General features: G+C 52.3%; 103 protein-coding genes (1 of these 103 running past the window's edge). 36 read left to right on the top strand and 67 right to left on the bottom strand.

Features of this window, described 5'->3' with window-relative positions:
• The 4 genes in view from ACJHX7_RS18440 to ACJHX7_RS18425 are tightly spaced (at most 53 nt apart) and all read left to right on the top strand, a layout consistent with a single transcriptional unit that may run on beyond the window.
• A protein-coding gene (locus tag ACJHX7_RS18440; RefSeq protein WP_094030152.1) for an ABC transporter ATP-binding protein crosses the window boundary here: on the top strand, positions 1-833 show its 3' portion. Its footprint begins 1,081 nt before the window's first position; only the last 833 of its 1,914 coding nucleotides appear in the window; its start codon lies off the left edge, out of view; it ends in the stop codon at positions 831-833.
• Positions 833-1,855 (top strand): hydrolase, encoded by a 1,023-nt coding sequence (locus ACJHX7_RS18435; RefSeq protein WP_000057370.1) that lies wholly within the window; start codon positions 833-835, stop codon positions 1,853-1,855. The genes ACJHX7_RS18440 and ACJHX7_RS18435 overlap by 1 nt, the downstream gene beginning before the upstream one ends.
• On the top strand, positions 1,849-2,067 hold the full coding sequence (locus ACJHX7_RS18430) for a YheU family protein (protein ID WP_024704858.1): 219 nt from the start codon (positions 1,849-1,851) through the stop codon (positions 2,065-2,067). Before ACJHX7_RS18435 ends, ACJHX7_RS18430 begins: the two co-directional genes overlap by 7 nt.
• Before the next feature lie 53 nt (positions 2,068-2,120).
• The gene (locus ACJHX7_RS18425) at positions 2,121-2,990 is read left to right on the top strand and encodes a phosphoribulokinase (RefSeq protein ID WP_410231674.1); all 870 of its coding nucleotides are present in this window, start codon (positions 2,121-2,123) and stop codon (positions 2,988-2,990) included.
• A gap of 54 nt (positions 2,991-3,044) precedes the next feature.
• Here ACJHX7_RS18425 and ACJHX7_RS18420 read toward each other — a convergent pair whose 3' ends face one another.
• Positions 3,045-3,449: an OsmC family protein gene (locus tag ACJHX7_RS18420; protein ID WP_001148908.1), complete on the bottom strand. Its 405-nt coding sequence runs from the start codon at positions 3,447-3,449 to the stop codon at positions 3,045-3,047.
• A 301-nt stretch (positions 3,450-3,750) separates the two neighbouring features.
• On the opposite strand from ACJHX7_RS18420, the gene crp reads away from it, so the two are divergent.
• Both crp and ACJHX7_RS18410 read left to right on the top strand, forming a co-directional pair.
• A complete protein-coding gene (crp, locus tag ACJHX7_RS18415) occupies positions 3,751-4,383 on the top strand; it encodes a cAMP-activated global transcriptional regulator CRP (protein WP_000242755.1) in 633 nt (210 codons plus the stop codon).
• Between the two features lie 50 nt (positions 4,384-4,433).
• Positions 4,434-6,524, top strand: coding sequence for a YccS/YhfK family putative transporter (locus tag ACJHX7_RS18410; protein WP_022646192.1), 2,091 nt, complete (start codon positions 4,434-4,436; stop codon positions 6,522-6,524).
• 62 nt (positions 6,525-6,586) lie between these two features.
• Here ACJHX7_RS18410 and argD read toward each other — a convergent pair whose 3' ends face one another.
• The 5 genes from argD to ppiA all read right to left on the bottom strand — a co-directional run bounded on the left by argD (position 6,587) and on the right by ppiA (position 9,927).
• The gene (gene argD / locus ACJHX7_RS18405; protein ID WP_000963789.1) at positions 6,587-7,810 is read right to left on the bottom strand and encodes a bifunctional acetylornithine/succinyldiaminopimelate transaminase; all 1,224 of its coding nucleotides are present in this window, start codon (positions 7,808-7,810) and stop codon (positions 6,587-6,589) included.
• Positions 7,811-7,895: 85 nt separating this feature from the next.
• The gene (gene pabA / locus ACJHX7_RS18400; RefSeq protein ID WP_000601848.1) at positions 7,896-8,459 is read right to left on the bottom strand and encodes an aminodeoxychorismate synthase component 2; all 564 of its coding nucleotides are present in this window, start codon (positions 8,457-8,459) and stop codon (positions 7,896-7,898) included.
• Between the two features lie 31 nt (positions 8,460-8,490).
• Positions 8,491-9,093, bottom strand: a complete 603-nt coding sequence (locus ACJHX7_RS18395) for a putative adenosine monophosphate-protein transferase Fic (protein WP_001280654.1) — start codon at positions 9,091-9,093, stop codon at positions 8,491-8,493.
• Positions 9,083-9,250 (bottom strand): YhfG family protein, encoded by a 168-nt coding sequence (locus ACJHX7_RS18390; RefSeq protein ID WP_000736860.1) that lies wholly within the window; start codon positions 9,248-9,250, stop codon positions 9,083-9,085. The genes ACJHX7_RS18395 and ACJHX7_RS18390 overlap by 11 nt, the downstream gene beginning before the upstream one ends.
• A gap of 104 nt (positions 9,251-9,354) precedes the next feature.
• Positions 9,355-9,927: a peptidylprolyl isomerase A gene (gene ppiA, locus ACJHX7_RS18385; protein ID WP_000477225.1), complete on the bottom strand. Its 573-nt coding sequence runs from the start codon at positions 9,925-9,927 to the stop codon at positions 9,355-9,357.
• Between the two features lie 270 nt (positions 9,928-10,197).
• On the opposite strand from ppiA, the gene tsgA reads away from it, so the two are divergent.
• From tsgA to ACJHX7_RS18355, 6 genes are all read left to right on the top strand, one after another.
• Complete coding sequence (tsgA, locus tag ACJHX7_RS18380; protein ID WP_000185242.1) at positions 10,198-11,379, top strand: MFS transporter TsgA; 1,182 nt, start codon at positions 10,198-10,200, stop codon at positions 11,377-11,379.
• 261 nt (positions 11,380-11,640) lie between these two features.
• A complete protein-coding gene (gene nirB / locus ACJHX7_RS18375; protein WP_094030150.1) occupies positions 11,641-14,184 on the top strand; it encodes an NADPH-nitrite reductase large subunit in 2,544 nt (847 codons plus the stop codon).
• Positions 14,181-14,507: a nitrite reductase small subunit NirD gene (gene nirD, locus ACJHX7_RS18370; protein WP_000084762.1), complete on the top strand. Its 327-nt coding sequence runs from the start codon at positions 14,181-14,183 to the stop codon at positions 14,505-14,507. The genes nirB and nirD overlap by 4 nt, the downstream gene beginning before the upstream one ends.
• A 125-nt stretch (positions 14,508-14,632) precedes the next feature.
• Positions 14,633-15,439, top strand: a complete 807-nt coding sequence (gene nirC / locus ACJHX7_RS18365) for a nitrite transporter NirC (protein ID WP_000493563.1) — start codon at positions 14,633-14,635, stop codon at positions 15,437-15,439.
• Between the two features lie 18 nt (positions 15,440-15,457).
• The gene (gene cysG, locus ACJHX7_RS18360) at positions 15,458-16,831 is read left to right on the top strand and encodes a siroheme synthase CysG (protein WP_000349874.1); all 1,374 of its coding nucleotides are present in this window, start codon (positions 15,458-15,460) and stop codon (positions 16,829-16,831) included.
• A gap of 250 nt (positions 16,832-17,081) precedes the next feature.
• Positions 17,082-17,249, top strand: coding sequence for a YhfL family protein (locus ACJHX7_RS18355; protein ID WP_001031834.1), 168 nt, complete (start codon positions 17,082-17,084; stop codon positions 17,247-17,249).
• Positions 17,250-17,355: 106 nt separating this feature from the next.
• Here ACJHX7_RS18355 and ACJHX7_RS18350 read toward each other — a convergent pair whose 3' ends face one another.
• The 20 genes from ACJHX7_RS18350 to hofM form a co-directional block, all read right to left on the bottom strand.
• Positions 17,356-18,441 (bottom strand): aminotransferase class I/II-fold pyridoxal phosphate-dependent enzyme, encoded by a 1,086-nt coding sequence (locus ACJHX7_RS18350; protein WP_410231673.1) that lies wholly within the window; start codon positions 18,439-18,441, stop codon positions 17,356-17,358.
• 11 nt (positions 18,442-18,452) lie between these two features.
• Positions 18,453-19,757 carry a YhfT family protein gene (locus ACJHX7_RS18345; protein WP_000366844.1) on the bottom strand — a complete coding sequence of 435 codons (1,305 nt, stop codon included), beginning with the start codon at positions 19,755-19,757 and terminating at the stop codon, positions 18,453-18,455.
• Between the two features lie 11 nt (positions 19,758-19,768).
• The gene (locus tag ACJHX7_RS18340; RefSeq protein ID WP_000719728.1) at positions 19,769-20,122 is read right to left on the bottom strand and encodes a DUF2620 domain-containing protein; all 354 of its coding nucleotides are present in this window, start codon (positions 20,120-20,122) and stop codon (positions 19,769-19,771) included.
• A 10-nt stretch (positions 20,123-20,132) separates the two neighbouring features.
• Positions 20,133-21,011 carry a phosphotriesterase-related protein gene (locus ACJHX7_RS18335; RefSeq protein WP_000006986.1) on the bottom strand — a complete coding sequence of 293 codons (879 nt, stop codon included), beginning with the start codon at positions 21,009-21,011 and terminating at the stop codon, positions 20,133-20,135.
• On the bottom strand, positions 21,008-22,234 hold the full coding sequence (locus ACJHX7_RS18330; RefSeq protein WP_000090603.1) for a phosphopentomutase: 1,227 nt from the start codon (positions 22,232-22,234) through the stop codon (positions 21,008-21,010). Before ACJHX7_RS18330 ends, ACJHX7_RS18335 begins: the two co-directional genes overlap by 4 nt.
• Entirely contained in the window at positions 22,234-23,397 is a 1,164-nt protein-coding gene (locus tag ACJHX7_RS18325) for a YhfX family PLP-dependent enzyme (protein WP_094030148.1), read from the bottom strand. Before ACJHX7_RS18325 ends, ACJHX7_RS18330 begins: the two co-directional genes overlap by 1 nt.
• Positions 23,398-23,480: 83 nt before the next feature.
• On the bottom strand, positions 23,481-23,843 hold the full coding sequence (locus ACJHX7_RS18320; RefSeq protein ID WP_032172376.1) for a PRD domain-containing protein: 363 nt from the start codon (positions 23,841-23,843) through the stop codon (positions 23,481-23,483).
• 16 nt (positions 23,844-23,859) lie between these two features.
• Positions 23,860-24,765, bottom strand: a complete 906-nt coding sequence (yhfZ, locus tag ACJHX7_RS18315) for a GntR family transcriptional regulator YhfZ (RefSeq protein ID WP_001254832.1) — start codon at positions 24,763-24,765, stop codon at positions 23,860-23,862.
• Between the two features lie 159 nt (positions 24,766-24,924).
• The gene (gene trpS / locus ACJHX7_RS18310) at positions 24,925-25,929 is read right to left on the bottom strand and encodes a tryptophan--tRNA ligase (RefSeq protein WP_000165552.1); all 1,005 of its coding nucleotides are present in this window, start codon (positions 25,927-25,929) and stop codon (positions 24,925-24,927) included.
• A complete protein-coding gene (gene gph / locus ACJHX7_RS18305) occupies positions 25,922-26,680 on the bottom strand; it encodes a phosphoglycolate phosphatase (protein ID WP_001031735.1) in 759 nt (252 codons plus the stop codon). Before gph ends, trpS begins: the two co-directional genes overlap by 8 nt.
• Positions 26,673-27,350 carry a ribulose-phosphate 3-epimerase gene (rpe, locus tag ACJHX7_RS18300; protein ID WP_000816280.1) on the bottom strand — a complete coding sequence of 226 codons (678 nt, stop codon included), beginning with the start codon at positions 27,348-27,350 and terminating at the stop codon, positions 26,673-26,675. Before rpe ends, gph begins: the two co-directional genes overlap by 8 nt.
• 17 nt (positions 27,351-27,367) lie before the next feature.
• A complete protein-coding gene (dam, locus tag ACJHX7_RS18295) occupies positions 27,368-28,204 on the bottom strand; it encodes an adenine-specific DNA-methyltransferase (protein WP_000742141.1) in 837 nt (278 codons plus the stop codon).
• A 106-nt stretch (positions 28,205-28,310) separates the two neighbouring features.
• The gene (damX, locus tag ACJHX7_RS18290) at positions 28,311-29,597 is read right to left on the bottom strand and encodes a cell division protein DamX (RefSeq protein WP_000343177.1); all 1,287 of its coding nucleotides are present in this window, start codon (positions 29,595-29,597) and stop codon (positions 28,311-28,313) included.
• Positions 29,598-29,688: 91 nt separating this feature from the next.
• The gene (gene aroB / locus ACJHX7_RS18285) at positions 29,689-30,777 is read right to left on the bottom strand and encodes a 3-dehydroquinate synthase (protein ID WP_000439850.1); all 1,089 of its coding nucleotides are present in this window, start codon (positions 30,775-30,777) and stop codon (positions 29,689-29,691) included.
• 56 nt (positions 30,778-30,833) lie between these two features.
• The gene (gene aroK / locus ACJHX7_RS18280; RefSeq protein ID WP_000818618.1) at positions 30,834-31,355 is read right to left on the bottom strand and encodes a shikimate kinase AroK; all 522 of its coding nucleotides are present in this window, start codon (positions 31,353-31,355) and stop codon (positions 30,834-30,836) included.
• A 400-nt stretch (positions 31,356-31,755) separates the two neighbouring features.
• Positions 31,756-32,994 (bottom strand): DNA uptake porin HofQ, encoded by a 1,239-nt coding sequence (gene hofQ, locus ACJHX7_RS18275; protein ID WP_000816004.1) that lies wholly within the window; start codon positions 32,992-32,994, stop codon positions 31,756-31,758.
• Positions 32,906-33,310 carry a DNA utilization protein HofP gene (gene hofP / locus ACJHX7_RS18270; RefSeq protein WP_012602548.1) on the bottom strand — a complete coding sequence of 135 codons (405 nt, stop codon included), beginning with the start codon at positions 33,308-33,310 and terminating at the stop codon, positions 32,906-32,908. The genes hofQ and hofP overlap by 89 nt, the downstream gene beginning before the upstream one ends.
• Positions 33,300-33,740: a DNA utilization protein HofO gene (gene hofO, locus ACJHX7_RS18265; RefSeq protein WP_094030145.1), complete on the bottom strand. Its 441-nt coding sequence runs from the start codon at positions 33,738-33,740 to the stop codon at positions 33,300-33,302. The genes hofP and hofO overlap by 11 nt, the downstream gene beginning before the upstream one ends.
• Positions 33,724-34,263, bottom strand: a complete 540-nt coding sequence (gene hofN, locus ACJHX7_RS18260) for a DNA utilization protein HofN (RefSeq protein WP_094030144.1) — start codon at positions 34,261-34,263, stop codon at positions 33,724-33,726. The genes hofO and hofN overlap by 17 nt, the downstream gene beginning before the upstream one ends.
• Positions 34,263-35,042, bottom strand: coding sequence for a DNA utilization protein HofM (gene hofM, locus ACJHX7_RS18255; RefSeq protein ID WP_094030143.1), 780 nt, complete (start codon positions 35,040-35,042; stop codon positions 34,263-34,265). The genes hofN and hofM overlap by 1 nt, the downstream gene beginning before the upstream one ends.
• 119 nt (positions 35,043-35,161) lie before the next feature.
• Here hofM and mrcA point away from each other — a divergent pair, with 119 nt between their 5' ends.
• Positions 35,162-37,714, top strand: a complete 2,553-nt coding sequence (gene mrcA, locus ACJHX7_RS18250) for a peptidoglycan glycosyltransferase/peptidoglycan DD-transpeptidase MrcA (protein WP_001562196.1) — start codon at positions 35,162-35,164, stop codon at positions 37,712-37,714.
• Between the two features lie 168 nt (positions 37,715-37,882).
• Here mrcA and nudE read toward each other — a convergent pair whose 3' ends face one another.
• Positions 37,883-38,443 carry an ADP compounds hydrolase NudE gene (nudE, locus tag ACJHX7_RS18245; RefSeq protein WP_000045742.1) on the bottom strand — a complete coding sequence of 187 codons (561 nt, stop codon included), beginning with the start codon at positions 38,441-38,443 and terminating at the stop codon, positions 37,883-37,885.
• 319 nt (positions 38,444-38,762) lie between these two features.
• Between nudE and igaA the strand changes: the two genes are divergently transcribed.
• The 4 genes from igaA (at position 38,763) to hslO (ending at position 42,946) form a co-directional block, all read left to right on the top strand.
• Positions 38,763-40,898 carry an intracellular growth attenuator protein IgaA gene (gene igaA, locus ACJHX7_RS18240; RefSeq protein WP_000104522.1) on the top strand — a complete coding sequence of 712 codons (2,136 nt, stop codon included), beginning with the start codon at positions 38,763-38,765 and terminating at the stop codon, positions 40,896-40,898.
• 64 nt (positions 40,899-40,962) lie between these two features.
• Positions 40,963-41,631 carry a GMP/IMP nucleotidase gene (gene yrfG, locus ACJHX7_RS18235; protein ID WP_001295168.1) on the top strand — a complete coding sequence of 223 codons (669 nt, stop codon included), beginning with the start codon at positions 40,963-40,965 and terminating at the stop codon, positions 41,629-41,631.
• 10 nt (positions 41,632-41,641) lie between these two features.
• Positions 41,642-42,043 (top strand): ribosome-associated heat shock protein Hsp15, encoded by a 402-nt coding sequence (gene hslR, locus ACJHX7_RS18230; RefSeq protein WP_000660483.1) that lies wholly within the window; start codon positions 41,642-41,644, stop codon positions 42,041-42,043.
• Between the two features lie 24 nt (positions 42,044-42,067).
• Positions 42,068-42,946: an Hsp33 family molecular chaperone HslO gene (hslO, locus tag ACJHX7_RS18225; RefSeq protein WP_001135574.1), complete on the top strand. Its 879-nt coding sequence runs from the start codon at positions 42,068-42,070 to the stop codon at positions 42,944-42,946.
• A gap of 133 nt (positions 42,947-43,079) precedes the next feature.
• Here the strand turns inward: hslO and ACJHX7_RS18220 are convergent, their stop codons facing one another.
• Positions 43,080-44,804 (bottom strand): DUF4153 domain-containing protein, encoded by a 1,725-nt coding sequence (locus ACJHX7_RS18220; RefSeq protein WP_088170471.1) that lies wholly within the window; start codon positions 44,802-44,804, stop codon positions 43,080-43,082.
• 378 nt (positions 44,805-45,182) lie between these two features.
• Between ACJHX7_RS18220 and pckA the strand changes: the two genes are divergently transcribed.
• The 3 genes from pckA (at position 45,183) to nadS (ending at position 47,592) form a co-directional block, all read left to right on the top strand.
• Positions 45,183-46,805, top strand: a complete 1,623-nt coding sequence (pckA, locus tag ACJHX7_RS18215; protein WP_001309803.1) for a phosphoenolpyruvate carboxykinase (ATP) — start codon at positions 45,183-45,185, stop codon at positions 46,803-46,805.
• 114 nt (positions 46,806-46,919) lie between these two features.
• Positions 46,920-47,237 carry a type II toxin-antitoxin system RelE/ParE family toxin gene (locus ACJHX7_RS18210; protein WP_000493756.1) on the top strand — a complete coding sequence of 106 codons (318 nt, stop codon included), beginning with the start codon at positions 46,920-46,922 and terminating at the stop codon, positions 47,235-47,237.
• A 58-nt stretch (positions 47,238-47,295) separates the two neighbouring features.
• Positions 47,296-47,592: a NadS family protein gene (gene nadS, locus ACJHX7_RS18205; RefSeq protein WP_000650976.1), complete on the top strand. Its 297-nt coding sequence runs from the start codon at positions 47,296-47,298 to the stop codon at positions 47,590-47,592.
• Positions 47,593-47,623: 31 nt separating this feature from the next.
• On the opposite strand, the gene envZ is transcribed toward nadS, so the two are convergent.
• Together envZ and ompR are read right to left on the bottom strand one after the other, a co-directional pair.
• Positions 47,624-48,976, bottom strand: coding sequence for a two-component system sensor histidine kinase EnvZ (gene envZ / locus ACJHX7_RS18200; RefSeq protein WP_001253708.1), 1,353 nt, complete (start codon positions 48,974-48,976; stop codon positions 47,624-47,626).
• Positions 48,973-49,692, bottom strand: a complete 720-nt coding sequence (gene ompR / locus ACJHX7_RS18195; RefSeq protein ID WP_001157751.1) for a two-component system response regulator OmpR — start codon at positions 49,690-49,692, stop codon at positions 48,973-48,975. The genes envZ and ompR overlap by 4 nt, the downstream gene beginning before the upstream one ends.
• A gap of 227 nt (positions 49,693-49,919) precedes the next feature.
• Between ompR and greB the strand changes: the two genes are divergently transcribed.
• The 6 genes from greB to rpnA all read left to right on the top strand — a co-directional run bounded on the left by greB (position 49,920) and on the right by rpnA (position 57,134).
• Positions 49,920-50,396, top strand: a complete 477-nt coding sequence (greB, locus tag ACJHX7_RS18190) for a transcription elongation factor GreB (RefSeq protein WP_000856744.1) — start codon at positions 49,920-49,922, stop codon at positions 50,394-50,396.
• Positions 50,397-50,492: 96 nt separating this feature from the next.
• Positions 50,493-52,814, top strand: coding sequence for a Tex family protein (locus ACJHX7_RS18185; RefSeq protein ID WP_094030142.1), 2,322 nt, complete (start codon positions 50,493-50,495; stop codon positions 52,812-52,814).
• Between the two features lie 437 nt (positions 52,815-53,251).
• Positions 53,252-53,479: a ferrous iron transporter A gene (gene feoA, locus ACJHX7_RS18180; protein ID WP_001200455.1), complete on the top strand. Its 228-nt coding sequence runs from the start codon at positions 53,252-53,254 to the stop codon at positions 53,477-53,479.
• A 16-nt stretch (positions 53,480-53,495) separates the two neighbouring features.
• Positions 53,496-55,817, top strand: a complete 2,322-nt coding sequence (gene feoB / locus ACJHX7_RS18175; protein WP_000737031.1) for a Fe(2+) transporter permease subunit FeoB — start codon at positions 53,496-53,498, stop codon at positions 55,815-55,817.
• Entirely contained in the window at positions 55,817-56,053 is a 237-nt protein-coding gene (feoC, locus tag ACJHX7_RS18170) for a [Fe-S]-dependent transcriptional repressor FeoC (protein ID WP_000157586.1), read from the top strand. Before feoB ends, feoC begins: the two co-directional genes overlap by 1 nt.
• A gap of 202 nt (positions 56,054-56,255) precedes the next feature.
• Positions 56,256-57,134, top strand: coding sequence for a recombination-promoting nuclease RpnA (gene rpnA, locus ACJHX7_RS18165; RefSeq protein ID WP_001603941.1), 879 nt, complete (start codon positions 56,256-56,258; stop codon positions 57,132-57,134).
• 28 nt (positions 57,135-57,162) lie between these two features.
• Here rpnA and bioH read toward each other — a convergent pair whose 3' ends face one another.
• Positions 57,163-57,933 (bottom strand): pimeloyl-ACP methyl ester esterase BioH, encoded by a 771-nt coding sequence (gene bioH / locus ACJHX7_RS18160; protein ID WP_089583046.1) that lies wholly within the window; start codon positions 57,931-57,933, stop codon positions 57,163-57,165.
• Between the two features lie 37 nt (positions 57,934-57,970).
• Between bioH and gntX the strand changes: the two genes are divergently transcribed.
• From gntX to gntT, 3 genes are all read left to right on the top strand, one after another.
• Positions 57,971-58,654, top strand: coding sequence for a DNA utilization protein GntX (gntX, locus tag ACJHX7_RS18155; protein ID WP_094030141.1), 684 nt, complete (start codon positions 57,971-57,973; stop codon positions 58,652-58,654).
• A gap of 58 nt (positions 58,655-58,712) precedes the next feature.
• On the top strand, positions 58,713-59,288 hold the full coding sequence (gene nfuA, locus ACJHX7_RS18150) for a Fe-S biogenesis protein NfuA (protein ID WP_000619389.1): 576 nt from the start codon (positions 58,713-58,715) through the stop codon (positions 59,286-59,288).
• Between the two features lie 360 nt (positions 59,289-59,648).
• The gene (gene gntT, locus ACJHX7_RS18145) at positions 59,649-60,965 is read left to right on the top strand and encodes a gluconate transporter (protein WP_001131758.1); all 1,317 of its coding nucleotides are present in this window, start codon (positions 59,649-59,651) and stop codon (positions 60,963-60,965) included.
• A gap of 44 nt (positions 60,966-61,009) precedes the next feature.
• On the opposite strand, the gene malQ is transcribed toward gntT, so the two are convergent.
• A complete protein-coding gene (gene malQ, locus ACJHX7_RS18140; RefSeq protein ID WP_104888966.1) occupies positions 61,010-63,094 on the bottom strand; it encodes a 4-alpha-glucanotransferase in 2,085 nt (694 codons plus the stop codon).
• Positions 63,095-63,103: 9 nt separating this feature from the next.
• A complete protein-coding gene (gene malP / locus ACJHX7_RS18135; protein WP_000081915.1) occupies positions 63,104-65,497 on the bottom strand; it encodes a maltodextrin phosphorylase in 2,394 nt (797 codons plus the stop codon).
• Positions 65,498-66,119: 622 nt separating this feature from the next.
• Between malP and malT the strand changes: the two genes are divergently transcribed.
• Positions 66,120-68,825 carry an HTH-type transcriptional regulator MalT gene (gene malT, locus ACJHX7_RS18130; RefSeq protein WP_000906949.1) on the top strand — a complete coding sequence of 902 codons (2,706 nt, stop codon included), beginning with the start codon at positions 66,120-66,122 and terminating at the stop codon, positions 68,823-68,825.
• A gap of 42 nt (positions 68,826-68,867) precedes the next feature.
• Here the strand turns inward: malT and rtcA are convergent, their stop codons facing one another.
• Both rtcA and rtcB read right to left on the bottom strand, forming a co-directional pair.
• Entirely contained in the window at positions 68,868-69,884 is a 1,017-nt protein-coding gene (gene rtcA / locus ACJHX7_RS18125; protein WP_001361661.1) for an RNA 3'-terminal phosphate cyclase, read from the bottom strand.
• 3 nt (positions 69,885-69,887) lie between these two features.
• Entirely contained in the window at positions 69,888-71,114 is a 1,227-nt protein-coding gene (gene rtcB, locus ACJHX7_RS18120) for an RNA-splicing ligase RtcB (RefSeq protein ID WP_001105518.1), read from the bottom strand.
• Between the two features lie 188 nt (positions 71,115-71,302).
• Here rtcB and rtcR point away from each other — a divergent pair, with 188 nt between their 5' ends.
• A complete protein-coding gene (rtcR, locus tag ACJHX7_RS18115) occupies positions 71,303-72,901 on the top strand; it encodes a DNA-binding transcriptional regulator RtcR (protein WP_094030138.1) in 1,599 nt (532 codons plus the stop codon).
• Here the strand turns inward: rtcR and ACJHX7_RS18110 are convergent.
• Genes ACJHX7_RS18110 through glpE form a run of 3 tightly spaced genes read right to left on the bottom strand, consistent with a single transcriptional unit; the run spans position 72,883 to position 74,859 of the window.
• Entirely contained in the window at positions 72,883-73,641 is a 759-nt protein-coding gene (locus ACJHX7_RS18110; protein WP_000815099.1) for a DeoR/GlpR family transcriptional regulator, read from the bottom strand. The genes rtcR and ACJHX7_RS18110 overlap by 19 nt on opposite strands.
• A 16-nt stretch (positions 73,642-73,657) precedes the next feature.
• Positions 73,658-74,488 carry a rhomboid family intramembrane serine protease GlpG gene (gene glpG / locus ACJHX7_RS18105; protein ID WP_000928734.1) on the bottom strand — a complete coding sequence of 277 codons (831 nt, stop codon included), beginning with the start codon at positions 74,486-74,488 and terminating at the stop codon, positions 73,658-73,660.
• A 44-nt stretch (positions 74,489-74,532) separates the two neighbouring features.
• Positions 74,533-74,859, bottom strand: a complete 327-nt coding sequence (gene glpE, locus ACJHX7_RS18100; protein WP_410231672.1) for a thiosulfate sulfurtransferase GlpE — start codon at positions 74,857-74,859, stop codon at positions 74,533-74,535.
• 189 nt (positions 74,860-75,048) lie between these two features.
• Here glpE and glpD point away from each other — a divergent pair, with 189 nt between their 5' ends.
• On the top strand, positions 75,049-76,554 hold the full coding sequence (glpD, locus tag ACJHX7_RS18095; protein WP_000448165.1) for a glycerol-3-phosphate dehydrogenase: 1,506 nt from the start codon (positions 75,049-75,051) through the stop codon (positions 76,552-76,554).
• 214 nt (positions 76,555-76,768) lie between these two features.
• Here the strand turns inward: glpD and ACJHX7_RS18090 are convergent, their stop codons facing one another.
• The 9 genes from ACJHX7_RS18090 to asd all read right to left on the bottom strand — a co-directional run bounded on the left by ACJHX7_RS18090 (position 76,769) and on the right by asd (position 90,767).
• A complete protein-coding gene (locus ACJHX7_RS18090; protein ID WP_094030137.1) occupies positions 76,769-77,368 on the bottom strand; it encodes a hypothetical protein in 600 nt (199 codons plus the stop codon).
• A 2-nt stretch (positions 77,369-77,370) separates the two neighbouring features.
• Positions 77,371-78,363, bottom strand: coding sequence for a PstS family phosphate ABC transporter substrate-binding protein (locus ACJHX7_RS18085; RefSeq protein WP_001032207.1), 993 nt, complete (start codon positions 78,361-78,363; stop codon positions 77,371-77,373).
• A gap of 25 nt (positions 78,364-78,388) precedes the next feature.
• A complete protein-coding gene (locus ACJHX7_RS18080; RefSeq protein WP_122992253.1) occupies positions 78,389-79,897 on the bottom strand; it encodes a PstS family phosphate ABC transporter substrate-binding protein in 1,509 nt (502 codons plus the stop codon).
• Positions 79,898-80,022: 125 nt separating this feature from the next.
• Positions 80,023-82,470, bottom strand: a complete 2,448-nt coding sequence (glgP, locus tag ACJHX7_RS18075) for a glycogen phosphorylase (protein WP_000993444.1) — start codon at positions 82,468-82,470, stop codon at positions 80,023-80,025.
• Positions 82,471-82,488: 18 nt separating this feature from the next.
• Positions 82,489-83,922, bottom strand: a complete 1,434-nt coding sequence (gene glgA, locus ACJHX7_RS18070; protein WP_001197646.1) for a glycogen synthase GlgA — start codon at positions 83,920-83,922, stop codon at positions 82,489-82,491.
• Positions 83,922-85,217 carry a glucose-1-phosphate adenylyltransferase gene (gene glgC / locus ACJHX7_RS18065; protein ID WP_000253975.1) on the bottom strand — a complete coding sequence of 432 codons (1,296 nt, stop codon included), beginning with the start codon at positions 85,215-85,217 and terminating at the stop codon, positions 83,922-83,924. Before glgC ends, glgA begins: the two co-directional genes overlap by 1 nt.
• Positions 85,218-85,234: 17 nt before the next feature.
• Entirely contained in the window at positions 85,235-87,208 is a 1,974-nt protein-coding gene (glgX, locus tag ACJHX7_RS18060) for a glycogen debranching protein GlgX (protein ID WP_022646220.1), read from the bottom strand.
• On the bottom strand, positions 87,205-89,391 hold the full coding sequence (glgB, locus tag ACJHX7_RS18055; protein WP_094030135.1) for a 1,4-alpha-glucan branching enzyme: 2,187 nt from the start codon (positions 89,389-89,391) through the stop codon (positions 87,205-87,207). Before glgB ends, glgX begins: the two co-directional genes overlap by 4 nt.
• Positions 89,392-89,663: 272 nt before the next feature.
• Positions 89,664-90,767 carry an aspartate-semialdehyde dehydrogenase gene (gene asd, locus ACJHX7_RS18050; RefSeq protein WP_000799956.1) on the bottom strand — a complete coding sequence of 368 codons (1,104 nt, stop codon included), beginning with the start codon at positions 90,765-90,767 and terminating at the stop codon, positions 89,664-89,666.
• A gap of 191 nt (positions 90,768-90,958) precedes the next feature.
• Between asd and yhgN the strand changes: the two genes are divergently transcribed.
• A complete protein-coding gene (yhgN, locus tag ACJHX7_RS18045; protein WP_001002544.1) occupies positions 90,959-91,552 on the top strand; it encodes an NAAT family transporter YhgN in 594 nt (197 codons plus the stop codon).
• Between the two features lie 45 nt (positions 91,553-91,597).
• Here the strand turns inward: yhgN and ACJHX7_RS18040 are convergent, their stop codons facing one another.
• From ACJHX7_RS18040 to ACJHX7_RS18010, 7 genes are all read right to left on the bottom strand, one after another.
• On the bottom strand, positions 91,598-92,893 hold the full coding sequence (locus ACJHX7_RS18040) for a DNA-processing protein DprA (protein WP_122992251.1): 1,296 nt from the start codon (positions 92,891-92,893) through the stop codon (positions 91,598-91,600).
• Positions 92,800-94,896 (bottom strand): RecQ family ATP-dependent DNA helicase, encoded by a 2,097-nt coding sequence (locus tag ACJHX7_RS18035; protein WP_094030133.1) that lies wholly within the window; start codon positions 94,894-94,896, stop codon positions 92,800-92,802. The genes ACJHX7_RS18040 and ACJHX7_RS18035 overlap by 94 nt, the downstream gene beginning before the upstream one ends.
• 139 nt (positions 94,897-95,035) lie before the next feature.
• Positions 95,036-96,376: a gluconate transporter gene (gene gntU, locus ACJHX7_RS18030; RefSeq protein WP_000210111.1), complete on the bottom strand. Its 1,341-nt coding sequence runs from the start codon at positions 96,374-96,376 to the stop codon at positions 95,036-95,038.
• Positions 96,377-96,379: 3 nt separating this feature from the next.
• Positions 96,380-96,907, bottom strand: coding sequence for a gluconokinase (gene gntK / locus ACJHX7_RS18025; protein ID WP_000108328.1), 528 nt, complete (start codon positions 96,905-96,907; stop codon positions 96,380-96,382).
• Positions 96,908-97,045: 138 nt separating this feature from the next.
• Positions 97,046-98,041 carry a gluconate operon transcriptional repressor GntR gene (gene gntR, locus ACJHX7_RS18020; RefSeq protein WP_000730252.1) on the bottom strand — a complete coding sequence of 332 codons (996 nt, stop codon included), beginning with the start codon at positions 98,039-98,041 and terminating at the stop codon, positions 97,046-97,048.
• A gap of 223 nt (positions 98,042-98,264) precedes the next feature.
• Positions 98,265-98,960 carry a quercetin 2,3-dioxygenase gene (gene yhhW / locus ACJHX7_RS18015; RefSeq protein WP_000639811.1) on the bottom strand — a complete coding sequence of 232 codons (696 nt, stop codon included), beginning with the start codon at positions 98,958-98,960 and terminating at the stop codon, positions 98,265-98,267.
• A gap of 122 nt (positions 98,961-99,082) precedes the next feature.
• Complete coding sequence (locus ACJHX7_RS18010) at positions 99,083-100,120, bottom strand: oxidoreductase (protein WP_042027560.1); 1,038 nt, start codon at positions 100,118-100,120, stop codon at positions 99,083-99,085.
• A 332-nt stretch (positions 100,121-100,452) separates the two neighbouring features.
• Between ACJHX7_RS18010 and yhhY the strand changes: the two genes are divergently transcribed.
• Positions 100,453-100,941: an N-acetyltransferase gene (gene yhhY, locus ACJHX7_RS18005; protein WP_094030132.1), complete on the top strand. Its 489-nt coding sequence runs from the start codon at positions 100,453-100,455 to the stop codon at positions 100,939-100,941.
• A 60-nt stretch (positions 100,942-101,001) separates the two neighbouring features.
• Here the strand turns inward: yhhY and ggt are convergent, their stop codons facing one another.
• Positions 101,002-102,747, bottom strand: coding sequence for a gamma-glutamyltransferase (gene ggt / locus ACJHX7_RS18000; RefSeq protein WP_097465930.1), 1,746 nt, complete (start codon positions 102,745-102,747; stop codon positions 101,002-101,004).
• Between the two features lie 119 nt (positions 102,748-102,866).
• On the opposite strand from ggt, the gene ACJHX7_RS17995 reads away from it, so the two are divergent.
• Complete coding sequence (locus ACJHX7_RS17995; RefSeq protein WP_000825994.1) at positions 102,867-103,307, top strand: DUF2756 family protein; 441 nt, start codon at positions 102,867-102,869, stop codon at positions 103,305-103,307.
• Here the strand turns inward: ACJHX7_RS17995 and ugpQ are convergent.
• From ugpQ to livK, 11 genes are all read right to left on the bottom strand, one after another.
• Entirely contained in the window at positions 103,294-104,037 is a 744-nt protein-coding gene (ugpQ, locus tag ACJHX7_RS17990; protein ID WP_094030131.1) for a glycerophosphodiester phosphodiesterase, read from the bottom strand. The genes ACJHX7_RS17995 and ugpQ overlap by 14 nt on opposite strands.
• Positions 104,034-105,104, bottom strand: a complete 1,071-nt coding sequence (gene ugpC, locus ACJHX7_RS17985; RefSeq protein WP_000907822.1) for a sn-glycerol 3-phosphate ABC transporter ATP binding protein UgpC — start codon at positions 105,102-105,104, stop codon at positions 104,034-104,036. Before ugpC ends, ugpQ begins: the two co-directional genes overlap by 4 nt.
• Before the next feature lies 1 nt (position 105,105).
• On the bottom strand, positions 105,106-105,951 hold the full coding sequence (gene ugpE / locus ACJHX7_RS17980) for a sn-glycerol-3-phosphate ABC transporter permease UgpE (RefSeq protein WP_000572164.1): 846 nt from the start codon (positions 105,949-105,951) through the stop codon (positions 105,106-105,108).
• Positions 105,948-106,835: a sn-glycerol-3-phosphate ABC transporter permease UgpA gene (ugpA, locus tag ACJHX7_RS17975; protein WP_000099289.1), complete on the bottom strand. Its 888-nt coding sequence runs from the start codon at positions 106,833-106,835 to the stop codon at positions 105,948-105,950. Before ugpA ends, ugpE begins: the two co-directional genes overlap by 4 nt.
• Positions 106,836-106,932: 97 nt before the next feature.
• On the bottom strand, positions 106,933-108,249 hold the full coding sequence (ugpB, locus tag ACJHX7_RS17970) for a sn-glycerol-3-phosphate ABC transporter substrate-binding protein UgpB (protein ID WP_022646224.1): 1,317 nt from the start codon (positions 108,247-108,249) through the stop codon (positions 106,933-106,935).
• A gap of 359 nt (positions 108,250-108,608) precedes the next feature.
• Positions 108,609-109,355, bottom strand: a complete 747-nt coding sequence (locus tag ACJHX7_RS17965) for a hypothetical protein (RefSeq protein WP_000558837.1) — start codon at positions 109,353-109,355, stop codon at positions 108,609-108,611.
• A 118-nt stretch (positions 109,356-109,473) separates the two neighbouring features.
• The gene (gene livF / locus ACJHX7_RS17960) at positions 109,474-110,187 is read right to left on the bottom strand and encodes a high-affinity branched-chain amino acid ABC transporter ATP-binding protein LivF (RefSeq protein WP_094030130.1); all 714 of its coding nucleotides are present in this window, start codon (positions 110,185-110,187) and stop codon (positions 109,474-109,476) included.
• 1 nt (position 110,188) lies between these two features.
• Positions 110,189-110,956 (bottom strand): high-affinity branched-chain amino acid ABC transporter ATP-binding protein LivG, encoded by a 768-nt coding sequence (gene livG / locus ACJHX7_RS17955; protein ID WP_000082101.1) that lies wholly within the window; start codon positions 110,954-110,956, stop codon positions 110,189-110,191.
• Entirely contained in the window at positions 110,953-112,230 is a 1,278-nt protein-coding gene (livM, locus tag ACJHX7_RS17950) for a branched chain amino acid ABC transporter permease LivM (protein WP_000803815.1), read from the bottom strand. The genes livG and livM overlap by 4 nt, the downstream gene beginning before the upstream one ends.
• Positions 112,227-113,153, bottom strand: coding sequence for a high-affinity branched-chain amino acid ABC transporter permease LivH (gene livH / locus ACJHX7_RS17945; protein ID WP_001295097.1), 927 nt, complete (start codon positions 113,151-113,153; stop codon positions 112,227-112,229). Before livH ends, livM begins: the two co-directional genes overlap by 4 nt.
• Before the next feature lie 47 nt (positions 113,154-113,200).
• A complete protein-coding gene (gene livK, locus ACJHX7_RS17940) occupies positions 113,201-114,310 on the bottom strand; it encodes a high-affinity branched-chain amino acid ABC transporter substrate-binding protein LivK (RefSeq protein ID WP_094030129.1) in 1,110 nt (369 codons plus the stop codon).
• A 423-nt stretch (positions 114,311-114,733) separates the two neighbouring features.
• Here livK and panM point away from each other — a divergent pair, with 423 nt between their 5' ends.
• Complete coding sequence (gene panM / locus ACJHX7_RS17935) at positions 114,734-115,117, top strand: aspartate 1-decarboxylase autocleavage activator PanM (RefSeq protein WP_000778787.1); 384 nt, start codon at positions 114,734-114,736, stop codon at positions 115,115-115,117.
• 148 nt (positions 115,118-115,265) lie between these two features.
• Here the strand turns inward: panM and ACJHX7_RS17930 are convergent.
• Positions 115,266-115,343 (bottom strand): IS3 family transposase (locus ACJHX7_RS17930; protein ID WP_322967685.1); only part of this gene is annotated, 78 nt, incomplete at its 5' end.

Genomic DNA, 115,343 nt, shown 5'->3' with positions numbered 1-115,343 from the left:
AACTTGCGCCAGTCAGCGGTGAAATTGGTCTGGCGAAAGGGATCAAGCTCGGCTACTTCGCCCAGCATCAACTGGAATACCTGCGCGCCGACGAATCGCCGATTCAACATCTGGCACGTTTAGCGCCGCAGGAGCTGGAGCAAAAACTGCGTGACTACCTCGGCGGCTTTGGTTTCCAGGGCGATAAAGTAACCGAAGAAACGCGCCGCTTCTCCGGTGGGGAAAAAGCCCGCCTGGTGCTGGCATTAATTGTCTGGCAGCGTCCGAATCTGCTGCTGCTCGACGAACCGACCAACCACCTTGACCTCGACATGCGTCAGGCACTCACCGAAGCATTAATCGAGTTCGAAGGCGCGCTGGTTGTCGTCTCGCACGACCGTCATTTGCTGCGTTCCACCACTGACGATCTCTACCTGGTTCACGATCGTAAAGTCGAACCGTTCGACGGCGATCTGGAAGATTATCAACAGTGGTTGAGCGACGTACAAAAGCAGGAAAACCAGGCCGACGAAGCGCCAAAAGAGAACGCGAACAGCGCCCAGGCACGTAAAGATCAGAAGCGTCGGGAAGCGGAGCTGCGTGCGCAAACCCAGCCACTGCGTAAAGAGATTGCCCGTCTGGAAAAAGAGATGGAGAAGCTGAACGCGCAACTGGCGCAGGCGGAAGAGAAACTCGGCGACAGCGAACTGTATGACCAGAGCCGTAAAGCGGAGTTGACCGCCTGCCTGCAACAGCAAGCCAGCGCCAAATCCGGCCTGGAAGAGTGCGAAATGGCGTGGCTGGAAGCCCAGGAGCAGCTTGAGCAGATGCTGCTGGAAGGGCAAAGCAACTGATGGCGCAGATAACGACGACCGATGCCAATGAATTCAGCAGCAGTGCTGAATTCACCCCTATGCGCGGCTTTAGCAATTGTCATCTACAAACCATGCTGCCGCGTCTGTTTCGTCGCAAGGTGAAATTCACCCCGCACTGGCAGCGACTGGAGTTGCCCGACGGCGATTTTGTCGATCTCGCATGGAGTGAAGACCCTGCCCAGGCGAACCATAAACCGCGTTTAGTGGTGTTTCACGGGCTGGAGGGCAGCCTCAATAGCCCTTACGCCCACGGTCTGGTCGAGGCGGCGCAAAAACGCGGCTGGCTGGGCGTGGTGATGCATTTTCGCGGATGCAGCGGTGAACCAAACCGTATGCACCGCATTTACCATTCGGGCGAAACCGAAGACGCCAGCTGGTTTTTACGCTGGCTGCAGCGCGAATTTGGACATGCGCCAACGGCTGCCGTCGGCTATTCGCTCGGCGGTAATATGCTCGCCTGTTTGCTGGCAAAAGAAGGTAATAACCTCCCGATTGATGCAGCGGTAATTGTCTCCGCGCCATTTATGCTGGAAGCCTGTAGTTATCATATGGAAAAGGGCTTTTCCCGCGTTTATCAGCGTTACTTGCTGAACCTGTTAAAAGCCAATGCCGCGCGCAAGCTGGCAGCCTACCCCGGAACACTGCCGATTAATCTCGCGCAGTTAAAATCGGTACGTCGCATCCGTGAATTTGACGATCTGATCACCGCCAGAATTCACGGCTACGCTGACGCTATCGACTATTATCGTCAGTGTAGCGCCATGCCGATGCTGAACCGGATCGCCAAACCGACGCTGATTATTCACGCCAAAGACGATCCGTTTATGGATCATCAGGTGATCCCGAAACCGGAAAGTCTCCCCCCGCAGGTGGAGTATCAACTGACTGAACATGGCGGTCATGTTGGCTTTATTGGCGGTACATTACTTCATCCGCAAATGTGGCTGGAGTCACGCATTCCTGACTGGTTAACAACGTATCTGGAGGCGAAATCATGTTGATTCCGTGGCAAGACCTCTCCCCCGAAACGCTGGAAAATTTAATTGAAAGCTTTGTGTTACGTGAAGGCACCGATTATGGTGAACATGAGCGTACACTTGAACAGAAAGTCGCCGACGTCAAACGCCAGCTACAGTGCGGAGAAGCGGTGCTGGTATGGTCGGAGCTGCACGAAACGGTCAATATCATGCCGCGCGGTCAGTTTCGCGAATAACCTGCAACCGTCGGCGGACGAGATAATAATGATAGCTAAGTCATGGAGTTACTATGTCTGCCAAACATCCGGTCATTGCGGTAACAGGATCCAGCGGCGCGGGGACCACCACCACCAGCCTCGCGTTTCGTAAAATATTCGCGCAGTTAAATCTGCATGCAGCCGAGGTGGAAGGCGATAGTTTTCACCGTTACACCCGCCCGGAAATGGACATGGCGATCCGCAAAGCGCGCGACGCCGGGCGGCATATCAGCTACTTCGGCCCCGAAGCGAACGACTTTGGCCTGCTGGAACAAACCTTCATTGAATATGGTCAGAGCGGCAAAGGGAAATCTCGCAAATATCTGCATACGTACGACGAAGCCGTACCGTGGAATCAGGTGCCGGGAACATTCACCCCATGGCAACCTTTACCGGAACCCACTGATGTACTGTTTTATGAAGGGCTACACGGCGGCGTAGTCACGCCACAGCATAACGTTGCGCAGCATGTGGACTTACTGGTCGGCGTGGTGCCTATCGTTAACCTTGAGTGGATTAAAAAACTGATCCGCGACACCAGCGAGCGCGGGCACTCACGAGAAGCCGTGATGGACTCGGTAGTGCGTTCAATGGAAGACTATATCAACTACATCACACCGCAGTTTTCCCGCACCCATCTTAACTTCCAGCGCGTTCCCACCGTCGACACTTCAAACCCGTTCGCGGCAAAAGGTATCCCGTCGCTGGATGAAAGCTTTGTGGTGATCCATTTTCGTAATCTGGAAGGGATCGATTTCCCCTGGCTGCTGGCGATGTTGCAAGGCTCATTCATTTCCCACATCAATACGTTAGTGGTGCCCGGCGGCAAAATGGGTCTGGCAATGGAATTAATTATGCTGCCGCTGGTGCAACGATTGATGGAAGGAAAGAAAATCGAGTAACTTTGCTATTACGCCGGATAAAATACTATCCGGCTTCACAACGGGATAGTTAAATCACGCGGCAACCACTTCATATGAGTGAGTAATATTCACCGCTTTTTCCAGCATCAACGCCACTGAACAATATTTCTCCGCAGAGAGATCAACCGCACGCGCAACCGCTGCGTCTTTCAGGTCGCGACCGGTGACGATAAAATGCAGATTAATGTGCGTAAACAGGCGTGGTGCCTCTTCGCGGCGTTCAGAGGTCAATTTTACTTCACAATCGACCACATCCTGACGCCCTTTTTGCAGAATAGAAACCACATCGATGGCACTGCAACCACCCGCCGCCATCAACACCATTTCCATCGGACTTGGTGCTTTATCGCCTGAGTTGCCGTCCATTAAAATCTGGTGACCAGAGGCGGATTCGCCCAGAAAAGTTAACCCTTCGACCCACTTCACTCGCGCTTGCATTTTTGCTACTCCACTGCGTCAATTTTCCTGACAGAGTACGCGTACTAACCAAATCGCGCAACGGAAGGCGACCTGGGTCATGCTGAAGCGAGACACCAGGAGACACAAAGCGAAAGCTATGCTAAAACAGTCAGGATGCTACAGTAATACATTGATGTACTGCATGTATGCAAAGGACGTCACATTACCGTGCAGTACAGTTGATAGCCCCTTCCCAGGTAGCGGGAAGCATATTTCGGCAATCCAGAGACAGCGGCGTTATCTGGCTCTGGAGAAAGCTTATAACAGAGGATAACCGCGCATGGTGCTTGGCAAACCGCAAACAGACCCGACTCTCGAATGGTTCTTGTCTCATTGCCACATTCATAAGTACCCATCCAAGAGCACGCTTATTCACCAGGGTGAAAAAGCGGAAACGCTGTACTACATCGTTAAAGGCTCTGTGGCAGTGCTGATCAAAGACGAAGAGGGTAAAGAAATGATCCTCTCCTATCTGAATCAGGGTGATTTTATTGGCGAACTGGGCCTGTTTGAAGAAGGCCAGGAACGTAGCGCATGGGTACGTGCGAAAACTGCCTGTGAAGTGGCTGAAATTTCGTACAAAAAATTTCGCCAATTGATTCAGGTAAACCCGGACATTCTGATGCGTCTGTCTGCACAGATGGCGCGTCGTCTGCAAGTCACTTCAGAGAAAGTGGGCAACCTGGCGTTTCTCGACGTGACGGGCCGCATTGCACAGACTCTGCTGAATCTGGCAAAACAACCGGATGCTATGACTCACCCGGACGGTATGCAAATCAAAATTACCCGTCAGGAAATCGGTCAGATTGTCGGCTGTTCTCGTGAAACAGTGGGGCGCATTCTGAAGATGCTGGAAGATCAGAACCTGATCTCCGCACACGGTAAAACCATCGTCGTTTACGGCACTCGTTAATCCCGTCGGAGTGGCGCGTTACCTGGTAGCGCGCCATTTTGTTTCCCCCGATGTGGCGCAGACTGATTTATCACCCCGATATTAACTATGCACTGCGACAAACGCTGGTGCTATGTTTGCCCGTGGCCGTTGGGTTAATGCTTGGCGAATTACGATTCGGTCTGCTCTTCTCCCTCGTTCCTGCCTGTTGCAATATTGCGGGCCTTGATACGCCTCATAAACGTTTTTTCAAACGCTTAATCATTGGTGCGTCGCTGTTTGCCACCTGTAGCTTGCTGACACAGCTACTACTGGCAAGAGATGTTCCTCTGCCCTTTTTGCTGACCGGATTAACGCTGGTACTTGGCGTCACTGCTGAGCTGGGGCCATTGCACGCAAAATTGCTTCCCGCATCGCTGCTCGCCGCCATTTTTACCCTCAGTCTGGCGGGATACATGCCGGTCTGGGAACCGTTGCTCATCTATGCGCTGGGCACTTTGTGGTACGGATTGTTTAACTGGTTTTGGTTCTGGATCTGGCGCGAACAACCGCTACGCGAGTCACTAAGTCTGCTGTACCGTGAACTGGCAGATTACTGTGAAGCCAAATACAGCCTGCTTACCCAGCACACCGACCCTGAAAAAGCGCTGCCGCCGCTGCTGGTGCGCCAGCAAAAAGCGGTCGATCTAATTACCCAGTGCTATCAGCAAATGCATATGCTTTCCGCGCAAAATAATACCGATTACAAGCGGATGCTACGTATTTTCCAGGAGGCGCTGGATTTGCAGGAACATATTTCGGTCAGTTTGCATCAGCCGGAAGAGGTGCAAAAGCTGGTCGAGCGTAGCCATGCGGAAGAAGTTATCCGCTGGAATGCGCAAACCGTCGCCGCTCGCCTGCGCGTGCTGGCTGATGACATTCTTTACCATCGCCTGCCGACGCGTTTTACGATGGAAAAGCAAATTGGCGCACTGGAAAAAATCGCCCGCCAACACCCGGATAATCCGGTTGGGCAATTCTGCTACTGGCATTTCAGCCGCATTGCCCGCGTGCTGCGCACCCAAAAACCGCTCTATGCCCGTGACTTACTGGCCGATAAACAGCGGCGAATGCCGTTACTTCCGGCGCTGAAAAGTTATTTGTCACTAAAGTCTCCGGCGCTACGCAATGCCGGACGACTCAGTGTGATGTTAAGCGTTGCCAGCCTGATGGGCACCGCGCTGCATCTGCCGAAGTCGTACTGGATCCTGATGACGGTATTGCTGGTGACGCAAAATGGCTATGGCGCAACCCGTCTGAGGATTGTGAATCGCTCCGTGGGAACCGTGGTCGGGTTAATCATTGCGGGCGTGGCGCTGCACTTTAAAATTCCCGAAGGTTACACCCTGACCTTGATGCTGATTACCACCCTCGCCAGCTACCTGATATTGCGCAAAAACTACGGCTGGGCGACGGTCGGTTTTACCATTACCGCAGTGTATACCCTGCAACTGTTGTGGCTGAACGGTGAGCAGTACATCCTTCCACGTCTTATCGATACCATTATTGGTTGTTTAATTGCTTTCGGCGGTACTGTCTGGCTGTGGCCGCAGTGGCAGAGCGGGTTATTGCGTAAGAACGCCCATGACGCTTTAGAAGCCTATCAGGACGCGATTCGCTTGATTCTGAGCGAGGACCCGCAACCTACGCCACTGGCCTGGCAGCGAATGCGGGTAAATCAGGCGCATAACACTCTGTATAACTCATTGAATCAGGCGATGCAGGAACCGGCGTTTAACAGCCATTATCTGGCAGATATGAAACTGTGGGTAACGCACAGTCAGTTTATAGTTGAACATATCAATGCCATGACCACGCTGGCACGGGAACACCGGGCATTGCCACCTGAACTGGCGCAAGAATATTTACAGTCTTGTGAAATCGCCATTCAGCGTTGTCAGCAGCGACTGGAGTATGACGAACCGGGTAGTTCTGGCGATGCCAATATCATGGATGCGCCGGAGATGCAGCCGCACGAAGGCGCGGCAGGTACGCTGGAGCAGCATTTACAGCGGGTTATTGGTCATCTGAACACCATGCACACCATTTCGTCGATGGCATGGCGTCAGCGACCGCATCACGGGATTTGGCTGAGTCGCAAGTTGCGGGATTCGAAGGCGTAATGCAGGCTAAACCATCGGATACAGCGTTCACGCCGCATCCGACATCTTTTGCCTGATGCGTCTTATTTACCCCCAATCACCTTCGCCACCGCGTGGGCGAAACGATGCATCCCTTCATCGATATCCGCATCTTCCACCACCAGCGACGGCGCAAAACGCATCACATCAGGCCCGGCATTCAGCACCATTACGCCTTCCTCTGCACCCGCATACAGGAAATCACGCGCCTGACCTTTGTACTGTGGTTTCAGCTCCGCGCCAATTAACAGCCCCATACCGCGAATATCGCTAAACACATCGTACTGCTGATCGATCTTCTGCAAATGGTCAACAAAACGCTGGCGTTTCGCCTGAATGCCTTCCAGCACTTCAGGGGTATTGATGATATCAAACGCCGCGCCCGCTACTGCACAGGCCAGAGGATTACCGCCGTAGGTGGAACCGTGAGAACCAGGATGAAACGCAGAAGCAATCTCCGCCGTGGTCAGCATGGCGCTAATCGGGAAACCGCCACCTAACGCTTTCGCAGAGGTCAGAATATCCGGCGTCACGCCGTAGTGCATATAGGCAAACAGATCGCCGGTCCGCCCCATCCCGCACTGCACTTCATCAAACACCAATAATGCCTGATGTTGATCGCACAGCTCGCGCAAGCCCTGCAAAAACTCTGGCGTCGCTGCCGTCACGCCGCCCTCGCCCTGAATCGGCTCAACCACCACCGCACAGGTATGGTCATCCATCACCGCTTTTACTGCGTGAAGATCGTTAAAAGGCACGTGGATGATGTCTGCCGGTTTTGGCCCAAAGCCGTCGGAATATTTTGGCTGCCCACCCACCGAAACGGTAAACAGCGAGCGACCATGAAAAGCGTTATGGAAGGCAATAATTTTGGTTTTGAACGGGCTATGACGCACACAGGCGTAATGGCGTGCCAGTTTAAAGGCGGTTTCGTTAGCTTCCGTGCCGGAGTTCATAAACACCACGCGTTCGGCAAACGTTGCCTCAATCAGTTTACGGCCAAGACGCAGCGCCGGTTCATTGGTGAAAACGTTACTGATATGCCACAGAGTTTCGCCCTGGGTTTTTAACGCGTTCACCAGCGCAGGATGGCAATGGCCCAACGCCGTAACTGCAATGCCACCCGCGAAATCGACATACTCCTTGCCTTGCTGATCCCAGATTCGGCTCCCCTGACCTTTTACCGGAATAAACTCTGCCGGAGCATAAATCGGCAGGATCACTTCATCAAAAGTCGCGCGTGTAATTGCTGTTTGTTCAATTGCCATCTCATGATCACCCTGTTACGCATAAACCAATGTGAAATTATAATCACAAAATATGCATAAAAAATCACTTAATAGCAATCAGAAATCAGCGATGCAGGAAATTAGCCAGCAGTTGATGTCCTTGTTCGCTGAGAATACTTTCTGGATGGAACTGCACGCCTTCCAGATCCCACTGGCGATGGCGAATCCCCATAATCTCGCGGGTTTCGCTCCAGGCCGTCACTTCAAAGCACGCTGGTAATGAGTCAGGTTCCACCACCAGCGAATGGTAGCGTGTCACGGTAAGTGGATTTGCCAGCCCCCGAAATACGCCCTCACCGTTATGTGTTATCGGCGAGGTTTTGCCGTGCATGACCTTTGCGGCGCGCACAACTTTGCCGCCAAATGCCTGCGCCATTGCCTGATGACCGAGGCAAACGCCAAGAATCGGCAAGCGTCCGGCATAGTGACGAATAACGTCAAGGGAGATCCCGGCTTCATCTGGCGTACAGGGGCCGGGTGAGATGACAATTTTTTGTGGTTTAAGGGCGTCGATATCCGCCAGCGTTAACGCATCGTTGCGCTTAACCAACACATCCGCCCCCAGTTCACAAAAGTACTGGTAGAGGTTCCAGGTAAAAGAATCGTAGTTATCAATAAGCAGGATCATGGCGGCTCCGGTACGAAAGAACCGCGCTATTTTACTCAGATTCCCCGGCTTCGCTTACCACTTTGCTAAATATCATCTGCAGCGCGGTGAGATCCCCCATTGCCCCATTCTGATTTGCCTGATTCCAGGCCTCTTTTTCGATACCCTGCCAGCTCAGTTGATATCCGGCATGAATCGCCAGTTGCTCGAAGAAGATCCGCTGTGCCAGACCACTTCCCACCCGGAAGGGATGCAGCACGTTGATTTCACAATAGTAATGCGCCAGCCGCTCGACGAACTTCGCTTTCTCCAGGCCAACCAGATAACCTTCTTCCTCCAGATCCTGCATCAGGGCATTGCCCTCTTTTTCGATATAAGCAAAGTGGCAGAACGGCGTATCGCCCTGATAAATATCGACTTCACGCAGTTGCCCTGCCCAGTCGAAAATATCCTGATACAGCTGGCGATGGAGAGTGCGCAAATGCGGTAAACCGCGCACCAGCGGACCAAGCTCAATGGTCGCAGCACGCAGCGCCGTCATTTCGTAAGCGGCCTGTTCCAGCCGCTGCTGCTGACGGATGTTCAGCCGGTTACGCATGATATCAAGGCCAGGATAAAGATACGGATCGCGCCCTTCGCCGAATTTATCGCTCATAGTGCCTCCTCAGCTCTTCAAGGCGCGCTAAAGCCTCTGCGGCAGTAAGAGTGACTAAAGGCATCTCGACGCCTTCAAGACGGCGACTGGCCTGGAAATTACGATTACGCTGAAGCTCCCAGAGACGGGACTTTTGCTTATCGGTGAGTTTCTTCACTTGATGCCTCCCTGAACGTGTCCATTTGCCACAAGTATAAGCGGCAAATCCGGGTTACGCCGGGAGAGCAGAAGCGCGGGCAAGATTGCCCGCGCGAGAAATCATTACGGCAGGACTTTAGCGGAAAGGATAACTACCGGTTTTGACGGCACATTCTGGTACGGACCAACGTCATGAGTCGGCACCTGGGAAATCTTATCGGCAACGTCCATGCCTTTCACCACTTTACCAAATACCGCGTAACCGAAATCACGCTGACCGTGGTCAAGGAAGGCGTTATCGGCAACGTTGATAAAGAACTGGCTGGTGGCGCTGTCTTTGTCAGCGGTACGCGCCATCGCGATGGTGCCACGCGTGTTGCGCAGGCCGTTATCTGCTTCATTTTTGATTGGCGGGTTTGGTTTTTTCTGCTGCATCTGCTCGGTGAAACCGCCGCCCTGAATCATAAAGCCAGGAATGACGCGGTGAAAGGTCGTGTTGTTATAAAAACCACTGTTCACATAATCGACAAAGTTTTGCACAGACACTGGCGCTTTTTGTTTATCCAGCTCCAGTTCGATGTTACCAGCTGAGGTTGTCAACAATACGTGCGGGTCCCCTTTCGCTGCCATTGCTGCGGGAGAAAGAGCAGAAAGAGCGAAAACAGCAGCCATCGCCGCCAGGGTCGATTTGAACATGAGATTTCCTTAACAAACAGAGCAGAAAAAAAGCAAGTGAAGAGATTCTAAATAGCCTTCAAGAACAAGGCCATCCCTTTACCTAATTTTACGTATCTGAAATATATGTAACCTGACGATCACTTTTTATTCTGTGATCAAAATCACCTCTTAAAATGCAATTTAGCAACCGATTGCAATAAAACATTTAAACAGATCACAAAATCACCTAAAATCGCCCGCTCGCGGCATATCCCGCTATGCCATTTTATTTTTGAACGCAGGCCAATCATGACTAACAGCAATCGCATCAAGCTCACATGGATTAGCTTTCTCTCCTACGCACTGACCGGTGCGTTGGTTATTGTCACCGGGATGGTGATGGGAAATATCGCCGATTATTTCAATCTGCCTGTTTCCAGTATGAGTAATACCTTCACCTTCCTCAACGCCGGCATTTTAATCTCTATCTTCCTCAACGCCTGGCTGATGGAAATCGTCCCGTTGAAAACGCAGTTACGTTTTGGCTTTCTCCTGATGGTGCTGGCGGTTGCCGGTTTGATGTTCAGCCACAGCCTGGCACTGTTCTCGGCGGCGATGTTCATTCTCGGGGTGGTCAGCGGCATCACCATGTCGATTGGTACATTCCTGGTAACACAAATGTATGAAGGACGTCAGCGCGGTTCACGCCTGTTATTTACCGACTCCTTCTTCAGTATGGCCGGGATGATTTTCCCAATGATCGCCGCGTTTCTGCTGGCGCGCAGCATTGAGTGGTACTGGGTTTATGCCTGCATCGGGCTGGTGTACGTCGCTATCTTTATTCTGACCTTCGGCTGTGAGTTCCCGGCGCTGGGTAAACATGCGCCAAAAACGGACGCTCCGGTAGCGAAAGAAAAATGGGGGATCGGCGTGCTGTTTCTCTCCATTGCGGCACTGTGCTACATCCTCGGTCAGTTAGGTTTTATCTCCTGGGTGCCTGAGTATGCCAAAGGCCTGGGCATGAGCCTGAACGACGCGGGCACGCTGGTGAGTAACTTCTGGATGTCATACATGGTCGGCATGTGGGCGTTCAGCTTTATTCTTCGCTTCTTTGATTTGCAACGCATTCTGACCGTACTGGCTGGTCTGGCTGCGATTCTGATGTACGTCTTTAACACCGGAACACCGGCACATATGGCGTGGTCAATTCTCGCCCTGGGCTTCTTCTCCAGCGCGATCTATACCACCATCATCACTTTGGGTTCACAGCAGACCAAAGTACCGTCGCCAAAACTGGTTAACTTTGTCCTGACCTGCGGGACCATCGGTACTATGTTGACCTTTGTGGTTACCGGCCCGATTGTTGAACATAGCGGTCCGCAGGCGGCGCTGCTGACGGCAAACGGTCTGTACGCTGTCGTCTTTGTGATGTGCTTCCTGTTAGGTTTCGTCAGCCGTCACCGTCAGCATAACACCCTGACCTCTCATTAATTGCTCATGCCGGGCGGCACTATCGTCGTCCGGCCTTTTCCTCTCTTACCGCGCTACGTACATCTATTTCTATAAACCCGCTCAATTTGTCTGTTTTTTGTACAAACATGAAATGTCAGACAATTCCGTGACTTAAGAAAATTTATACAAATCAGCAATATACCCCTTAAGGAGTATATAAAGGTGAATTTGATTTACATCAATAAGCGGGGTTGCTGAATCGTTAAGGTAGGCGGTAATAGAAAAGAAATCGAGGCAAAAATGAGCAAAGTCAGACTCGCAATTATCGGTAACGGTATGGTCGGCCATCGCTTTATCGAAGATCTTCTTGATAAATCTGATGCGGCCAACTTTGATATTACCGTTTTCTGTGAAGAACCGCGCATCGCTTATGACCGCGTACACCTCTCGTCTTACTTCTCTCACCACACCGCCGAAGAGCTGTCGCTGGTGCGCGAAGGCTTCTACGAGAAACACGGCATCAAAGTTCTGGTCGGCGAACGCGCTATCACCATCAACCGTCAGGAGAAGGTGATTCACTCCAGCGCCGGACGTACCGTTTTTTATGACAAGCTGATCATGGCAACCGGTTCCTACCCGTGGATCCCGCCAATCAAAGGTTCTGATACTCAGGACTGCTTTGTCTATCGCACCATTGAAGACCTCAACGCCATTGAATCCTGTGCCCGTCGCAGCAAACGCGGTGCCGTTGTTGGTGGCGGCCTGTTAGGTCTGGAAGCCGCTGGCGCGCTGAAAAACTTAGGTATTGAAACCCACGTTATCGAATTTGCCCCTATGCTGATGGCGGAACAGCTTGATCAGATGGGTGGCGAGCAGCTGCGTCGCAAAATCGAAAGTATGGGCGTGCGCGTTCACACCAGCAAAAACACCCTTGAGATTGTGCAGGAAGGTGTCGAAGCGCGTAAAACCATGCGTTTTGCCGACGGCAGCGAGCTGGAAGTCGACTTTATCGTCTTCTCAACCGGTATCCGTCCGCGCGATAAGCTGGCAACCCAGTGTGGTCTGGACGTTGCTCCGCGTGGGGGTATTGTCATCAATGATTCCTGCCAGACTTCCGATCCGGATATCTACGCCATCGGTGAATGCGCAAGCTGGAACAACCGTGTATTTGGTCTGGTAGCACCTGGCTACAAAATGGCGCAGGTCGCCGTTGACCATATTCTTGGTAGCGATAACGCCTTTGAAGGTGCTGACCTTAGCGCCAAGTTGAAACTGCTGGGCGTAGACGTAGGTGGTATTGGTGATGCGCACGGTCGCACGCCTGGCGCACGTAGCTACGTTTACCTCGACGAAAGCAAAGAGATCTACAAACGCCTTATTGTCAGCGAAGACAACAAAACCCTGCTCGGTGCGGTACTGGTGGGCGATACCAGCGACTACGGCAACCTGCTGCAACTGGTGCTGAATGCTATCGAGCTGCCGGAAAACCCGGATTCTCTGATTCTGCCGGCGCACTCGGGTAGCGGTAAGCCGTCTATCGGTGTTGATAAACTGCCGGACAGCGCGCAAATCTGCTCCTGCTTCGACGTCACCAAAGGTGATCTGATTGCTGCCATCAACAAAGGCTGCCACACCGTTGCGGCGCTGAAAGCTGAAACCAAAGCGGGTACTGGCTGCGGTGGCTGTATCCCGCTGGTTACTCAGGTACTGAACGCGGAACTGGCGAAACAGGGCATCGAAGTTAACAACAACCTGTGCGAACACTTTGCTTATTCGCGTCAGGAACTGTTCCATTTGATCCGCGTTGAAGGCATTAAAACCTTCGAAGAACTGCTGGCGAAACACGGCAAAGGTTACGGTTGTGAAGTTTGTAAACCGACCGTCGGTTCGCTGCTGGCCTCCTGCTGGAACGAATACATTCTGAAGCCGGAACATACTCCGCTGCAGGATTCTAACGACAACTTCCTCGCTAACATCCAGAAAGACGGAACCTACTCGGTGATCCCGCGCTCTCCGGGCGGTGAAATCACCCCGGAAGGACTGATGGCAGTGGGTCGTATCGCGCGTGAATTTAATCTCTACACCAAAATCACCGGCTCTCAGCGCCTGGCGATGTTTGGCGCACAGAAAGACGATCTGCCGGAAATCTGGCGTCAGCTGATTGAAGCCGGCTTCGAAACCGGTCATGCCTATGCGAAAGCACTGCGTATGGCGAAAACCTGCGTGGGTAGCACCTGGTGCCGCTACGGCGTTGGCGACAGCGTCGGCCTCGGCGTGGAACTGGAAAACCGCTACAAAGGCATCCGTACGCCGCACAAAATGAAGTTCGGTGTCTCTGGCTGTACCCGTGAATGTTCAGAAGCTCAGGGTAAAGACGTGGGTATCATCGCCACCGAAAAAGGCTGGAACCTGTATGTTTGCGGTAACGGCGGCATGAAACCGCGTCATGCGGATCTGCTGGCGGCGGATATCGATCGCGAAACGCTGATCAAATATCTCGACCGCTTCATGATGTTCTACATCCGTACTGCCGACAAACTGACGCGTACCGCGCCGTGGTTAGAAAACCTTGAAGGCGGCATCGATTACCTGAAAGCGGTGATCATTGACGACAAACTGGGGCTGAACGCACATCTGGAAGAAGAGATGGCGCGCCTGCGTGAAGCGGTAGTATGTGAGTGGACTGAGACGGTCAATACACCGTCCGCGCAGACTCGCTTCAAACACTTCATCAACAGCGACAAGCGTGACCCGAACGTGCAGATGGTGCCAGAGCGCGAACAGCACCGTCCGGCAACGCCGTATGAACGTATCCCGGTAACTCTGGTGGAGGACAACGCATGAGCCAGTGGAAAGACATCTGCAAAATCGATGACATCCTGCCTGAAACCGGCGTCTGCGCGCTGTTAGGTGACGAGCAGGTAGCAATTTTCCGTCCGTATCACAGCGACCAGGTGTTTGCGATCAGCAACATCGACCCGTTCTTCGAGTCCAGCGTGCTGTCACGCGGGCTGATTGCGGAACACCAGGGCGAGCTGTGGGTCGCCAGCCCGCTGAAAAAACAGCGTTTTCGCTTAAGCGACGGCTTGTGCATGGAAGACGAACAGTTTTCCGTCAAGCATTACGACGCGCGAGTGAAAGACGGCGTGGTACAGCTGCGCGGTTAATGTTTTAACGGGAGGCGCAATGCCTCCCCTTTTTGCATGGTCCTGTAATAACCGTCGGTATATTGCAGGACATTTTTTAAACTTTTTGTTTTATTTTTTGTTTTTATTTTTTAAAGGATAATCAAATGTTTACAGACACTATTAATAAGTGTGCGGCTAACGCTGCGCGCATTGCACGCCTGTCGGCAAATAACCCGCTCGGCTTCTGGGTCAGCTCCGCAATGGCGGGGGCGTATGTGGGTCTTGGGATCATCCTGATTTTCACGCTCGGTAATTTGCTCGACCCGTCCGTACGTCCTCTGGTGATGGGCGCGACCTTTGGTATCGCCTTAACGCTGGTCATTATTGCTGGTTCTGAACTGTTCACCGGACACACCATGTTCCTCACCTTTGGAGTGAAAGCGGGCACTATCAGCCACGGGCAAATGTGGGCAATCCTGCCGCAAACCTGGCTGGGTAACCTGGTTGGTTCCGTCTTTGTTGCCATGCTCTATAGCTGGGGCGGCGGTAGCCTGCTGCCGGTAGATACCAGCATCGTTCACTCCGTCGCGCTGGCTAAAACCACTGCACCGGCAATGGTACTGTTCTTCAAAGGTGCATTGTGTAACTGGCTGGTTTGCCTGGCTATCTGGATGGCGCTGCGCACTGAAGGGGCGGCGAAATTTATCGCTATCTGGTGGTGTCTGCTGGCATTTATCGCGTCCGGCTACGAGCACTCCATCGCGAACATGACGCTGTTCGCCCTCTCCTGGTTTGGCAACCACAGCGAAGCCTACACGCTGGCGGGTATTGGTCATAACCTGCTGTGGGTGACGCTGGGTAATACTTTATCAGGTGCCGTATTCATGGGATTGGGTTATTGGTATGCTACGCCGAAAGCGAATCGTCCGGTTGCGGACAAATTTAATCAAACTGAAACAGCTGCCGGTTAATTACTAAGGGGTTTTTACGTGGATCATTTGCCTATATTTTGCCAATTACGCGATCGTGACTGTCTGATTGTCGGCGGTGGTGATGTCGCGGAACGCAAAGCAAGGTTGCTGTTAGACGCAGGCGCTCGCTTAACGGTGAATGCATTAGCGTTTATTCCACAGTTCACCGCATGGGCAGATGCAGGCATGTTAACCCTCGTCGAAGGGCCATTTGATGAAAGCCTTCTCGACACCTGCTGGCTGGCGATTGCAGCGACAGATGATGACGCGCTTAACCAGCGCGTCAGTGAAGCCGCTGAATCTCGTCGTATCTTCTGTAACGTGGTCGATGCGCCGAAAGCCGCCAGCTTTATTATGCCGTCAATTATTGACCGCTCACCGCTCATGGTCGCGGTCTCCTCTGGCGGTACTTCTCCGGTTCTGGCGCGCCTGTTGCGTGAAAAACTTGAATCACTGCTGCCGTTGCATCTGGGCCAGGTAGCGAAATACGCCGGGCAATTACGCGGTCGAGTGAAACAACAGTTCGCCACAATGGGTGAACGTCGCCGTTTCTGGGAAAAACTGTTCGTTAATGACCGTCTGGCGCAGTCGCTGGCAAACAACGATCAGAAAGCCATTACTGAAACGACCGAACAATTAATCAACGAACCGCTCGACCATCGCGGTGAAGTGGTGCTGGTTGGCGCAGGTCCGGGCGATGCCGGGCTGCTGACACTAAAAGGACTGCAACAAATTCAGCAGGCAGATGTGGTGGTCTACGACCGTCTGGTTTCTGACGATATTATGAATCTGGTACGCCGCGATGCTGATCGCGTTTTCGTCGGCAAACGCGCGGGATACCACTGCGTACCGCAGGAAGAGATTAACCAGATCCTGCTGCGGGAAGCGCAAAAAGGCAAACGCGTGGTGCGACTGAAAGGCGGCGATCCGTTTATTTTTGGCCGTGGTGGCGAAGAGCTGGAAACACTGTGCAATGCAGGCATTCCGTTCTCGGTGGTTCCGGGTATTACCGCAGCTTCTGGTTGCTCTGCCTATTCGGGTATTCCGCTCACGCATCGCGATTATGCCCAGAGCGTACGCTTAATTACCGGACACTTAAAAACCGGTGGCGAACTGGACTGGGAAAACCTGGCGGCAGAAAAACAGACGCTGGTGTTCTATATGGGGTTGAATCAGGCCGCGACTATTCAGCAAAAGCTGATTGAACACGGTATGCCTGGCGAAATGCCGGTGGCAATTGTCGAAAACGGAACGGCAGTCACGCAGCGCGTGATTGACGGTACGCTCACGCAGCTGGGCGAACTGGCGCAGCAAATGAACAGTCCATCGCTAATTATTATTGGTCGGGTTGTTGGCCTGCGCGATAAATTGAACTGGTTCTCTAACCATTAATTTAACCAGGGCCAGAGAATTCTGGCCTTTTTCGTTTACAACTCTCTTTATATATTCAGCAGATAAAAATACCCCCCTTAATAAATATTATCTGCTAATGGGGTATATTCACCGTTACAGCGACTTACAAAATTAAGTCATTCGCTCACTGACGCCAATTAAATATTCCTGTATCATTCTTAATGAGCAGTCTGCTTATATTCATATAATCAATGAATATTAATTAATATATAATACATAGGGAATGTAAATGAACAAATTTATTAAAGTTGCACTGGTAGGTGCGGTACTGGCTACGTTAACTGCATGTACTGGTCATATTGAAAACCGTGATAAGAACTGCTCTTACGACTACCTGCTGCACCCAGCTATTTCTATTTCTAAAATCATTGGCGGTTGCGGTCCTACTGCACAGTAAGTCTCTGACAGAAATTGGCTGATGCTGATTTAATTGCCTGACGCCCTCGGGATTTTCCGAGGGCGTATTTATTTCTGCATTCTTTTCGAAAACATCATGCACAAGATTAAATACTGGCAATACTCTCGCGCAAAATCCGCAATACCGTCTCTTCACCGCTGCGATTTGGGTTAATGCGAATCGCGCAATGTTCTAACTGCGGATTCGCCTGGCGAAACGTTCCGGAAAGTCGATAAAAAAGTGGCGGAATTTCATATTTCGACTCTGCACCAACCGGGTAAGGCAAGGCACCGCGCTTTTGCGCCTCTTCCAGTACTCTAGCGGCAATCGACTGATGAAACTCGACAATCAACACCTTCGACTGCGCATTGGCAATCACCGCGCTTTTCACTTCCGCCACTGCGCCACCGTTAAGTAAAGCCAGCAACCGTTCAGATACCCCCGCCTGCACCGCGTGCATCACTGGCGCAAACACCAGCCCACGCAAGACTTCCAACGCCTGAGCGCCCTGAATCTGGCTGCCGCCGGAGTAGAGCGTGGCGCGAATACGGTTAATAACATCAGCATCGCCTACCACCGCGCCAACACCCTCTGGCCCAAATAGCTTGAAGCAGGAAAATGTCGAGACATTCGCCCCGCATTCACAGCCAATGCGCGCCACCTTCATCACCGCATAGTTGTCATCGGTTAAGGCTGGAACACCTGCTGCGCGCAGCGTTGCCAGCACATCTGCCAGAATGTAGCCGTCCTGCGGCTGCTGGCGCGTATGCTGCACCAGCGCCGCATCCGGTTGTTGCTCGTCGACGACCTGCTTCAGTGCCGACAGGTCATTGAAATTAGCAGTAATAAGCGTCAGCCCCATCTGCTCAATAATGACCTGAGTCGTCGGGTAAACAGGCGCGTCATGCACCAGAAGACGCTGCCCCGGTTTGAGCAAAGCCGCCAACGCCGCACGGATCGCGCCAGTACCCGCGCCCTGTACCAGCGCCGCAGCCTGTGCGTGAAATACATCAGCCAGCACCTGTTCCACTCGCTGGGTAATGCGCGGTTGATTCAGACCTGGAGTTAACCCTAAATCACCGCCAGCAAGAAACTCGCTGCCGGGAAAATGGCGACAAATGCTATCCACCAGCGCAAACTGCTTTTGCTGCGCCTCAATAAGCGTCAGGCTTTGCAGAGGAAACGTCTTCATAGGTGCCTTCCTTAAGCCGGAACGAACAGGCCAAGCCAGTAAAGAACATTCAGCAGAATACCGGTGATCATTACTGCCACGACCGGTGCCGCCATTTTCTGTACCGGACGGCCCAGGGATTCGTTGAGGAAGTAAATGGCAACTGCGATAGAGAATCCGGTATAACCCGCCATTTTAATTGCTGCGAAAATCGAACCGACCAGCAACGCCACTTCCATCAGCATATTCATGGCGTTACGGATGTTATCCGACGCATTACGCACCGACGGGTAGCGCCCCAGCCATTTGCCGATCGAACGAAGCAGCAAGACTTCCGCCGAAATAACCACTGCGCCTAATACCGCTGCAACCATCGGATTCGGCGAGAGATAGCCCACCGCATAAACAAAGGTAAAGCCCGCAACTGCATATACGCCGGTGGCTAACGCGGTGGTGGCAATCAACGGCACAAAACCCAGTCCGCGCATAAATTCCGCCAGAGCTGCCTGGTTGATTAGTGTTTGCGATTGTTCCGGCGTTACGCCTGCGGAGTACGCTTTCTCCAGAGTGAAGATCGACACTTCACTACCGGCGAAAATCTTCATGCTGGCAACGGCGGCAATCAATGCTCCCACGATGGCGATATACGGTAAGTTTTTGATAATCCGTGACGTGCGTTCTTCAAACACCGAAAGCCCGCTGGCATCAATGTCATTTTCATCACGATGACGCAGGTCGTGAGTTATCGCGATCCCCAGCAGCATCACCATACCAATAAAGATTTCGATGGATTCAGGGTTAAGATGTGGGAAATAGCGCACGACGACCACACGGGTCATCAGTACCACCACGGCGGCGATCAGACTTTGCTTCCAGCCAAACTGGTAGAAAATCGCCACCAACGGGAACAGTGCAAAAGCTGAAACCACCGGCGAGCTTAATTCCCCCAGGCTACCTAATACATCCACCGGTAGCGCGGTCAGCAGCTGGTTTACTGGCAACAGACAGGTGAGGATCAATATTCCCCAGATAGCACCAAGACCAAACGCCATCAGGCTGTTTATCGCCAGGACACCGAGGATATCGGTAGGAAGAAAGAGTAACCATGCGTTGAGTAGGCCGGTTTTCAGGGTAAAGGAGATCCCCACCGAGGCCACAAAACCAATGCTCAGACCAAAAGCGATACTCCCCGCCTCGCGACGGTTCATATAGCCTTCAATCAGTTGTGGCAGGATCGGGCGGATACCGTCATGAAAAACGGCCGCCGAGCGATGCGCCAGAAGCGATGTCATACCCGTCAGGCACGCCACCACGATAATCTGAATATACAGATCCATAGTCGTGCCTTTTATTTCAGATGGTTAATCAGCATCGGAATCGCGTGTTCAACGTGCTCAACGGAAAGGCCAAACGCCACTTTTCCTTCAGCGATCATTTTGGCGATATGTTCGTCTTTCGCTTTAATGCCCGGCTTGGCAATGGTGCAACTTTTGTTATAGCCAATCACCGCGATAGCAATCGACAAGGCCGCGCCCGCACCGGTATTACACGCGCCGATGTAGTAATCCAGTTGCCCGGATTTCACTTTCATTGCCGCTTCCATGTCGTTGTGAATGAAAACTTCAAAACAGCCAGGAGCCGTCGCTTCAATGGTTTTTTTAATCTGCTCACGCTGTAAGCCTGCAACGCCAATCTTTTTCATGAGTCTGTCCTTATTGGAAAAATTGAGAGGGATTTTCACGTAACATCACATCCACATCGGCCTGACTGAATCCTGACTGGCGCAATTGCGGAATAAAGGTGGTCAATAAAAAGTCATAGCCATAACCACCGTTGGCTTTTAAATGAGAGCGCCGCGTAATATCCATCGACAGCATGACGCGGTTCAGCAACCCACGGTCACGTAGCGCATGGAGCATCGCAATGCGCTTTTCGTCCGGGTAGTAACTGTTCTTGCCGATGGTGTCGAACTGCACATACGCGCCGAGATCGATCATCTTCAAAATGTTGTCGAGATTGTCTTTCAGATCGCAGTGGCCGACGGTGACGCGCGAAAGATCAACTCCGTGGGCTTGCAACAGAGCCAGTTGCTCCAGCCCCATCGTGCTGAACGACGTATGCGTGGAGATCGGGCGTCCGGTCTGGTTATGCGCCAGCGCGGCGGCAATAAACACCTTCTCTTCTAGCGACGTAATCTTCCCTTCGCTGGAGCCGATCTCCGCGATAATTCCGGCTTTCAGGTCAGTGCCATCGATACCCTGCTCAATTTCATCGACCATCTCCTGCGCCAGTTCCTGCACGCTGCGGGTCGCCACATGTTCCGGGAAAAACGCGTCCTGGTAATAACCGGTACAGGCCACCACGTTGATCCCGGTTTCACGCATTACATCGAGCATAAATTGCGCATTGCGCCCCATGTAACGGTTGGTCATTTCAATCACATTACGCACGCCCCGGGCCATCAGGTCGTTCATCTCCTGGCAAATGAACGCATACTGATCAAGGCGGCAGTCCACGTTGTTTTTAAAGCCGGAAAGATCAATATGCAGATGCTCATGGGCCAGGGTGTAACCCGTCGGATCAAAACTCATAGGGTGTCTCCTGCAAACCGGAGGGAGGAAAGAAAAGAGCGACCATTTTGTGGCGGTGGCGCACGGAAGAATTCACACACGGTAGCGCCCACATCGGAGAGCGTGGTGCGAACACCAAGCTGCGTGGCAGCCAGGCCTTGCTGATAAACCAGCACCGGCACGACTTCGCGGGTATGGTGGCTGTGACCGATTGTCGGATCGTTACCGTGATCCGCCATCACGACCAGGCAATCATCTGGCTGCATCGTCTCAACCAGGAGAGCAAGATTACGGTCAACGACCTGCAAACGTTCGGCATAACGTGCGACGTCTTCTGCGTGACCAGCGAGGTCGGTTTCCTGAATGTTGGTGCAAATAAACGCTGTCTGATGGGTGATAAATTCGTCGAGGGTGATATCCATAATCCGCTGGCTATCCACCAGGTTTTGCCAGCTCACGCCATAAGGATTGTTGACGATATCTGCCACCTTACCCACCAGCACGGTTGGCACGCCTGCTTCATACAGTTTTTGTGGCACCTGCACTTTTTCATCGACGCCATAGCCCATATGCACGACCTGGAAACCGTTGTCATAAGCGCCAGAACGCGGCGCGTTGATGCCAATAAAGCGCCCTTCTTTGCTTTCTGCGGCATCGAGAATGCGTTGACTGTCGGTTAACAGGCCGCCAAATGTAATGACCCGCCCGACCGGTACCTGCTCACGCACGATACGACCAATTTTGATTGCGTCGTCAAAAGAGACCACAGAGAGATTGGCGGTGATGTTATAGACCTGGCCTAAATCCGCCTCGAGATTATCGCCAATCGCAACCGCCTGATTGACCCACAGAAATTGCAACTCTTCGCCACGGCGCTCCACCTGCCAAGCGGCGGAAACTAATGCCTGCTCAACACGGTCAATCACATCGCGAAAAGGCATCCGCAGCGGTGGTAACGGGCGCGTGCCTAAAATTTCCTGATGCCCCATAAAGGTATCGCCACCTTCATGTTGCAGCTCTGCCACACCCCAGGTTGCGGAGTCTGACGGCTGCATATCACCTGGCGCATAACCCAATGCGTTGATTAGCCCCAACTTCTCCAGCGTTGGTAGCTGCAAATGCGGCAGCTGGCTCAGGATGTGACCACAAGTATTCGCCCCGGCATCCTGTGGACGCACCAGCGTGACATCTTTCATTGCGCCTACGCCAAAGCTATCAATCACTAACACCACAAATCGCGCCATTACGCCCCCAGAGAGTTTCCAAGACTGTCATAACGACCGACGATTTCCGGTTCGCCACGGTGAATACCGGACAGCAACACCACATCGCTACGGGTGACAAAAATCTGCGTGCGAAAACAGAGCACTACTGCACTGCTTACCGGAAACTCGCCTGCCAGCGGCAGGGTGTAGTCGATACTGCTGTCATCCACAGTTTTGAGATTGGTTTCAGTAATCTTTTGATTTTCTGGCGTAAACACCAGCGCATGTTGCGCGTGACCACGACGGTAGTAACCGCCGCCGTAGCAGTAGCTGTCGCCACGGAAATGATGGGAGATTTCACTTAACCAGAGCATCGCGATACGTTCAGGCTGATCGCCCTGCTGGTTTGCCGGAATAGTGCCCGTCAGCGCATGACCGGGTTCGGCATGAGTCACACCGTATTCCGCCAGCAATGGCAGCGAAGTGCAGCTGGTCGCTGAAGGCGCGTTCAGTTGCTCAATCGCAATACCAGATTTCGCCAGTTGATCCCGTGCTTGTACCAGCGTGTGAAGATTCGGTGTCGGCAAAACTTTCCCGACAGCTTCATCCCAAAGCAGGCAAGGGAAATGGGTAAGTCCCGCCAAATGTAACCCCGGCAGATTCTGGATTTCGGCGACAATCTCCGGCAACACCTGGAGGGCAAAACCGCTCTCCTGGCCCGGATAAAGAAAATCATCGTCGCTATAAACTTTGAGTAGCACAGACTGCACACGTCCGGTCTTCAACGCTGCCGCAGAAACTTCCCGCGCTTTGTCGAGAGTAAACAAGGTGATGACATCAGTTCCCTGTTCAACGGCGTCAGAAACCAGATGACAAGGGATTTGTACCAGATGCCCCTGATGCGCCACCGGCAAACCAGCGCGGCGCATGACTCGCGCCTCTTTGTAATCCACCGCCACAATGCCGCTGTAGCCTAATGCCAGCAATTTTTCCGCCAGCCACGGATTACGACCAAACTGCTTGGTCATCAGATACAGTTCAATGCCGTAAAGCCGCGCCGTCTCAATCAGCCGCTTACCGTTTTCCAGTATCTGATCCACGTCGATCACCCAGCTGTCCGGGGCGATCTTGCCCTTTTGCCACAAACTTAGTGCGGCGGAAATTAGCGCCGGGTTCTGGCGTTTCAATGCTTCTACAAACATCTTGTTGCCTCGTTTCTGTTCCTTGAATTAAATATTCATTTTTTTGAATATTTAGGTTGTGCGACGTGGATTTGTCGGGAGCTTCAAACCTCTTCGTTAGCAGCCATCCATAATCCATAAAGGTTGGCCAGCAAATAGCCTTCTTCACACGGGTTAACTTCCAGTGCAAATTCCTTCAACAACACCTGATGCAATTGCACAACGGCTTGCCAGTGGCTGGATTGCGCCAGTTCTGCCAGCAATTCGTTATCCAGCGGCTCTATTTCTTCACCGCGGCGACTGCGCATCAGTGCGCTCGCCATATGTGTCATCGCCATCGTTCCTTGCTCACTGCGCACTGGCAGATGGAACTCTGTTTCCAGTACGTTGACGACCTGCATCATGCCTTTGCAGATGTCCTTATCAATAACGCCTGCATCGCAAAGCAGGTTGAGTCTGGTTTCCATTTCAGATGCCTTTCGTTTAATAACTGGGTTCCTGTTCCCCACTGACCACTCGTTGTTGATGGGCAAGCAGGGCCTGTTTATCAACAACTGCACGCAGCAATTGTTGCATCGGGTAATCATCGACTCGCGTCAAAACCACGGCTTCGGTGGCCTGTAAAAATCGCGGATCGTCTGTGAGCGGCGTCGCTTCTAATCCCAGCATGGTCAGTTCGTTTTCCGCCACCACGTTCCAGATCACCGCATCGACATCGCCTTTAACAATGCGTTGTAAACTCTCGTGATAAGAGAGATCGACACGTTCCACATCACTATCGCCAAAAAAGACATCGGTCATGATTTTCTGATCCGCCGAACGGTTATCCAGCCCCACGCGCTTCACGTTTGCGGACTCGCCTTTACGGCAAATCAACTGGTGCTCGCCAACGTAGGTGTGCGGCCCCAACTCCAGCGCGAGGCATAAGCCTTTTTGCGTGAGATAACTTTCCGCCGCCAGTCGGGAAACAACCGCCATGTCATACACGCCGTTAAGTAAACACTCCACGCGAATATCCGCGCCGCGCATATGCGCATAGTAAAAAGGAATACCATCAAACTGAGCTTTCAATCCGCTCGCCAGGCCTTCGTACAAACGGGTATAGGGCAAGGGCATCGCGCACACCACATTGTTGATATCTACATGAGTCAGCAATGCTTTGTTATCCATCTCGACCAGATAACTGCCATTGCGCCCACGGCGTTCAATCCGTATCGCTCCGCTTGATTCCAGCGTTTTCAACGCGGCCTGCGTCAGGCCAACCGATGAACGGCATTCAGTTGCCAGCTCATCTATGGTTTTCAGTCGATTACCGCACTTTTCACCCAACAAATAACGGGCCAGTGTCGTGATAACGACGCCTTCTTTTTTGATAAACGTTCGACGCATAATATATTTTCAATAAAATGAATGTTTATATCTTCATTAAAATGAAGATAAGTGGCAACTGTGAGATGTGGAAACGGCGAGGTGCTTCACATTTTTTCGGATTATTGCAAATGAGGATAAAAAAACCGGGTTTCCCCGGTTTTTGGCATTAATGTTAAATTACGGCTTCGCCACAAAACCAATCGCTTCGTACACCGCTTTCAGCGTACGAGAAGCGTGTGCACTGGCTTTTTCCGCGCCGTCTTTCATCACCTGTTGCAGGAAGGCTTCATCGTTGCGGAAACGGTGATAACGTTCCTGCAATTCAGTCAGCATACCGGAAACGGCATCAGCCACTTCGCCTTTGAGATGACCATACATCTTGCCTTCGAACTGTTTTTCCAGTTCCGGGATGCTCTGGCCCGTTACCGCAGAAAGGATATCCAGCAGGTTGGAAACGCCCGCTTTGTTCTGCACATCGTAGCGAACTACCGGCGGCTCGTCGGAGTCAGTGACCGCACGTTTGATTTTCTTCACTACCGATTTCGGATCTTCCAGCAGGCCGATAACGTTATTGCGGTTATCGTCAGACTTGGACATCTTTTTGGTCGGCTCCAGCAGCGACATTACGCGCGCGCCAGATTTCGGAATAAACGGCTCCGGCACTTTAAAGATCTCGCCATACAGCGCGTTGAAACGCTGGGCGATATCGCGGCTCAGTTCCAGGTGCTGTTTCTGGTCTTCACCCACCGGTACCAGATTAGTTTGATACAGCAGGATGTCCGCTGCCATCAGCACCGGATAGTCAAACAGACCAGCATTGATGTTCTCGGCATAACGCGCAGATTTATCTTTAAACTGCGTCATGCGGCTCAGTTCGCCGAAGTAGGTATAGCAGTTCAGTGCCCAGCCTAACTGCGCATGTTCCGGCACGTGGGACTGAACAAAAATGGTGCTTTTCTCAGGATCGATACCACAAGCCAGATACAAGGCCAGCGTATCCAGCGTCGCTTTACGCAGCTTCTGTGCATCCTGGCGCACGGTGATCGCGTGTTGGTCAACGATACAGTAAATGCAATGGTAGTCATCCTGCATGTTTACCCACTGACGCAGCGCACCCATGTAGTTACCAATGGTCAATTCACCTGAGGGCTGTGCGCCACTAAAAACGATGGGCTTAGTCATTTTTCGATTCCTGATTTTCGCTATGCGGAAGCCCTAATGCGGGCAGAAGGTCATTTATAGACTGATAAATTACATCAGGCTGGCTGAGATCGATAGCCTCGCCGTAGTTATATCCGTAGGTTAAGCCAACTGATGGGCAACCTGCCGCTTTTGCTGCCTGAATATCATTGCGTGAGTCGCCAACAAACAGCATCTGTTGTGGAGCAATTCCCATCCGCTCAGCCACCAGTAACAGCGGGTCCGGATGCGGTTTTTTGTTTTGCACATCATCACCACCAATTACCACGCTGAAGTATTTGGCGATATCTAAGGCTTCGAGCAGCGGCGCGACGAACGGCGTCGGTTTGTTGGTGACCAGACCTAGCGGCAGGCCTTTAGCCTGCAATGCGCCCAGCGTATCGGCAACGTGCGGGAACAAAAACGTCCCCTCTTCGGCAACCTCGCCATAGTAGCGATCGAACAGTTTACGCAAAATACGTACTTGTTCTTCTGCCGGAATGTCGTCATCAACGGGCGGTTTACCCATTGTTTTACGCAGAGTCGCACGTTCCTGACGCGCCCAGGTCAATGCGCGCTCCATCAGAACATCTGCGCCGTTACCAATCCAGGTTATAACGCGTTCTTCACCTGCGACGGGCAACTCCAGCGCATACAGCGCCATATCTACTGCGGTAGCCAAGCCAGGAGCACTGTCCACCAGCGTACCGTCGAGATCAAAAGCGACGCCGCGAATATCTTCAAACTTATTCATGACTTACCTTTGCCAGTTCACTGCGCATTTCATCAATGACTTTTTTGTAGTCTGGCTGGTCGAAGATTGCCGAACCAGCAACAAACATATCCGCGCCCGCCGCAGCGATTTCGCCAATGTTGTTCACCTTCACGCCACCGTCCACTTCCAGTCGAATGTCAAAGCCAGACTCGTCGATACGACGACGTACTTCGCGCAGTTTATCCAGTGTTTGAGGAATGAAAGACTGACCGCCGAAACCAGGATTAACGGACATCAGCAGGATCACATCCAGCTTATCCATCACGTAATCCAGATAGCTCAGAGGTGTCGCCGGGTTAAATACCAGACCCGCTTTACAGCCATTTTCTTTAATCAGTTGCAGCGTGCGGTCAACATGCTCGGAGGCTTCTGGATGAAAGGTAATGATGCTGGCACCAGCGGCAGCGAAATCAGGCACAATGCGATCGACGGGTTTCACCATCAGATGTACGTCGATAGGGGCGGTAATGCCGTAGTTACGCAAGGATTTCAGCACCATTGGCCCAATCGTCAGATTGGGAACATAGTGGTTATCCATGACGTCAAAATGCACGACATCAGCGCCAGCTGCCAGGGCTTTTGCGGTATCTTCACCCAGGCGGGCAAAATCAGCCGACAGAATTGAGGGGGCAATCAAATACTGTTTCATCCGCTTCTCCTTGAGAATTATTTTTTCGCGGGTGAAACGACTCCTGGTTTGTACAAAGCCAGCAGTTCGTCCACCTTTTTACGTGTGCCGCCGTTGCTGCTTATACTGCGTCGAACTTTGACGACATGCAATTTTGCGCGCTGATACCACTCACGCGTTAACATCGTATCGTGATTGGAGATCAGCACAGGAATATGGCGATCAACCAGACCTTCGGCGATCTCCGCCAGATGCGCTTGTTGTTCAAGCGTAAAACTGTTTGTGTGATACGCCGTAAAGTTGGCGGTCGCAGACAGCGGTGCATAAGGCGGATCGCAATAGACGACGGATGCATCATCTGCGCGTGCCATGCTATCGGCGTAAGACTCACAATAGAAAAAGGCATTCTGCGCTTTTTCAGCGAAGTGATACAACTCTGCTTCCGGGAAATAGGGTTTTTTGTAGCGGCCAAACGGCACGTTAAACTCACCGCGCAGATTGTAACGACACAGGCCGTTGTAACCGTAGCGGTTCAAATATAAAAACAGTACCGCCCGACGGAACGGATCCTGGCTTTTGTTGAACTCTTCGCGGAACTGATAGTAAACCTCGGCGCAATTTGTTTCGGGAACAAACAGCTCGCGTGCGGCCTGTACGTACTCATCAGTACGCATCTTCACAATGTTATAGAGACTGATCAGGTCGCTATTGATATCGGCAAGGATATAACGAGAAAAGTCGGTGTTGAGAAACACCGACCCGGCACCTACAAAAGGCTCAACCAGACATTCGCCCTTGGGCAAATGCCGTTTAATATCATCAAGCAGGGGATACTTGCCCCCTGCCCACTTCAAAAAAGCGCGATTTTTCTTCATGCTGACTAACTAATTACACCTTCTCCGGCTGTGGAGAAAGCTCCGACAGCATCCAGCGCTTCAGGCAACTCCCGCAACAATAAACCATTGCGGGAGATAACCTTGATTACTTCAGATCGGCCTGTACCTGACGCAGCGGTTTCGCCCACGGGTTTTTGGCCTGGACATCGGCTGGCAATGTAGATACCGCTTTTTTCGCCTCTTCTTTCGAAGCGTACACGCCAGAAACCAGGACATACCACGGCTGACCATTACGCGTCGTTTCATAGACAACGTAGTTTTTCAGATTCTCTTTCTTCGCCCAACCGTTCAGGTTGTCGTAGTTAGAGGAACTGCTCAGCTGCAGAGTGTAATGGCTGGACGGTGCCGATTTCAACGAACCCACATTACCTGCGGTCTTCCCTCCAGCGGCTGGTGTTGCCGTGGTTTGCGCCGGGGATGCCGTCTGTACTGGAGCCGTAGTTGCGGTCTCTTTTGGTGCTGGCGTAGAGGTCGCAGCCGGTGCCTTCGTGCTTGCCACAGGAGCAGCTGGTTCAGTACGCTTCGGCGTCTGTGCTACCGGCTTCGGCTCCGTTTTCACGGTTGCTTGCGGTTTTTTCGGTTCAATCACCGCCTGCTGGCGAGCTGGACGCGTAGTGGCCGGACGTTCAGCGGTTTGCGTTTTCGCCGTGTCACGCGATGCATTGCCATTGCGAACAGGCGCGACCGTCGCGGGTTCAGTCGGCAACGTGGAATTGACCGCCACATTATTCAACTGTTGCTGATTTTGTGGCTGGGTCAGCGCATTGTTCAGGTCACCCTGCACTTCAACACGTTGTTGACCATCCGTTGCCGCCGGGGTTTGCCCTTGAGTCGGCGTAGAAGAGATCGGCGGCAGAGAAACATCCTGCTGAGTATTTTCCGCAGACGTGGTTCCCGGCGCTGGCTGCACACCATTCGCCTGATCGGTCGCATTGCCTGCAAGATCAATACTCTTCTCGCCAGACGCGGTTTGATCGCTGGAAGAGGTCGAGGGGGCTTTTAGCGCAGAACCGATACCGATGATCAACAGCAGGAGAACCAGAATGCCGACCCCCATCATCATATACTGACGAGAAGCGGGTTTACTGGCTGCTTTTTTGCGCTTACGCGGACGACGCTCTACGCGCTCTTCATCCACGATTTCATCTTCGGATTCGTCAATTTCTTCTTCGATTTCCGGCTCATCATTGCGCTCTTTTTGCGCACGAGTCGGGCGGCGATCGTCAGTGTCATCAAGTTCAATATCATCAAAATTGATCTGCGGTTCGCCACGTTCAGTACGCTCAGAACGTTCAGAAGATTGACGAGAACGACCAGTACGACGATCGCTGGGATCGGGTTTCAGCTCGTCTTCTGGTTTGAATTCATCCATTTAACACCCCACTAAAAGGTTAATGCTTACCACGTTGCAATTAACCTGAAGCTAATAGACCGCTTGATAAGCGGCCTGACCTTTCTTGTTGTTACGCTGATTGACAATCGGCAATGGCGTTAAGAACAAGCTCGTGCGAAACGCCGCTGCGAACTTCACTCTTACCAATTGCCAACGGAAGAATTAAGCGCATCTCTCCCGCAAGGACTTTCTTGTCACGCAGCATATGCGGTAAATACGCCTGCGCGGACATTTCGCGCGGCCCATTGACCGGTAACCCAGCCCGCGTGAGCAGGGTTATAATACGCTGCGTTTCGGCAGAACTAAACTGCCCGAGACGTTCCGACGTCCGCGCCGCCATCACCATACCCGCAGCAACCGCTTCACCGTGTAACCAATTGCCATACCCCATTTCAGCTTCAATGGCATGACCAAAGGTATGTCCCAGATTCAGTAAAGCACGTAACCCGGTTTCGCGCTCGTCGGCGGCGACAACTTCTGCCTTCAGTTCACAACAACGGCGAATACAGTACGCCATTGCCGGACCGTCCAGACGCAACAACGCATCCAGATTCTCTTCCAGCCAGTTAAAAAACGCACCGTCAAGAATAATGCCGTATTTGATGACTTCTGCCAGCCCCGACGCTAACTCACGCGGGGGAAGCGTTTTCAGACAGTCGAGATCCACCACCACTGAAGCAGGCTGGTAGAACGCGCCAATCATGTTTTTACCGAGGGGATGGTTGACCGCAGTTTTGCCGCCAACGGAGGAATCGACCTGCGACAGTAACGTCGTCGGGACTTGAATGAAACGTACACCGCGCTGATAACTCGCCGCCGCAAAGCCGGTCAGATCGCCCACTACGCCGCCGCCAAGCGCCACCAGCGTAGTATCGCGACCATGCGGCTTTTGTAACAACGCCGTAAAGACGGTATCGAGTACAGCCAGGCTTTTATACTGCTCGCCGTCAGGGAGGATAACGCTATCGACGTTAACACCCGCCTGTTCAAGTACGCCGCGGACCTTATCGAGATACAGAGGAGCCAGGGTTTCGTTGGTAACCAACATGACCTGCTCGCCCGATTTCAGCGGTAAGAATGAAGCTGGTTCATTAAACAAACCAGATGCGATGGTAATTGGGTAACTACGTTCCCCGAGAGTAACGACAATCCTCTCCATAACGCGACATCCACCTTAATTACTGTACCCGCAGACGAGTGTATATAAAGCCAGAATTAGTTGCTTTCCAGCATGTGAATAATCTGGTTTGCGACCACTTTAGCGCTTTGATCATCAGTACGAATGGTCACGTCGGCAATCTCTTCATACAGCGGATTGCGTTCATTGGCCAACGCTTCCAGAACTTCACGCGGCGGTGTTTCAACGTGCAGCAACGGGCGTTTTTTATCACGCTGCGTGCGTGCAAGTTGCTTTTCGATGGTCGTTTCAAGATAAACGACAACGCCACGTGCGGAAAGACGGTTACGCGTTTCGCGGGATTTCACAGAGCCGCCGCCAGTAGCCAGCACAATACCCTGTTTCTCGGTCAACTCATTGATGACCTTTTCTTCGCGATCGCGGAAGCCTTCTTCGCCTTCTAAATCGAAAACCCAGCCCACATCAGCTCCGGTTCGTTTCTCAATCTCTTGATCGGAATCGTAAAATTCCATATTGAGTTGTTGAGCTAACTGGCGCCCAATAGTGCTTTTTCCGGCACCCATAGGCCCAACCAGAAAGATATTGCGTTTCTCTGCCATTTTTTCGGTACTACTAAGACTATTCGTTAATGATAAACCCGCTTCGCTCAGAGAGCGCCGCAGGACATGAACTGAAACCTCATAAGATATTGCGAGAGTCAGACTGAAAATTATCTCAATACTCCAGCGGGTTTGGCAACTGAATAAATCACCCATCCCTCTGCATATCTGGTCGCTGCAAGCGCGCTGCCTTGCTACCACCGCTCTGGCGATAAATCACCGGGTAAGATTAGCGTAAAAAAGACAGCAAAATGCCGCCTGAATGATAAATCATCATCATGGAACGCAGGCAGCGAAGAGCACCAACTCTCAAATCGGTACTCCTTGTATGCTAAATACCTGCGCGCGTCAAATAGATGAAACACGTTCAGCGTAAAAACATTACCGCTTTTACGGCTGTCTACTCACTGGAAACCAGTCGTGGCGTGATAAACACCACTAACTCGCGTCGTTCATCTTCTTTTCCGTCATGACGAAATAATTGCCCGAACCAGGGAATGTCGCCAAGTAACGGTACGCTATCCTGACCCGATTTATTTTTACGGGTAAAAATGCCGCCCAGCGCCAACGTTTCTCCGCTTTTGACCTCGACCTGCGTTTCGATCTCTTGCTTATCAATCGCCAGCACTTCGCCATCTGCCTGCTGTAGCACCTGCCCCGGAACGTTCTGGCTGATGTGTAATTTCAGCCGGATGCGACCTTTTTGTAACACCGTGGGCGTGACCTCCATCCCCAGGACTGCCTCTTTAAATTCCACCGACGTCGCGCCACTTTCCCCGCTGGAAACCTGATATGGAATTTCGCTCCCCTGTTTAATGCTGGCAGGCTGAAGATGTGAGGCCAGCAGACGCGGACTGGCGATAATATCCAGCTGCTGTTTTTGTTCGAGCGCGGAAAGCTCAAGATCCAGTAAACGTCCGTTGATGCGTCCAATGTTAAAACCGACATGCGTTGTCGCCGTCGCTACGGAGAGGTCGCTGCCAAGCGTGGTGACTTGCCCAACGCCACCAGCTTGTTGCGCATCGGCCAGCGTCCATTTCACGCCTAACTCACGCAAACTTTTTTCATTAATGGTGACAATATGCGCCGACAGCTCAACCTGCCCGACCGGCAGATCCATTTGCGCTACCCACTGTTCAAGCGTGCTTAGCGCCGTTTTGTTATCTCGCAGCAAAAGGCGATTGGTGCGTTTATCGACGGTCATACTCCCTTTGGCACTCAGTAGCTTCTCCCCCGCTTTCGCCAGCTCTCCGGCGTCGGCGTATTGCAGAGTAATATTGCGATTTTCCAGCGGCAGATTTGCCTGCGCCCGCGTCTGCTCCGCCTCCTGGCGGGCGATATTGTCATTCTGCCAGGCAACGGAATGCACCGAGAGAATATTGCCTTCCTGCCGCGTTATCAGTCCGGCGCTTTTCACTACAGTTTGTAGTGCCTGCTTCCAGGGAACATCTGTTAGATGTAACGACACCGTACCGCTGACGTCTGGCGACACCACCAGGTTCAACTTCTCCTGTTCAGCCAGCGCCTGCAACACCTGAGCTACCGGAACGTCATCCACCATCAGCGTCACTTTTTGCGGCTTTGCCGCCTGTACGCCGGGTATCAGCATCAACAGTAGTGCGGCTATCCATTGCTTCATTTGTATCTCCTTGCCGTTGCCACAACCATTGTGGCGGTTCGCAGTTTGTCCCGGTACCCAGCGTTAGTACGTCTGGCGTCAGCTGTAAAATTGTCCAGCCGTTTTCCAGCACATCGTTTTGCTGCACCCGTCGCCATTTCTTTTGCCCGTCTTTTATTACACCGATGATGCGCTCGCCTCGCCCTACTATCCCCTGATAGCGCCACTGGCTAAGTTCGCTAATCCGGCATAGATCTTCCGGCGGTTTAAAAGGGTCACGCATACCGGTTAAAAGGCACAATGCAATACCTGCCAACAACCAGCGTTTACCCCTCATGCGGCGTCTCCAGTTGTAGCGTGAACAAAAGATCATCACCTTCCACGCTTAACGAAAAACGGCTCACGCTGACGTTGCGCTCTGCCAGCCGTGTAAATGCCGACGGCACTGCTTCCCACAGCGTTTTCAACGCCAACTCACCTCCCTGCGCGGATGGATGCCAGGAAACCAGTTGCGCGCCGGGCAACTGAAAATCCAGTGGCGAAAAGGGCAGCGTTTTTTCCTCGCTGAAGGGAGTGGTGTCTACCTGGCGAGACAGTGCGGCCCACTGCTGGTGATGACTCGCCCGTAGTCGAATTAATACGTCGCGCTCTTCCTGGTGTGTCGATGACAGAAAAATGAGCGTAACTAACATCAGCAACCAGACTGCCCAGCAAAGCTGGCGGAGGCGGGGTGATGTGGCGAACCACCAGTCAAAGAACATGTTCATCGCTAACCTTCCTTGTTAACTGATACTCAAATTGCCAGTGTCCCTGCGCATCCTGCTGCGTGGCCCCCCGCTGATTGAGATGAAAAGACGCATCCTGGCGGAGTGACGTTTCTAGTGCGTTTAACGCGGTAATGCTTGTTGTCAGCCCCTTGATCTCCAGCGTTCCCTGCTGCCAGCTTATCGTTGTCAGCCAGGCATGTTCGGGTAAAAGCGCCGCCAGTGCTTCCAGCGCAGATTGCCAGTCACGGGTAAATTGTCGCTGGCGCTGCCGTTGCAAACGCTGCTCACGAATTTGTTGGCGTTCCAGCAAACGTGGTTTCGTTATCTGTAAGCTGCGAGCGAGTTGTTGTTCCGCCTGAAGCAAAACGGCGTTTACGCGTGCTTCGGCGTTGCTTGTCAGACGCAGTATTAGCGTAATCCCGACGGCCAGCAGCAGAGGCGCAACGAACATCAGCAACCAGAAACGCAGAAAAGCGGTCCGGCGTTGCTGTCGCCAGGGCAAAAAATTAATTGGCGGGTTCATCAGTTCGCCTTCCCTAGCGCCAGCCCCAGCGCGATGGCAAAGTCTCCACCTGGCGGCGGTAGCGGCGGCTGACGAACAGAAACGGCCTCCCAGGGATCAAATCCGCCTTCGCCACATAGCGCGACGCTGTCGGGATCAACGGATAACGCTGCCGCCAGCTCCTTCGCGCTAGTCATCCCCACCGCCAGTTTGCGCCCCCAGCTATAGCGCGTCGCCCACAGCCACTGTTCGTTATCACGCCAGGCCAGACATTGCTGATGAGAAGGTAAAAAAGGCAGGAATTGCTGTAATGCACTGGCATCCGGGGTGATCGCGCTAACATGAACACGCAACCTTTCTGCCAGAGTAAGCAGCGTTGCCAGCTCTTTGCTTTGCGCGGCAGTCACGTTATAGGCGGGACTGAGTGAGTCTTCGCTGTAATCGAAGCGCAGGGAGTCCGGATCCATATCCAGCTCGCGGGCCATCGTCCCGGACAGCCAGGCCGTTTGCTCCCGCTCACCAAGGGACATCGACGGGCGCGGAAATGACCGCTGTAATGTGCGACTGGCGGGAAACGCCAACATAATGTGATGACGCTGCGGCAGTTCGCGGCTCCACGGTAACAACGTTTTAGCCAGCCGCTGCGCATCAACAATCCGCCCATCTTTGATAATGTCATTCTCCAGCGGCAACCGCCACCAGCGTTGCAAAAAGCATTCTTTTGCGCCCCGCACGATCGCAACCGCTACCGCTTCTTGCTGTTGTAAATGCAAACCAATTTGCCAGATCTTAAATGCCATTGTGATGATCTCCTTATCACCCGTCACTCTGACGGGTATATCAATGCGTCTGGCTTGCCTTTATACTACCGCGCGTTTGTTTATAAACTGCCCAAATGAAACTAAATGGGAAATTTCCAGTGAAGTTCGTAAAGTATTTTTTGATCCTTGCAGTCTGTTGCATTCTGCTGGGAGCAGGCTCGATTTATGGCCTATACCGCTACATCGAGCCACAACTGCCGGATGTGGCGACATTAAAAGATGTTCGCCTGCAAATTCCGATGCAGATTTACAGCGCCGATGGCGAGCTGATTGCTCAATACGGTGAGAAACGTCGTATTCCGGTTACGTTGGATCAAATCCCGCCGGAGATGGTGAAAGCCTTTATCGCGACAGAAGACAGCCGCTTCTACGAGCATCACGGCGTTGACCCGGTGGGGATCTTCCGTGCGGCAAGTGTGGCGCTGTTCTCCGGCCACGCGTCACAAGGGGCGAGTACCATTACCCAGCAGCTGGCGAGAAACTTCTTCCTCAGTCCAGAACGCACGCTGATGCGTAAGATTAAGGAAGTCTTCCTCGCTATTCGCATTGAACAGTTGCTGACGAAAGACGAGATCCTCGAGCTTTATCTGAACAAGATTTACCTCGGTTACCGCGCCTATGGTGTCGGTGCTGCGGCACAAGTCTATTTCGGAAAAACGGTCGACCAACTGACGCTGAACGAAATGGCGGTGATAGCCGGGCTGCCGAAAGCGCCTTCCACCTTTAATCCGCTCTACTCAATGGATCGTGCCGTCGCGCGGCGTAACGTCGTACTGTCGCGGATGCTGGATGAAGGGTATATCACCCAACAACAGTTCGATCAGACACGCACTGAGGCGATTAACGCTAACTATCACGCGCCGGAGATTGCTTTCTCTGCGCCGTACCTGAGCGAAATGGTGCGCCAGGAGATGTATAACCGTTATGGCGAAAGTGCCTATGAAGACGGTTATCGCATTTACACCACCATCACCCGCAAAGTACAGCAGGCCGCACAGCAGGCAGTACGTAATAACGTGCTGGACTACGACATGCGCCACGGCTATCGCGGCCCGGCAAATGTGCTGTGGAAAGTGGGCGAATCGGCGTGGGATAACAACAAGATTACCGATACGTTGAAGGCGCTGCCGACCTATGGTCCTCTGCTGCCTGCCGCAGTCACCAGCGCCAATCCTCAGGAAGCGACGGCGATGCTGGCGGACGGGTCGACCGTCGCATTGAGTATGGAAGGCGTTCGCTGGGCGCGTCCTTACCGTTCGGATACTCAGCAGGGACCGACGCCGCGTAAAGTGACCGATGTTCTGCAAACGGGACAGCAAATCTGGGTTCGTCAGGTTGGCGATGCATGGTGGCTGGCACAAGTGCCGGAAGTGAACTCGGCGCTGGTGTCGATCAATCCGCAAAACGGTGCCGTTATGGCGCTGGTCGGTGGCTTTGATTTCAATCAGAGCAAGTTTAACCGCGCCACCCAGGCACTGCGTCAGGTAGGTTCCAACATCAAACCGTTCCTCTACACCGCGGCGATGGATAAAGGTCTGACGCTGGCAAGTATGTTGAACGATGTGCCAATTTCCCGCTGGGACGCAGGTGCCGGTTCTGACTGGCAGCCGAAGAACTCACCACCGCAGTATGCCGGTCCAATTCGCTTACGTCAGGGACTGGGCCAGTCGAAAAACGTAGTGATGGTACGCGCAATGCGGGCGATGGGCGTCGACTACGCTGCAGAATATCTGCAACGCTTCGGCTTCCCGGCGCAAAACATTGTCCACACCGAATCGCTGGCGCTGGGTTCAGCGTCCTTCACCCCAATGCAGGTGGCGCGCGGCTACGCGGTCATGGCGAACGGCGGCTTCCTGGTGGACCCGTGGTTTATCAGCAAAATTGAAAACGATCAGGGCGGCGTGATTTTCGAAGCGAAACCGAAAGTAGCCTGCCCGGAATGCGATATTCCGGTGATTTACGGTGATACGCAGAAATCGAACGTGCTGGAAAATAACGATGTTGAAGATGTCGCTATCTCCCGCGAGCAGCAGAATGTTTCTGTGCCAATGCCGCAGCTGGAGCAGGCAAATCAGGCGTTAGTGGCGAAGACTGGCGCGCAGGAGTACGCACCGCACGTCATCAACACACCGCTGGCATTCCTGATTAAGAGTGCCTTGAACACCAATATTTTTGGTGAACCAGGCTGGCAGGGTACTGGCTGGCGAGCAGGTCGTGATTTACAACGGCATGATATAGGCGGAAAAACGGGTACCACTAACAGTTCGAAAGATGCGTGGTTCTCGGGTTACGGTCCGGGCGTTGTGACCTCGGTCTGGATTGGCTTTGATGATCACCGTCGTAATCTCGGTCATACAACGGCTTCCGGAGCGATTAAAGATCAGATCTCAGGTTACGAAGGCGGTGCCAAGAGTGCCCAACCTGCATGGGACGCTTATATGAAAGCCGTTCTTGAAGGTGTGCCGGAGCAGCCGCTGACGCCGCCGCCGGGTATTGTGACGGTGAATATCGATCGCAGCACCGGGCAGTTAGCTAATGGTGGCAACAGCCGCGAAGAGTATTTCATCGAAGGTACGCAGCCGACACAACAGGCGGTGCACGAGGTGGGAACGACCATTATCGATAATGGCGAGGCACAGGAATTGTTCTGATTAAAAAGGCGCTTCGGCGCCTTTTTCTGTTTGCTGACAAAGTGTCACTTTATTTATACCGGATACGGCGTGAACACGTTATCCGCCTGGCAACATCGAGAAAAATCAATATATTGCAGGAGCCGCGCAGGCCTGATAAGCATTGTGCATCAGGCAAAGTTCACGCATTTACACTCGCCCCTGCTCCTTCAACCACTCGCGCACGAGGAACAGTGCGCTGACATTACGCGCTTCGTTGAAGTCAGGGTCTTCCAGCAAATCCATCATATGCGCCAGCGGCCAGCGCACCTGTGGTAGCGGCTCTGGCTCATCGCCTTCCAGCGATTCCGGATAGAGATCTTGCGCTACCACGATATTCATTTTGCTGGAAAAGTAAGACGGCGCCATGCTGAGCTTCTTCAAAAAAGTCAGATCGTTCGCACCAAATCCCACTTCTTCTTTTAGCTCGCGGTTAGCGGCTTCGTAGACGCTTTCACCCGGATCAATTAATCCTTTCGAAAAACCTAATTCGTAGGATTCAGTTCCCACTGCGTATTCGCGGATCAGGATCAGGTGATCGTCCACAATCGGCACAATCATCACTGCTTCCCGGTTAGTTGGACGCATTCGTTCATAAACACGCCGCACGCCATTGCTGAACTCCAGATCCACGCTTTCGACGGTAAACAGTCGGGAACGGGCTACAGTTTCAACATTCAGAATGGTGGGTTTTTGTAATGATTTGCTCATCGTGGGATCTATGCTGTGAAATCAGCGGTTATTGTGCGATATCGGACACGCTTTCGGCAATGTGAATTGCATGTTATTTACATTTATGTAACTTATTAAATAATCATCCTCAAATCAAATTAAAAGTCAATAGGTTGAAATAACTCCAGGAATTTGCTGATATTCCGCCTTCAGAGGGTTTGCTATGATCAGCGGTTACTGTGATGTGCTTAATGATGCTCAAGTTAAACTCCACGCTTGCCGATAGCCAACCGCAGAATCATGTATTGTGTCCGGTGCGACTGACCACGCCTGACAGACTAAGTAAGATGGGGAAAGCATGAGCACCATTGTGATTTTTTTAGCTGCTTTGCTGGCCTGCTCACTACTTGCGGGATGGCTGATAAAAGTGCGATCCAGACGGCGTCAACTGCCCTGGACCAACGCTTTCGCAGACGCGCAAACGCGCAAACTCACACCTGAAGAACGTAGCGCCGTTGAAAATTATCTTGAGAGCCTGACGCAGGTATTACAGGTGCCTGGCCCAACGGGAGCCAGCGCGGCACCGATCTCTCTGGCGCTGAATGCCGAAAGCAACAACGTCATGATGCTAACACACGCTATCACGCGTTACGGCATCTCTACCGACGATCCGAATAAATGGCGTTACTACCTCGATTCGGTAGAAGTCCACCTGCCCCCTTTCTGGGAGCAGTACATCAACGATGAGAATACCGTTGAACTGATTCATACCGATTCGCTGCCGCTGGTTATTTCACTCAACGGTCATACGCTGCAGGAGTACATGCAGGAAACTCGCGGCTATGCCTTGCAACCTGTTCCGTCAACACAGGCGTCGATTCGCGGGGAAGAGAGTGAGCAAATCGAGCTACTCAATATTCGCAAAGAAACGCACGAAGAGTATGCGCTAAGTCGTCCGCGCGGGCTGCGCGAAGCGTTGCTGATTGTCGCCTCCTTCCTGATGTTCTTTTTCTGCCTGATTACCCCGGATGTATTTGTTCCGTGGCTGGCAGGCGGCGCGTTACTGCTGCTGGGCGCAGGACTGTGGGGGCTATTCGCGCCCCCGGCAAAATCCTCCCTGCGGGAAATTCATTGTCTACGCGGCACACCCCGTCGTTGGGGATTGTTTGGCGAAAACGATCAGGAACAGATCAACAATATTTCACTCGGTATTATCGACCTGGTCTATCCCGCACACTGGCAGCCCTACATTGCTCAGGATCTTGGTCAACAAACCGATATCGATATCTATCTCGACCGCCACGTAGTGCGTCAGGGGCGATATCTTTCGCTGCATGATGAAGTAAAAAACTTTCCGTTACAGCACTGGCTGCGCAGTACGATTATCGCTGCGGGCTCGCTGCTGGTGCTGTTTATGCTGTTATTCTGGATCCCGCTGGATATGCCGCTGAAATTCACCCTCTCGTGGATGAAAGGCGCACAGACCATTGAAGCCACCAGCGTAAAACAACTGGCTGACGCTGGCGTGCGGGTTGGCGATACATTGCGTATTAGCGGTACGGGAATGTGTAATATTCGCACTTCCGGAACCTGGAGCGCGAAAACCAATTCACCTTTTTTACCGTTTGACTGCTCGCAGATCATCTGGAATGACGCCCGCTCATTGCCATTACCAGAATCTGAACTGGTCAACAAAGCGACGGCTTTGACCGAAGCAGTTAATCGCCAGCTGCACCCTAAACCGGAAGATGAATCTCGCGTCAGCGCCTCATTACGTTCAGCAATTCAAAAATCCGGCATGGTATTGCTTGATGATTTTGGCGACATTGTACTGAAGACAGCGGATTTATGTTCTGCCAAAGATGACTGCGTGCGACTGAAAAATGCGCTGGTCAATCTCGGCAACAGTAAAGACTGGGACGCGCTGGTAAAACGCGCCAACGCCGGGAAGCTCGATGGCGTGAATGTGTTATTACGCCCGGTGAGTGCGGAATCGCTGGATAATCTGGTGGCAACCTCCACCGCGCCGTTTATCACGCATGAAACAGCGCGAGCGGCACAATCACTAAACAGTCCGGCCCCCGGCGGATTCCTGATTGTCAGCGACGAAGGCAGCGATTTTGTTGATCAGCCCTGGCCTTCGGCATCACTTTACGACTACCCGCCGCAAGAACAGTGGAACGCTTTCCAGAAACTGGCACAAATGCTGATGCATACGCCGTTTAACGCCGAAGGTATCGTCACAAAAATCTTCACTGACGCCAATGGTACGCAACATATAGGCCTTCATCCGATCCCGGATCGTTCCGGCCTGTGGCGCTATCTCAGCACCACTCTGCTGCTACTGACGATGCTGGGTAGCGCCATTTATAATGGCGTACAGGCCTGGCGTCGTTACCAGCGTCATCGTACTCGCATGATGAAGATTCAGGCCTATTATGAAAGCTGCCTGAACCCGCAACTGATCACCCCTTCAGAAAGCCTTATCGAATAACACGTTTGCGCGGCAGGTTATGCTACCCTGTCGCGCAAATTGCTTCACTCTGGAGATTTCCCTCATGCATATCAACATTGCCTGGCAGGACGTAGATACCGTTCTGCTGGATATGGACGGCACGTTGCTCGACCTCGCCTTCGATAACTATTTCTGGCAAAAGCTGGTGCCTGAAACATGGGGCGCGAAAAACGGGGTTACGCCACAGGAAGCGATGGAATATATGCGCCAGCAATATCACGACGTACAGCATACGCTAAACTGGTACTGTCTTGATTACTGGAGTGAGCAACTGGGTCTGGATATCTGTGCGATGACCACCGAGATGGGACCGCGTGCCGTACTGCGTGAAGATACCATTCCGTTTCTTGAGGCACTGAAAGCCAGCGGTAAGCAGCGAATTTTGCTCACCAATGCGCATCCGCACAACCTGGCGGTAAAACTTGAGCATACCGGTCTGGACGCACACCTTGATTTATTACTTTCCACCCACACATTTGGTTATCCGAAAGAGGATCAGCGGTTATGGCATGCGGTGGCCGAAGCTACGGGTCTTAAAGCTGAAAGAACACTGTTTATTGATGACAGCGAAGCGATTCTCGATGCTGCCGCGCAATTTGGTATTCGTTACTGCCTCGGTGTGACTAATCCTGACTCCGGGATTGCCGAGAAACAGTATCAACGCCATCCGTCACTGAATGACTACCGCCGCCTGATCCCCTCGCTAATGTGAAGGAGACGCCATGAAAGAAAAACCTGCTGTTGAGGTTCGACTGGATAAATGGCTATGGGCTGCCCGTTTTTATAAAACCCGCGCGCTGGCCCGTGAAATGATTGAAGGCGGTAAGGTGCATTACAACGGGCAGCGCAGCAAGCCGAGCAAAATCGTCGAGCTGAATGCCACGCTCACTCTGCGCCAGGGAAATGACGAACGCACGGTGATTGTAAAGGCGATTACTGAACAGCGTCGCCCCGCCAGCGAGGCAGCCTTGCTGTATGAAGAGACTGCGGAAAGTGTAGAGAAACGCGAAAAAATGGCGCTGGCACGTAAACTTAATGCCTTAACCATGCCGCACCCGGACCGACGCCCGGACAAAAAAGAGCGCCGCGACCTGTTACGATTTAAACACGGCGACAGTGAATAACTGTCACCTGCAAGAGAGATGATTATGCCGCAACATGACCAATTACATCGCTATCTGTTTGAAAACTTTGCCGTTCGCGGCGAACTGGTAACCGTTTCGGAAACCCTGCAACAGATCCTTGAGAATCACGATTATCCGCAGCCCGTTAAAAACGTGCTGGCAGAACTGCTGGTTGCGACCAGCCTGTTAACCGCTACGCTGAAGTTTGATGGTGATATCACCGTACAGCTGCAAGGCGACGGTCCGATGAATCTGGCGGTTATTAACGGTAACAACAACCAGCAGATGCGCGGTGTAGCGCGCGTGCAGGGAGAAATTCCAGAAAATGCCGACCTGAAAACGCTGGTCGGCAATGGTTACGTGGTGATCACCATCACCCCGAGCGAAGGCGAACGCTATCAGGGCGTGGTGGGTCTGGAAGGTGATACCCTGGCGGCCTGCCTGGAAGATTACTTTATGCGTTCTGAACAGCTGCCGACGCGCCTGTTTATTCGCACCGGCGACGTAGACGGCAAACCGGCTGCAGGCGGTATGTTGTTGCAGGTAATGCCTGCGCAAAATGCCCAGCAGGACGACTTTGACCACCTGGCGACGCTAACCGAAACCATCAAAACCGAAGAACTGCTGACTTTACCGGCAAACGAAGTGTTGTGGCGTTTGTATCACGAAGAAGAGGTGACGGTTTACGATCCGCAGGATGTGGAGTTCAAATGCACCTGCTCGCGTGAACGTTGCGCCGACGCGCTAAAAACGCTGCCGGATGAAGAAGTCGATAGCATCCTGGCGGAAGATGGCGAAATTGACATGCATTGTGATTACTGCGGTAACCACTATCTGTTCAATGCGATGGATATTGCTGAAATCCGCAACAACGCGTCTCCGGCAGATCCGCAAGTTCATTAATGAGTATGTCCGGCAGAGAGGGCTCTGCCGGATTTTACGACGTAATGGCCTGATGCGCTGCGCTTACCAGGCCTATGAAATAAATCGCAAGTTATTTTGGTCAGATACAGCGTCGTATCCGTTAAAAGCGTTGTCACTTACTTAAGTTTATTTCCAGCGTTTCACCATCTACCGTCAGATCGCGCCACGCTTTAGGCCTCGTCCCCAGCTTTCCATCCTTCGCAGCAGCGAGTAATTTTTCTTTCGTTATTTGGCGCGGAAGTAAACTCATATCAAGCGCGTCCCATTCTTTTCTATCTGAGTCAAAGCCATAGACAATGACTCTGTCATCATTAAAAGCAAACAGGATCCGCTCCGCCTGACCATCACTATTCAGATCTTGCTCGACCAGTACGCAGGCGTCTTTTTCAATACAGGTCATCACGTTAAAGCGATCCTGGATTAAGGCCGACCAGAATGTCGCATCCGGTTTACCAGAACCTGGGGCAATTAACACATTATCGGCTAATACTTTTTCCGATACCTGTTCCTGAAGATGTTGCTCTCCATCTAACGCCATCAGCAGATCCCGCGCGCGTTTCGGGTCTTTCATAAACCCGGCATCGCTTTTCAGCGACTCAAGCGCCGCACGTCCATAGCGACCGCTCTGTTCGAGCATGTAGATAGTTACCTGGTCTGGCGTGTTTTTGCCGCTCTGATAACGCGCCATATGACTGTTCACGCTAATGCGCATACTGTCCAGCACCGGCGAATTAAGAAGCACCAGCATTACCAACACCAATAACGAAACCGCAAGGTTCACTTTGCCCTGAAGATCAAGGGGATTTTGCCCTTTACGCCAGACGATACTGACAAAATACCCCAGTGACCATACCAGTAACACCAGCACCGCCAGCGCGCCCTGCAAGCGGTCGACAGTCCAGCCGTACTGAGCGACCCGCAGCCATAACGCCCAGGCGGCGACGAACACATACAGCGGAGCAACCAGCAAAGCGGTTTTAATCAGGCAACGCAACGGCCCCGTCCAGGGAAGAGACGCTTTTTGCGGATCGCGGACAATAGCCATTAAGATCAATTGCAAAAAGGCCAGCGTTAACAGCAACCCAGCGGCGGAGATGTGGCGAGAAATCGCGCTCAGGCCCGTAAACGGCAGGGTGATAATAAACATCAGGGTTAGCAATGATACTAACGGCAGCAACCCCGTGGCGATTAACGTGAACAACTTTTGAATAGAGTCGATTAAACGTGACTGTGTACGCGCGAGGATCACCGCCAGCGCGGTAACCAGACCTAACGTTAGATAAATAAACCAGTCGGTTGCAAAAAAGAGCGTTTTGAAAAACGTGATGCCAACAAGTTTAAACAACTCACTCCACAGTAAAAGCACCAGCCACGTCAGGCCATTGGCGAGAAAAATCACCAGTAATATAAGTACGTTATGCCATACTGACTGGTAAAAATAGCGATAGCGGCTACTGTCATTGCGGATGCGAAGGCTTTGTTGTATCCACGGTAGCAACAACATTGCCATCAGCAGCAGATAGCAGCCAAAATCCCAAATCGCCTTTTCAGCTCTCCAGGGGTTCATGCCATCAATTTGCCACTTTAGCCAACCGCTCATCCCTAGCGTGGCAATAAACACCAGCGCCAGCCATCCCCAAAGGCGCTTCTGTTTAAAGGAGATCACGGAGAAGAGTAAAACGGATGAAAACGCGACGGTCGCAGGCACGCCATAAACAATCCAACTGTGATTTTTTCCGGAAAGCCAGGCGATCAGCAGGTAGCAAACCAGACCCTGAAGTAATCCGGTAGCAATCATCCCCCAGCGTGTTGCGGGTGAAAGTTCAACGTTATCCATGTTAGTTATCCAGAATCAAAAAGTGGGTTAATTATCGCATCCGGGACGTAGTATTTTGCTTTTTTCAGAAAATAATCAAAAAAAGTTAGCGTGGTGAATCGATACTTTACCGATTGAATTTGCATCAATTTCATTAAGGAATGCGATTCCACTCACAATATTCCCGCCATATAAACCAAGATTTAACCTTTTGAGAACATTTTCCACACCTAAAATGCTATTTCTGCGATAATAGCAATCGTTTCGTGACAGGAATCACGGAGTTTTTTGTCAAATATGAATTTCTCCAGATACGTAAATCTATGAGCCTTGTCGCGGTTAACACCCCCAAAAAGACTTTACTATTCAGGCAATACATATTGGCTAAGGAGCAGTGAAATGCGCGTTAACAATGGTTTGACCCCGCAAGAACTCGAGGCTTATGGTATCAGTGACGTACATGATATCGTTTACAACCCAAGCTACGACCTGCTGTATCAGGAAGAGCTCGATCCGAGCCTGACAGGTTATGAGCGCGGGGTGTTAACTAATCTGGGTGCCGTTGCCGTCGATACCGGGATCTTCACCGGTCGTTCACCAAAAGATAAGTATATCGTCCGTGACGATACCACTCGCGATACTTTCTGGTGGGCAGACAAAGGCAAAGGTAAGAACGACAACAAACCTCTCTCTCCGGAAACCTGGCAGCATCTTAAAGGCCTGGTGACCAAACAGCTTTCCGGCAAACGTCTGTTCGTTGTCGACGCTTTCTGTGGTGCGAACCCGGATACTCGTCTTTCCGTCCGTTTCATCACCGAAGTGGCCTGGCAGGCGCATTTTGTCAAAAACATGTTTATTCGCCCGAGCGATGAAGAGCTGGCAGGTTTCAAACCAGACTTTATCGTTATGAACGGTGCGAAGTGCACTAACCCGCAGTGGAAAGAACAGGGTCTGAACTCCGAAAACTTCGTGGCGTTTAACCTGACCGAGCGCATGCAGCTGATTGGCGGCACCTGGTACGGCGGCGAAATGAAGAAAGGGATGTTCTCAATGATGAACTACCTGCTGCCGCTGAAAGGTATCGCTTCTATGCACTGCTCCGCCAACGTTGGTGAGAAAGGCGATGTTGCGGTGTTCTTCGGCCTTTCCGGCACCGGTAAAACCACCCTTTCCACCGACCCGAAACGTCGCCTGATTGGCGATGACGAACACGGCTGGGACGATGACGGTGTGTTTAACTTTGAAGGCGGCTGCTACGCAAAAACTATCAAGCTGTCGAAAGAAGCGGAACCTGAAATCTACAACGCTATCCGTCGTGATGCGCTGCTGGAAAACGTCACCGTGCGTGAAGATGGCACTATCGACTTTGATGATGGTTCAAAAACCGAGAACACCCGCGTTTCTTATCCGATCTATCACATCGAAAACATCGTTAAGCCGGTGTCCAAAGCGGGCCACGCAACTAAAGTTATCTTCCTGACCGCAGACGCCTTTGGTGTGCTGCCGCCGGTTTCTCGTCTGACTGCCGATCAAACCCAGTATCACTTCCTCTCTGGCTTCACCGCCAAACTGGCTGGTACAGAGCGCGGCATCACCGAACCGACGCCAACCTTCTCCGCCTGCTTCGGCGCGGCATTCCTGTCGCTGCACCCGACTCAGTACGCAGAAGTGCTGGTGAAACGTATGCAGGCAGCGGGTGCGCAGGCGTATCTGGTTAACACCGGCTGGAACGGCACTGGCAAACGTATCTCGATTAAAGATACCCGCGCCATTATCGACGCCATCCTCAACGGTTCGCTGGATAACGCAGAAACTTTCACTCTGCCGATGTTTAACCTGGCGATCCCAACCGAACTGCCGGGCGTAGACACGAAGATTCTCGATCCGCGTAACACCTACGCTTCCCCGGAACAGTGGCAGGAAAAAGCCGAAACGCTGGCGAAACTGTTTATCGACAACTTCGATAAATACACCGACACCCCTGCGGGTGCCGCGCTGGTAGCGGCTGGTCCGAAGCTGTAATCAGCTGATATCTCATTGACCCCTTATCCAAACGGATAAGGGTTTTTTTTATCTAATTAGCTACCAATATGTACACGGTACACTTATAATTATCAATAGACCGCAGGATGCATTATGTTCACCTTTATTGAACTACAAGGATTTAGCAAACGCCGCCAGTTATTGCTACCTGATGATGAGTTCCGGGCTTTTCAGGAACTACTCATTCAAGATCCCACTGCCGGTGACATTATCGCAGGCACAGGCAGTTTTAGAAAAATTCGCTGGAACCGTTCTGGAATGGGGAAACGGGGTGGCATTCGGATAATTTATTACAACGTAACACGCAATGGCCGAATTTATCTGGCGTTGATTTATCCTAAAAATGAACAGGATGATTTAACAGAAGAACAAAGAAAGGCATTGAAACTATTGTCCGAGAAGCTGCTTTAATGTTGAAGCTCCACAAATTCCACCATGGCCGAAATGTCAACGGAGGCATTGAAAACAGATGAAAGATGAATTATTTGCTGATCTTCTTGCCAGCGCAGAAGAAATGGTACGCATCGAAAAGGGTGAAGAAACGCCTGAACCAGAGCACGTCCATACTTTTAGCGAAATCGATGTAAAAGCGATCCGTGAAGCAACGGGTTTACGTCAGCAAGATTTTGCTGTCGCCGTAGGGGTAAGTTATGACCTGGTCAAAAGCTGGGAAACCAAACGCCGTCAGCCTACCGGAGCACCCCGAAAATTGCTCCTGCTTTTGCAAGCGAATCCTTTCATTATCAATCAATTGAAAACAATCTAAAAACGGGAGGCACCTTCACCTCCCGTTTTATTTACCCTTCTTTTGTCATGCCCTGCGCCCGCGTTACCGGCACTGGCAGCCAGGCGCGAATGGAAAGCCCACCCCGTTCGCTGGTGCCAAGCTCCAGCATGCCGTTATGGTTATCCACGATACGCTGCACAATCGCCAGCCCTAATCCCGTGCCGCTAATAGTGCGCGCACTGTCGCCACGAACAAACGGCTGGAACAGGTGCTTACGTTGTTCCGGCGCAATACCCGGACCGTCATCTTCTACCTGGAACCAGGCGCGATTCGGCTCCGTGCCGCTACTGACTTTGATCCAGCCATTGCCGTAACGGGCGGCGTTGACCACCATATTCGCCACCGCGCGTTTGATCGACAGCGGGTGCATTTTCACCTCAATGCTGCCGGGGTAAAGCGCGGTTTCAATTTCCCGCTCATAGCCACTTTCGGCGGCAATCACCTCACCGAGCACTGCGTTGAGATCCGCCATTTCCATCGGCATCTCCTGCCCGGTGCGCAGGTAGTCGATAAACTGCTCAATGATGGCGTTGCACTCTTCGATATCTTTATTGATCGATTCTGCCAGGTAGCCATCCTGCTCGCTCATCATCTCGGTAGCCAGGCGAATGCGCGTCAGCGGCGTGCGTAAGTCATGACTTACCCCCGCCATCAGCAGCGTGCGATCATCCGCCAGTTGCTTAACACCAGCCGCCATATGGTTAAAGGCGCGAGTAACCGAACGCACCTCCGAAGCGCCATATTCACGCAGCGGCGGCGGAATAATCCCTTTACCGACCTGCAGAGCAGCATGTTCGAGATCGACCAACGGTCGGTTCTGGATACGGATAAACAGCCACGCCCCGCCTATCGCCAATAGCATAATCGCCAGCGTATAGCGGAACAGCGGAGAAAAATCACCCTGATGAATTTCGGTCAGCGGCACACGCACCCAGATATTGGGCGACAGCCAGGTTTTCAGCCAGACGACAGGAGAACTTTTGTTGACCTCAACGCGCACTTCCGTCGGGCCGCCCAGTTGCTGCGCCATCTGATGGCTTAAGAATTCATAGTGTTGTGCCCAACGCAGACCTGCCTCTTCGGCAGCTTCGTTGGAATAGAGAGAGATCCCCAGCTCACGGTAGATCTCCCGACGGAAAGCGGGAGGCACAACCAACTGCGTGCCGTCCTCCAGTTGCAGTTTGTCGGTCATCAACATACGCACTTCGTACGCGAGGACTTTATTAAACTGCTGGAGGCTCGGCAAAATCGCGAAGTTCAGCACCACCAGATAAGTCGTCACCAGGCTGACGAACAGCAAGGTGACGATGAGCAATAACGTACGGGCAAATGAACTTCGTGGCGAGAAGCGCAATCGCCTCATGCTTTAGAACCGTCCGGTACAAAGACGTAGCCCAGACCCCAGACGGTCTGAATGTAACGCGGATGCGCCGGATCTTCTTCCACCATGCGGCGCAGACGCGAAATCTGCACGTCGATGGAGCGTTCCATTGCGGAATATTCACGACCACGGGCAAGGTTCATCAGCTTATCGCGGGAGAGCGGCTCACGCGGATGGCTGACCAGCGCCTTAAGTACCGCAAACTCACCACTGGTGAGCGGCATCGGCTCGTCTTCGCGGAACATTTCACGCGTACCGAGGTTAAGTTTGAACTTACCGAAAGCAATTACCGCCTCTTCCTGTGACGGCGCGCCCGGCAGTTCGTTGGCCTGACGACGCAGCACCGCACGAATGCGGGCCAGCAATTCACGCGGGTTAAACGGTTTTGGAATGTAGTCGTCAGCGCCAATCTCCAGGCCAACGATACGGTCCACTTCTTCCCCTTTCGCCGTCACCATAATGATCGGCATCGGGTTGCTCTGGCTACGAAGACGTCGGCAAATCGACAAGCCATCTTCACCAGGTAACATCAAATCCAGTACCATAAGATGGAAAGATTCACGAGTCAGCAGGCGATCCATCTGTTCTGCATTAGCGACGCTTCGAACCTGGAAGCCTTGTTCGGTGAGATAACGTTCCAGCAGCGCGCGCAGGCGCATATCGTCATCGACCACCAGAATCTTGTAGTTCTCTTGCATTGTTTGTACTCCCAAAGGTTCGCAACAATTTGTAAGCGTGTATTCTTAAAAAAGCTCACGTTCGTCACCAGCTAAATCTGGTATGAATTTCAGCCTAAATTGTTACAAAGCATATTAAACAGCAGCTTAAGTATACAATTTATTCGGCGAAACATTATTGATTCTGTTGATATGATCACGTTATACCCAATGTGCGCATTATCAAACAGACAAAGGGAATCAACGAGATGAAAACGCCCCTGGTTACCCGGGAAGGGTATGAAAAACTCAAACAAGAGCTTAATTATCTCTGGCGTGAAGAACGCCCGGAGGTCACAAAAAAGGTGACCTGGGCCGCAAGTCTGGGCGACCGCAGCGAAAATGCTGACTATCAGTATAATAAAAAGCGCCTGCGTGAAATCGACCGTCGCGTGCGCTATCTCACTAAATGCATGGAAAATCTCAAAATCGTCGATTACTCCCCGCAGCAGGAAGGCAAAGTCTTTTTTGGCGCGTGGGTGGAGATTGAAAACGACGATGGCGTGACTCACCGTTTCCGTATTGTCGGCTACGATGAAATTTTTGGCCGTAAAGATTACATCTCTATCGATTCCCCGATGGCTCGCGCATTGCTGAAAAAAGAGGTGGGCGATTTGGCGGTGGTGAATACCCCTGCCGGGGAAGCGAGCTGGTATGTTAATGCTATCGAGTACGTGAAACCGTAAGGAAGAGTCTTAACCTCCTGCCGATGGCTGGCATTTTTGCCAGCCAGTCCGTATAACTATCCCCTGATTTTTGATCCGAAAAGATGAACTCAAACCATGATGAATGATTCGTTCTGCCGCATTATTGCGGGTGAAATTCAGGCGCGCCCGGAACAGGTTGACGCTGCCGTTCGCCTGCTTGACGAAGGGAATACCGTGCCGTTTATCGCACGTTATCGTAAGGAAATCACCGGCGGTCTGGATGACACGCAGCTGCGTAATCTGGAAACGCGTCTGAGCTATCTGCGCGAGCTGGAAGAGAGACGTCAGGCGATCCTCAAGTCCATTTCCGAGCAAGGCAAACTCACCGATGATCTGGCGAATGCCATCAACGCCACCCTAAGCAAAACCGAACTCGAAGACCTCTACCTGCCCTACAAACCTAAACGCCGCACCCGTGGGCAAATCGCCATTGAAGCAGGGCTTGAGCCGTTGGCCGATCTGCTGTGGAGCGATCCGTCACACACGCCAGAAGTCGCCGCTGCACAATATATTGATGCCGATAAAGGCGTGGCAGATACCAAAGCCGCGCTGGACGGCGCGCGCTATATCCTGATGGAACGGTTTGCCGAAGATGCCGCGCTGCTGGCGAAAGTGCGTGATTATCTGTGGAAGAACGCGCATTTGGTCTCAACCGTGGTGAATGGTAAAGAAGAGGAAGGGGCGAAATTCCGCGACTATTTCAATCATCACGAACCGCTGTCCACGGTGCCTTCTCACCGCGCGCTGGCGATGTTCCGTGGTCGTAACGAAGGCATACTTCAGCTTTCGCTGAATGCCGATCCGCAGTTCGAAGAGCCGCCAAAAGAGAGCTATTGCGAGCAAATCATCATGGATCACCTTGGCCTGCGCCTGAACAATGCCCCGGCGGATAGCTGGCGCAAAGGTGTGGTGAGCTGGACGTGGCGCATCAAGGTGTTGATGCATCTGGAAACTGAACTGATGGGCACCGTGCGCGAACGCGCGGAAGATGAAGCAATCAACGTCTTTGCCCGTAACCTGCACGATCTGCTGATGGCGGCCCCAGCCGGACTGCGTGCAACGATGGGCCTCGATCCGGGTCTGCGTACCGGGGTAAAAGTAGCGGTGGTCGATGCAACTGGCAAACTGGTGGCGACCGATACCATTTATCCACATACCGGACAAGCCGCAAAAGCAGCGATGACCGTTGCTGCCCTGTGTGAAAAGCATAACGTTGAACTGGTGGCGATCGGCAACGGTACAGCTTCCCGCGAAACCGAGCGTTTCTATCTCGACGTGCAGAAGCAGTTCCCGAAAGTGACCGCGCAGAAAGTGATCGTCAGCGAAGCTGGCGCGTCGGTTTACTCGGCTTCCGAGCTGGCAGCACAGGAGTTCCCGGATCTCGACGTTTCGCTGCGTGGCGCGGTGTCTATCGCCCGCCGTTTGCAGGATCCGCTGGCGGAGCTGGTGAAAATCGATCCGAAATCTATCGGCGTAGGTCAGTATCAGCATGACGTCAGCCAGACGCAACTGGCCCGCAAACTGGACGCAGTAGTAGAAGACTGCGTAAACGCCGTTGGCGTCGATCTCAACACTGCTTCTGTTCCGCTGTTAACTCGCGTGGCGGGCCTGACGCGCATGATGGCGCAAAACATCGTTGCCTGGCGCGATGAGAACGGTCAGTTCCAGAACCGTCAGCAACTGCTGAAAGTGAGCCGTCTGGGGCCGAAAGCCTTCGAGCAGTGCGCGGGCTTCCTGCGGATTAACCACGGTGATAACCCGCTGGACGCGTCTACCGTCCACCCGGAAGCCTATCCGGTGGTGGAACGCATTCTGGCAGCAACACAGCAGGCACTGAAAGATCTGATGGGTAACAGCAGCGAGCTGCGTAACCTGAAAGCGTCTGACTTTACTGATGAAAAATTCGGTGTACCGACGGTAACTGACATCATCAAAGAGCTGGAAAAACCGGGTCGCGATCCGCGTCCGGAATTTAAAACCGCTCAGTTTGCCGATGGCGTCGAAACGATGAACGACCTGCAACCGGGTATGATCCTCGAAGGTGCGGTGACCAACGTCACCAACTTTGGCGCGTTTGTCGATATTGGCGTTCATCAGGACGGCCTGGTTCACATCTCTTCATTGTCGAACAAGTTTGTGGAAGATCCGCATACCGTGGTGAAAGCGGGCGATATTGTGAAGGTGAAAGTGCTGGAAGTGGATCTTCAGCGCAAACGTATCGCCCTGACTATGCGTCTGGACGAGCAGCCTGGCGAAACCAACGCTCGTCGCGGCGGCGGTAATGAACGTCCGCAGAACAACCGCCCGGCAGCCAAACCGCGTGGGCGTGAAGCGCAGCCTGCCGGTAACAGCGCGATGATGGATGCGCTGGCGGCGGCAATGGGCAAAAAACGTTAAACGCCCGGACTGGCCCCTAAACCTGCGCGATTAGGCGTTCACGCCACATCTGGCAACGAACGCCTTGCCTGACATAAAAGTGCCGGAGAATATCTCCGGCCTTTTTATTCCACAAGCAAACTCATAATATATCCCGTTAATATTTATCACTTCATTAACAACTGAAACCTTAATTAAACATTAACCAGCCCTAATAATTCGTCATGCGAATTATATTTTCGCTGCGATATAACCTTGAGCCATATCAACATTGAGTCAGATTATTATTCAAACCAACATTCACACACATTTTAAGTATTGCTGATAGAAACCATTCTCATTATCATTGTACTGTTGATTATTTAATCTCTCCTTCGTTGGCAAATCATCTGGTCTCATGTCGCTGTCAAACGCCCCATGAGGTAGTTATCCAGTTAATGAGAAACAAGTAGGCACCTATGCAATACACTCCAGATACTGCGTGGAAAATCACTGGCTTTTCCCGTGAAATCAGCCCGGCATATCGCCAAAAACTGCTTTCTCTAGGCATGTTACCTGGCTCCTCTTTTAATGTGGTGCGCGTCGCTCCACTCGGCGACCCCATTCATATCGAAACCCGTCGTGTGAGCCTGGTATTACGCAAAAAAGATCTGGCCTTATTAGAAGTGGAAGCGGTTTCCTGTTAATACGGTGATAACAACAATGAAAAAATTAACCATTGGCTTAATTGGTAATCCAAATTCTGGCAAGACAACCTTATTTAACCAGCTCACTGGCGCACGTCAGCGTGTAGGTAACTGGGCTGGCGTTACCGTCGAACGTAAAGAAGGGCAATTCTCCACCACCGATCATCAGGTCACGCTGGTGGACCTGCCCGGCACCTACTCTCTGACCACCATCTCATCGCAGACCTCGCTCGATGAGCAAATCGCCTGTCACTATATTCTGAGTGGCGACGCCGACCTGCTGATTAACGTGGTGGATGCGTCTAACCTTGAGCGTAACCTGTACCTGACGCTGCAACTGCTGGAACTCGGCATTCCCTGCATCGTGGCACTGAACATGCTCGACATTGCCGAGAAGCAAAATATTCGTATTGAAATTGATGCGCTGTCTGCACGTCTTGGCTGCCCGGTGATCCCGCTGGTTTCCACGCGTGGTCGCGGTATTGAAGCGCTCAAACTGGCAGTCGATCGCTATAAAGCTAACGAGAATGTGGAACTGGTGCATTACGCACAGCCGCTGCTCAACGAAGCAGATTCACTGGCAAAAGTGATGCCTTCCGACATCCCGCTGAAACAACGTCGCTGGCTGGGCCTGCAAATGCTGGAAGGCGATATCTACAGCCGCGCCTACGCCGGTGAAGCGTCGCAGCATCTTGATGCCGCCCTCGCCCGTCTGCGTAATGAGATGGACGATCCGGCGCTGCACATTGCCGATGCGCGTTACCAGTGCATTGCTGCTATCTGTGATGTGGTAAGCAACACCTTGACGGCAGAACCCAGCCGTTTCACCACTGCGGTAGATAAAATCGTGCTCAACCGTTTCCTCGGTCTGCCGATTTTCCTCTTTGTGATGTACCTGATGTTCCTGCTGGCTATCAACATCGGCGGGGCGTTACAGCCGCTGTTTGACGTCGGTTCCGTGGCACTTTTTGTGCATGGTATTCAATGGATTGGCTACACGCTCCACTTCCCGGACTGGCTGACTATCTTCCTCGCCCAGGGCCTGGGCGGTGGTATTAACACCGTTCTGCCACTGGTGCCGCAGATCGGCATGATGTACCTGTTCCTCTCCTTCCTCGAGGACTCCGGCTATATGGCGCGTGCGGCGTTTGTGATGGACCGTCTGATGCAGGCGCTGGGCTTGCCCGGGAAATCCTTTGTACCGCTGATCGTTGGTTTCGGTTGTAACGTACCGTCGGTAATGGGCGCACGTACGCTTGATGCACCGCGTGAACGTCTGATGACCATCATGATGGCACCGTTTATGTCCTGCGGCGCGCGTCTGGCTATCTTCGCCGTATTCGCGGCTGCCTTCTTCGGGCAGAACGGTGCGCTGGCGGTCTTCTCGCTGTATATGCTCGGTATTGTGATGGCGGTGCTGACTGGCCTGATGCTCAAGTACACCATCATGCGCGGTGAAGCGACGCCGTTTGTCATGGAGCTACCGGTCTACCATGTACCACACGTTAAAAGCCTGATTATCCAGACCTGGCAGCGTCTGAAAGGCTTCGTTCTGCGTGCTGGTAAAGTGATTATCATCGTCAGCATTTTCCTGAGTGCTTTCAACAGCTTCTCGCTGAGCGGGAAAATCGTCGATAACATCAACGACTCGGCGCTGGCTTCCGTCAGCCGGGTGATCACCCCAGTCTTCAAGCCGATTGGCGTGCATGAAGATAACTGGCAGGCAACGGTTGGCCTGTTTACAGGCGCAATGGCGAAAGAAGTGGTGGTGGGCACGCTCAACACCCTCTACACCGCAGAAAATATTCAGGACGAAGAGTTCAATCCGGCAGAATTTAACCTCGGTGAAGAGCTGTTCAGTGCGGTAGATGAAACCTGGCAGAGCCTGAAAGACACCTTCAGCCTTAGCGTACTGATGAACCCCATCGAAGCCAGCAAAGGCGACGGCGAAATGGGTACCGGGGCGATGGGCGTGATGGATCAGAAATTCGGTAGCGCAGCAGCAGCTTACAGCTACCTGATTTTCGTCCTGCTGTATGTACCATGTATCTCGGTGATGGGAGCCATCGCCCGTGAATCAAGCCGTGGCTGGATGGGCTTCTCCATCCTGTGGGGGCTGAATATCGCTTACTCACTGGCAACATTGTTCTATCAGGTCGCCAGCTACAGCCAGCACCCAACTTACAGCCTGGTGTGCATTCTGGCGGTTATCCTGTTTAACATCGTGGTTATCGGTTTGCTGCGTCGCGCGCGTAGCCGGGTGGATATCGAACTGTTGGCAACGCGCAAGTCGGTAAGCAGTTGCTGCGCAGCCAGCACCACCGGTGATTGCCATTAATGGCTTCACTTATTCAGGTGCGTGATTTGCTGGCGTTACGGGGCCGTATGGAAGCGGCCCAGATAAGCCAGACATTGAACACCCCGCAGCCAATGATTAACGCCATGCTGCAACAGCTGGAAAGCATGGGCAAAGCCGTGCGGATTCAGGAAGAACCTGACGGCTGCCTCTCTGGCAGTTGTAAAAGCTGCCCGGAAGGCAAAGCCTGTCTGCGCGAGTGGTGGGCGCTGCGTTAACCTTACTCCATCGCCTGTTTTGAAAAGCCCGGTATGCGTTTGCATCCGGGCCTTTTTGCGTGCGACTTTCCATAAAAATGCAACCCTTGCAGCACGGCGCAAGTTCCTCTGAAAGCGTCTCGCAGGGATGAAAACTCGCTAATGCACAGGTGTGGAGTGGCGCGTAGAGTCGCGGCATTCAAACAACAGGTGAAGGAACGCCATGAGCAAAAAGCAGAGTTCCACCCCACACGATGCGCTGTTCAAACTCTTTTTACGCCAACCGGAGACGGCGCGCGATTTTCTTGCGTTCCATTTACCGGCACCTATTCACGCGCTCTGTGATATGAAAACCCTCAAGCTGGAGTCGAGCAGCTTTATTGATGACGATCTGCGTGAAAGCTATTCCGACGTGCTGTGGTCGGTGAAAACGGAACAAGGACCAGGATACATCTATTGTCTGATTGAACATCAAAGCACCTCAAACAAACTGATCGCATTTCGCATGATGCGTTACGCTATTGCCGCAATGCAAAATCACCTGGATGCCGGATACAAAACGTTGCCGATGGTGGTGCCATTGTTGTTTTACCACGGCATTGAAAGCCCCTATCCCTATTCACTGTGTTGGCTGGATTGTTTCGCCGATCCCAACCTGGCAAGGCAGCTTTATGCCTCCGCATTTCCGCTGATTGATGTCACCGTCATGCCTGATGATGAAATCATGCAGCACCGACGTATGGCGCTGCTGGAGTTAATTCAAAAACATATTCGTCAACGCGATCTGATGGGACTGGTAGAGCAAATGGCCTGCTTATTAAGTAGTGGATACGCTAATGACAGACAAATCAAAGGGCTGTTTAATTACATACTGCAAACTGGCGATGCGGTACGTTTTAACGATTTTATCGACGGTGTGGCCGAACGTTCACCGAAACACAAGGAGAGCTTAATGACTATTGCGGAAAGATTGCGGCAAGAGGGGGAACAATCCAAAGCCTTGCATATAGCAAAAATAATGCTTGAATCCGGAGTCCCTCTTGCGGACATCATGCGTTTTACCGGGGTGTCAGAAGAAGAGTTGGCTGCGGCGAGTCAGTAAAGTTCTGTCTTGCCATTTCAAAAGCCACCTACACCCTCTGCTTCAACGCCACCAGCATGCGACAAAACTCGGCCGGATGCGAAATAAACGGCGCATGGGCCGCTTTGACGAAGATGTATGATTCGCTGTGAGGCCAAAGTTTATCCAGCATCGGCACCACTTTGCGCGGCACCAGACCGTCGAGATAGCCATACAATCGCAAAAACGGCATGGACACGTTTTGCAGCGGCTGACGGAGATCGACCGTTTTCAGGATTTCCAGCCCGCCATTAAGCACGTCAACCTCCGGCATCGGTAACGCCAGAACGGTTTTCTTCAACGCCCGCGCATCCTGGCGCGCCGTTTCAGTACCCATGGTTTGTAACGCCAGGAACCGCTCCACTGTACGCTGAAAATCATCACTGAGTTGCTGCTGAAATCCCGCCAGCACGTCCGGTTTTATCCCCGGCCACTCGTCACGAGCACTAAAACAAGGTGACGACGCCACGGTGACCAGCGCCTGAACACGCTCGGGATGGGTTAACGCAATCTGGCTTGCCACCAGCCCGCCCAGACTCCAGCCTAACCAAATGGCTTTATCAGGTGCCTGTCGCAGCACGGCTTCGGCCATATCAGCAAGTGACATCGCACCAAATCCCCGGCTACGCCCGAAGCCGGGCAGGTCAACAAGGTGCAGCGTAAAATGCGAGCTCAGTTCCTCGTCAATGCAACGCCACACTTCGGCATTCAGTCCCCATCCGTGCAACAGCACAAGATGAACATTCCCCTGACCTTTGGTCTGCCACCAGATGTTATTCATCCGCTATTGTTCTCTTTTGACTTACAAGGATGAACATATGCTAACAGTACCGGGATTATGCTGGCTATGCCGAATGCCGCTGGCGTTAGGTCATTGGGGGATTTGTTCGGTCTGCTCACGCGCCGCCCGTACAGATAAAACGTTATGCCCACAATGTGGATTACCCGCCACACACACCCATCTTCCCTGCGGTCGCTGCCTGCAAAAACCACCGCCCTGGCAAAGACTGGTCACGGTTGCCGACTATGCGCCGCCGTTAAGTCCGCTAATCCACCAGCTTAAGTTTTCCCGGCGCAGCGAAATCGCCAGCGCCCTGTCACGTCTGTTACTATTGGAAGTCTTACACGCTCGTCGCACCACCGGTTTGCAATTGCCGGATCGCATTATCAGCGTTCCGTTATGGCAGCGGCGTCACTGGCGTCGGGGATTTAATCAGGGCGATTTGCTGTGTCAGCCGTTATCACGCTGGTTGCACTGCCGATGGGATAGCGAAGCCGTCACACGAACACGGGCCACTGCGACCCAGCATTTTCTCAGTGCCCGGCTGCGCAAGCGCAACCTGAAAAATGCCTTTCGCCTTGAATTGCCTGTGCAAGGTCGCCATATGGTGATTGTGGATGATGTCGTCACCACCGGAAGTACCGTCGCAGAGATTGCGCAGTTGCTTTTACGCAATGGTGCGGCGACTGTCCAGGTCTGGTGCCTTTGTCGAACCTTGTAGAGCCTCGATGATGGGCGTATTATAACCAACTAAAATAGTCAACTATTAGGCCATTACTATGATCCGTATTTCCGATGCTGCACAAGCGCACTTTGCCAAACTGCTGGCAAATCAGGAAGAAGGGACACAAATCCGCGTATTTGTGATTAACCCTGGCACGCCTAACGCTGAATGTGGTGTTTCTTATTGTCCGCCGGATGCCGTGGAAGCCACCGACACTGCCCTGAAATTTGACCTGCTGACCGCGTATGTTGATGAGTTAAGCGCTCCTTACCTGGAAGATGCAGAGATCGATTTTGTTACCGACCAGTTGGGTTCTCAGCTAACACTGAAAGCGCCTAACGCCAAAATGCGTAAAGTGGCAGACGATGCACCGCTGATGGAGCGCGTGGAGTATATGCTGCAGTCGCAGATCAACCCGCAACTGGCTGGTCACGGTGGTCGCGTTTCGCTGATGGAAATCACCGAAGACGGTTACGCCATTCTGCAATTTGGCGGCGGCTGTAACGGTTGTTCCATGGTCGATGTGACGCTGAAAGAAGGGATCGAGAAGCAGCTGCTAAACGAATTCCCGGAGCTGAAAGGTGTGCGCGATCTCACCGAACACCAGCGCGGCGAACACTCCTACTACTAAGTTATCCCCTCTTTTGTAGATTGCCCGATGCGACGCTAAAGCGTCATTTCGGGCCTACGTTGAACATGTGCCAGACGTTGGCGCTGCATTGCTTTGGCAAATCCCTCCCTTCGTTTCCCCGCGATAATATGACCAACCTCTCATAATTTAAATTTACCCCGCTCTGGTGATTCTCAAACGCCAGATGTTACCCGTATCATTCACATGGGTACCAAACATACTCCTGACATCTGACTACAATAATTAGTTTTAGTGGGTATCAGTCGTGGTGCCGCAATATCTCTGTTCCCGATTGGGATAATTAGAGTTTGTCGTCAGAAAATTGACGTTACCCATAACAAATGAAAGGCCAGGTAAATCATGCCATTAGTCATTGTTGCTATCGGTGTAATCTTGTTGTTGCTCCTGATGATCCGCTTCAAAATGAACGGTTTCATCGCTCTCGTCCTCGTGGCGCTTGCTGTTGGATTAATGCAAGGGATGCCGCTGGATAAAGTTATTGGCTCCATCAAAGCCGGTGTCGGCGGAACGCTCGGTAGCCTTGCCCTGATCATGGGTTTTGGCGCGATGCTGGGCAAAATGCTGGCAGACTGCGGTGGCGCACAACGTATCGCCACCACGCTGATTGCTAAATTTGGTAAAAAACACATCCAGTGGGCGGTGGTACTGACCGGTTTTACCGTTGGTTTTGCCCTGTTCTATGAAGTGGGTTTCGTGCTGATGCTGCCGCTGGTGTTTACCATCGCGGCTTCCGCGAATATTCCACTGCTGTATGTTGGTGTACCAATGGCGGCTGCACTGTCTGTGACCCATGGCTTCCTGCCACCGCATCCGGGCCCGACTGCGATTGCCACCATTTTCAATGCCGACATGGGTAAAACCCTGCTGTACGGGACTATTCTGGCAATCCCGACCGTGATTCTCGCCGGTCCGGTTTACGCTCGAGTGTTGAAAGGTATCGATAAGCCGATCCCGGAAGGTCTGTACAGCGCGAAAACCTTCAGCGAAGAAGAGATGCCGAGCTTTGGCGTCAGCGTCTGGACCTCTCTGGTGCCGGTAGTGCTGATGGCGATGCGTGCGATTGCCGAAATGATCCTGCCGAAAGGTCACGCTTTCCTGCCGGTAGCGGAGTTCCTCGGTGACCCGGTAATGGCTACGCTGATTGCCGTACTGATTGCGATGTTCACCTTTGGTCTGAACCGTGGTCGTTCAATGGATCAGATTAACGACACGCTGGTTTCTTCCATCAAAATCATTGCGATGATGCTGTTGATTATCGGTGGTGGCGGTGCGTTCAAGCAGGTGCTGGTAGACAGCGGCGTGGACAAATACATTGCTTCCATGATGCACGAAACCAACATTTCTCCGCTACTGATGGCCTGGTCGATTGCTGCCGTACTGCGTATCGCGCTGGGTTCCGCAACCGTTGCGGCAATCACTGCGGGTGGTATCGCGGCACCGCTGATTGCAACGACGGGTGTTAGCCCGGAGCTGATGGTTATTGCGGTTGGTTCCGGTAGTGTGATTTTCTCTCACGTGAACGATCCGGGCTTCTGGTTGTTCAAAGAGTACTTTAACCTGACTATCGGCGAGACCATCAAATCCTGGTCGATGCTGGAAACCATTATCTCGGTGTGCGGTCTGGTAGGCTGTCTGCTGCTGAATATGGTGATTTGATAACACTGACTGCCGGATGCATCGCATCCGGCATCAACCGCACTCTACTTCTTCTTCGCTGCCGCTCTGCGCCGTCTGTCCAAATCCTTCAGCAACTTGTTCACGCCATCATCGGCAAACATCGCCTCAAGCGTTGCGGAGAGCTTGCGCCGCCAGTTTTTATACTGGTAACTGGTGCCGGGAATATTTACCGGGTCCGCCATATCCAGCCAGTCTTCTGGCTGTAGTCCTAACAGGGCGCTGTTGCTATCGGCGATGTAGCGCTGTAAGCCACGATTCAGCGTCGGCGTCATCGACATCAACGATGCCTTATGCCCGGCACGTTTTGGCAGACAACCATATTTATGCAGAGCATCCAGTAGTCCTTGCTTCGCCAGTTCGCGATCCTGATACAGACCGCGCAGTACCACTTCATCCGGATACAACCCCAGCGTTTTGCCCAGCGTTAGATCCCCGCTCTCCCAGTAGCCGCGTAGCGTAGGCAGGTCGTGTGTCGCCGCAACCGCCATCGACTGCTCTGGGTACGCTTTCGGTGAGCGGAATGTCTTCTCGTGGTCGTTTTCGAAATAGAGCACTTTGTAGGAGTACACACCGCTGCTGCGCAGCTTACCAACAATCTCTACCGGTACGGTACCGAGATCTTCACCAATCACCATGCAGCGATGACGTTTACTTTCGAGTGCCAGAATCGAGAGCAGATCATCCACTGGATAGTGAACATATGCCCCCTGATCCGCCGTCTCGCCATACGGTATCCACCACAAACGCAGCATCGACATCACATGGTCAATTCGTAATGCGCCGCAGTTTTGCATATTGGCACGCAACAGCTCGATAAACGGTTCATAGGCACGCGCGGTGATAATATGCGGGTCCATTGGCGGCAATCCCCAGTTCTGCCCCAACGGGCCGAGGATATCCGGCGGTGCGCCAACCGACGCTTTCAGGCAATACAACTCCCGGTCGCACCAGGTTTCTGCTCCACCCTCTGCTACACCAACGGCCAGGTCACGATACAAGCCAATCGGCATTTCATAGCCCTGGCTTATCTCCCAGCAGGCGGCAAACTGGCTGTAAGCCAGCCACTGCAACCAGAGATAAAAATCGACGTCATCACGATGTTCTTCGCAGAACTGGCGCACTTCTGGTGAATCCACGTTCTGATACATCTCTGGCCATGCAGGCCAGCCCCAGCGCATTTCGTCCTCTTTCACTTGCTGGGCATGTAGTGCGTCAAACGCCGCCTGCCAGAACAGGCTGTCGCCTTGCTCTGCAACAAACTGGCGAAACGCGGCCACCTGTTCATCATCACGTTGCGCGAAACCTTTCCACGCCATTCGTAATGCTGTCATTTTTAGGGCGGTAACCGTGGAGTAATCGACCCAGTCGGCATCCCGCGCCTGTTGCAGCGTCTGTTGCGTGGTCGGCAACTTCCACCAGGCCTGAGCCTCTTCGCTAAGATGGAAATCTTCAACGGCGTTAACGTCGATATAAATCACATTCAGCCAACGGCGAGAAGACGGGCTATACGGGCTGGCACTTTCCGGATTTGCCGGATAGAGCGCATGAATCGGGTTCAGACCGATGAACGACCCGCCACGTTTTGCCACATCCACCAGCATCGCTTTGAGATCGCCAAAATCCCCAATACCCCAGTTTTTTTCCGATCGCAGCGTATAAAGCTGAACGCAGGCACCCCACAGCTTTTGTTTGTTCAGCAACGCCTGCGGTTCGTAACAGCGTTTCGGGGCGACAATCACCCGGCAATGCGCGCGCTGGTCGTCCTGGGTGAGTGTCAGCGTGTGATAACCTTCCGGCAGCTTCGTCGGTAGATTGAACGCTTTGCCCCCCGTTACATGGCCTTTGTACTGCGTTCCTTCTTCGGTGGTCAGCAGCCAGCTATATTCGCCGCTGCCCTCCACCACCATCGGCATTTTTTTGCCGCTGGTATAAACCATGACATTCGGGACTGGCGTTACCGCCACTTTCGTGGCGGTACGTTGATGCATCGCGTCAAGCAAACGCCGTTTGGTTTCGGCGCTAATCGACTGCGGTTTACCGTGGGCATTGATGTAATTGGGGCTGATCCCCGCCGCCAGCGCGGCATTATCCAGACGTTTGCTTTCCATCGAGCTTCCTTAGCGTTTTGCCTGCCAGATACGAGCCTGATAATCGCGAATAGAGCGATCCGAGCTAAACATACCGCAGCGGGCGGTATTGAGGATCGCCGCGCGGGTCCAGGCCTCCTGGTCGCGGTACAGCACATCCACCTGCTTTTGTGCCTCTACATAAGCGGCGAAATCTGCCATCACCAGATACGGATCGCCGCCCTGTTTGCCGATACTGTGCAGCATCTGGTCGAAGGCATGCTTATCGCCGTCGCTGTATTTACCGCTTTCCAGCTCTTTCAATACTGCGTCCAGCACCTTATCTTTCTTCCGCCATTTCACCGGGTCGTAGCCTTTGGCCAGAATTGCCTTCACTTGTTCCACGGTATGACCAAAAATAAAGATATTTTCTTCACCAACTTTCTCGGCGATTTCAACGTTCGCACCATCCAGCGTACCGACAGTAAGCGCACCATTGAGCGCCAGTTTCATATTGCCGGTACCGGAAGCTTCTTTACCTGCCGTCGAAATTTGTTCGGAGATATCCGCCGCCGGGATCAGTTTTTCCGCCGCCGAAACGCAATAATCCGGCAGGAACACCACCTTCAATTTGTCGCCAACCTGCGGATCGTTGTTGATCACGTCAGCCACTTTGTTGATCGCAAAGATAATGTTTTTCGCCAGGTAGTAGCCCGGTGCCGCTTTCGCGCCAAAGAGGAAGACGCGCGGTACGCGATCAGCCTGCGGGTTTTCACGAATTTCTTTGTACAACGCCAGAATATGCAGCAGATTCAGGTGCTGGCGTTTGTACTCATGCAGACGTTTGATCTGAATATCGAAAATCGCCTGTGGATTGATCTCAATACCGGTACGAACTTTCACAAACTCTGCCAGACGGACTTTATTCGCCTGCTTGATCTCGCGATATTGCTGACGGAATTTCGCATCATCAGCGAATTTTTCCAGATTGATCAGTTGATCGAGATCGTTAGCCCACTCTTTTTTCAGTGATTTATCCAACAGAGCCGCCAGTGCCGGGTTGCACTGTTTGATCCAGCGACGTGGGGTAATACCGTTGGTGACATTATGGAATTTGTTCGGCCATAGCTGGTGATATTCCGGGAACAGATCTTTCACCACCAGATCCGAGTGCAGCGCCGCAACACCGTTCACCGCGAAACCGCCAACCACACACAGGTTCGCCATATGCACTTGTTTGTCGTGCACCACCGCCAGTTTGGCCCACACTTTTTCATCGCCCGGCCAGGTTTTCTCCACCAGCGTTTTAAAGCGTGTATTAATTTCGTTAATAATCTGCATGTGGCGCGGCAGTAAGCCTTTCACCAGTTTCACATCCCAGCGTTCCAGCGCTTCTGGCATCAGGGTATGGTTGGTGTAAGCGAAAGTTTTACTGGTGATAGCCCAGGCGTCATCCCAGCTCATCTGGTGCTCATCGATCAGCACGCGCAGCAGTTCTGGAATCGCGATAGTTGGGTGGGTATCGTTCAGCTGAATAACTTCGTACTCCGCCAGTTCGTGCAGTTTACGCCCCGCCAGATGATGGCGACGCAAAATATCCGCTACCGAACAGGCACACTGGAAGTATTGCTGCATCAGGCGCAGCTTTTTACCGGCAGTATGGTTGTCGTTTGGATAGAGAACTTTGGTCAGTTTTTCCGCGTTGATGCCCTGCTGTTCGGCGCGCAGGAAATCACCGTCGTTAAATTTAGTCAGATCAAACGGATGCGCATGCGTCGCCTGCCACAGACGCAGTGGCTGCGCCACGCCATTACGATAGCCGACAACGGGGAGATCCCACGCTTGACCGGTAATGGTAAATTCCGGCTCCCAGCGTCCGTCTTTCGTCACTTTACCGCCAATTCCTACCTGCACATCCAGTGCTTCATTGTGGCGGAACCACGGGTAGTTACTGCGATGCCAGTCATCCGGCGCTTCAACCTGTTTGCCATCGACAAATGACTGGCGGAACAAGCCATATTGATAATTAAGGCCGTAGCCAGTAGCTGACTGCCCGACAGTTGCCATTGAGTCGAGGAAGCACGCCGCCAGACGTCCCAGACCACCGTTACCCAGCGCCGGGTCGATCTCTTCTTCCAGCAGGTCAGTCAGGTTGATGTCATAAGCCTTCAACGAATCCTGTACATCCTGATACCAGCCGAGATTCAACAGGTTGTTGCCCGTCAGGCGACCAATCAAAAACTCCATTGAGATGTAGTTAACATGCCGCTGATTCGCCACCGGTTTGGCAAATGGCTGAGCACGCAGCATTTCGGCCAGTGCTTCGCTCACTGCCAGCCACCACTGACGAGGGGTCATTTCAGCCGCAGAATTTAAGCCATAACGCTGCCACTGACGTGAAAGCGCTTCCTGAAATTGCTTATCGTTAAAAATAGGTTGTGACATAGGAGTTCCACTTTTCTTAGATTTTCAACACAACGTTATCGCTAGTTTGCCAGGCTCGATGTTGACCTTCCTCATCCTGCGGGGGATTAGGCAGGGAGGAGTTGCGGGGATGAGCAAGGAAATGTGATCTCGACCACTTAAAGCTAGTGCAAACCACAGGATTAGCAGCAAATCAATGCCATACAGCGCAGAAAATCTGTATCTAAGTGCAAAAAATGGCCGTTGCGTATTTTCAAAAAGCGGAAGGTAACTCTATAAATTAAGTAAAGGAGTGAAACAGTTTCATAAGTAAAATATCAAGTGTGCTCCATCTCATTCTTAATAGATTTATTAAGATCATCTTTTTAGATGGCACTTTCATCAGGGATAAAGAAGAAACCCTTGCTTAAATGAAACTGATGAACATAAGGAAAATACCGTACAACCCAGTATTCACGCTGGATCAGCGTCGTTTTAGGTGAGTCATTAATAAAGATTTGGAATTGTGACAGAGTGCAAATTCAGACACATAAAAAAACGTCATCGCTTGCATTAGAAAGGTTTCTGGCCGACCTTATAACCATTAATTACGAAGCGCAAAAAAAATAATATTTCCTCATATTCCACAGTGAAGTGATTAACTATGCTGATTCCGTCAAAATTAAGTCGTCCGGTTCGACTCGACCATACCGTGGTTCGTGAGCGCCTGCTGGCTAAACTTTCCGGCGCGAACAACTTCCGGCTGGCGCTGATCACAAGTCCTGCGGGCTACGGAAAGACCACGCTCATTTCCCAGTGGGCGGCAGGCAAAAACGATATCGGCTGGTACTCGCTGGATGAAGGTGATAACCAGCAAGAGCGTTTCGCCAGCTATCTCATTGCCGCCGTGCAGCAGGCAACCAACGGTCACTGTGCGATATGTGAGACAATGGCGCAAAAACGGCAATATGCCAGCCTGACGTCACTCTTCGCCCAGCTTTTCATTGAGCTGGCGGAATGGCATAGCCCACTTTATCTGGTCATCGATGACTATCATCTGATCACTAATCCAGTGATCCACGAGTCAATGCGCTTCTTTATTCGCCATCAACCAGAAAATCTCACCCTGGTGGTGTTGTCACGCAACCTTCCGCAACTGGGCATTGCCAATCTGCGTGTTCGTGACCAACTGCTGGAAATTGGCAGTCAGCAACTGGCATTTACCCATCAGGAAGCGAAGCAGTTTTTTGATTGCCGTCTGTCATCGCCGATTGAAGCCGCAGAAAGCAGTCGGATTTGTGATGACGTTTCCGGTTGGGCGACGGCACTGCAGCTAATCGCCCTCTCCGCCCGGCAGAATACCCACTCAGCCCATAAGTCGGCACGCCGCCTGGCGGGAATCAATGCCAGCCATCTTTCGGATTATCTGGTCGATGAGGTTTTGGATAACGTCGATCTCGCAACGCGCCATTTTCTGTTGAAAAGCGCCATTTTGCGCTCAATGAACGATGCACTCATCAACCGTGTGACCGGCGAAGAAAACGGGCAAATGCGCCTCGAAGAGATTGAGCGCCAGGGGCTGTTTTTACAGCGGATGGATGATACCGGCGAGTGGTTCTGCTATCACCCGCTGTTTGGTAACTTCCTGCGTCAGCGCTGCCAGTGGGAACTGGCGGCGGAGCTGCCGGAAATCCACCGTGCCGCCGCAGAAAGCTGGATGGCCCAGGGATTCCCCAGCGAAGCGATTCATCATGCGCTGGCGGCAGGCGATGCGCTGATGCTGCGCGATATTCTGCTTAATCACGCCTGGAGTCTGTTCAACCATAGCGAACTGTCGCTGCTGGAAGAGTCGCTTAAGGCCCTGCCGTGGGACAGTTTGCTGGAAAATCCGCAGTTGGTGTTATTGCAGGCGTGGCTGATGCAAAGCCAGCATCGCTACGGCGAAGTTAACACCCTGCTAGCCCGTGCTGAACATGAAATCAAGGACATCAGAGAAGGCACCATGCACGCAGAATTTAACGCTCTGCGCGCCCAGGTGGCTATTAACGATGGTAACCCGGATGAAGCGGAACGGCTGGCAAAACTGGCACTGGAAGAGCTGCCGCCGGGCTGGTTCTATAGCCGCATTGTGGCAACCTCGGTGCTGGGTGAAGTGTTGCACTGCAAAGGCGAATTGACCCGCTCACTGGCGCTAATGCAGCAAACCGAACAGATGGCGCGCCAGCACGATGTCTGGCACTACGCCTTATGGAGTTTAATCCAGCAAAGTGAAATTCTGTTTGCCCAAGGGTTCCTGCAAACCGCGTGGGAAACGCAGGAAAAAGCGTTCCAGCTGATCAACGAGCAGCATCTGGAACAGCTGCCAATGCATGAGTTTCTGGTGCGCATTCGTGCACAGCTGTTATGGGCCTGGGCACGGCTGGATGAAGCCGAAGCGTCGGCGCGTAGCGGGATTGAAGTCTTGTCGTCTTATCAGCCTCAGCAACAGCTTCAGTGCCTGGCAATGTTGATTCAATGCTCGCTGGCCCGTGGTGATTTAGATAACGCCCGTAGCCAGCTTAACCGTCTGGAAAACCTGCTGGGGAATGGCAAATATCACAGCGACTGGATCTCTAACGCCAACAAAGTCCGGGTGATTTACTGGCAAATGACCGGCGATAAAGCCGCCGCTGCCAACTGGTTGCGTCATACGGCCAAACCGGAGTTTGCGAACAACCACTTCCTGCAAGGTCAATGGCGCAACATTGCCCGTGCACAAATCTTGCTGGGCGAGTTTGAACCGGCAGAAATTGTTCTCGAAGAACTCAATGAAAACGCCCGCAGTCTGCGGTTGATGAGCGATCTCAACCGTAACCTGTTGCTGCTTAATCAACTGTACTGGCAGGCCGGACGTAAAAGTGACGCCCAGCGTGTGTTGCTGGACGCATTAAAACTGGCGAATCGCACCGGATTTATCAGTCATTTTGTCATCGAAGGCGAAGCGATGGCGCAACAACTGCGCCAGCTGATTCAACTCAATACGCTGCCGGAACTGGAACAGCATCGCGCACAGCGTATTCTGCGAGAAATCAATCAACATCATCGGCATAAATTCGCCCATTTCGATGAGAATTTCGTTGAACGTCTGCTAAATCATCCGGAAGTGCCAGAACTGATCCGCACCAGCCCGTTGACCCAACGTGAATGGCAGGTCCTGGGGCTGATTTACTCCGGTTACAGCAATGAGCAAATTGCAGGCGAGCTGGAAGTGGCGGCAACCACCATCAAAACGCATATCCGCAATCTGTACCAAAAACTCGGTGTCGCCCACCGTCAGGCCGCGGTACAACACGCGCAGAAACTGCTGAAGATGATGGGATATGGGGTGTGAGTTTAGCCGGATAATACGTCGGATCCGGCTTACATCTTTATATCATTCAATGCTCACCCGCGTTACGCCATCAGCCTCCACCAGACCAAACCGCACTGGCAAGAAACGCTCCACCACCGCGATATTGGTCAGCAGATGGCATGAGGGATGGGCGACCGTAAATTCTCCCGCGCCCGCCAGCGCCATCGGTAGCACCAACTGGTCGGCGAGATATTCCCCCACCGCCGCCGGGCTTGCCAGGTAGCGTTTCACCTCTTTCACCAACTGTGCCGCGACCACCTCAGCGCTGACGCGCTTTTCACCGACGACAAAAAAGCGTTCGGTGATATTTTCACTTTCGACTTCAAGCGAGACGGTATTACCCGGCCCCTGGTCACGCGGCAGGTTATGAATATTCTGCTCATGCAGGGAAAAACTACCCACCAGCGTAGCGATTTCACGCTCAGCAACATGCCTCGGCACGCCAGCTAATAGCACCTCTCCACGCATCTGCACAATGTTCCCGCGCTCGCCAAGTTGCAAGGTGTTAAACAATGCCACGGGCGAGACTTCCGTTGCCACCACCCCGCCTCCGGCAGGATAAAAACCGTGGCGTATTAGTGTGGTTTGCTGATGAATGCCCATTTTCGCCAGCAGCGGCTCCAGCACCCGACAGATAAAATCCGCAGGCGGTGCCGACGGGTTATCGGTGCCACCGCTCACTTCAACACGCGAAGGTCCATCAGCAAACCACAGCGCGGGCAGCACCGTTTGCAGCACCAGCGTACAACTTCCGGCGCTACCGATAGCAAAGCGGTAATCGCCGCCGCGCACGGTACCTGGCCGGAAGACCAGACGCTGCGACCCTAGCTCCGCGCCTTCCACCGTTGCTCGGCAAATTTCCGTCGCCGCCTTAACCGCGGTCAGATGCTGGCGCAACAGCCCCGGTTTCGCCCGCCCGGCACGAATGCCAGTGATGGTAAATGGCTGGCCGGTTATCATCGACAGGCTCAGCGCCGAGCGCAGGATCTGCCCGCCGCCTTCGCCCTGTGCGCCATCCAGCGCAATCATCCTTTTCATCATTTATCCTTTTACACACACCACCTGACGCAGGGTGTAGATAACTTCCACCAGATCGCTTTGTGCCGCCATCACCGCGTCGATATCTTTATACGCCATCGGGATTTCGTCGATCACTTCGGCATCTTTACGGCATTCCACATGCGCGGTGGCACGAATTTGATCTTCCACGCTGAACAGTTTTTTCGCTTTAGTACGGCTCATTACCCGCCCGGCACCGTGGCTGCACGAACAGAACGACTCTTCATTTCCCAGCCCACGGACAATAAAGCTTTTCGCCCCCATCGAACCGGGAATAATTCCATATTGACCAGCACGCGCAGACACCGCGCCTTTACGCGTCACATAGATCTCTTCGCTAAAGTGCTGTTCTTTTTGCACATAGTTGTGGTGACAGTTGATCTCTTCCATCGCCAGCGTTTGTGGCTGTCTTACCGTTTTCTGCGTAACGCTCTGCAACGCCGTTACCACGTTTTCCATCATCGCATCGCGGTTAAGGCTGGCAAAAAGCTGCGCCCAGGCCACCGCTTTCAGGTAATCGTCAAAATATTCCGTACCTTCCATAAAGTACGCCAGGTCACGCGATGGCAACGTTTCAAGTGTTTCCTGCATCTCTTTTTGCGCCAGATCGATAAAGTAAGTCCCGATGGCATTACCAATTCCGCGTGAACCGGAGTGCAGCATAATCCACACCTGATCCGACTCATCAAGGCAAATTTCAATAAAGTGGTTACCCGTTCCCAGCGTTCCCAGGTGTTTATAGTTATTGGTATTAAGGAAACGCGGATATTTTTGCGTTAACCACTGATAACCGGCTTCAAGCTCAGCCCATTTCGCATCGACGTTAACAGGCGGTTTTTCCCATGCGCCTTTATCACGTTTACAACGGCCTGTGGTGCGCCCATGCGGCACGGCAGCTTCAATCGCCTGACGCAGCTCCGCCAGGTTTTCAGGCAGGTCAGCCGCCGTTAACGCGGTACGCAGCGCGTTCATTCCACAACCGATATCTACCCCCACCGCCGCCGGAATAATCGCTCCTTTGGTTGGGATCACGCTACCAATGGTGGAACCTTTACCCAGATGTACATCAGGCATTACCGCAATATGTTTGAAAATAAACGGCATCTTCGCCGTATTTATCAGTTGCTGACGCGCATCGTCTTCTACCGGTACGCCTTTGGTCCACATTTTTACCGGGACATTTTCAGTGGTCAGTAATTCGTAATTCATTTTATTTTTCTCTTTTCGTTGTTTGCTGTCCAGATAATTGCAACCGTCGTGCCAGAAAATTAAATGAGTAGATTAATTTTTTAATTCATTGTTTTTAAATAGATAAAATCTTTACGTCCGTAAACGGAGATTTCCCGCAAAGCCAATTCGCCGATAATGAAATATCGTCTTTTATAAGGATATCTAAGATGCGTAAAACAGTGGCTTTTGGCTTTGTCGGCACCGTACTGGATTATGCCGGGCGCGGCAGTCAGCGATGGTCGAAATGGCGTCCGTCACTCTGTCTATGCCAGCAAGAATCGTTAGTCATCAATCGACTGGAATTGTTGCACGACGCCCGCTCACGCTCGCTGTTTGAAACGCTTAAACGCGATATCGCCAATGTTTCGCCAGAAACAAAAGTGGTGGGCGTTGAGATTGAACTGCATAACCCATGGGATTTCGAGGAGGTTTACGCCTGCCTGCATGATTTCGCCCGTGGTTACGCGTTCGAACCTGATAAAGAAGACTATTTAATTCACATCACCACCGGTACCCACGTCGCGCAGATTTGCTGGTTTCTGCTGGCGGAAGCACGTTACCTGCCCGCCAGGTTAATACAATCTTCGCCACCGCGTAAAAAAGAACAGCCGCGCGGTGCAGGTGAAGTGACGATTATCGATCTCGATTTAAGCCGTTATAACGCCATCGCCAGCCGCTTTGCCGAGGAACGCCAGCAAACGCTCGATTTTCTTAAGTCCGGCATTGCCACGCGTAACGCCCACTTCAACCGCATGATTGAGCAGATCGAAAAAGTGGCGATCAAATCCCGCGCACCGATCCTGCTCAACGGCCCAACCGGTGCGGGAAAGTCGTTTCTGGCACGACGCATCTTCGAGTTAAAACAGGCGCGGCATCAGTTTAGCGGCGCGTTTGTGGAGGTGAACTGTGCCACTCTGCGCGGCGATACCGCCATGTCAGCGCTGTTTGGTCATGTGAAAGGCGCGTTTACCGGGGCGCGGGAGTCGCGGGAAGGATTATTACGCAGCGCCAACGGCGGGATGTTATTTCTTGATGAGATTGGCGAACTGGGCGCAGACGAACAGGCAATGCTGCTGAAAGCCATTGAAGAGAAAACCTTTTATCCGTTTGGCAGCGATCGCCAGGTGAGTAGCGACTTTCAGCTGATCGCCGGAACGGTGCGCGATTTGCGTCAGCTGGTTGCCGAAGGCAAATTCCGCGAAGATCTGTACGCGCGGATCAATCTCTGGACCTTCACCCTGCCGGGTCTACGCCAGCGCCAGGAAGATATTGAACCGAACCTGGATTATGAAGTGGAGCGCCACGCCTCACTCACTGGCGACAGCGTGCGTTTTAACACCGAAGCGCGGCGCGCCTGGCTGGCCTTTGCGACATCTCCCCAGGCAACATGGCGCGGTAACTTTCGCGAACTTTCTGCCAGCATCACGCGGATGGCTACCTTTGCCACTAGCGGACGCATCACTCTGGAAGTGGTGGAAGATGAGATAAACCGTCTGCGCTATAACTGGCAGGAGAGTCGTCCTTCCGCGCTTACGGCGTTGCTGGGCGCTGAGGCAGAAAACATCGACCTCTTTGACCGTATGCAACTGGAACATGTTATCGCTATCTGCCGGCAGGCAAAGTCGCTTTCCGCTGCCGGACGCCAGCTTTTTGACGTTTCGCGCCAAGGGAAAGCCAGCGTCAACGACGCGGATCGGCTACGCAAATACCTGGCGCGTTTTAATCTGACGTGGGAAGCCGTGCAGGATCAGCACAGCTCCAGTTGAATATGGTGGTCCGTCAGCACCTGCATCACGCTTACTGGCGGCGGGGCGTCGGTGTAGACGGCATCTACCATGCTGATACTGCCCATATTGACCATCGCGTTACGGCCAAATTTCGAGTGATCGACAACCAGCATAACGTGGCGCGAGTTCTCAATAATGGCGCGTTTGGTGCGAACTTCGTGGTAATCGAACTCCAGTAGCGAGCCGTCGCTATCGATGCCGCTTATCCCCAGAATGCCGAAATCAAGGCGGAACTGGGAGATAAAATCGAGCGTTGCTTCGCCAATGATCCCGCCATCGCGGCTGCGTAATTCGCCACCGGCGAGAATAATACGGAAATCCTCTTTTACCATCAGCGTGTTAGCAACGTTGAGATTGTTAGTCACAATGCGCAAATTGCTGTGATTGAGCAGCGCGTGCGCCACCGCTTCCGGCGTGGTGCCGATATCGATAAACAGCGTCGAGCCATTGGGAATTTGCTCCGCCACTTTGCGGGCGATGCGCTCTTTTTCTTCGGTCTGGGTGGCCTTGCGATCGTGCCACGGCGTATTAACCGAACTGGAAGGCAGCGCCGCACCGCCATGATGGCGCAGGATCAGGTTTTGCTCTGCCAGCTCGTTGAGATCGCGGCGAATAGTCTGCGGGCTAACGGAGAAATGCTCTACCAGCTCCTCGGTGCTGACATAACCCTGCTGTTTAACCAGTTCGATAATACCGTTGTGACGTTGTGTTTGTTTCATTGATAAATCCCTGGAATTATTTTCGTTTTCGCGCATTGAGCGAATCAACAAAAGCCATCGCTAAACCCACGGCTAACCCGGCGATGTGTGCTCCGTTCGCCATCGACATCCCAAACAAATCAAACCATCCGGCGACAATCCAGATCAACGCAAAGATAATTAACCCACGTTGCAGGTAAATGCCACTTTGCGGATCGCGTTCGCCACGTAGCCAGACGTAGCCCATCAGCGCATACACCACGCCAGAAAGCCCGCCAAACCACGGCCCGCTGAATTTTTGCTGCACATAGCCGCTTAACAGGGCGCTGATAAGCGTAATGACAATTAGCTTACCGCTACCGAGGCGTTTTTCCACCGCACCGCCGAGATACCACCACCAGAGCAGGTTAAAGAGGATATGCATCAGCGAGAAGTGCATTAACGCGTGGGTGAAGTAACGCCAGAACTCAAATTTCAGCGTCGGATCGAATGGCCAGGCCAGCCATAACATCACTTCCTGATCGCCGAGAATTTGCATGGCGATAAACACCACCACGCAGGCAATCATCATCACCCAGGTTACCGGACCTGCGCGTTCACGCAAGGCAGCAAAGAAAGGATAACGGCGATAATGCAGGCCACTGTCGGTATGACCGGACTGCCAACTGGCGGCGAGATAACGTGGATCTGCCGGGTTTTCGAGAAAACGCGCCAGCTCCGCCCGTACGCGCTCGGCCTGGGACTCATCCGCCAGCCAGACATCGCTTTGGTTATGTTGTTGAATCGTGAGGATAACACCCTGCGTCGCCATGTAATCAACAAACGCCTGCGCCACTCGGGGGTTAGCAAAAGAGGTAATCATCAACATCGTTGCTGTCGCTTATTCCACACAAAAGGGGACAGTATAAAGCGTTATGCGCCGTACGCCACCTCTGCGGGAAACTGGCGCTGCCAGGCTTCAAAGCCGCCATCAATGCTGTAGACCACATCGTAGCCCTGTTGCAGCAGATACTGCGCCGCGCCTTTGCTGCTATTACCGTGGTAACACATCACCATGACTGGCGTATCGAAGTCGTTATCACGCATAAACGCGCTCAATGTGTCGTTGGTTAAATGGAAAGCCTGCGCCGCATGCCCCATTGCGAAACTCTGTGGATCGCGAATATCGACCAGCACCGCCTCTTTTTCCTGCAACTTCTGGTGCGCGTCGGCAACGTTAATACATTCGAACTGATCCATGCGTCTCTCTTTCTTTACAAACAAGTGGGCAAATTTACCGCACAGTTTACGTCGAAGCGGCAGATAAACGCCATAATGTTATACATATCACTCTAAAATGTTTTTTCAATGTTACCCAAAGCGCAATTCTTTGCTAATATGTTCGATAACGAACATTTATGAACTTTAACGAAAGTGAATGAGGGCAGCATGGAAACCAAAGATCTGATTGTGATAGGTGGCGGCATCAATGGTGCTGGTATCGCGGCAGACGCCGCTGGACGCGGTTTATCCGTGCTGATGCTGGAGGCGCAGGATCTCGCTTGCGCGACCTCTTCCGCCAGTTCAAAACTCATTCACGGTGGCCTGCGCTACCTTGAGCACTATGAATTCCGCCTGGTCAGCGAGGCGCTGGCTGAACGTGAAGTGTTGCTGAAAATGGCTCCGCATATCGCCTTCCCGATGCGTTTTCGCCTGCCACATCGTCCGCATCTGCGCCCGGCGTGGATGATTCGCATTGGTCTGTTTATGTACGATCATCTGGGTAAACGCACCAGCCTGCCGGGATCAACCGGTTTGCGTTTTGGCGCAAACTCAGTGTTAAAACCGGAAATTAAGCGCGGATTCGAATATTCTGACTGTTGGGTAGACGACGCCCGTCTGGTACTCGCCAACGCCCAGATGGTGGTACGTAAAGGCGGTGAAGTGCTTACTCGTACTCGTGCCACGTCTGCTCGCCGCGAAAACGGCCTGTGGATTGTGGAAGCAGAAGATATCGATACCGGCAAAAAATACACCTGGCAGGCGCGCGGCCTGGTGAACGCCACCGGCCCGTGGGTGAAACAATTTTTCGACGACGGGATGCATCTGCCTTCACCTTATGGCATTCGCCTGATCAAAGGCAGCCATATTGTGGTGCCACGCGTGCATACCCAGAAGCAAGCCTACATTCTGCAAAACGAAGATAAACGTATTGTGTTCGTGATCCCGTGGATGGACGAGTTTTCCATCATCGGCACCACCGATGTGGAATACAAAGGTGATCCGAAAGCAGTGAAGATTGAAGAGAGTGAAATCAATTACCTGCTGAAAGTGTATAACACGCACTTTAAAAAACAGCTAAGCCGTGACGATATCGTCTGGACTTACTCCGGCGTGCGTCCGCTGTGTGATGATGAGTCCGACTCGCCGCAGGCAATTACCCGTGATTACACCCTTGATATCCATGACGAAAACGGCAAAGCACCGCTGCTGTCGGTATTCGGCGGTAAGCTGACCACCTACCGCAAACTGGCGGAACATGCGCTGGAAAAACTAACGCCGTATTATCAGGGTATTGGCCCGGCGTGGACGAAAGAGAGCGTGCTGCCGGGTGGTGCCATTGAAGGCGACCGCGACGATTATGCCGCTCGCCTGCGCCGCCGTTACCCGTTCCTGACTGAATCGCTGGCACGTCACTACGCGCGCACTTACGGCAGCAACAGCGAACTGCTGCTCGGCAATGCGGGGGCGATAAGCGACCTCGGGGAGGATTTCGGTCATGAGTTCTACGAAGCGGAACTGAAATACCTGGTGGATCACGAATGGGTCCGTCGCGCCGACGATGCCCTGTGGCGTCGCACAAAACAAGGCATGTGGCTGAATGCGGATCAACAATCTCGTGTGAGTCAGTGGCTGGTGGAGTATACGCAGCAGAAGTTGTCGCTGGCGTCGTAAATTAACGTAAGGTGGCCAGGTCAGATTTCAATCTGACCTGAGACTGATGATAAACAAAAAAACTGCCTGATGCGCTACGCTTATCAGGCCTACGTGGTTTATGCAATATATTGAATTTGCATGATTTTGTAGACAAAATAAGGCGTTCACGCAGCATCCGGCATAAACAAAGCGCACTTCGTCAACAATCTGACCTACTTTTTGATTCAAGGAATTACCGCAAAGCCCACGCAATCATACCCAACGTAACAAAACTCAGACACATTACCCACTCGCCCCACTTCTTCCTCTGACTTCTATTTTTGCTACGCCACTGGCAATAATATCCCAATGCAAAACCAAGCTGGGCGCTTATCGGACCGATAAAGTCAGTCCACGGCTGAGACCCAAATTGAAAAAAATTCAGGGGTAACCAGACAATGGTCAGAAAGAAATTGCGCATATTTTCCAGCAAAGCAATTTGCGCTGGCGCGACATAGAAAATGATATTCCACAGGAGCAACCAGAAATAAACTGGTGCAAATACCAACCAACAATGGAGTCTGTTTTTCAGTTCAGATTGAGTTCTGCAAGAAAATTGCCAACCAACGCAACACATGGCACAGAAAAAAAGTGCATATTCAGCCAATAACCCAAGTTGGAATTCCAGAAGTGAAATACGCCTGAACATGAGCGGGATAGAGAACAGTATTTCTCCCATAAAACTCAGCGTGATAACACAAGCAGCCAGAGCAACCACCGTCGGCCACACCAACAACGGCACAATAACAAAACCAAGAATTAACGGAGGAATATAAAGTCTGATTTTATTCATCTTTATTGTCCTGATGATTCGGATGATGCGTCATAAATCGGCACATAGCCCACATCCTCTACCAATTGCTGTCCCTGCGGGCTTAAAAACCAGTCGACGAATTTCTGCGTTTCCAGCGTAGGGTTTTCGTGCGTCACCATATAAGCATGAATTATGTACGGATAAGTGCCGTTACGGATATTTTCCTCTGTAGGTGCAACGCCATTTATAGCCAGCAGTTTGATCTGTTTGCGCATTTTGAGCATATTGTCATTCATACGTGTGACGTAATAGTGGAAGGTGTATCCAATAGAAGATGGTGTATTTTGGTAGTCGGCGACTTCGGTAATTAAACCGCCCATAAGATCGATAACAGTGGATTTTTTGGCTGGCAGCATTGGAGTATCTTGCATAACCAGTCCCTTCATAACCGTTTGGCTTCCAGAATCTTCTGGCCGCTGCCAGATTTTTATACCTTCGTCACCGCCGCCCACTTTATTCCAGCGACTCACTTTACCGCTAAAAATGTCTTTGACCTGCTGTTCGCTAAGTGAATTAACCGGGTTTTTGATATCAACGATAAAGACAAAGGCTTCGCGGGCGAAAGCGGTATATTTGAGTTTAACACCTGCTTCTTCTGCACGTTTTTTCTGTCCTTCCGACGGTTGTGCAACAAAAATAACCGTCGCGGTACCCTTAATCAGACTATCGTAGGCTTCAGCTGTTCGGGTTTGTTGCAAACCATACGCCTGCCAGGCCAGCGAGGTTCGATCCTTATCTTTTGGCTCGGGTACTAATTCATAATACGCGGAGGCATACAGCGGGTATAAGGCTGTAGCGCCGTACACTCTCGGCCATCTTGACCAATCATCGTTGTAACGTAATTCAGGTTGCCCCCGCAGAGACGTCAGTCCATGGCTGTCTTCTTCCCTGACGCTGTTATAGTACCCTTCCCGGTCGACACATCCCGCCAGTAGCGCCGTACCTAATAGTAAAACACAGGTGAATTTATTCATTGCGCTGATTCCTTTCTCTCGAGCGTTATTTCATTGTTGGATACAGCGGCACATAGCCCACATCTTCCACCAGACTCTGTCCCTGCGGCGTTAAAAACCATTCGACCAGTTTTTGTGTTTCTGACGTAGTATTTTCCCGCGTTACCATAAAGGCATCGATGATATACGGATATTTGCCGTTACGAATATTTTCTGCAGTCGGTGCAATACCGTTAATCGCTAGCAGTTTTATATTTTTATCGGCATTCATTTGTGTTGCGTAATAGCGGAAGGTGTAGCCTATTGCGTTGTTTGTATTACGGTATTCGGCAACGACTTTAATCATTCCCTCCATCATGCTTGCCACTTCGGTTTCCTGCGGCGAGATCATGCGGACATTTTTCATGACCTGCGATTGCATCACTGTCTGGCTGCCAGAGTCTTCCGGGCGTTGCCAGGTCTGGATCTCCTGATCGTTACCGCCAACCGTGCGCCAGTTGGTAATTGCGCCACTAAAAATGTCACGCACTTGTTGTTCAGTCAGGGAATTAACCGGATTATCCGCATTGACGATGAAAACAAACGCTTCACGGGCAAATGGCGTGTACAGCAAAGTGACGCCCGATTTCTCAGCGCGTTTTTTTTGCCCATCGGAAGGTTGCGCCACGAAAATAATATCGGCATCACCGTTAACGATTTTGTTATATGCTTCTTGCGTACGAGAGTTATCCAGATAATCCCAAACGTGAAAATCCTCTGGTATTACACTTAATGCATAAAATGCAGAGGCATAAATGGGGTACGCCGCCGTAGCGCCATCGAGTCGCGGCCAGTTTTGCGTAAATTGAATTTGTGGTTTACCACGCAGTGGCGTCAGTTGATTATTAAGTTTATCGGGTCGCCAGGCCCAGGTATCAATATTTTCACGCACACCGACGCCGGGATTAAGCTGTTTATATAAATAAGCCTGATAACCAGCGACAATACCCAGTAAGAGAAGAATGAACAGAAGTAAATTACGGCAACGTAGACCGGAGGTGCCGGTTAAAGGGTGTCTGGTCGGCCAGCCGTATCCCAGTGAAAAACTGATATGCGCGCCAACGGGAATAATGACTATCCACCAGTACTCACCACCGACGAATGAGACTGTAAAAACGCCCAACCAGGGAAGCATAAGGTTTGCCAACCAACCGGCTCCCATCTGGCGAAATTGATAATCTGCCAGATGTAGCGCGATTATCCAGCCAACCAGGGTTAATAGCGCGGGTAAGAGAAAAAAGCATTGTCGCCAGGCGGCTATTTCTCTTTTTTCTGGTGCGCTATCACCAGCCCACACGCGACCAGAGAAAAATATGATTATCGCCTCCAGCGTCAGCATAAAGACGTTGAGTAGAAGATAAATTGTTGGCGTAAAGAGTAAATTGCAAACCTCAAGAATAGCGGCAAGCCCGGCCCCCAGCATGGCAACAACCGCTGCCAAAAATTGCGCCAGTATGGGGATGCCAAAAAAAGTCATTACCAGCGAGGTCAAAATCCATTTTCCGTTTTGCATTATTCTTTCCATTCTTGCTGAATGGCGAAATTATACTCCCCGATAACCCTCGCCCCCTCTGGACACTTTTCCTAAATAAAGGCGAAAAAAAACGGGACCTTTTGGCCCCGTTCTGTTTTTTAGCGAACTTACAATCTCACCGGATCAATATGCCAGATATGATCGGCGTACTCTTTGATCGTACGGTCAGAAGAGAAGTAGCCCATATTGGCAATGTTCAGCATCGCTTTTGCGGTCCACTCTTCCTGACGCTCGTAGAGTTCGTCGACTTTATCCTGACAATCGACATAGCTGCGATAATCCGCCAGTACCTGGTAGTGATCGCCGAAGTTGATCAGCGAATCGACCAGATCGCGATAGCGACCCGGATCTTCCGGACTGAATACACCGCTGCCGATTTGCGTCAGCACCTGATGCAGCTCCTCATCTTTCTCGTAGTATTCACGCGGTTTGTAGCCCTGACGACGCAGTTCTTCCACTTCTTCCGCTGTGTTACCAAAAATAAAGATATTGTCAGCACCGACATGATCCAGCATCTCGACATTCGCACCGTCCAGCGTACCGATGGTCAGCGCGCCGTTAAGCGCAAACTTCATGTTACTGGTGCCGGAAGCTTCCGTCCCCGCCAGTGAAATCTGTTCAGACAGATCGGCCGCCGGAATGATCAACTGCGCCAGGCTAACGCTGTAGTTCGGGATGAACACGACTTTCAGCTTGTCGCCAATCTGCGGATCGTTGTTGATCACTTTCGCTACGTCATTGATCAAATGAATAATGTGCTTCGCCATGTAATAGGCCGAAGCCGCCTTACCGCCAAAAATATTCACGCGCGGTACCCACTTCGCATCCGGGTCGGCCTTGATGCGGTTATAGCGGGTGATCACGTGCAACACATTCATCAATTGACGTTTGTATTCGTGAATACGTTTGATTTGCACATCGAACAGCGCTTTCGGATTTACCACCACATTCAGCTGCTGGGCGATATACTCCGCCAGACGCTTTTTGTTCTCCAGCTTCGCCTGATGCACCGCGTGATTAACCATTGGGAAATCACAGTGTTGTTGCAGATCATTAAGCAGGCTAAGGTCGGTGCGCCAGTTGCGGCCCAGGTGTTCGTCCAACACGGCTGAAAGCGATGGGTTCGCTACCGCCAGCCAGCGACGCGGCGTCACACCGTTGGTGACGTTGGTGAAACGACCCGGGAAGATTTTCGCAAAGTCGGCAAATAGCGATTGCACCATCAGGTTAGAGTGCAGCTCCGATACACCGTTAACTTTGTGGCTCACCACAACCGCCAGCCAGGCCATACGCACACGACGACCGTTGGATTCATCGATGATCGACGCCCGTCCCAGCAGATCGGTATCGTTCGGATACTGTTCCTGCAATGTTTTCAGGAAATAGTCGTTGATTTCAAAGATGATCTGCAGGTGACGCGGCAGAATTTTACCCAGCATATCGACTGGCCAGGTTTCCAGCGCCTCGCTCATCAGCGTGTGGTTGGTGTAGGAGAAGACCTGACAACACACTTCAAACGCGTCGTCCCAGCTAAATTGGTGCTCATCGATCAGCAGACGCATCATCTCAGGAATCGACAGCACCGGATGGGTATCGTTGAGGTGAATCGCAATTTTATCCGCCAGGTTATCGTAGGTTTTATGCAACTGATAATGGCGGCTTAAAATGTCCTGAATGGTCGAGGAAACCAGGAAGTATTCCTGACGCAGTCGCAGCTCACGCCCGGAGTAGGTGGAGTCGTCCGGATACAATACGCGAGATACGTTCTCGGAGTGGTTTTTATCTTCCACTGCCGCGAAGTAGTCGCCCTGGTTGAATTTACCGAGGTTAATTTCGCTACTGGCTTGGGCACTCCACAAACGCAACGTGTTGGTCGCGTCGGTGTCGTAACCTGGGATTATCTGATCGTAAGCTACTCCCAGAATCTCTTCGGTTTCAATCCAGCGCGTTTTTTTACCTTCCTGCTGAATGCGACCGCCAAAACGGACTTTATAGCGCGTGTTGTGGCGTTTGAATTCCCACGGGTTACCGTATTCCAGCCAGTAGTCAGGCGACTCTTTCTGGCTACCGTTAACGATGTTCTGCTTGAACATACCGTAGTCATAGCGGATGCCGTAACCGCGCCCCGGCAACCCTAACGTCGCCAGAGAATCAAGGAAGCAAGCCGCCAGACGTCCCAGGCCACCGTTACCGAGGCCTGGGTCATTTTCTTCATCAATCAGCTCTTCGAGATTTAACCCCATCGCTTCCAGTGCGCCCTGTACATCTTCGTAAATTCCTAGCGACAACATGGCGTTGGAAAGCGTACGGCCAATCAAAAACTCCATCGACAGGTAGTAAACCTGACGAGTTTCTTGCGACAACTGGGCACGGTTTGAACGTAACCAGCGCTCCACGAGACGATCGCGCACAGCAAATAACGTTGCGTTCAGCCATTCATGTTTATTGGCGACGACCGGGTCCTTTCCAATCGTAAACATCAGCTTGTAAGCGATAGAGTGCTTAAGAGCTTCTACGCTAAGCGTGGGCGATGAATATGTAAACGGAGCATTCATATAGGCGTTTCCTGAAAACTATTTCAAGCGATAGTAAAGCTCACGGTACGACTTCGCCGCGACCTGCCAGCTAAAATCCATTGCCATAGCCTGACGTTGCACAAACCGCCACAGTGAAGGACGGGACCACAGTACAAAAGCACGTCGAATAGCCCGTAACAGCGACCAGGCATTACTATCTTCAAAGACAAACCCACTGGCGACGCCATCTGCAAGGTTCTCAAGAGAACAGTCAGAAACCGTATCAGCAAGCCCACCGGTGCGCCGCACTAACGGCAGCGTACCGTACTTCAATCCATAAAGTTGCGTTAAGCCGCACGGTTCAAAACGGCTGGGCACCAGAATGACGTCCGCGCCGCCCATAATGCGATGCGAAAATGCTTCGTGATAGCCAATCTGAACGCCCACCTGGCCGGGGTATTCCGCTGCCGCCGCAAGGAAACCTTCCTGCAGCACCGGATCGCCCGCGCCGAGTAGCGCCAGCTGCCCGCCCTGCTCCAGAAGGCCCGGTAAGGCTTCCAGCACCAGGTCGAGACCTTTCTGGCTGGTCAGACGGCTCACCACTGCAAAAAGCGGCACTTTATCGTCAACCTTAAGCCCCATTGCGATTTGTAACTGGCGCTTATTTTCCGCTTTATCTTCCAACGTATCGCGGGTGTAACGCGAGGCCAACAGTAAGTCCGTCTCTGGACTCCAGATTTTCTCGTCCACGCCGTTCAGTACGCCGGAAAGACGCCCTTCACGGTGACGCTGTTGCAACAGACCTTCCATACCGTAGGCAAACTGCGGTTCGGTGATCTCGCGAGCGTAGGTTGGGCTGACTGCCGTAATGTGATCGGCATAGTACAGACCGGCCTTCAGAAAAGAGATTTGTCCGTTGAATTCCAGCCCATGAATATTAAAGAATGACCATGGCAATTGGATGTCATTCATGTGATGTGCATAAAACATGCCTTGATAGGCCAGGTTGTGCACAGTAAACACCGACTTCGCCGGACGCCCGCGCGCCGCCAGATACGCAGGCGCAAGGCCTGCATGCCAGTCGTGCGCATGCACCACATCAGGACGCCAGAATGGGTCAAGCCCGCTGGCCATTTCTGCCCCAACCCACCCCAGCAGCGCAAAACGCAACACGTTGTCGGTATAGGCAAATAAGTTGGTATCGTGATACGGGCTTCCCGGACGATCATAGAGATGCGGCGCGTCAATCAGGTAAATGCCAACCCCGTTGTAATGACCGAACAACAGCGTGATATGTCCGGCGAAGGTATCACGACGGGATACTACCTGCGCATCGGTCACGCCACGGCGAATATCGGGAAATGCAGGCAACAGTACGCGAGCGTCAACGCCGTCTGCGATTTGTGCTGCGGGTAATGCCCCAATAACATCAGCCAGACCGCCGGTTTTAAGCAGCGGGAACATCTCTGAACATACATGTAAAACCTGCATTATCGCTCCTGTTTATGCCCTAACTTCCGTAGCATTTCGCGCGTTACCAGCACGATGCCTTCTTCTGAACGATAGAAACGACGTGCATCTTCCTCTGCGTTTTCACCAATCACCATGCCTTCCGGGATAACACAAGCACGATCGATGACGCAGCGGCGCAGACGGCACGAGCGACCTACCCATACTTCCGGTAACAATACGGCGGAATCAATGTTGCAGAATGAATTCACGCGAACGCGCGAGAACAGAACGGACTGCACCACCACCGAACCGGAGATCACACAACCGCCGGATACCAGTGAGTTAAGGGTCATCCCGTGGCTACCGGAGCGATCCTGCACGAATTTCGCTGGCGGTAATGATTCATTGTAGGTGCGAATTGGCCAATTGCGATCGTACATATCCAGTTCCGGCACCACAGAGGCCAGATCGAGGTTCGCTTTCCAGTAAGCTTCCAGCGTACCCACATCGCGCCAGTACGGCTCGGCATCCGGGTCGGATTGTACGCAAGAGAGCGGGAACGGGTGCGCATAGGCCAGACCGGCTTCGGTGATCTTGGGAATCAAATCTTTGCCAAAGTCGTGGCTGGAGTTCTCATCGCGATCGTCTTCTTCCAGCAGTTCATACAGATAGTCGGCGTCAAAGACGTAAATACCCATACTCGCCAGAGATTTGCTCGGATCGTTCGGCATTGACGGCGGGTTAGCTGGTTTTTCAACGAATTCGATAATTTTATCGTTCTCATCAACCGCCATAACGCCAAACGCGGAGGCTTCTTCAATCGGTACTGGCATACAAGCAACGGTGCAACGTGCGCCTTTTTCGACGTGGTCGATAAGCATACGCGAGTAGTCTTGCTTGTAGATATGGTCGCCCGCCAGGATCACCACGTATTCCGCTTTATAACGGCGGATAATGTCGAGGTTTTGGGTAACTGCATCTGCGGTGCCGCGATACCAGTTTTCCCCTTTCATTCTCTGCTGTGCTGGCAGCAGATCGACAAACTCGTTCATTTCTTCATTGAAGAATGACCAGCCGCGCTGAATGTGCTGCACCAGAGTGTGGGACTGGTACTGGGTGATCACGCCCATACGACGGATCCCGGAGTTGATGCAGTTAGACAGCGCAAAGTCGATAATGCGGAACTTACCGCCGAAGTGTACGGCCGGTTTTGCTCGCTTATTGGTTAAATCCTTCAGGCGGGTACCACGTCCTCCCGCCAGTATCAGGGCAACAGATTTCAATGGCAGCTGGCGCGCCAACATTAAGTGATCGTTCTTCTCTAAACTAACCATGACTAACTCCTTTTTTATCATCTCTGGAACACACACAATCCGTGTGCAGGTCCCTGCCAGACAGCCGTAATCACTGGGTTATCCTCTCCAGCGAATGGGGGAATGGCGTGCCACTCCCCAGCAGGTAAAACAATCTCTGTTACCTCAAGCGTGGCGTTAATTGCGATCAAAAAGCGATCCGAGAGCAGAATTTGCAGCTGTTTCGGCCCGTTTTGCCACTCATCCGTGCTTAAAGGTTGAGCATATCGATTTAGCCAACGGACATTGCCGTCGCCTTCTTCCCACCAGCGATTCTCCATCAAAGCGGGAATGCGCTTGCGCAGATGGATTAACGCGGCGGTAAATGCGGTTAAACCACTGCTTGCCTGCGACCAGTCCAACCAGGTTAATTGGTTATCCTGACAGTAGGCATTGTTATTGCCATGCTGGCTGTGACCATGTTCGTCACCGGCCAGTAACATCGGCGTACCCTGGGAGAGCAACAACGTTGTTAACAGGGCGTGAATGCTGTCGCGCCGCCGTTCAACCAGATCAAGAGTACCGCCTAACCCTTCTTTACCATGATTGTTACTGTAATTGTTGTTGGTCCCGTCGCGATTTTCTTCTCCGTTTGCTTCATTGTGTTTATGGTTGAAGCAAACGCAGTCGCGAAGCGTAAAACCGTCATGCGCGGTGACGAGATTAATCGCGGCACTCGGCAGACGACCATTACGTTTAAAAACATCGCTGGAGGCAGCAAAACGCCCGGCAAACGCCCCCAGAGGCAAATCATAATGCAGCCAGAAACGACGGGCAGCATCGCGGAAATGATCGTTCCACTCGGCAAACAGCGGCGGGAAATTTCCCACCTGATAACCACCAGGAGCAATATCCCACGGTTCAGCAATTAACTTCACCTGTGAGAGCACGGGGCAGTTCTGGATAGCGGTAAACAACGGCGCATCCTGACGGAACTCTGGCGTACGGCCCATGACTGCCGCCAGATCAAAGCGGAAACCATCGACGTGGCAGGTTTCTACCCAATAACGCAGGCAGGCGCAGGCATAATCCACCACCGCCGGATGACTCAAATTGAGCGTATTGCCGCAACCGGTCCAGTTGTGATAATCGCCGTCTTCTCTTATCCAATAATAGCTACGGTTGTCGATCCCACGCAGAGAGAATAACGGGCCGTCGAGGTCCAGTTCCGCGCTATGGTTGAGCACGATATCAAGAATGACTTCGATACCCGCTTTATGCAGTGCTTTGATTGCATCGCGAAACTCATGCAGCGCCGTTTCTGGGGAGCAGGCATACGCCGGATGCAGCGCAAACATCGCCACCGGGTTGTAACCCCAGTAGTTACTTAGCCCCATGCGTTGCAGACGTGGTTCACTGGCAAACTGCGCCACCGGCAGCAGTTCCAGCGCGGTAATGCCCAACTGTTTCAAATAGTTGATCATCACCGGATGCCCCAGGGCTTTATAAGTGCCACGGATCTCGACCGGGATCTCCGGGTGCAGGTACGTTAATCCTTTGACATGGGCTTCATAAATGATGGTGCTGCCCCACGGCGTGCGCGGCGGGGCATCATCCTCCCAGTCATAGTGATCAACCACCACTACGCATTTCGGCGCAATGGCGGCGTTGTCGCGATAGTCAGGTTCATTATGACCGGCGTGCAGCAGCGGGTTATCTTTAAACTCCCCGTCAATTTGCCGCGCGCAAGGATCAATCAACAACTTCGCCGGGTTAAAGCGATGCCCCTCGGCGGGTTGCCAGGGGCCATGAACGCGATAACCATAACGCAAACCCGGACGCGCATCCGGCAGATAACCGTGCCAAATGTCGCCACTGTGCCCTGGCAAGTCATAGCGATGTTCCTGGCCATTGGCGTCAAAGATACACAGTTCTACCCGCTCGGCATGAGCGGAGAAAAGTGTGAAGTTGACGCCCTGACCGTCGTAATGCGCGCCGAGGGGTGCGGGTTTGCCAATGGCGAGTTGTGTCATTCTGCCTCCCGAACCAGCCAGATAGTGGCCAGCGGTGGTAGTGTCAGGCTTAGTGAATGCTGACGACCGTGGCTGGCAATCTCATCGCTGTGTACCGTGCCGCCATTGCCGGCATTACTGCCGTGATAGTGCATGGAATCGGTATTGAGGATTTCACGCCATTTACCCGGCTGGTTAATACCGAAGCGATAATCATGACGCGGCACCGGTGTAAAGTTACTGGCAACGATGATTTCGTTACCCTCTTTATCGCGACGCACAAAGATCAGCACCGAGTGTTCTTTGTCATCCACCACCAGCCATTCAAAACCGTACGGGTCAAAATCCAGTTCATGCATTGCTTTATGGTGGCGGTAGGTGAGGTTCAGATCGCGCACCAGACGCTGGACACCGTGGTGCCAGTTATCGCCGCCTTCCAACAGATGCCAGTCGAGGCTGGCGTCATGGTTCCACTCGCGGCCCTGGGCAAATTCGTTCCCCATGAACAGCAATTTCTTGCCCGGGAATGCCCACATCCAGCCGTAGTAGGCGCGCAGGTTAGCGAATTTCTGCCATGCGTCGCCCGGCATCCGGTCGAGAATCGATTTTTTACCGTGGACCACTTCATCATGCGACAACGGCAGGACGAAGTTTTCAGTGTAGTTGTAGAGCATCCCGAAGGTCAGTTTATCGTGATGATACTGACGATAAACTGGGTCGAGCTTCATGTAGTCCAGGGTGTCATGCATCCAGCCGAGGTTCCACTTGTACCAGAAGCCCAGACCGCCCATGTCCTGCGGACGAGAAACGCCAGGGAAATCGGTAGACTCCTCCGCCATTGTCACTGCACCGGAAACCTGCTCACCAAGAATACGGTTGGTATTACGCAAGAATTCAATCGCTTCAAGATTCTCGCGACCGCCAAATTCGTTCGGGATCCACTCCCCCTCTTTACGGCTGTAGTCGCGATAAATCATTGACGCCACCGCATCGACGCGCAGCGCATCAATACCAAAACGTTCAATCCAGTAAAGTGCGTTACCGACAAGGAAGTTACTGACTTCACGGCGACCATAGTTGTAGATCAGCGTGTTCCAGTCCTGATGATAGCCTTCGCGCGGATCGCTGTGTTCATACAAGTTCGTGCCATCAAATTCGGCAAGCGCAAAGTCATCGGTCGGGAAGTGGCCTGGCACCCAGTCGAGAATCACGTTCAGACCAGCTGCGTGTGCGGCATCAATGAAATAACGGAAGTCGTCGCGGGTACCAAAACGGCGGGTCGGTGCATACAGGCCGGTTGGCTGATAACCCCAACTGCCATCGAACGGATGCTCGTTAATGGGCAGTAGCTCGAGATGGGTAAAGCCCATCCATTTAGCATAAGGCACAAGTTGATCGGCCAGCTCGCGGTAGCTTAACCAGAAATTGTTGTCGGTGTGGCGACGCCAGGAGCCCAGGTGAACTTCATAAATAGAGATTGGCGCATCAAACTGATTCGCTTTTTTGCGCTCTTCAGTCTGCACAACCTTTTCCGGCAGCCCGCAAATAAGAGACGCGGTTTCCGGGCGCATTTGCGCTTCGAAGGCATAAGGGTCGGACTTCAGACGCAAGTTGCCATTGGCATCAATCATCTCGTATTTATAGAGCTGACCGTTATGCGCCCCAGGGATAAACAGTTCCCAGATGCCGCTCTCTTTACGCAGGCGCATCGGATGACGGCGACCGTCCCAGTAGTTGAATTGCCCAACCACCGAGACCCGACGGGCGTTTGGAGCCCAGACAGAAAAACGCGTACCTGTGACGCCATCCATAGTATCTGCATGCGCGCCTAAGGTTTCATACGGACGCAGGTGAGTACCTTCAGATAATAGCCAGGCATCCATTTCCTGGATTAGCGGGCCAAAACGGTAAGGATCATCAATCAGGTTTTGCTGACCATGCCAGACAACAGCCAGTTGATAGCGGAAAAAATTCTTACGTCGCGGAATGACACCGCTAAAGAATCCCCGTGAGTCGAGACACTCCAGTTTTGCGAGTTTGCGCCCGGTTTTCGGTTCAATCACCCACACATCGGTAGCGTCGGGTAAAAGGGCACGGACTTCCAGTCCCGCGGTGGTTTTATGCATCCCCAGTACGGAAAAAGGATCCGCAAAATGGCCTGCAATTAGCGCGTTAATCACGTCTCTATCGATACGATCGGACATGCTTGTCTTCCTGTTTTATTGTGTCACCCCATCCAACTGAATTTTTGACTTCTGGCTGTGACATTTTTTTGACCTGAACGGCGCAGCACTCTGTGCATCCTCTCTGCGTCGTCCTCACTTCAGGTAAGGCTGTGAATACTCGTGTATTCCGCCACCCTTAAAGAATAGCCAATGCTCTATTTAACTCCCGGTAAATCATGAAACATCTGCGCTTACTCCTGTATTACGCACTAGCAGGGGCGGCATCGCGCCCCAGATTTAATGAATAAAGATTACGCCAGTTGACGAAGCATCCGACGTAGCGGCTCCGCGGCCCCCCACAGCAGCTGGTCGCCCACGGTAAAGGCTGACAGGAACTCCGGTCCCATATTCAGCTTACGCAGACGGCCTACCGGCGTGGTCAGCGTGCCGGTAACGGCAGCTGGGGTTAGCTCACGCATAGTGATTTCCCGATCGTTTGGAACAACTTTCGCCCACGGATTGTGCGCAGCCAGCAGTTCTTCCACGGTCGGAATAGACACATCTTTTTTCAATTTAATAGTGAATGCCTGGCTGTGGCAGCGCAATGCCCCGACACGCACACATAAACCATCTACCGGAATTACGGAAGATGTGTTGAGGATCTTGTTGGTTTCCGCCTGCCCTTTCCACTCTTCGCGGCTCTGACCGTTATCAAGCTGTTTGTCGATCCACGGAATCAGGCTACCCGCCAGCGGCACGCCAAAGTTATCTACCGGCAGCTCACCGCTACGGGTTAAGGTTGTGACTTTGCGTTCGATATCGAGAATAGCAGAGGACGGGGTCGCGAGTTCATCTGCCACATGGCCATACAGATGGCCCATCTGGGTTAATAACTCACGCATATGTCGCGCACCACCGCCGGAAGCGGCCTGGTAGGTTGCAACGGACACCCAATCAACAAGATCATTGGCGAATAAACCACCCAACGACATCAACATCAGGCTTACGGTACAGTTACCGCCAACAAAAGTCCTGATGCCATTATTTAATCCGTCGGTAATGACGTCCTGATTGACGGGGTCAAGAATGATGATGGCGTCATCTTTCATGCGCAGAGATGATGCTGCGTCAATCCAGTAACCTTGCCATCCGCTTTCACGAAGCTTTGGATAGATTTCGTTGGTATAATCGCCGCCCTGACAGGTCACAATGATATCGAGGGCCTTTAGCGCCTCCAGATCAAAGGCATCCTGAAGTGTGCCAGTGGTTCCGCCAAAAGACGGCGCAGCCTGACCAAGCTGAGAAGTAGAAAAGAAGACAGGGCGAATGGCGTCGAAGTCGCGCTCTTCAACCATGCGTTGCATGAGAACGGAGCCGACCATACCGCGCCAGCCGATAAAACCAACATTTTTCATAAGCGTTTTTTCCTGCAAAGATGTGTGCTGTATAAATGTGCCGGTCTCCTCCTGGCACATCTTTCACCATACAAAAAGCAGCCAAAGTCGCAAGTGAAATTAATCAATGATAGCGAAGCCATCAGTAATGCGACTTATCCTGCTTTGTTAGCACGCAGAAAGTCCGCGGCAATTATCAGGGAATTTGAGTTATGAATGAAATCATTTCTGCAGCAGTTTTATTGATCCTGATTATGGATCCGCTCGGAAACCTACCTATTTTCATGTCCGTACTGAAACATACTGAACCGAAAAGACGGCGGGCAATCATGGTGCGGGAGTTGCTTATTGCTCTCCTGGTGATGCTGGTGTTCCTGTTTGCGGGTGAGAAAATTCTGGCATTTCTCAGCCTGCGAGCAGAAACCGTCTCCATTTCTGGCGGCATCATTCTGTTTCTGATCGCCATTAAGATGATTTTCCCCAGCGCTTCAGGAAATAGCAGCGGGCTTCCGGCAGGTGAAGAGCCGTTTATCGTGCCGTTGGCAATTCCGTTAGTCGCCGGGCCGACTATTCTCGCCACGCTGATGTTGTTGTCTCATCAGTACCCGAATCAGATGGGACATCTGGTGATTGCTCTGCTACTGGCCTGGGGCGGCACCTTTGTTATCCTGCTACAGTCTTCGCTATTTTTACGTCTGCTGGGCGAGAAAGGGGTGAATGCACTTGAACGCCTGATGGGATTGATTCTGGTGATGATGGCAACTCAGATGTTCCTCGACGGCATTCGAATGTGGATGAAGGGGTAAGGTTCAAACAGGTGCTGCACACAACCAGACGCGGCACCTGTTTTATTACCTGAACTGATAATGACCTTCGCCCAATCGAATAACCCTTCCCTCTTCTTCTGCGCGGTTCAGCCACACACTAATTTGTTCGATGGTTAAACCAGTACAAGACGCCAGCCTTTCAATACTTATCGATTCCTTTGCAAGGATCGCCAGTTCCGCCACAAAGAGTTGATAAAAATCGACAGGCGTATGCGCGGGCATTACTGCGTAATTTGCGTCATCTTCATGCAGCGAAAACAGTTCTGGTTGAGCGTTACGGAGTGCTTTGTCATACATCAGCCCAGGAACGTCTGGCAGTCTGATCGTCACATTCTCAGCCTGTTCAGCACTCCATGACGCCCCATTTTCTACTAATCGTGAATTGGCTGATTGCACATCCTGATTTGGTTTAACCAGAACAGGCAGCCACTGATGTTTTAACGCCTCCATCGCTCCGGTTATCGTTCCACCGGTCATTCCCGCACGTACAACCATTGCGCTTTCAGCAAGGCAATAAATATATTTATTCCGCGCCATTGCATTGCCGACGGTGAAACGTACCTCTGGGTAAAACGGTGAAATCAACACCAGGTTGCCTGCTATAAGCCCTTCACGCCATTTCACTAACGTACTCGTTTTTAACAAGCTATCAGCTAATACGCCAACGGCAGTTCCCCCGGCCTCCAGTGCCGACGCCATTGCACATTCATCAATACCTCGCGCACCACCAGAGATAACGCAAATCCCCTGTTGGGCCAGTTTCGCTGCCAGTTGTTGGGTATAGCGCAAATCGGCAGTCGGAGCATCTCGCGAGCCAACAATCGCCATACCTTCCGCTTGCAGTAATGCTTTATTCCCGCAGCCAAATAAAACGGGAGGTGCATCCGTTCGCAATCGGTTTTTCAAGCGAACGGGATAATCGGCATCTCCGCGGGTTAAGATCCATAAACCGGCGCGTTGCCACTTATCTACCGCCAACGCCAGACTATGACCACGCGCCAGCAAGCCAAGAATACGCTCCTGAGAAATACGCGGATCGCTCCAGCCTGTAAGTTTCTCTTGCGGTTGCGGCACCAGAAGATCGGCGGGACTGATACGTTGGTGCTTCAGCCATAATGCAAACTTCCCCCATTCACTATTACTAAGAGGTTTATACTCACTCGCCGCCGCGCGAGAAAAATCGCTGGTTAGCAGGAGAGTTGCTTGTGCATTGGCTGAAAGATTCATCAATTTTTTACCGAGGTAGAAGCAAGGGCAAGAGGATAAACCGTCGGGCAACCTGCCTGGCGTAACAGTGCTGTCAGAACTGTCAGCGTCCATGCAGAATCCACGATATCATCAACCAGCAACGCCGGACCTGGCATCAAAGGAGGGGTAATCACAAACGCCCCGTCGAGATTTTGACACTGGTGAAAACGGTTTTGCTGCATTTTCTGCGGTGGATTGTCCACGACTTTTTCAATGGCATCAATAAAAGGTAAGCCAAGTTTCGCCGCCAGTCGCCGGGCAAAATCAGGAACCAGGTCGAGGTGCCTTAATGAAGGAACGCAGCATACCCAGGTTGGTTCAGGATGCGGATTCCAGCGTTGGCGAACCATTTCCGCACATGCTTCTACCAGCTCATCACTTAAGCGCCCCGTTTTTTTCTCCTGTGCTACCTGCTTTCCCCACCCGGAATCTCCCCAACGAGAAAGGATTCGCCCCGTAGATCCTTGTAAACCCGCAGGCAAGTTCCCTTTAAATCCGTATTGCGTAAAAGCCCCAGCTGCCACCTGTTTATTGAGATTTAACGGCAGGTCAGCGTGTTTAATAAATAAATTTGCCGCATGGAGTAAGCCGCTATCAATGTCGGGCGACAATAACGGATGCTGAAGACAACTGCTACATTTACCACAACGTTCGGCACTTGGCTCATCGAGTGCACGGCGCAGAAATTGCATTTTGCACTCCTTGGTCGTGATATAGCTTTCAACGTCTGCCAGTTCACTTTTTCTCTGATTCATCAAATGGTTAATTCGTTTATGATCAGGAGAAAAACTGACGATAGTTCTGCGCCATAATTTCTCGGTATACACCACAGGCGATGGATTTTCCGCTACCAATAATTTCAGTGCTTTTTCTATTTGCCCATAACGAAGATTCGTCCGTTGTTCAATGCCTCGTAGGGTAAGACCGTCATTCTCGCTAAGTACGTTGAGTATTTCATGAATTTGCGCCTCCGCAGGAAAGGCGCTTTCACGGAAGAATTGATGAATAGCGCGGTCTTCACCACCACAAAGCAATATGCCAACTGCGGAATCTATAGCACGCCCGGCACGCCCCACCTGTTGGTAGTAACCGACAATAGACCCCGGCATCTGATAATGAATGACGAAACCTAAATCAGGTTTATCAAACCCCATACCTAATGCCGTCGTCGCGACCAGCACTTTGATTTTATTTGCCAGCAGTGCCTGCTCCAGATATTCCCTGGCAGTATTAGAATCTTCCGCGCCTTCACAAGTCACGCCGCTGTAGTAAGCAAATGCACTGATACCATTTTTCCTTAACCACTCGGCGACAAGTTCAGCATCGCGAGTCGTCAGGGTATAAACAATTCCCGATTTGGAAAACTGAGGGATAACCGTTGCTAACCATGCCAGACGGGATGACTGTTCTCCTAAGACTAAGGCATCAAGCGCCAAACTTTCGCGAGCCAGCGTTCCACGCTGAATCACAATGTCACCCAATTGCTGACGGATATCCTCAACAACACGGTTATTCGCTGTCGCGGTTGTACCCAGAACAGGGGTATTCGCAGGCAGTTGGCGCAAAATATCTAATATACGTCGGTAATCCGGGCGAAAATCGTGGCCCCAATCAGAGATGCAGTGCGCCTCGTCGACCACAAGCAAGCCAATACGATCGGCTATAGGATATAAAACCGTTTCGATAAAGTCCTGGTTTGCCAAACGTTCCGGGGAAACCAGCAAGCAATCGACCTCACCTTGCAGCAACTTATCGCTAATGCGCTGCCATTCTTCTCTGTTTGTAGAATTCAACGTTTCAGCCGTAATACCTAACCGTTCAGCGGCGGCAACCTGGTTACGCATCAGGGCAAGCAAAGGAGAGATGATAATTGTCGTGCCAGCGCCGCGATCGCGGAAGATTTTACTGGCGATGAAGTACACGGCACTTTTCCCCCAGCCGGTGCGCTGTACAACCAGCAGTTTTCGCCGCTGATTAACCACTGCATCTATGGCTTCCCATTGCCCTTCCCTGAAAGTAGCGGTGGTATTTTCTAACATCCGCTGTAAAAGCAATTCAGCTCCGTGCTTTTCCATCTTTATCTCCTGCGATCTTTAGGCAGTGATTAGAACGGATTATTAGCAGGTAAATTTGCGAGAGAGATCAAAAAGATGAAGAGAGGAGATAAGAGAAATGAATTACTGCGAGCAAGCTCGCAGTAATTTGTCGCAGTAATTAACTCAACAGCTGGAACGCAATCATCCCAACGATGGCACCAACAGTGCCGAGGATGGTTTCCATCATGGTCCAGGTTTTAAGCGTTTCGGCTTCGGTCGCGCCGGTAAATTTACCGAACAACCAGAAACCCGCGTCGTTAACGTGGCTGACAACAATCGAACCACCGGCGATACAAATCGACAGCGCCGCCATTTGCGCACCGGAGTAGTTCAGTTGTTCAATAACCGGCATCACCAGTCCCACAGCCGTTAAACAGGCAACGGTGGCAGACCCCTGAATGATGCGCACTGCAGCGGCCAGCACGAAGCAGGTGATGGCTATCGGCAGGCCCATGCCGGTTAACGCTTCGCCCAGTGCCGGACCTACGCCTGAGTCAACCAGCACCTGTTTGAACACGCCGCCTGCACCAATCACCAGCAGAATGATCCCCGCCGGTTGCAGCGCGTGACCGCAAATTTCCATCACTTTATCTTTCGGCATGCCCTGACGCATTGCCAGGCCATAAATCGCTACCAGACAAGCAACCAGAATCGCGGTAAACGGATGACCAATAAACTCGAACCATTCGTAAGCGGTAGAGCCTTCTGGCACAAAACGCGCGGCAATGGTTTTCAGCCCTACCAGCACCAGCGGCAACAGGATCAGCGACAGGCTGAATCCGAAGGACGGCATTTTGCCTTCGCCGAGATGCGGTTCGCTGATGTCGTCAGGAATATGCAGCTCCACGTAGCGGCTGATGAAATTACCCCACAGCGGCCCGGCAATAATCATTCCCGGAATTGCCGCACACAGGCCAATCAGGATCATCCAGCCAAAGTCGGCGTTCATCTGCGATGCCAGCAGCATTGGCGCTGGTCCAGGCACCAGGAACGCAGCCGCGGCCGCCACGCCTGCAAATAATGGGATTACCAGCTTCACCAGGTTCGTACCGGTGTGGCGCGCCATTGAGAAAGCAACGCTAATCAGCAGAACAATCGCCACTTCAAAGAACAACGGCAACGCACAGACCAGCCCCGCAAGGCCGATGGCATAATGCGCGCGGCTGTGACCGAAGGATTTGAGCATTTTGACGGCAATCTGATCGACTGCGCCGGTTTCATGTAAGATCTTGCCAAACATGGCTCCCAGGGCGACAACCACCGCCAGGAAGCCGAGGGTGCCTCCCATCCCTTTTTCCATTGTCGCTGCGATTTTATCGAGCGGCATACCGGAAAAAAGGCCAGCCCCCATAGACACCACCATCAAAGCCAGGAAAGCGTGCATACGCGCCTTCATGACTAAAAACAGCAGCAGTAAAACAGACCCTACTGCTGTTAAAACAAGCGTTAATGTAGTCACTACTTATTTGCCTTTTTTAATAACCTCAATGGTGCTTGCCACAACACCTTCCAGCGGTTGATCGATATCCACCACCAGTACATCGGTTTCGTCCGCACCCGGCTCCTGCAGCGTTTCAAACTGCGTCACCAACATTTGGGTTTTAAAGAAATGGCCTTTGCGCGCTTTCAGGCGGCTTTCAATCACATCAAAATCGCCTTTCAGGTAGATGAAAGAGAGATTCGGATTACCCGCGCGTAGCAAGTCGCGATAGTGTTTTTTCAGTGCAGAGCAGACGATCAGCGACACTTTATTGGTGCGCTGCATAGCAAACGCGGCGTCGTTCAGCGCCTGCAACCACGGTTTGCGATCGTCGTCATTCAGCGGTTCACCAGACGCCATTTTTTCGATATTGCGCCGTGGATGGAGGAAATCGCCATCAAGAAACGCGGCATGAAGTTGATGCGCCACTTCACTGGCGACCGCAGATTTGCCGCTGCCCGATACGCCCATCAAGACGTAAATGTGGTGATCATGGTTAGTCGTGCTCAAAGTGGTGCCCCCACAATACAAGAATTAAAGATGTTACGGGTAACTGTTATCGGTAACATTGTCCGGCCGGACAATATCAGAAGCAATATCCATCCGTGCCTTAAGTGTATAAGTGTGAGCTACTTCAAATTTGTGGGCTTAAATAGATCCGCCCGGTGACAAGGTGAAACCTAAATCTAACATTTTCGGTGTCACAGATTCGCCACGAATACGCGCCAGCAGGCGTTCAGCGCCAATACTGCCCATCCGCTCACGCGGCGTCAGTACGCTCGCCAACCGTGGTTCCATCACCTGACCAATGTCATGACCATGGAAACCGGCAATCGCCATATCGTCAGGAACTTTCAACCCCAGACGCTGACATTCAAACGCCGCGCCGACCGCCAGGTCATCATTAGTACAGAACACGCCATCCAGCTGCGGATATTCCCGCCTCGCCTGGCGAATCAGTTCAATACCGGAAGAGTAAGAAGAAGATTGCTCAACCATCACGCTATATGGCACCAGGCCTGCATCCAGCATCGCCTGTTCGTATCCCTTCTGTTTGATGATAGTACGTTCGTCGAGACGTGCGCCGAGATAGGCAATGTGGCGATGCCCGCGAGCAATAATGGCAGTGGTCATCTGGCGTGCCGCTTCAAAGTTATCAAAACCGACGGCGATATCGAGGCACGGCGACTTGCTGTCCATCAGTTCCACCACTGGAATCCCCGCCACTTCAATCATCTTTAAGGTGCGTGGCGTGTGAGTACGTTCGGTGAGGATCAGGCCGTCGATATTCCATGAGAGCATGGATTCGAGGCGTTCTTGCTCCATTTCCGGTTTATAACCGTAGTGCGCCAGCATGGTTTGATAACCGTGCGCGTCGGTGACGCTTTCGATTCCGCGTAATACTTCCGCGAAAACCTGGTTGGTGAGAGAAGGTAACAGGACGCCAATCGCCCGGCTGGTGGCGTTAGAGAGGATATCGGGCGCGCGATTGGGAATATAACCCAGTTCATCAAGAGCGGCGGCAATCTTGCCGCGTAGAGCGACGGAAACCTGCTCCGGGTTGCGTAAAAAACGGCTGACCGTCATTTTGGTCACGCCTACACGGTCAGCCACATCCTGAAGTACGGGTCTTTTCTTTTTCATCGTCCTGAAGGTACAAAAGAGATAGATTCTTTTAGTTTAACACGGACGCCTCAGAACCTTCCCGGGGAAAACAGTGCTTGTTTACAATTATTAGATATACACTAAATCAATTGCATCGCATTGTGCTAACGACACGGCAAAACCCCGGTCGCGTACATCAGCACGCGACCGGAGCGAGCGAGGAAGCCTGCAAAAAGGCAGGCTTCAAAGATGCCGTTGAGTTTTAAACCGGCGGCAGATCGAACAGTAACACTTCGCTGTCGCTATCCGCATGAATGGAGATTGCCTGCTCATCCCAGATTGCCAGACCATCGCTGGTCGAGGCTTTCACGCCGTTAATGGTGACATTGCCTTTCACCACCTGGATCCAGACGCGGCGTTCAGCGGCAATCTGATGCACCGACTGCTCATCTTTCAGCAATGCCCAACGATACAGTTCCATATCCTGATGCACTTTCAGCGAACCATCTCGCGCATCCGGCGAGAGCACCAGCTGTTTGCCCTGTACGGCATCGAAGCGACGCTGTTCATAACGCGGCGTAATGCCGTTTTCTTCAGGCATGATCCAGATCTGATACAGATGCAGACGCTCGGTGCTGCTTGGGTTGTACTCAGAGTGACGGATACCCGTACCCGCACTCATAATCTGGAACTCACCCGCCGGAACCTGCTCTTTATTGCCCATGCTGTCCTGGTGCTCAACAGTACCTTCCAGCACGTAGGTCAAAATTTCCATATCTTTATGCGGGTGAGTGCCAAAGCCCTGCCCTGCTTCAATCACGTCGTCGTTAATCACGCGCAGCGCGGAGAAGCCCATAAAGTTCGGATCGTAATAGTTGGCAAAAGAGAAAGTATGCCAGGAGTCCAGCCAGCCATGATTTGCATGACCACGTTCATTTGCTTTGCGTAAGTAGATCATTTGTATTCGCCCCCTGAATGATTTCGATGGGCTTAGTGTGGACCCGATCAGCCTGGGATGATAGAGGGTGAAAATTGACCCCTCTGTTCAAAAAAATTGAACTATTCGAGGGGTCATCAAACTTACTTCGCGAGAGTCACTGTGGAGGGAGAGGCTTGCTCAAATCCGCGTTCAAGGATTTCCAGATTGGTAAGAGCTTCAGATTCCTTGACATAATTTGGCGCACCGCTGGTGATGGTTTGATACAACGCATCATAAACGCGCCCGTAATCGCCCATCTCCGGCTTCATCTCTTCTCTGACCGTCACGCCCTCGTCATTGACATACTCCAGCACACCGACCGAATCATCCGCCGCGAATCCCGGTTCGCCCGGCATAATATTAGCCTTCAGGCTGGTTTCCTGCTGGTCGATACCGTATTTAATAAACGAACCTTTCTTACCGTGAACGATAAATTTCGGATAATCGATTTTCACCAGATGGCTGGTTTTGACGATGGCTTTTAGATCGCCATAAAACAGCTGCGCTTCAAAGGTGTCGTCCGGGTTGGCTTTATTGCGCAGGCTGCGGATGTCATAAGCGACGTGATCCGGGCGACCGAACAGAGAAATAATCTGGTCCATCGTATGCACACCAAGGCCATAGAACGCGCCATCCTGCGGCAGCCCAGGTTTGGTTTCTGCCACCGGGCGGTAATAGTCAAAATGGCTTTCCACTTCGACAATCTCTCCCAGCTTGCCGCTTTCAATCGCTTTTTTCGCCGTCAGGAAGCAGGAATCAAAGCGACGATTCTGATATGGCGTGACGGTCAGCCCTTTACTTTTCGCCAGAGCAAACAGCTCTTTCGCCTGCGCAAGCGTCGGAGTGAACGGTTTTTCGACCAGCACATTTTTCCCGGCTTCCAGCGCGCGCTTCGCGTACTCGAAGTGGCTGTCCGCATGGGTGCAGACAACAACCAGCTTAACATCGGGATCGTTTAGCACTTCGTCGAGATCGCTGGTGAAATGGATATGAGAGTAAATGGGAGCCTGTTCTTCGGGCTTCGCATGGCGACGAAAAATATGCGCGACATGCCAGCTATCCTTGCGGTTAAGTACATACGGCAGATGGTAACGGGTAGTGCTTTTGCCGAAGCCAATAAAGGCGCAGTTGATGACCATGATTTCGTCCTTATTAAGGTGGTTATTTACACCTTAGCGCAAAGCGGATGTGGTTCCTACTGGAGTGCGCATAACGAACACAAGCACTCTCGTGGATAAATTGAGAACGAAAGATCAAAAAAAAAGCCAGCACCCGGCTGGCTAAGTAATACTGGAAGCAATGTGAGCAATGTCGTGCTTTCAGGTTCTCCGCGAGGGTCTTCCTGATCGCGAGACAATAATAATCATTCTCATTCGCACTTGTCCAACACTTTTTGCAAAAAAATGCATTTGACTCGCATTTGAAAGTCAATGATGTTGAAAGGGACATTTACCCCAAAGAGGACAAAGGAATGAGTGAGATAGTAATACGCCATGCTGAAACGCGGGACTACGAGGCCATCAGGCAGATTCACGCCCAGCCGGAGGTGTATTGCAACACACTACAGGTGCCTCATCCTTCCGATCATATGTGGCAGGAGCGACTCGCCGATCGTCCCGGCATCAAGCAACTCGTCGCCTGTATTGATGGAGACGTCGTGGGCCATCTCACCATTGACGTGCAACAGCGCCCACGCCGCAGTCATGTTGCAGATTTTGGTATTTGTGTCGACTCCCGCTGGAAGAACCGCGGCGTCGCCAGCGCCCTGATGCGCGAAATGATTGATATGTGCGACAACTGGTTGCGGGTAGATCGTATCGAGCTAACGGTGTTCGTCGATAACGCGCCAGCAATTAAGGTCTATAAAAAATTCGGCTTTGAGATTGAAGGGACTGGCAAGAAGTACGCATTACGTAATGGTGAATATGTCGATGCGTATTATATGGCGCGGGTGAAATAGAGAATTTGCAATCTAAGTTTGTCATTTAAGCCCTCACCTACCGGGAGAGGGCTTATGATATTAATACCCCGCCGTTAAATCATCCACCGAGCGCGGGTCGGATGCGCCGTACAACTCACCGTCAGGCCCAACCATAATGCTTTGTGTACTGCCCATCGCCTCTTTCAGCGCCACTTTCTGACCTTTTGCTTCCAGCAGCTTGAGCGTATCCGGGCTAAATCCTTTCTCGACACGCAGCTCGTCCGGCAGCCACTGATGGTGGAAACGCGGTGCATTGGTCGCTTCGGCGACATTCATGCCATAATCGATGCTATTCACCACCATTTGCAGCACGGTGGTAATAATCCGACTCCCGCCAGGGCTTCCGGTAACCAGCCAGGTTTTACCGTCTTTCACCACAATGGTTGGTGACATCGACGACAGCGGGCGTTTATTCGGCCCGACCGCGTTGGCGTCACCACCCACCAGCCCGTAAACGTTCGGTACGCCAGGTTTGGCGGAGAAATCATCCATCTGGTTATTAAGCAGAATACCGCTCTCGCCCGCGACAATGCCCGTACCGAAGGTGGTGTTCAGCGTATAGGTCACCGCCACCGCGTTACCGTCTTTATCCACCACTGAGTAATGGGTAGTTTGATTACTCTCATAAGGCGCAAGCTTGCCGGGGCGAATTTCGCTGGATGGCTTCGCTTTATTGATATCGATTTGATCGGCAATAGATTTGGCATAGGCTTTATTGGTCAGCGCCTGCCACGGGACTTTCACAAAATCCGGATCGCCAAGATATTCCGAGCGGTCGGCGTAGGCGTATTTCTCCGCTTCTGCCATGATTTGCATCGCATTGGCGCTGCCAAAGCCGTATTTCTGCATATCGAAGTTTTCCAGGATATTGAGGATCTGCACGATATGAATCCCACCGGAAGATGGCGGTGGCATTGAGTAAACCTGATACCCGCGATATTCGCCGCTTATCGGTGTACGTTCGACCGCTTTATACGCCGCTAAATCTTCTTTAGTGATCAAGCCACCGTTTTTCTGCATTTCCTGGGTAATCTGTTCCGCTATCGTGCCTTTGTAGAATTCGTCCGGGCCGTTTTCGGCAATCATCTCCAGGCTCTTTGCCAGGTTCGCCTGCACCAGTTTGTCGCCCTTTTTCAGCGGCTCGCCCTCTTTCCAGAAGATAGCCTTGCTGTTTTCGTGATTCGGCAACACTTCGCTACCGTAGGTTTTGAGATCGTCAGCCAGCGCGTCATTAACGATAAAACCATCGCGTGCCAGTTTAAACGCCGGTTGCACCACTTTGTTCAACGACATGGTGCCGTATTTATCCAACGCCAGCGAGAAACCTGCTACCGTACCGGGCGTACCAGAAGCCAGATGCGAAGTGAGTGATTTTTTGCTGTCCGGGTTACCCTGATCATCAAGGAACATATCGCGGGTCGCTTTGGCGGGTGCCATTTCGCGGAAATCGATAGCCGTGGTGTTGCCATTTTTCGAGCGGATCAGCATAAAACCACCACCGCCCAGATTTCCTGCCTGCGGATGCGTTACCGCCAGCGCGTAGCCCACTGCCACGGCAGCATCAACGGCATTCCCGCCCTCCTTTAGAATATCTACCCCCACTTGGGTGGCAGTGGCATCGACAGACGCCACCATCCCCTGTTTCGCGCGTACCGGATGAAAGACATCTTCCTCCACGCCGTAAGAAACAGGAGACGGCGCAGGTGGCGCGGCTACCGTACTAAAACAACTTCCTGTGAACAGAGCAGCAATGGCCACCCGGCGTAAAAACGTCGGTTTTATCATCGTTATTCTCCAGAGATTAAGGGGCAACCCCAGCTAAGCCTGGTATATAACTCTGAATTAATCCTGATGATTGCAGGAAAGGAGTAAACTTAAAGAATATCTTCAGAGGAGGATACGCGATGAAACGACTTCTGATTCTTACGGCACTCCTGCCGTTTGTCGGCTTTGCACAGCCCATTAATACTCTGAACAACCCTAACCAGCCGGGGTATCAGATCCCCAGTCAGCAGCGGATGCAAACCCAAATGCAAACGCAGCAAATCCAGCAAAAAGGGATGCTGAATCAGCAACTGAAAACGCAAACTCAGCTGCAACAACAGCATTTAGAAAACCAGATAAACAATAATTCTCAGCGGGTGTTGCAGTCACAGCCGGGGGAGCGAAATCCCGCCCGGCAGCAAATGCTGCCCAACACCAATGGCGGGATGTTAAACAGCAACCGTAATCCGGATAGTTCGTTGAATCAGCAGCATATGTTGCCGGAGAGGAGAAACGGCGACATGCTGAATCAACCCGGCACGCCGCAGCCTGATATACCGTTGAAAACTATTGGGCCGTAAAGTTCGGACCAATCACATCAATCGCATCGGTACAGATGCAATCCACGCCCCAGCGCAGCAACTCTGCCGCGCGCTGGGGTTTATTGACGGTATAAACCAGAATCCGTAATCCGGCGTCTTTCAACTGCATCACTCGCGCTTTATCGAGCAACTTATGATTGAGATGAATAGAGACGCAGCCCAGTCGCGCGGTCAATTCTCGCCAGTCGTCGCGCCATTCATCAAGCAATAAACCACGCGGCAGTTCCGGTGCTGCCTGTTGCGCGGCTTCTAAAGCATCAATCTCAAACGATGACAGCAGCGGCGGCGTCATTCCGGCCCACAGTTCGCGTGCCGCCAGCGCCACCATTTTGCCCGTTAATGGCCCGGTGCCAGTGGTGGGTTTGATTTCGATATTCGCCATCATCCCGTGTTTGCGACAGCGTTCCGCCACCTGCGAAAGCAACGGCAGCGGCTCACCTTTAAACGCTTTGCTGTACCAACTGCCTGCATCCACGCGCAGTAAATCCTGCCAGTTCAGTTCACTCGCGACGCCCCAGCCGTTGCTGGTGCGTTCAAGATTGTCGTCATGGAGCAGGAAGATCTCGCCATCTTTCGATAACTTCGCGTCAAATTCGATCATCTTATGACCGTATTTTGCCCCGACGTCGATTGCTGCCAGGGTGTTCTCCGGGGCCAGTTTACCGCCGCCACGATGGGCGACGATGCGGGGATAAGGCCAGTTACTCATACTCGTTGTCCTGTTTCACCATCAAAAAGATGTAGCTGATTTTCCGGCAGATGCAGCCACAGCGTACTGCCTGCCGTCGGGCGCTCCTGATGCGCCAGTCGCACCACCAGCTTCTGTTCGCCCCAGCGTCCGTGCGCCAGGTTATCTGCGCCGAGGATCTCCAGCGTGTCCATCACCAGCGGCACGCCACCTTCAGCCTGCGAACGTAGCGTAATATGTTCCGGGCGAATGCCGAGAGTCATTTTACGTCCAGCATACTGACGGTAGCCACCGTTTAGCGGCAGCGCGATACCGCCGTCCAGTTCGAAATGCGTACCTTCGTTATTCACACGCCCTGCCAGCAGATTCATCGCCGGACTGCCGATAAAACTCGCCACAAACAGGCTGGCGGGCTTTTCGTACACTTCAACTGGCGTGCCAATCTGTTCGGCAACGCCGCCGTTCATCACCATTACTCGCTGGGCGAGCGTCATCGCCTCAACCTGATCGTGGGTAACGTAGAGTGAAGTCGTTTTCAGGCGACGGTGCAGCTGTTGCAGTTCAAGACGCATCTGCACACGCAACTTGGCATCGAGGTTAGAGAGCGGCTCATCAAACAGGAACACTGCCGGCTCACGCACAATCGCACGCCCCATCGCCACACGCTGACGCTGACCGCCAGATAGCTCACGCGGGCGGCGCTTAAGCAGGCCGTCCAGCTCCAGAATGCGCGCCGCTTCTTTAACACGTTCGGCAATTTGTTGCTTGCCCATGCCGCGAATTTTCAGCCCCCACGCCATGTTCTCCTCTACGCTCATATGCGGATAGAGCGCGTAGTTCTGGAACACCATCGCAATTCCGCGATCTTTCGGCTCCATTTCGGTGACACGCTTGCGGTCGATCCAGATATCGCCCGTCGTTACCCGCTCCAGTCCGGCCACCATTCGCAATAACGTCGATTTCCCGCAGCCAGACGGCCCGACCATCACGATAAATTCGCCATCCGCCACATCAAGGGTCAGCGGTTTAATGACCTGGGTTTTGCCATCCCAGCTTTTGGTTACTGCCTGTAATTTCAGTCCTGCCATCTTATTTCTCACTATCGACCAGGCCGCGCACGAAGGCACGCTGCATCACTAAAACAATCACTACTGGTGGGATCAGGGTTAACAACATCGCCGCCATCACCGAGTTCCATTCCGTGGTGCCTTCGCCTGTGGCGATCATCCCTTTAATCCCTGCTACAGTGGTGCCGAGATCCACATCGGTAATAATCAACAACGGCCACAAATACTGGTTCCAGCCGTAGATAAAGGTGATCACAAACAGCGCCGCCAGATTGGTTTTGGACAGCGGAAAAACGATGTCGCAAAAGAAACGCATTGGTGACGCACCGTCGATCCGCGCCGCTTCCACCAGCTCATCCGGCAGCGTCATAAAGAACTGGCGGAACAGGAAGGTCGCGGTCGCCGAGGCCATCAGCGGCAGCGTTAAACCTGCGTAGCTGTCGAGCATTTTCAGGTTAGCGATGACTTCCACCGTCGGGAAAATACGCACTTCAACCGGCAGCATCAGAGTGATAAAAATCATCCAGAAGAAGAGGTTACGCAGCGGAAAACGAAACCAGACAATGGCAAATGCCGAGAGCATCGAGACGGTAATTTTGCCGAGCGTAATGCTGAACGCCATCACAAAGCTGTTAAGCAACATCCGCCAGAACGGCGCACTATTCGTGCCTACCCCGTTTACCCAGATGTTGTGGATGTTTTCCAGCAGATGCGTGCCGGGGATTAGCGTCATCGGCGCGGCGTAGACGGCTTGTTTATCCAGTGTCGCCGCGACAAACGCCACGTACAGCGGGAAGAGGATCACCGCGATACCGAGGATCAGCATGGTATGGCTGAATATTGTCAGCCACGGACGGTTCTCAATCATTGGTAACGTACCTTGCTTTCAACATAGCGGAACTGCACCACCGTCAGCACGATGACGAGGAACATCAACACCACCGACTGCGCGGCAGACGAAGCCAAATCCAGTCCGGTAAAGCCTTCGCGGTAGATCTTATAAATCAGCGTCGTGGTGGCCTGAACGGGTCCGCCGGACGTGGCGGCGTCGATGACCGGGAAAGTATCGAAGAAGGCGTACACCAGGTTCACCACCAGCAGGAAGAAACTCACCGGAGCGATAAGCGGCAGCGCAATCTTAAAGAAGCGGCGAATCGGGCCTGCACCGTCGATGGCTGCGGCTTCGATCAACGAACGGGGAATGGATTGCAGCGCGGCATAGAAGAACAGAAAGTTGTAGCTGATTTGCTTCCACACTGAGGCAAACACCACCAGGAACATCGCCTGACCGCTGTTTTGCGCGTGGTTCCAGTCGTAGCCGAACTCAGCGAGAAAATGGGTGATCAGCCCACGACCAGGGTTAAACAGAAAGATCCACAATACGGCGGCAACGGCGGGAGCCACGGCATACGGCAGCAGCATTAAGGTTTGATAGAAACGGCTGCCGCGCACGATGTACTCCACCAACGCCGCGAAGAACAGTGACACCAGCAAACCGCTGACGGTGACAAAGGTGCTGAATTTTATCGTCGTCCAGAAGGAGTCGAGATAGTAGCTGTCATGAAACAGCGTGACGAAGTTATCCAGGCCGACAAACTGGCTGGAGAAACCAAACGGATCGACACTTTGCAGCGAGTACCACAACGCTTCACCCGCAGGCCAGATAAAAAAGATAACGGTGATGATGAGCTGCGGCGCGACCAGCAGATAAGGCAGCCAGCGCGAGCGGAACACCGGACGGGATGATGACATTACAGTTGATTCCTGAACTGTGCCGGATGCGCTTCGCTTATCCGGCCTACACGCGATGCCAGGTCAGATAAGCGAAACGCATCCGACATTACACTGATTAAGACTTCGTCGATTTCTCAAAGCGGCGCAGTAACTGATTCCCACGCTCAACGGCGGTATCCAGCGCCTGCTGTGGCGTCTTCTTACCGGTCCACACGCTCTCCAGCTCTTCATCCACAATCACGCGGATCTGCGGCATGTTGCCCAGACGCAGCCCTTTGGTGAACGGCAACGGCGGCTTGTTCAGCATCTGACGCGTCGCGGTATCCGCCCCTGGGTTTTTCTCATAAAAGCCCTGCTCACGGGTCAGGTCATACGCCGCTTTGGTAATTGGCAGATAACCGGTTTTCTGATGCCACTCGGCAGCGTTTTCTGGCTTCGCGAGGAAGTCGAGAAACTTCGCCACGCCGGTATACGTTTCTTTATCTTTGCCCTGCATCACCCACAGGCTGGCTCCGCCGATAATGGCGTTTTGCGGCGCGTCTTTCGCATCGGCATCGTAAGGCATCATGCCTACGCCATAGTTAAATTTGGCGTACTCGCGAATGTTGGCAAGAGAACCGGAAGAGGCGGTCGTCATCGCGCAATCACCGTTATAGAACTTCTCGGTGGATTCATCCTTACGCCCAACGTAGCTGAAATCGCCCTTCTTGTTCATCTCTTCGAGCATGGCGATGTGTTTCACCTGCTCCGGCTTGTTGAACTCAAGCACCGCGTCTGTGCCGTCAAAGCCGTTGTTTTTGCTGGCAAACGGCAAACCGTTCCAGGCGCTAAAGTTTTCCAGTTGGATCCATCCCTGCCAGCCGCTGGCGTAGCCGCACTTCATACCGGAGGCTTTCAGTTTTGCGGCATAGTCCGCCAGATCCTGCCAGGTTTTTGGCGGCTGTTCCGGGTCTAATCCTGCTTTCTTGAAGGCGTCTTTGTTGTAATAGAGAACGGGAGTCGAGCTGTTGAACGGCTGGGAGAGTAAGTGGCCGGTTTTGCTGTCGGAGTAATAGCCTGAAACCGTCGGCACAAACTGCGACTCATCGAATTGAATCCCCGCCTCTTTAAACACGTCATACACCGGTTTAATGGCTTTCGACGCCATCATGGTGGCGGTGCCAACTTCATAAACCTGCAAAATAGCCGGAGCGTTGCCGGTACGAAATGCGGCAATCCCCGCGCTTAAATTCTGTTCGTAGTTGCCTTTATAGGTCGGTACAATTTTGTAATCCGGGTTTTCGGCGTTAAAACGTTGGGCCAGAGAATCCACCTCTTTACCCAGTTCCCCTTCCATAGAATGCCAGAACGGAATGGTCGTCACTGCCTGCGCATTTGCCATTAAAGCCAGTCCGAGCGCCAGTGCTGAAGCTGTATAACGTAACGGTTTCATTGATTATCTCTCTTGTTGTACCGAATGCGCGAATTCACGCGTTTTATGCTCGCGGGGTAACATGACATGCTCGAATTACAGAAAAATAACTATTTTGTTACATTTTTAAGATAGTAAGGTGTCAGAAAGATGACAAGGCGGTGACGGCGCGGGCGAGGGAAAATGGGAGATGGGGCACGGATATCCCGAGAATGCACTGAAAAGAGGCGATTAACGGCCAGCTAATCGCCAGAACTCCTTACCATGAAGAGCAAAAATGGCAGCAAATTCTGCGTCCAGTTTTGCTGCCCGATGAGAGCTACATTTTTCAATTTTAACAAAAGATTGCCGCGACACTGGTCTAACGGCAAAGAAGATTTTCATTGCACCACACTCTGCTTCAGCCGTTCATTGGCGGTCTTAATCCATTCCCGGTGGTGTTTTCTATAATGTGGTTTTGAACGTTTAGCCGTATCAACCACAGCAATATACTGCTCGTTGGCTTCACGTAACCGACTCATTTTCGCCAACATTTCCGCATAGTAAATACGCGCCTGCGGGCCGGAGTAATAAGAAATCAACACCTCAAACTCGCTTTCCGCATCAGCGTATTTTTCTTGTGCGGCTAACGCTCTGGCAAATAACAAATGCCCGTCTGCCGACTGAAAATCGGGGTTATAACGCATCACATCTTCCAGCGTCTGCTGACAGGTGGCGAACTCCTGAATGGCAAACTGCGCCTGCGCCAGGCTTAGCATCATTGCCGCTTCATGGACGAATATCCCGCTTAACGCCTGCTGATAATGGGGAACAGCTTCGTGATAACGCCCAAGGCGCGCCAGTTCGTTAGCTAACGCATAATGGTTTTGATTGGTCTCGGCAATCGCCAGCTCTTCGGTTAATTTGTGCAGGTGGCGTTCCGGGCTGATTTTGTCCTGCAGGCGCATCAGCAAAGTACGCCCATGACGGTCAGCGCCCGTTTCAGGCAGCATAACCATGACGAAATACGCCACGCAGCCAATCACCGGAAAACAGAAGATGATAAAAATCCAGTATCGCTCTTGTCCGGAGCGATAAGCGTGAATACAGCAAAGCAGTTCAAGCATGACGACAACGGCATAATGCATGGGAGGGAACCTTTCCGTGGCAAATAAGTGGTCTGGTTTTAATCCTCCCGGTCAGTTGAAACAAGTCTGTATACGGACGAAGAGCCCGGCAGAAGCTGGCTGCCGGGTATTCGATAATTTACCCGCCTAAATACGCATTTCTCACCGCTTCGTTCGCCAGCAGCGCATCGCCGGTATCGGAGAGCACCACATGACCGTTTTCCAGCACGTAGCCGCGATCAGCGAGCTTCAGCGCCTGGTTGGCGTTCTGCTCGACGAGGAAGATGGTCATCCCCTGCTCGCGCAGCTGCTCGATGGTGTCGAAAATTTGCTGGATGATAATCGGCGCAAGACCGAGCGATGGCTCATCAAGCAACAATAAACGCGGGTTGCTCATCAGCGCGCGCCCAATCGCCAGCATCTGCTGCTCACCGCCGGACATGGTGCCCGCCCGCTGAACACGGCGTTCATGGAGACGCGGAAACAGTTCATACACCCACTTTATGCGTTCCTGGAACTGGTCGCGTTCGGCAAAAAAGCCGCCCATCGCCAGGTTCTCTTCCACCGTCATCCGCGAGAAAACACGACGCCCTTCCGGAACAATCGCCACCGCTTCGCGCATGATTTTCGCTGTCTGCCAGTCGGTAATGTCTTTATCATCAAACACAATTCGCCCACTGGTGGCGCGCGGATCGCCGCATAACGTGCCGAGCAAGGTGGTTTTCCCCGCCCCGTTCGCGCCAATGAGGGTGACAATCTCGCCCTGATTGATATGCAGGCTCACCTCATGCAGCGCCTGGATTTTGCCGTAGTGGGCGCTGACTTTGTCAAAGGACAATATGACTTTTTCCATCTTATGCCTCACCTAAATAGGCACGGATCACGTCCGGGTTATTACGGATCTGCTCCGGTGTACCGTTTGCCAGCGGCGTCCCCTGATTGACCACGTAAATTCGGTCTGAAATTCCCATCACCAGCTTCATATCGTGTTCAATCAACAAGATAGTGGTGTTGTGATGATTACGCAGTTCGGCAATCAGCTCATCCAGCTCTTTCGTCTCTTTCGGGTTAAGTCCTGCTGCCGGTTCGTCGAGCATTAAAATCTCCGGCTGCGTCACCATGCAGCGGGCGATCTCCAGACGACGCTGGTCGCCATAGGCCAGGTTACTCGCCTGACGGTTGGCGTGTTCCAACAAACCAATGCGCTCAAGCCAGGTAGCGGCGCGGTCGAGCGCTTCGCTCTGGGCGCGACGGAAAGAAGGCGTTTTCAACAGGCCAGAGAACAGCCCGGTTTTCAGTTGCTGATGCTGCGCCACCAGCAGGTTTTCAATTACCGTCATTTCACGGAACAGACGCACATGCTGGAAGGTGCGCACCACGCCCATGCGGGCGATTTGCTGCCCCGGTAAACCTTCCAGATGCTGATCGCGCAGTAAAATGGTGCCGCCGGTGGGTTTATAGAATCCGGTCAGGCAGTTGAAGACCGTGGTTTTTCCGGCACCGTTAGGGCCGATTAACGAGACGATCTCCTGCGGGTACAGTTCAAGATTGACGTTGTTCACCGCCAGCAGGCCGCCGAAGCGCATCATCAAGCCGTTAACAGATAATAATGGCTGACTCATGCCTGCTCTCCTTTCGCTGCGCCGTTCTTCAGCTTGAGTTGCGGGCGCGTCATGGGCAGCAAGCCCTGCGGACGCCAGATCATCATCAGCACCATCAAACCACCAAGCATTAACATGCTGTATTCGTTGAAATCACGCATCAATTCGCGCGACACCACCAGCAAAATTGCCGCCAGAATTACCGCAAATTGCGAGCCCATACCGCCGAGCACCACTATCGCCAGCACAAACGCCGATTCGGCAAAGGTGAAGGATTCCGGGCTGACAAAGCCCTGACGCGCAGCAAACAACGTTCCGGCAAAACCGGCAAACGCAGCGCTGATGGTAAAGGCAGTCAGCTTGATACGACGCGGGCTTAAGCCCAGCGAACGACAAGCGATTTCATCTTCACGCAACGCTTCCCACGCACGCCCCAGCGGCATCCGCAGCAGGCGGTTAATGACAAACAGGCTTAACACCACCAGCAGCAACGCCACCAGGTAGAGGAAGATGACGCGATCGGAGGGATCGTATTTCAGGCCAAAGAAATTGCTGAACGTGTCCCAGCCGCCTTCACGGGCGGTACGGCTGAACTCAAGGCCGAAGAAAGTCGGTTTCGGGATCTGACTGATTCCGTTCGGGCCGCCGGTAATTTCGGTGTTATTGAGCAGCAATATGCGCACGATTTCGCCGAACCCGAGGGTAACGATCGCCAGATAGTCACCGCGCAGACGCAGCACCGGAAAACCGAGCAGGAAGCCCGCCGCCGCCGCCATCAACCCGGCAATCGGCAGACAGGTCCAGAAGCCCAAGCCGTAATAGTGATTGAGCAGCGCAAAAGTGTAAGCGCCGATAGCGTAAAAACCGCCGTATCCCAGCACCAGCAGACCAGAAAGACCTACCACCACGTTCAGCCCGAGACCAAGAATAATGTAGATCATGGTCAGGGTGGCGATATCCACCGTCCCGCGTGACACCATAAACGGCCACGCCACCGCAAGCACCAGCAGCGCCACGAGGAACAGTTTCTGCTTCACCGTGGAGCCATCAATCGCGGGCAGAATAAACTTCGGCCCGGAAACGCTTTTTAGCCCTTTCTGGAAAGCCGGTCGCAAAAGCTGGAAGAAAAAGACCACCGCCGTGCCGATAAACACCCACTGCCAACGGATCTCTGAAGCCGTGTCGACCACCAGTTTGGTGCCATCCAGCTCCAGTTGCACGCCCATAAAGACGCCCGCCAGCACAAAGAACATAGCGGCAGAGAGCAGCGCCATTGCAATATGCATCGGTTTCATACTTTCTCTACCTCCGGGCGACCCAGAATACCGGTCGGCATCACCAGCAACACCAGAATCAGCAGGGCGAATGAGACCACATCTTTATATTCCGTACTCAGATAGGCAGAAGAGAGCGCCTCCGCAATCCCCAGAATCAGGCCGCCAATCATCGCTCCCGGAATGCTGCCAATCCCACCGAGCACCGCAGCGGTAAAGGCTTTCATCCCGGCCATAAAGCCGATGTAGGGGTTAATTACGCCGTAGAACTGACCGAGCAGCACACCCGCCACCGCCGCCATCGCCGCGCCAATCACAAAGGTCAGCGCAATCACCCGATCGGTGTTGATGCCAAGCAGGCTCGCCATTTTCAGATCTTCCGCGCAGGCACGACAGGCGCGCCCCATGCGGGAATAGCGAATGAAAATCGTCAGCGCCAGCATGGCGAGGAAAGTAACAATCCAGATCACCGCCTGCATGGTGGTAATAGAGGCAGAGAAGTTTTCACTATGGCCCACAACCCACTGACCGTTAAACAGGCTGGGTAGCGCCACGTCGCGCGAACCTTCGGTCAGGCTGACGTAGTTTTGCAGGAAGATGGACATGCCGATTGCCGAGATGAGCGCAATCAGGCGCTTAGAGTTACGCACCGGGCGATAGGCCACCCGTTCGATACTCCAGCCGTAGGCGCTGGCAATGACGATTGCGCCAACGAATCCCGCCGCCACCAGCAGCCAGCCGGTATCAATTCCCAGCATCATCAGTGCAGCGATGATCATAAAGGAGACGTAGCTGCCGATCATATAAACCTCACCGTGGGCGAAGTTGATCATGCCGATAATGCCGTAAACCATGGTGTAGCCGATGGCTATCAGCGCGTAGGTACTGCCCAGCGTGACGCCGTTAAACATCTGCTGCAAGAAATACAAAAACTGCTCAGACATAAGGTAACCTTTCTAAACCCGCCCGTTTTTCACGGGCGGTGGGATGATCACTTGGCTGCCGTGGATGAACCGTCGGCGTGCCACTGGAAGACACCAAAATCAAATCCCTTAAGATCGCCTTTTTCATCCCAGTTCAGCGGCCCAATCACGGTATTTGCACCGTTAGCTTTTAAATCTTTCACCAGCGCCAGCGGCTCATCGCTGCCGATACGCTCAAGGGCTGTTGCCAGAGATTGCACCGCCGCGTAGGTGATCCAGACATATGGCCCGGATGGATCTTTCTTGTCTGCTTTCAGCGCATCAACGATGCCCTGGTTTGCCGGATCCTGGTCATAGCGTTTTGGCATAGTGACCAACATGCCTTCGGCAGCATCGCCAGCAATATTCGACAACGACGCATTACCCACACCTTCCGGCCCCATAAACTGGGTTTTCAGGCCAACGGAACGGGCCTGGCGCAGCATCTGCCCCATTTCCGGGTAGTAACCGCCGTAGTAAACGAAGTCGATGTTTTCTTTTTTCAGGCGGGCGATCAGCGCGGAGAAATCTTTCTCTCCAGCGGTAATGCCGTCGAAGAAGACGACGTTGGCGTTAGCCGCTTTCAGCCCGTCCTGCACCGAACGTGCCAGTCCTTCGCCATACTGTTGTTTGTCGTGAATGATGGCGATGCGCTGGGGCTTCACCGTCTCAAGAATGTATTTTGCCGCCGTTGGCCCCTGGGAAGAGTCCAGCCCGGCAGTACGCATGATGTATTGATAACCGCGTTGGGTCAGCTCCGGATTGGTCGCTCCCGGCGAGATCATCAGAATACCTTCGTCTTCATAGATATCTGATGCAGGTTGGGTAGAGGAGGAACACAGATGACCAATAACATATTTAATGCCGTCGTTAACGATTTTGTTGGCGACCGCAACGGCTTGTTTCGGGTCGCAGGCGTCGTCATATTCCACGCCAACCAGTTTATCGCCCTTAATTCCCCCTTTGTCATTAATGTCTTTAATTGCCTGACGCGCGCCGTTAAATTCCATATCGCCCCACTGGGCAATCGGGCCGGACATCGCGCCGACAACGGCGACTTTAATATCGTCAGCCATAGCGGTGTGTGAAATTGTCAGTGCAATCATCCCTGCGATGATAGTTTTCGCATTCCGTTTCATAGTCAAAAATCCCCATTCGTGATGTTGTGTTGCTTTGTTTTTATGTGTTAACAAATCAAACTGTTCTTTTTTTATACTGCACTGTTTTTACCTGTCTGATTAAGGGTTTAGCGCAGCATTTTGTGATGATAGCGATTAAAATCCCTATTTTTCAGTCAATTAAGAACAGATAATATTCTGAATTTATTGATAGATAAACAGAAAAAAGCGCCGTTGTCAGCATAAAATAACGGTACAAAGGGCAGAATAATTCACTACCATTTAGGGGATTATGCTGGATATTTTTCATTCTCTAATGTTTTAACTTTGTAATTATTGCTGAAAAAAAATTAATCACCTGCCAAAAGAAATAAAAAAGAGAAAGCCTCCGATTAAATTATTTCGCTACACTGGTTCCACTTTTGTGATTTACACGGGTTCCCCATGAAGCTGACCATCATTCGATTAGAAAACTTTAGCGACCAGGACCGGATTGACCTGCAAAAGATCTGGCCGGAGTATTCCCCTTCCTCTTTACAGGTTGACGATAACCACCGTATCTACGCCGCGCGTTTTAACGAGCGCCTGCTCGCTGCCGTGCGGGTAACCTTAAGCGGCACCGAGGGGGCACTGGATTCTCTACGCGTGCGGGAAGTCACCCGACGTCGCGGTGTGGGGCAATATCTGCTGGAAGAGGTTTTGCGTAACAATCCTGACGTTTCATGTTGGTGGATGGCGGATGCTGGCGTGGAAGATCGCGGCGTGATGACGGCGTTTATGCGAGCACTGGGATTTACGGCACAACAGGGTGGCTGGGAGAAGCGTTAATCGTCAAGTTTGATTTCACAAGTGATATTGCCTGATGCGCTACGCTTATCAGGCCTACAATGTGTGCTGCAATTTACTGATTTCTTTGAATCTTGTAGGCCGGATAAGGCGTTTACTGAACTGAACCCCAAAACCTGGACAGTTTCAGTTAACCGGCTTTTTGATACTCAGTCCGGTATTCTACCGGGCTGAGTCCCCCAAGACTGAGTTTTATTCTTTTTTGATT

The organism is Escherichia sp. WS1451, assembly GCF_046487365.1.
GTDB classification, from domain to species: Bacteria; Pseudomonadota; Gammaproteobacteria; order Enterobacterales; family Enterobacteriaceae; genus Escherichia; species Escherichia coli.
Note: the sequence above shows the minus strand (reverse complement) of the source record. Positions and strands in the feature narration are given on the sequence as shown.

What these genes read in the sequence shown, in the direction of transcription:
- ACJHX7_RS18435 (WP_000057370.1), top strand. Translation starts at nt 833, where the DNA reads ATGGCGCAGATAACGACGACCGATGCCAATGAATTCAGCAGCAGTGCT.
- ACJHX7_RS18430 (WP_024704858.1), top strand. Translation starts at nt 1,849, where the DNA reads ATGTTGATTCCGTGGCAAGACCTCTCCCCCGAAACGCTGGAAAATTTA.
- ACJHX7_RS18425 (WP_410231674.1), top strand. Translation starts at nt 2,121, where the DNA reads ATGTCTGCCAAACATCCGGTCATTGCGGTAACAGGATCCAGCGGCGCG.
- ACJHX7_RS18420 (WP_001148908.1), bottom strand. Translation starts at nt 3,449, where the DNA reads ATGCAAGCGCGAGTGAAGTGGGTCGAAGGGTTAACTTTTCTGGGCGAA.
- crp (WP_000242755.1), top strand. Translation starts at nt 3,751, where the DNA reads ATGGTGCTTGGCAAACCGCAAACAGACCCGACTCTCGAATGGTTCTTG.
- ACJHX7_RS18410 (WP_022646192.1), top strand. Translation starts at nt 4,434, where the DNA reads ATGTGGCGCAGACTGATTTATCACCCCGATATTAACTATGCACTGCGA.
- argD (WP_000963789.1), bottom strand. Translation starts at nt 7,810, where the DNA reads ATGGCAATTGAACAAACAGCAATTACACGCGCGACTTTTGATGAAGTG.
- pabA (WP_000601848.1), bottom strand. Translation starts at nt 8,459, where the DNA reads ATGATCCTGCTTATTGATAACTACGATTCTTTTACCTGGAACCTCTAC.
- ACJHX7_RS18395 (WP_001280654.1), bottom strand. Translation starts at nt 9,093, where the DNA reads ATGAGCGATAAATTCGGCGAAGGGCGCGATCCGTATCTTTATCCTGGC.
- ppiA (WP_000477225.1), bottom strand. Translation starts at nt 9,927, where the DNA reads ATGTTCAAATCGACCCTGGCGGCGATGGCTGCTGTTTTCGCTCTTTCT.
- tsgA (WP_000185242.1), top strand. Translation starts at nt 10,198, where the DNA reads ATGACTAACAGCAATCGCATCAAGCTCACATGGATTAGCTTTCTCTCC.
- nirB (WP_094030150.1), top strand. Translation starts at nt 11,641, where the DNA reads ATGAGCAAAGTCAGACTCGCAATTATCGGTAACGGTATGGTCGGCCAT.
- nirD (WP_000084762.1), top strand. Translation starts at nt 14,181, where the DNA reads ATGAGCCAGTGGAAAGACATCTGCAAAATCGATGACATCCTGCCTGAA.
- nirC (WP_000493563.1), top strand. Translation starts at nt 14,633, where the DNA reads ATGTTTACAGACACTATTAATAAGTGTGCGGCTAACGCTGCGCGCATT.
- ACJHX7_RS18355 (WP_001031834.1), top strand. Translation starts at nt 17,082, where the DNA reads ATGAACAAATTTATTAAAGTTGCACTGGTAGGTGCGGTACTGGCTACG.
- ACJHX7_RS18350 (WP_410231673.1), bottom strand. Translation starts at nt 18,441, where the DNA reads ATGAAGACGTTTCCTCTGCAAAGCCTGACGCTTATTGAGGCGCAGCAA.
- ACJHX7_RS18345 (WP_000366844.1), bottom strand. Translation starts at nt 19,757, where the DNA reads ATGGATCTGTATATTCAGATTATCGTGGTGGCGTGCCTGACGGGTATG.
- ACJHX7_RS18340 (WP_000719728.1), bottom strand. Translation starts at nt 20,122, where the DNA reads ATGAAAAAGATTGGCGTTGCAGGCTTACAGCGTGAGCAGATTAAAAAA.
- ACJHX7_RS18335 (WP_000006986.1), bottom strand. Translation starts at nt 21,011, where the DNA reads ATGAGTTTTGATCCGACGGGTTACACCCTGGCCCATGAGCATCTGCAT.
- ACJHX7_RS18330 (WP_000090603.1), bottom strand. Translation starts at nt 22,234, where the DNA reads ATGGCGCGATTTGTGGTGTTAGTGATTGATAGCTTTGGCGTAGGCGCA.
- ACJHX7_RS18325 (WP_094030148.1), bottom strand. Translation starts at nt 23,397, where the DNA reads ATGTTTGTAGAAGCATTGAAACGCCAGAACCCGGCGCTAATTTCCGCC.
- ACJHX7_RS18320 (WP_032172376.1), bottom strand. Translation starts at nt 23,843, where the DNA reads ATGGAAACCAGACTCAACCTGCTTTGCGATGCAGGCGTTATTGATAAG.
- yhfZ (WP_001254832.1), bottom strand. Translation starts at nt 24,765, where the DNA reads ATGCGTCGAACGTTTATCAAAAAAGAAGGCGTCGTTATCACGACACTG.
- trpS (WP_000165552.1), bottom strand. Translation starts at nt 25,929, where the DNA reads ATGACTAAGCCCATCGTTTTTAGTGGCGCACAGCCCTCAGGTGAATTG.
- gph (WP_001031735.1), bottom strand. Translation starts at nt 26,680, where the DNA reads ATGAATAAGTTTGAAGATATTCGCGGCGTCGCTTTTGATCTCGACGGT.
- rpe (WP_000816280.1), bottom strand. Translation starts at nt 27,350, where the DNA reads ATGAAACAGTATTTGATTGCCCCCTCAATTCTGTCGGCTGATTTTGCC.
- dam (WP_000742141.1), bottom strand. Translation starts at nt 28,204, where the DNA reads ATGAAGAAAAATCGCGCTTTTTTGAAGTGGGCAGGGGGCAAGTATCCC.
- damX (WP_000343177.1), bottom strand. Translation starts at nt 29,597, where the DNA reads ATGGATGAATTCAAACCAGAAGACGAGCTGAAACCCGATCCCAGCGAT.
- aroB (WP_000439850.1), bottom strand. Translation starts at nt 30,777, where the DNA reads ATGGAGAGGATTGTCGTTACTCTCGGGGAACGTAGTTACCCAATTACC.
- aroK (WP_000818618.1), bottom strand. Translation starts at nt 31,355, where the DNA reads ATGGCAGAGAAACGCAATATCTTTCTGGTTGGGCCTATGGGTGCCGGA.
- hofQ (WP_000816004.1), bottom strand. Translation starts at nt 32,994, where the DNA reads ATGAAGCAATGGATAGCCGCACTACTGTTGATGCTGATACCCGGCGTA.
- hofP (WP_012602548.1), bottom strand. Translation starts at nt 33,310, where the DNA reads ATGAGGGGTAAACGCTGGTTGTTGGCAGGTATTGCATTGTGCCTTTTA.
- hofO (WP_094030145.1), bottom strand. Translation starts at nt 33,740, where the DNA reads ATGAACATGTTCTTTGACTGGTGGTTCGCCACATCACCCCGCCTCCGC.
- hofN (WP_094030144.1), bottom strand. Translation starts at nt 34,263, where the DNA reads ATGAACCCGCCAATTAATTTTTTGCCCTGGCGACAGCAACGCCGGACC.
- hofM (WP_094030143.1), bottom strand. Translation starts at nt 35,042, where the DNA reads ATGGCATTTAAGATCTGGCAAATTGGTTTGCATTTACAACAGCAAGAA.
- nudE (WP_000045742.1), bottom strand. Translation starts at nt 38,443, where the DNA reads ATGAGCAAATCATTACAAAAACCCACCATTCTGAATGTTGAAACTGTA.
- igaA (WP_000104522.1), top strand. Translation starts at nt 38,763, where the DNA reads ATGAGCACCATTGTGATTTTTTTAGCTGCTTTGCTGGCCTGCTCACTA.
- yrfG (WP_001295168.1), top strand. Translation starts at nt 40,963, where the DNA reads ATGCATATCAACATTGCCTGGCAGGACGTAGATACCGTTCTGCTGGAT.
- hslR (WP_000660483.1), top strand. Translation starts at nt 41,642, where the DNA reads ATGAAAGAAAAACCTGCTGTTGAGGTTCGACTGGATAAATGGCTATGG.
- hslO (WP_001135574.1), top strand. Translation starts at nt 42,068, where the DNA reads ATGCCGCAACATGACCAATTACATCGCTATCTGTTTGAAAACTTTGCC.
- ACJHX7_RS18220 (WP_088170471.1), bottom strand. Translation starts at nt 44,804, where the DNA reads ATGGATAACGTTGAACTTTCACCCGCAACACGCTGGGGGATGATTGCT.
- pckA (WP_001309803.1), top strand. Translation starts at nt 45,183, where the DNA reads ATGCGCGTTAACAATGGTTTGACCCCGCAAGAACTCGAGGCTTATGGT.
- ACJHX7_RS18210 (WP_000493756.1), top strand. Translation starts at nt 46,920, where the DNA reads ATGTTCACCTTTATTGAACTACAAGGATTTAGCAAACGCCGCCAGTTA.
- nadS (WP_000650976.1), top strand. Translation starts at nt 47,296, where the DNA reads ATGAAAGATGAATTATTTGCTGATCTTCTTGCCAGCGCAGAAGAAATG.
- envZ (WP_001253708.1), bottom strand. Translation starts at nt 48,976, where the DNA reads ATGAGGCGATTGCGCTTCTCGCCACGAAGTTCATTTGCCCGTACGTTA.
- ompR (WP_001157751.1), bottom strand. Translation starts at nt 49,692, where the DNA reads ATGCAAGAGAACTACAAGATTCTGGTGGTCGATGACGATATGCGCCTG.
- greB (WP_000856744.1), top strand. Translation starts at nt 49,920, where the DNA reads ATGAAAACGCCCCTGGTTACCCGGGAAGGGTATGAAAAACTCAAACAA.
- ACJHX7_RS18185 (WP_094030142.1), top strand. Translation starts at nt 50,493, where the DNA reads ATGATGAATGATTCGTTCTGCCGCATTATTGCGGGTGAAATTCAGGCG.
- feoA (WP_001200455.1), top strand. Translation starts at nt 53,252, where the DNA reads ATGCAATACACTCCAGATACTGCGTGGAAAATCACTGGCTTTTCCCGT.
- feoB (WP_000737031.1), top strand. Translation starts at nt 53,496, where the DNA reads ATGAAAAAATTAACCATTGGCTTAATTGGTAATCCAAATTCTGGCAAG.
- feoC (WP_000157586.1), top strand. Translation starts at nt 55,817, where the DNA reads ATGGCTTCACTTATTCAGGTGCGTGATTTGCTGGCGTTACGGGGCCGT.
- rpnA (WP_001603941.1), top strand. Translation starts at nt 56,256, where the DNA reads ATGAGCAAAAAGCAGAGTTCCACCCCACACGATGCGCTGTTCAAACTC.
- bioH (WP_089583046.1), bottom strand. Translation starts at nt 57,933, where the DNA reads ATGAATAACATCTGGTGGCAGACCAAAGGTCAGGGGAATGTTCATCTT.
- gntX (WP_094030141.1), top strand. Translation starts at nt 57,971, where the DNA reads ATGCTAACAGTACCGGGATTATGCTGGCTATGCCGAATGCCGCTGGCG.
- nfuA (WP_000619389.1), top strand. Translation starts at nt 58,713, where the DNA reads ATGATCCGTATTTCCGATGCTGCACAAGCGCACTTTGCCAAACTGCTG.
- gntT (WP_001131758.1), top strand. Translation starts at nt 59,649, where the DNA reads ATGCCATTAGTCATTGTTGCTATCGGTGTAATCTTGTTGTTGCTCCTG.
- malQ (WP_104888966.1), bottom strand. Translation starts at nt 63,094, where the DNA reads ATGGAAAGCAAACGTCTGGATAATGCCGCGCTGGCGGCGGGGATCAGC.
- malP (WP_000081915.1), bottom strand. Translation starts at nt 65,497, where the DNA reads ATGTCACAACCTATTTTTAACGATAAGCAATTTCAGGAAGCGCTTTCA.
- malT (WP_000906949.1), top strand. Translation starts at nt 66,120, where the DNA reads ATGCTGATTCCGTCAAAATTAAGTCGTCCGGTTCGACTCGACCATACC.
- rtcA (WP_001361661.1), bottom strand. Translation starts at nt 69,884, where the DNA reads ATGAAAAGGATGATTGCGCTGGATGGCGCACAGGGCGAAGGCGGCGGG.
- rtcB (WP_001105518.1), bottom strand. Translation starts at nt 71,114, where the DNA reads ATGAATTACGAATTACTGACCACTGAAAATGTCCCGGTAAAAATGTGG.
- rtcR (WP_094030138.1), top strand. Translation starts at nt 71,303, where the DNA reads ATGCGTAAAACAGTGGCTTTTGGCTTTGTCGGCACCGTACTGGATTAT.
- ACJHX7_RS18110 (WP_000815099.1), bottom strand. Translation starts at nt 73,641, where the DNA reads ATGAAACAAACACAACGTCACAACGGTATTATCGAACTGGTTAAACAG.
- glpG (WP_000928734.1), bottom strand. Translation starts at nt 74,488, where the DNA reads ATGTTGATGATTACCTCTTTTGCTAACCCCCGAGTGGCGCAGGCGTTT.
- glpE (WP_410231672.1), bottom strand. Translation starts at nt 74,859, where the DNA reads ATGGATCAGTTCGAATGTATTAACGTTGCCGACGCGCACCAGAAGTTG.
- glpD (WP_000448165.1), top strand. Translation starts at nt 75,049, where the DNA reads ATGGAAACCAAAGATCTGATTGTGATAGGTGGCGGCATCAATGGTGCT.
- ACJHX7_RS18090 (WP_094030137.1), bottom strand. Translation starts at nt 77,368, where the DNA reads ATGAATAAAATCAGACTTTATATTCCTCCGTTAATTCTTGGTTTTGTT.
- ACJHX7_RS18085 (WP_001032207.1), bottom strand. Translation starts at nt 78,363, where the DNA reads ATGAATAAATTCACCTGTGTTTTACTATTAGGTACGGCGCTACTGGCG.
- glgP (WP_000993444.1), bottom strand. Translation starts at nt 82,470, where the DNA reads ATGAATGCTCCGTTTACATATTCATCGCCCACGCTTAGCGTAGAAGCT.
- glgA (WP_001197646.1), bottom strand. Translation starts at nt 83,922, where the DNA reads ATGCAGGTTTTACATGTATGTTCAGAGATGTTCCCGCTGCTTAAAACC.
- glgC (WP_000253975.1), bottom strand. Translation starts at nt 85,217, where the DNA reads ATGGTTAGTTTAGAGAAGAACGATCACTTAATGTTGGCGCGCCAGCTG.
- glgX (WP_022646220.1), bottom strand. Translation starts at nt 87,208, where the DNA reads ATGACACAACTCGCCATTGGCAAACCCGCACCCCTCGGCGCGCATTAC.
- glgB (WP_094030135.1), bottom strand. Translation starts at nt 89,391, where the DNA reads ATGTCCGATCGTATCGATAGAGACGTGATTAACGCGCTAATTGCAGGC.
- asd (WP_000799956.1), bottom strand. Translation starts at nt 90,767, where the DNA reads ATGAAAAATGTTGGTTTTATCGGCTGGCGCGGTATGGTCGGCTCCGTT.
- yhgN (WP_001002544.1), top strand. Translation starts at nt 90,959, where the DNA reads ATGAATGAAATCATTTCTGCAGCAGTTTTATTGATCCTGATTATGGAT.
- ACJHX7_RS18040 (WP_122992251.1), bottom strand. Translation starts at nt 92,893, where the DNA reads ATGGACGCTGACAGTTCTGACAGCACTGTTACGCCAGGCAGGTTGCCC.
- ACJHX7_RS18035 (WP_094030133.1), bottom strand. Translation starts at nt 94,896, where the DNA reads ATGGAAAAGCACGGAGCTGAATTGCTTTTACAGCGGATGTTAGAAAAT.
- gntR (WP_000730252.1), bottom strand. Translation starts at nt 98,041, where the DNA reads ATGAAAAAGAAAAGACCCGTACTTCAGGATGTGGCTGACCGTGTAGGC.
- yhhW (WP_000639811.1), bottom strand. Translation starts at nt 98,960, where the DNA reads ATGATCTACTTACGCAAAGCAAATGAACGTGGTCATGCAAATCATGGC.
- ACJHX7_RS18010 (WP_042027560.1), bottom strand. Translation starts at nt 100,120, where the DNA reads ATGGTCATCAACTGCGCCTTTATTGGCTTCGGCAAAAGCACTACCCGT.
- yhhY (WP_094030132.1), top strand. Translation starts at nt 100,453, where the DNA reads ATGAGTGAGATAGTAATACGCCATGCTGAAACGCGGGACTACGAGGCC.
- ggt (WP_097465930.1), bottom strand. Translation starts at nt 102,747, where the DNA reads ATGATAAAACCGACGTTTTTACGCCGGGTGGCCATTGCTGCTCTGTTC.
- ACJHX7_RS17995 (WP_000825994.1), top strand. Translation starts at nt 102,867, where the DNA reads ATGAAACGACTTCTGATTCTTACGGCACTCCTGCCGTTTGTCGGCTTT.
- ugpQ (WP_094030131.1), bottom strand. Translation starts at nt 104,037, where the DNA reads ATGAGTAACTGGCCTTATCCCCGCATCGTCGCCCATCGTGGCGGCGGT.
- ugpC (WP_000907822.1), bottom strand. Translation starts at nt 105,104, where the DNA reads ATGGCAGGACTGAAATTACAGGCAGTAACCAAAAGCTGGGATGGCAAA.
- ugpE (WP_000572164.1), bottom strand. Translation starts at nt 105,951, where the DNA reads ATGATTGAGAACCGTCCGTGGCTGACAATATTCAGCCATACCATGCTG.
- ugpA (WP_000099289.1), bottom strand. Translation starts at nt 106,835, where the DNA reads ATGTCATCATCCCGTCCGGTGTTCCGCTCGCGCTGGCTGCCTTATCTG.
- ugpB (WP_022646224.1), bottom strand. Translation starts at nt 108,249, where the DNA reads ATGAAACCGTTACGTTATACAGCTTCAGCACTGGCGCTCGGACTGGCT.
- ACJHX7_RS17965 (WP_000558837.1), bottom strand. Translation starts at nt 109,355, where the DNA reads ATGCATTATGCCGTTGTCGTCATGCTTGAACTGCTTTGCTGTATTCAC.
- livF (WP_094030130.1), bottom strand. Translation starts at nt 110,187, where the DNA reads ATGGAAAAAGTCATATTGTCCTTTGACAAAGTCAGCGCCCACTACGGC.
- livG (WP_000082101.1), bottom strand. Translation starts at nt 110,956, where the DNA reads ATGAGTCAGCCATTATTATCTGTTAACGGCTTGATGATGCGCTTCGGC.
- livM (WP_000803815.1), bottom strand. Translation starts at nt 112,230, where the DNA reads ATGAAACCGATGCATATTGCAATGGCGCTGCTCTCTGCCGCTATGTTC.
- livH (WP_001295097.1), bottom strand. Translation starts at nt 113,153, where the DNA reads ATGTCTGAGCAGTTTTTGTATTTCTTGCAGCAGATGTTTAACGGCGTC.
- livK (WP_094030129.1), bottom strand. Translation starts at nt 114,310, where the DNA reads ATGAAACGGAATGCGAAAACTATCATCGCAGGGATGATTGCACTGACA.
- panM (WP_000778787.1), top strand. Translation starts at nt 114,734, where the DNA reads ATGAAGCTGACCATCATTCGATTAGAAAACTTTAGCGACCAGGACCGG.